Consider the following 115,343-nt stretch of genomic DNA (forward strand, 5'->3'; position numbering starts at 1 on the left):
GATTTGGAGACGGTGAGCTTCTGACCTTCGGGGCCGGTCGCGGAGCCGCCGGCGGCCATCGCCGAGGGGGCCGGGGCGAGGATCAGGGCGCTTGCGACGGCGAGCGCGGCCGGGACGACTTTCAGAGCGCGTGGGGCTCGTAGGCCACATCTGTGCATCGGTGTCAGCACTCCCACCATAGGAAACTCAGGTAAGGCTAACCTAAAGTAACGAACAGTCGGTTCGAACGGTAGACATGGAAGGCGGTTCGATGCGTACGCCCGGTAGACCTCAACTCTCCTTGGTCCGAAAGGGAGTTGCCGTCGTCGCAGTCGCTCTCGCCGTACTGGCCACCGGATGCGCAGGTGGCGGCGGGGGCGGCGAGACCGAGGGGGCGGCTCCCACGCCGTCGTCCGCGAGCGCCCGAGCGGCGGCGGCCCTGAAGCAGTTGAAGACGAATTCCCTCGTGCCGCTCGAAGGCGAGGCGCCCACGCCGAAGCTGCCCGTCACCGTCGATTCCTCGGAGGGTCGCGAGGTGACCGTCGAGGACGCCTCACGGATCCTCCCCCTCAACGGGGGCATCGCGGAGATCGTGTTCACGCTCGGCCTCGGTGACAAGGTTGTCGGCCGGGACATCACCGCCACCTTCGAGGAGGCCAAGGACCTTCCCCAGGTCACCAAGGCGCATGATGTGAGCGCGGAGAGCGTGCTCTCGCTGGAGCCGACCGTGGTGCTCGCCGACACCGACACCGGGCCCAGCGAGGCCATCGACCAGATCCGGGACGCCGGGGTGCCGGTCGTCGTGCTCGACCCCGCCACGGAACTCGCCGATGTGAGCACGCGGACCACTCGGGTCGCCGAGGCGCTGGGCGTACCCGCGGCCGGCAAGGCCCTCAACCAGCGCATCGCCGACGAGTTGAAGGCAGCGCGGGCGGCCGTGCCGCAGGGCAGCAAGCCCAAGGTCGCGTTCCTGTACATGCGGGGCTCGGCCGCCGTCTACCTCATCTGCGGCAAGGGCTCGGGCGCGGACTCCCTCATCGCGGCGGCCGGGGCGGAGGACGCCGGGGTGGCCTCCGGCCTGGACAAGCCGTTCACGCCCATCACCAGCGAGGCGCTGGTCAAGGCCCAGCCCGAGGTGATCCTGATGATGACCAAGGGGCTGGAGTCGGTGGGCGGCGTCGACGGGCTCGTCGAGATCCCCGGCATCAAGGAGACACCGGCCGGGATGGACCGGCGGGTGGTGGACCTGGAGGACGGGGTGCTGCTGAGTTTTGGCCCGCGGACGCCGCTGGTGATCGACATTTTGGTGGAGAGGTTGCACCAGGGCTGACGGTGGCGGGTCGGCGGGCGTGGGGAATTCGCCCCCGCCGCCCCTACCCAGTCCCGTCCCCTGGGGGCTGCGCCCCCAGCCCCCGCTTTCGCCCTGCGGGCTCGTCCTCAAACTCCCCCACTCTCGGCTTCGCTCGAGCGGGGGGACCCCCACGACGGGCTGAAAAGCGCCTGGTCAGCTGTCGAAGTCGACCGTCAGGGTCTCGGAGACCGGGTACGACTGGCAGGTCAGTACGTAACCCGCGTCCACCTCGGCCGGTTCGAGGGCAAAGTTGCGGCGCATGTCGGCCTTGCCGTCGGTGACCAGGGCGCGGCAGGTGCCGCAGACACCGCCCTTGCAGGCGAAGGGCAGGTCGGGGCGGGTGCGTTGGGCGCCGTCGAGGATGGTCCGCTCGCGGGAGAGGGCGGAGGTGGTGGAGCGGCCGTCGAGGATGACGGTCACCTCGCTGACGGGCCCCTCGACGGCGGCCTCCTCGTGGCGCGCCTCCCGTAGGGGCTCGTCGTCGGCGTAGAAGAGCTCCTGGTGGACCCGGTCGGCGGGCACGTCGAGCCCGGCCAGCACCTGTTGGGCGTCGCGGACCATGCCGTGCGGACCGCACAGCCACCAGTGGTCGGCGTTCCGTACGTCGACCAGCGCGTCGATGAGCGCCGAGAGCCGGTCGGCGTCGATACGGCCGGAGAGCACCTCGGCCTCACGGGGTTCGCGGGAGAGCACGTGGGCGAGCTGGAACCGGGTCGGGTAGAGGTCCTTCAGGTCCGCGAGCTCGTCGGCGAACATCACGGTGTCGGTACGGCGGTTGCCGTAGAAGAGGGTGACCGTCGCGCGGGAGTCGGCGGCCAGCACGGACTCGGCGATGGACATCATGGGTGTGATGCCGGAACCCGCCGCGATCAGCACATGGTGGCCGGCGGCGGTGAGGTCGGGGGTGAAGGCACCGGTGGGGGCCATCACCTCAACGGTGTCGCCGGGGCGTACGTCATTGACGAGCCAGGACGAGAACAGGCCACCCGGGACGACCCGTACGCCGATCCGCGGACTCGCCCCGACCGGCGAACAGATCGAGTACGACCGCCGCTCGTCCCGCCCCTCGATCTCGCGCCGCAACGTCAGCGACTGCCCAGGCGTGAAGGCGAACTCCTCGGCCAACTCCGCCGGAATGTCGAATCCGACGGCGACCGCGTCCGCACACAGGGGCCGTACGTCGGCGACGCGCAGGAAGTGGAAGGCCGGACGGCGGCGCATGCGCGGGCGTACGGCCGGGGCGGTCCGGGCCGTCGGCTCTTCCCTCAGGCCTTTCATTCAGATCTCCTTGACGTACTCGAACGGCTCGCGGCAGGTGCGGCAGCGCCAGAGGGACTTGCAGGACGTGGCGGCGAAGCGGGAGGTCTCCTCGGTGTCCGGTGAGCCGCAGCGGGGGCAGGTCACCGCGTGCCGGGTGGGTGAGAGGACGAGCGGGACGGGGCCGCCGCGTGGTGCGGGGCCGGGGGGCGCGATGCCGTGTTCGGCGAGCTTGCGGCGGCCTGCCGGGGTGATCCAGTCGCTGGTCCAGGGCGGGTGGAGGACCGTACGGATCTCCACCCGCGTGTACCCCGCGTCGCGCAGCCGCGCCGCCACGTCCGCCCGCATCTCCGCCATCGCCGGGCAGCCCGAATACGTCGGGGTCAGGCTTGCGACCACCGTGCCGTCCTCCGTCAACACGACGTCGCGCAGGACGCCCAGGTCGGCGAGGGTCAGCATGGGCAGCTCGGGGTCGGGCACCTGCTCGGCGATGTGCCGGGCGCGCCGGGTGTCGAGGGCGGTGGTCACCATGTCGCCTCCGGGTGGGCTCGGGCCACGCTCTGCAACTCGGCCAGCAGCGGGGCGAGATGCTCGGTGTGGTCGCCGGCGCGTCCGGCACCCGGCAGCGGCCGGTACACCGGCATCGGCAGTCCGGCCGCCCCGGTGACCTGGCACAGCACGGCGGCGACCTCGTCCCGTACGTCGTACGCGGTGAACAACTCGCCGAAGTACGCGGCCACTTGCTCCAACGCCTTGCGCGTCCGCCGGTGCGACTCCGCGGTGCCGTCGCCCAGCCGCACCACCCACTCGGCGGCGTACTGCCGGTGGTACGTCAGTTCCTTGACGCCCTTGGCGGCGATCGCCGAGAGGACCGGGTCGGGGTGCGCCACCAGGTGCGCGAACTGCGCGAGGCGCCAACTGGACAGCACTAGGAGGCGCACGGTCGAGAACGCGAAGTCGCCGTTCGGCAGTTCGGCCAGGCGTACGTTGCGGAAGTCGTCGGCGTCGCGGAAGTAGGCGTACGCGTCCTCGCCGCGCCCGGTGCCGTCGACCTGTCCGGCACGGGAGTACAGCAGGCGGGCCTGGCCGAGCAGGTCGAGGCCGATGTTGGCGAGCGCGACCTCCTCCTCCAGCTCGGGGGCGCGGGTGGTCCACTCGGCGAGCCGCTGGGCCGAGACCAGGGCGTCGTCGGCCAACGCGACGCAGACATCGGCCAGTTCACCGGCGTCGACGCCCTCGGGCACGGTGGTGTCGACACCGTGCAGGGGGTCCTCGAAGCCGGTGCCGTACGCCCAGCGCGTGTCATCCTCGTGCCCCTCGGCGAGGGTCATGTAGACGTGGTCGTCACTCATGTCTGCTCCTCCCTGCTCCTCGTCGTGGGCTAGATGTGCGGGACGTCGTCGGGGATGTCGTAGAAGGTCGGGTGGCGGTAGACCTTGTCGGCGCTGGGTTCGAAGAAGGGGTCCTTCTCGTCGCGGGTGGAGGCGGCGATGTGCTCCGAGCGCACGACCCAGATGGACACGCCCTCGTTGCGCCGGGTGTACAGGTCGCGGGCGTGGGTGAGGGCCATCTGGTCGTCGGCGGCGTGCAGCGAGCCCACGTGGACGTGGTTCAGGCCGCGCTTGCCGCGCACGAACACCTCATACAGCGGCCAGTCGCCCTTGATCGTGTCGCTCATGCCGCTGCTCCGTCCTTCGCACGGGCCGCCTGCTTGGCCGCGTGGGCGGTGGCCGCCTCCCGCACCCAGGCGCCCTCCTCGTGGGCCGTCCTGCGGCGCTCCATGCGCCGGTCGTTGCACGGCCCGTTCCCGGTGATGACCCGCTTCAGCTCGTCCCAGTCGGGGGTGCCGAAGTCGTGGCGCCCGCGCGCCTCGTTCCACCGCAGCTCCGGGTCGGGCAGCCGGACGCCGAGCTTGTCGGCCTGCGGGACGGTCATGTCGACGAAACGCTGCCGCAGCTCGTCGTTGGAGTGCCGCTTGATCTTCCAGGCCATCGACTGCGCCGAGTTGGGCGAGGCGTCGTCGGGCGGGCCGAACATCATCAGCGACGGCCACCACCAGCGGTCCACCGCGTCCTGCACCATCGCGCGCTGGGCGTCGGTGCCGCGCATCATCGTCAGCAGCAACTCGTAGCCCTGCCGCTGGTGGAACGACTCCTCCTTGCAGATCCGCACCATCGCCCGCGCGTACGGCCCGTACGAACTCCGGCACAGCGGCACCTGGTTGCAGATCGCCGCGCCGTCCACGAACCAGCCAATGACACCGACGTCGGCGAAGCTCAGCGTCGGGTAGTTGAAGATCGACGAGTACTTCTGGCGCCCCTCGATCAGCCGGGTCGTCAGATCCGCGCGGTCGGCCCCCAGCGTCTCCGCCGCCGAGTACAGGTACAGCCCGTGGCCGGCCTCGTCCTGGACCTTGGCAAAGAGGATCGCCTTGCGGCGCAGGGACGGCGCCTTGGTGATCCACTCGCCTTCCGGCTGCATTCCGATGATCTCCGAGTGCGCGTGCTGGGCGATCTGCCGGATCAGCGTCTTGCGGTAGCCGTCCGGCATCCAGTCGCGCGGCTCGATCCGCTGGTCCCGCGCGATCGTCGCGTCGAAGTGCTCCTGCAGCCCGTCCCGGTCCGGCGCCTCGGCGGAGTGTGTCGTGGCCATCGATACCAGCTTCCCAACCGACCATTCGTTCGGTTCCAGTGTGACGTGATTCTCGCGCGGGAGCAAGACCCGGTGCCCGAAGGTGATGGTGAAAGGCTGGCCCGGCCCCCGGAAAAACTCCTGTGCGCCGAATCGCACACCTCTGCGATCATCCCCGAATGGCGCACAGTCTCGAATCGCTGGTCATCCGGCACACCCATCGCCTCCCCGCCCCCAAGGGGTCCGCCGGGGACGGCGCCACCGCCGCGCGGCAGTTCGACGCGGCGCTGATGGCGGCGGGCTTCAAGCTCTCGGCGGAGCTGCTGGAGCGTCTGTCGGGGCTGTCCGAGGCCGCCGTCCTGCACACCGCCCGGCGGACGCTGCGCACCGTGCGCGAAATGGTGGGCGACCACGTCCGGCACAACTCGTACTTCATCGACTTCCCGGCGAACGTGCCGGACACCGAAGAGTTCTGGATGCGGTGCGTCGCCGAGGCGCTCAACGACGACAAGGCACGTGAAGGCGTGCTCTCCCAGTTGGCGCGGGGGGTGTTGAACCTGCTCGACCTCCCCACCTACGGCAGGTACCAGCACACCTACGAGGAGATGCTCGCGGCGCAGGACGAGCTGATCGCGTCGGCGGGCGACCGGGTGACCGTCCTGCATCTCGGCCGGGAGCTCGACCACGAACTCACCGAGCTGTACCTGGCCCTGGCCGGCAGCACGACCCCGCCCGGCGAGGACGACTTGCGTGACCTCAAGGCCCTCGCCGGGCGGTGCGCGCTCGGCCCCCAGCCGGAGTCGATCCCCGTCCGGGAGAACCGGGCGGTCGTCAACGAGGCCCGGCTCGGCGTCGGTGCCGACCTCCTGCTGGACACCGTCACCGACGTCCTCCGGCTGGCCTGCGCGCTGTCGGGCGGTGACGTGACGCTGCGGGAGCCGACCCGGTTCCGGGCGCTGTCGCGGCCGGTGCGCCGGGGGCTGCTCGCGGGCCTCGACGCCGTAGTCGCCGCGAACCCGGCGAAGCTCGCCGATGTGCACGCGTACCGGGAGCCCTTCAAGCGGCTCGGTGAGCGTCTCCACCCGCACGAGTACCCGCGGTGGCCGCACGCCGCCGAGGTGTTCGCCGTCGCCCGGGGCGAGAAGGAGGCGCGGTCCTTCGACAGCCGGGCCGAGAAGCTGCTCGACGAGTACGACATCACCGGTGCGGTGAAGCTGCTGAAGTCCGCTCCCGGCAAGCTGTTCCGCGCCCTGGATCTCCTGCTGCGCATCGCCGACGACCAGGCGGAGCGGGACGCTGTGGTGGCCGCCGCGGTGGAAGTCGCTCCCAAGGTCTCCGGCCGGGTACTCCTCTCGGTCCGGGAGCACTTCCACAACCGGGACCGGGAGACCGACGAACCCCGCATCTTCGTCAACCGCCGGGGCCGCGCCTGGGTGACGCCCGACCACCGCCCGGCCGTACCGGCCGCCGACCGCGACCGCCTGATCGCCGCGCTCGACGCCGAGACGCGCCGTCGGCTCCCGGCACCGGGCCGGCTGCTGATCGACCCCGACGTCCTCGACGTGGCGCTCCCGCTCAGCGGCAAGGCGACCGCGGCCGGGCTCGGCGTACTGCCGCGGGGTTCGGTCTCGAAGGTCGACGGTGAACTGCTGCGCTTCTTCGTGTACTGGAAGGAGACCGAGGACCGGACCGACTACGACCTGTCGGCACTGCTTCTGCACCGCGACTACAGCACCGACTCCTGGCTCTCCTACACGTCCCTCACGACCGTCGGGGGCCGGCACTCGGGCGATGTCACCGAGGCGCCCGACGGGGCCTCGGAGTTCATCGACCTGACCTTGGACCGGGTGCGCAGCACGTTCATCGTTCCGCAGGTGAACATCTTCGCCGGCGAGGGCTTCGACGAGGTCGAGGAGTCGTTCTTCGGGTTCATGGTGCGCGACGGCGAGCAGAAGGGCCGTCCGTTCGAGCCGCGCACGGTGCGGATGAAGTCGGAGATGCGCGGGCCGGGCAAGGTGGCGCTGCCGCTGGCGTTCCGGCGCGGGGACGACGGGCGCTGGCACGCGAAGTGGCTGCACCTGTATCTGAAGGGCATCTCGTCGGGCAACCGGGTCGAGGAGAACCAGGTGTCGGTGTCCAAGGTGGTGCGCGCCCTCGTGGAGCGCGAGCAATTGACGGTGCGGTACCTGATCGACCTGATGTCCGGCGACACCACGGCCGTGGATCTGTGGGACGGCGGGCCGGTCCCGGACGAGCCCGTGACGTACATCGGTCTCGAACGCCCGGAAGGGCTGCACCAGGACTCCCGGATCATCACCCTCGAAAATCTGCGCGACTTGATCCCGGGCTGAGTGCTAGCGTTGCCCACGGCGAGGCCATGAAGGGGCTTCCTTCTCAATTCCTTTCCCTGAAAAAAGTTCCTTCGCTTTCCTCGCCGCCGACTTCGAACGGGGAGGCGCCACCACGGCGCCTTCCGGTTTTGTCGTACGAGCCGTGACTCACGACGAGAGCGCCGCCCGCGCCACCGTCAGCGCCTGTTCCGCGTACCCCCGCCCGAACAGCACCGCGTGCACCAACAGCGGGAAGAGCTGGTGGAGTCCGATCCGGTCCGCCCAGCCGTCGGCGAGTGGCACGGCCTGCTCATAACCCCGCAGCACCGCATCCAGATGAGGGCAGCCGAAGAGGGCGAGCATCGCGAGGTCGGTCTCGCGGTGGCCGCCGTGTGCCGCCGGGTCGATGAGCCAGGCGTGGCCGTCGGCGCCCCACAGCACGTTGCCGTTCCACAGGTCGCCGTGGAGTCGGGCGGGCGGCTCGGCGGGGCCCGCGAGGTCGGGCAGCCGTTCACAGACCCGCTCGACCACGGTCGCCTCGGCCGGGCGGATCGTGCCGTCGTCGACCGCGCGGCGCAGATAGGGCAGCACCCGGTGTTCGGCGTACCAGACGGGCCAGTCGGCGCCGTGGACATTGCGCATGGGGGCGCGCCCGATGTACGCCTCCCTCGGACCGCCGGGCGGCGCGGCGCCGAAGGCGGGGGCGCCGGCGGCGTGCAGGGCGGCCAGGGCGCCCCCGAAGCGGACCGCGGCCCGGGCGTCGGGTGACCCTTGCGACACCCGGTCGATCACCAGGCGGCGCTCGTCGTGGCCGTACACGGTCGGCAGGCGGACCGAGCCGGCGTCGGCCAGCCAGCGCAGCCCCGCCGCCTCTGCCCGGGCCGCGCCGGGGCCGTCGCCGAGCTTGACCATCACCGTCCGGCCGTCGTCGAGGGTGACCTCGGCGAGTGTTCCGGAGAGCCGACGCTCGCCGGTGGCCGGGCGGCCGGTGAGCCGTGCGGCCAAGGCGCCGGGTGCCGTGCGTTCGGTCACGGCGACCACCTCCATCCCATGTCCCGCATCTCTTGCAGACGCCGAACAGGATCCCGTACGGGCCGGGTGTGGCACCGGTGAAATCTCGGACTCATGTCTTGACATGCGAACGACATGCTCCGTAGCTTGGCCGATCATTTAGATGCGTGAAGTGAGTTCACGTATATGAACACGACCGGGTGTACCGGATGTACGGCCCGGATGACCAACGGAGTGTGCCCATGGGCGTTCGCCAACGAAGTCGCCGCCTAACCGCCATGCTCACCGTCGCGGGACTCACGTTCGGGACGGCCGCTTGCGGATCAGGGTCCGACAGTGCCGGAAGCAGTGATCCGAACACGCTGGAGGTCTGGACCCGGAGCAATCCGGATCCGGCAGCCACGTACGAGCGGGTGTTCGCCGCCTTCACCGAGAAGACCGGCATCAAGATCGACTACCAGCCCGTCATCAACTTCGACCAGCAGCTCCAGAGCCGGGCGTCCACCAAGGACCTGCCGGACGTGATGATCAACGACACGGCGCTGATGGGCAGTTACCAGGGCCAGGGCCTGCTCAAGCCCATCGACCCGGACTCCATCGCGGGCCACGACCAGATCACCGACAAGACCTGGTCCTCCACCGTGGGCCTCGACGGCAGGCACTACGGCATCCCGTACTCCCGCCAGGCCCAGGCCCTGATGATCCGCAAGGACTGGCTGACGAAGCTCGGCCTGAAGGCGCCCACCACCTGGCAGGAGATGCTCGGCGTCGCGAAGGCTTTCGCCACCCGGGACCCGGACGGCAACGGCAAGGACGACACCTACGGCATGGTCGTCCCCGGCAGCGCCCAGAACGGCTATGTCGCCTGGTGGGGCTCCAGCTTCCTCTGGTCCGGCGGCGCGCAGATCATCGAGCCCGACGGCGACGGCGGCTACCGTCCCACCATGGACTCGGCGGCCGCCGTACGCACGGTCACCTGGATGAAGGACAACCTCTTCTGCGGTGACAACGCTGTCATCCAGCCCTCCGCGATCACCGCCATCACCGGCACCGCCACCAACTTCCAGGACGGCAACGCCGGGATGTACCTCACCGGCCCGTACAACATCGCCACATACGACGCCACGCCCGGCAAGGACAAGTACGAGGTCGTCCCGTTCCCCGCGGGCGCGGCCGGGTCCACCGTGCTGGCCGACGGCGAGAACATCTACTTCGGCGCCAGGACCGGCAAGACGAAGCAGGAACAGGCGCTCGCCGCGTTCCTCATCTCCCCCGAGGGTCAAAAGATCGCCATGACCGGCGAGAACCAGCCCGTGGTCCGTATCCCCGTCAACTCCACGCTGGACGCGGCCCAGGTGCGGGACGACCCCCGCTGGAGCGTCGTGCAGAAGGCGTACGAGGACGCCTCCCAGCAGTTCCCCAACGCGCCCGACTTCGCGCCGATCAAGCAGGACACCGCCGACGCCCTCAACGCGATCTTCACGTACTGCGGCAGCGACGTCCGCGCCGGCCTCAAGGAACTCAACGACACCCTCGCCGGTGACCTCAAGGACCAGGACCTGTACTCATGACCGCGACCACCGTCGCGCCCGAGCGGCGCGGAGGGCTCGCCAAGCGGGTCCTCGCCAGGAAGACCGTCCTCGCCAGGAAGGCCTTCCTCCCCTGGCTGTTCCTCGCCCCCGGACTGCTGCTCGCCCTCGTCTTCAAGTTCGTGCCGATGGGCAAGGGCGTCTGGCTCAGCTTCTTCGACGTACGGCCGTTCCTCGGTGACCAGTGGATCGGCCTCGACAACTACACCCGTGTCCTGTCCGACCACCGCTTCCAGGACGCGGTCGGGCACACCCTCGTCCTCGGCATCGGCCAGTCGCTCGGCGCGATCGTCGTCGGCTTCGTCCTCGCGCTGCTGCTGGAGGGACAGACCCGTTCGCTGAAGATCATGCGCACGGCTGTCTTCCTGCCGGTCGTCACCGCGACCGCGGTGGTCGGTGAGCTGTGGCGGCTGATGTACTACCCGACCTCCGACGGCCTCGTGAACAGCGCGCTGGGCTTCCTCGGGCTCGGACCGACGCCGTTCCTCGACAACCCGGACACCGCGCTCTGGGCGACGATGGCCATGGGCATCTGGATGGTCGCCCCGTACAACATGGTGATCATCCTCGCCGGACTCGCGGGCGTGGACCGGACGTTGTACGAGGCCGCCGCGATGGACGGAGTGTCCCTGTGGCAGCGGCTGCGGTACGTCACGCTGCCCGCGATCCGGCCGGCCATCGGGATCGTGCTCACGCTGGCCGCCATCCGTGGTCTGCGCGTGTTCACGGAGGTGTACGTCCTCACGGGCGGCGGCCCGGCCGGGTCGACCGAGGTGTGGATGACCCGCGCGTACACGCTCGGCTTCACCCGCAACGACATCGGGGGCGCGTCGGCGGCCTCCGTCGTGCTGCTCGCGGTGACACTGCTGCTCACCGTCACCGTCAACTACTTCCGCAAGAGGGGAGACGTGCGATGAGCGCACCCGCCCTCGACCCCGTCCGGACGCCGTCGTCCGACGAGGCCGCCGCTGCGTCCAGAAGAGCCGACAAGCAGGCCCGGACGACCCCCGCCCGCTTCGACACCGCGCTCGGCTGGAACGACAGGCCCGGCGTCTCCTGGGTCCTGCGGATCCTGCTGTGCGCGATCGCGCTCGGCATCTTCGCCGCGCCCTTCCTGACGATCCTCTCGGGCTCGCTCAGCACCCACCCGAGCGGCTCGTCGCTGTCGTTCCTCCCGCACGACTCCACGCTGACGAACTTCCGGGTGGCCGGAGAGCGCGGCATCTGGGACTACTTCACCAACTCGCTCGTCATAGCGGGCGGTGGGCTGCTCCTGCAGCTCGTGGTGTGCGTGCTCGCCGCGTACGCGCTGGCCCGGCACCGGTTCCGTGGCCAGGCGATCGTCATGACGCTGTTCATGCTGACGATGATGCTGCCGGAGGAGGTCATCGCCATCCCGCTGTCCCTGGTCCTCGGCGACGTCCCCGTGGTGGGTCTGGATCTGAAGGGCACGGTGTGGGGTGTGATCCTGCCGCTGGGTGCCTGGGGCTTCTCGGTGATGCTGCTGACCGAGTTCATGAAGGACATACCGAGCGAGATCGAGGAGGCCGCCCGGCTCGACGGCGTGGGTGAGCTGCGGATGCTGTGGCAGGTCATCCTGCCGCTGTGCAAGCCCGCCCTCGGCGTGGCCGGGGTCCTCGGCTTCATCATGATCTGGGACCAGTACCTGCTGCCGCTGATCGCCGCCAAGGACCCGACCGACTACACGGTGACCGTGGCCCTCTCCATCCTGCGCACCGACCCCGAGGTCGGCTCGGGCGTCGTCCTCGCAGGCGCGGTCATCGCGCTCGTCCCCAGCCTTGTCGTCTACCTGCTCCTCCAGCGCTCACTGGTCACCGGCATCGCGGCCGGCGCCACCAAGGGCTAGGGCCTGCCCGGCGGATCAGGCCTGGGACGCGGGGCCTGGCACGCACATCTGCGGCGTTGTCGTCGGTTGCCGACTCCCCCACTCTCGACTGCGCCCGAGCGGGAGGGGCCCCCATCGCGTCGACGCCCTCCTCCGCCTTGCAGCTGCACGCACCAGGCCCCGCTCACCGGTGCCCATCCGGCACCCCTTCCCGAAATCGGCCTGATCCGCCGGACAGGCCCAACCCCCCACATTTGAGGGAGACATGAAGTTCCAAGGAGTGCTGTTCTTCCCGGTCACGCCGTTCGGCTCGGACGGCTCGCTGGACGAGGAACGGCTCGCGCAGCACATCGAGGCCGGGGTCGCGGCCGGTGCCGGAGGCGTGTTCGTCGCCTGCGGTACCGGGGAGTTCCACGCGCTGACGCCCGACGAGATCGAGCGGGCCACGCGGGTGGCGGTCGAGGCGACGGCCGGACGGGTTCCCGTCCTGGCCGCCGCCGGGGGTCCGCCCCTGGTCGTCCGGGACCAGGCCGCCCGGGTCGAACGCGCCGGTGCCGACGGCATCCTGCTGCTGCCGCCGTATCTGGTGAGCGCACCGCAGCAGGGGCTGGTGCGGTACGTCAAGGAAGTCACGGAGGCCACCGGTCTGCCCGTGGTCTTCTACCAGCGCGGTACGGCACGGCTCACCGCCTACACGGCCGCCGAGATCGCCGCCCTGCCCGGGGTCGTCGGGCTCAAGGACGGCATCGGTGACATCGAGCGTATGCACCGCATCGTGCGCGCGGTACGGGCCGTACCGGGCACGGACGGCTTCCAGTTCTTCAACGGGCTGCCCACCGCCGAGATGACCGCACCCGCGTACCAGGGCATCGGCGTCGCCCTGTACTCCTCCGCCGTGTTCGCCTTCGCCCCCGAGATCGCCCTCGCCTTCCACCGGGCACTCGGGGCGGGCGACGAGGCGCTGGTCGACACGCTCCTCGACGAGTTCTACGGCCCGCTCGTCGAACTCCGCGACGAGGTGCCGGGATACGCCGTGTCGCTGATCAAGGCCGGGGTGACCCTCCGCGGCCTGGACGTCGGCGGTGTACGGGCGCCGCTCGTCGATCCGGCGCCGGAGCATGTCGCCCGGCTGGCGAAGCTGATCGACCACGGCCTGGAGGTGGTCGGCGCATGAGTCCCACCAGGATCAAGGAGCTGATCGTCACCCCGATCGCCTTCCGCGACCCGCCGCTGCTCAACTCGAACGGCGTCCACGAGCCCCTCGCCCTGCGGGTCGTCCTCCAACTCGTCCTGGAGGACGGCACGGTGGGGCTCGGCGAGTCGACGGGCGGCACCGTACGGCTGGAGCGGCTCGCGGCCGCCGCGAAGGTCGTCGCCGGTATGGACGTGTTCGACACCACCGCCGTCACGGCCGCGATCGACGGCGCCCTGCTGCCGACCGTGCCCAGCTCGCACGAGCGCGGCTGGACCACCTCGGCCGTCGAGGTGGCCTGCCTCGACGCCCAGGGCAAACTGCTCGGCCGCCCGGTCAGCGATCTGCTCGGCGGCCGGGTTCGTGACACCGTGCCCTTCGCCGCGTACCTCTTCTACAAGTGGGCCGAGCACCCGGCGCTCGACGGCCGCCCGGCGGTCGGGGACGACTGGGGCGAGGCCCTGGACCCGGCCGGGGTCGTCGAGCAGGCGCGGCTGATGCGACAGCGGTACGGGTTCCGCTCGTTCAAGCTCAAGGGCGGTGTCTTCCCGCCGGACGAGGAGATCGCGGCGATCAAGGCGCTCGCGGAAGCCTTTCCCGGGGAGCCCCTGCGCCTCGACCCCAACACGGCCTGGACGGTGGAGACCTCGAAGTACGTGGCCCGTGAACTGGACGGCGTACTGGAGTACTTGGAGGATCCGACCGCCACGATTCCCGGCATGGCGGAGGTGGCGAAGGACTCGCCGATGCCGCTGGCCACCAACATGTGTGTGGTCGCCTGGGAGCATCTGAAGCCGGCCATCGAGCAGAACGCGATCCAGGTGCTGCTCACCGACCACCACTACTGGGGCGGGCTGCGCCGTACCCGTGAACTGGCCGCCGTCTGCGAGGCGTTCGGGATCGCGCTGTCCATGCACTCCAACTCGCACCTGGGCATCAGCCTCGCCGCGATGACCCATGTCGCGGCGGCCATCCCGAACCTCGACCACTCCTGCGACACGCACTACCCGTGGAACTCGGCGGACGACGTGATCGTCCCCGGCGTACTGGAGTTCCGGGACGGGGAGGTCGCGGTCCCCACGGGCCCCGGGCTGGGCGTGGAGCTGAACCATGACGCCCTCGAACGGCTGCACAGGTTGTATGTGGACTCGGGGGTACGTGCGCGGGACGACACCGGGTACATGCGCCGGATCCAGCCGGGGTACGAGCGGAGGCTTCCACGCTGGTGACCCGGCAGTGACCAGGGGCCGTCCTCGGGCGGCCCCTCGGCGTTGCGCGCCCTCCGCGCCGGGGGCCGGGGCAGGCACCCGGCGTGGGCGCGCATCGTGGCCGTCCGTCTGCCTCAGCCGGTGGTTTCCGCATCTCCAGGACGCGAAGACGCCCCGTTCACGCCGTGCCCGGCGCACCCCGGTACCTGCTTGGCTTGAACCTGCGCCGCGTGCCGCACAGCCGCTCGCGCCGCCTCACAGTCGCCGTTCCGGCGTCCATCGCCTCGGAATCCGCAACCGCGTTCTGATCCACCACCTCATGCGGTGGTGTCACGGCATTCCGACGGCGGGCGCGAGCTTTCCGAGAGGGATGTCCCGCAGACCGCGCAGCGGTGAGAAGAACAGCCACAGTCCCGCACAACAGCCGCCTGCGACGGCGATCCACAGCGTGGTCCGGACGCCGAGGGTGGTGGCGAGCGCGCCGCCGACCAGACCGCCCAACGGCAGAGTGCCCAGGTGATCCAGCGGGCGGCGGCGCTGACCCGGCCGAGCATGTCCGGCGGGCAGGCGGCCTGGCGGTAACTGGTCAGCGAGACACCCGCGACGGTGGATGAGAAGGTCCACGAGATCCAGCCGATGCCGAACAGCAGCACCCACCAGCCGGGCCCGGCCAGCGGGATGAGGAGTCCGGGCAGCGACAGCACGGTCATCGCGATCCAGCTGATCCGCGCCGAGCCGACCTTCCGGGCGAGGTACTGTGCCGCCACACCACCGGCCACCCCTCCGACGGCCCCCAGCGCCAGCAGCAGCCCGACCATGCCCGGCCGCAGGTGCAGGGTGCGGATGAGGAACAGCGGGCCGAGGGTCTCCACCATGATCACGAAGAAGTTGGCGGTGCCGTTGAAGGCCACCGAGTTGCGCAGGATGGGGTCGCGGGTCACGTAGGTGAGCCCCTCGCGGATCTGCGACCGCAGTGTGGGCCGTCGGTCGGGTTCGCTCCGCGGTCGGCGCGGCTCGCGGGTACGGATCGCCGTCAGCGAGCCCGCTGACACCGCGAAGGAGAGCGCGTCGACCGTCATCGCCCCCGCGGGGCCGACCAGCGTCACCAGGCCCGCGCCCGCCCCGGGTCCGGCGATCTGTGCGACGGACTGCGAGGCGGCGAGCTTGCTGTTGCCGTCCATGAGTTGATCACGATCGAGCAGCACCGGCAGATAACTCTGGTACGCCACCGTGAAGAACACGGACAGCACGCTGGAGACCGATGCCACGGCGTAGAGCTGAGCGAGCGTCAGTGCCTCGACGGCGTGGGCCAGCGGCACCGAGCCGATCACCAGGAGCAACGCGAGGTTGCACCAGATCATCAGCCGGCGCTTGGCGACCCGGTCCACGATCGCCCCGGTCGGCAGCGCGACGAGCAGATACGCGCTGGTCTCCGCCGCGGCCAGCAGACCGACCTGGAACGCGGAGGCGTCCAGCAGCACGAGGGCGACCAACGGCAGTGCGAGAACGGTGACGTGGGAGCCCATCTCGCTGACCGTCTGGCCACCCCACAACAGCAGGAACTCCCGATGGCGCCAGACGGAGGAACGCTCACCTGCATCAACCATCCGTCCGATGGTGTCACCGGCCGCCTCTCCTGGCCAGACGACGACAGCTCCGCGCTGTCGCGAGCGCCCGATCCCCGCAGCCGCGCAACTGGCCGCGCGACATCTTGGCCCGCTGCCCGCCACCTGTGATCAGGGCGTTGACCGAGGCCATCGGGTCGCCGCCGGCCGTACGGGCCACCAGCGCCCCGACCACCAGGGGCAGCAGCGCCACCGCGAGGGCCGAACCGGTGGCGGTGGCCGTGGCGGTGACGTTTCGCAGGGGTCGGGGCCTCGTGGTCTGCGTCTTCATGATGACAGTCCATCAGCGGACCCGGGGCGGGGTATCGGACTACATACTCAGTCGATCCGTCCGGAGTACTCAGAGCACCGCCACAGCGTCTCTGATCAGCTAAGCGATCCTATGCAAGACGTGGTGTCTGGCACGGGTCGTGTCCACCTGGGTGGGGTGGCGTGGGCGTGCAGGTGGAAGCCCACGCCCAGTGCCGCCCCTCTGGGCCGGTGTCGGCGGGTGGGGGGACCCCCATCCCGCCGACACCGGCCACAAGGGGCAGTACTGGGCGCGGGATTCAACCTCCACACCCATGTCACCCCGCCACGGTGGGAAACGATCCCTGAAACTCAATCCGACTCAGGATCGCTTAGCTGATTAGAGACGCTGAGGCCGACCGGGACTCGAACTCCACTCGAAGTGGGAGTGTCGCTGGTGGTGCGGGTGCGGGTGCGAATGAAGTAGCGCGTGAAAGATACCGAAAAGGTGATCGTTTCTTAAGAGCTCAACTTCCCTTTGGCGCAAGTGCGTTGGGTCCGTCGGCGCACTTGTCTTGACGCGTTAATGACAACAGTGGCATGTTCCGATGGGAGCGCTCCCATCTCACTCGGGGAAGGGAACATCATGCACAGCACCGGACTCTCACGCTTACTGATCATTCCGTTTCTCGGCCTGCTGGCCGCTCTGCTCGCGCCCTTGACTCTCGCGTCGCCCGCCGCAGCCGCGCCGAGGGCGGTGGATACGGCGGCGGACCCGGTGCGCGTCATGCCGCTGGGCGACTCGATCACCGGCTCGCCCGGCTGCTGGCGGGCCGCGCTGTGGAACCAGTTGCAGAACGCCGGTTACACGAACATCGACTTCGTCGGCACCCTCGGCCCCCAGGGCTGCGGGGTGGCGCACGACGGCGACAACGAGGGGCACGGCGGCGAGTTGGTGACCAATGTGGCCGACCAGGACCTGCTGCCCGGGCGGCTCGCCGCGACGCTTCCGGACATCGTTGTCATGCACTTCGGTACGAACGATGTGTGGAGCAGCATCGCCCCCGACCGCATCCTCGCCGCCTACACCAAGCTGGTTGGGCAGATGCGGGCCTCCAACCCGGACATGCGGATCCTCGTCGCGCAGATCATCCCGATGAACCCCAGCAGTTGTGCGGGCTGCGCGCAGCGTGTCGTGGACTTCAACGCGCGGATCCCGGACTGGGCCCGGGCGACGTCCACGAGCCGCTCGCCGGTGACTGTCGTCGACCAGTGGACGGGATTCAGTACGGCCACGGACACGTACGACGGGGTGCATCCGAACGCCTCCGGGGACGACAAGATCGCCGCGCGCTGGTATCCGGCACTGAGCGCGACGCTGGACGCGGGGATTCCGGAGGATCCGGACGACCCCGGTGACCCCGACGACCCCGGTGAGGGCGAGCCTTCCTGCACGGCTGCCTTCCGGGCCGTGAACGTCTGGCAGGGCGGTTACCAGGGTGAGGTGACCGTGACCAACACGTCCGCCTCTTCCGTCTCGGGCTGGACCGTGACCGTCGTACCGGCCGACGGCGCGCGGCTCACCCAGGTCTGGAACGGCACGCTCGGTTCAGCGTCCGACGGCACCACCACTGTCTCCAACGCCGGCTGGAACGGCACCCTCGCACCCGGTGCGAGCGCCGCGTTCGGCTTCGTCGCCACCACTTCGTCGACGGCCGGGACGCCGTCGGTAACTGTCGGCTGCACGGCGCGGGCCGCCACCTCCTGACGACCGGTGCGGAGCTCGACCGGCCGCTGCCCACACGCGTGACCGGCCTCCTCCCCAACTCCCCTCTCCTGGAGCCACCATGAGATCCCGTACCCCGGCCATCCCCCATGTGACCGCGGTCGCCGCGGCCCTTCTGGGGCTGCTCCTCCCCCTGTTCGCCCTCGGTCCGCCGGCCCAGGCGGCGCCCACCGGTTTCCGTGTCGAGAACGGACGGCTGCTGGAGCGGTCGGGCAACGACTTCGTGATGCGGGGCGTCAACCACGCCCACACCTGGTACGCGGGCCGGATCAGCTCCCTGTCCCACATCAAGGCCAAGGGCGCCAACACCGTCCGCGTGGTCCTCTCCAGCGGCGACCGGTGGACCCGTAACGACACCGCCGACGTGGCGAACGTCGTCGCGGAGTGCAAGCGGAACCGGCTGATCTGCGTCCTTGAGGTGCACGACACGACGGGGTACGGCGAGCAGAGCGGTGCCGTCACGCTCTCGCGCGCCGCCGACTACTGGATCAGTGTGCAGAGCGCGCTGACCGGTCAGGAGGACTACGTCATCGTCAACATCGGCAACGAGCCGTACGGCAACAACAATTACGCGAGCTGGACGGCCGACACGAAGGCGGCGATCCAGAAGCTGCGCACGGCCGGTTTCGACCACACGCTCATGGTCGACGCGCCCAACTGGGGCCAGGACTGGGCGTTCACGATGCGCGACAACGCGGCTTCCGTCTTCGCCGCCGATCCGGACGCCAACACCGTCTTCTCCATCCACATGTACGGCGTCTTCGACACGGCCGCCGAGATCAGCGACTACCTGGGCCGCTTCGTCACCGCGAAACTCCCCATCGTGGTTGGCGAGTTCGGGCACGACCACTCCGACGGCAACCCCGACGAGGAAGCCGTCCTGGCCACCGCCCAGCGGCTCGGCCTCGGTTACCTCGGCTGGTCCTGGAGCGGCAACGGCGGTGGCGTCGAGTATCTGGACATGGTCACGAACTTCGACCCGAACCAGCTCACCAGCTGGGGTCAGCGGCTCTTCAACGGCGCGAACGGTATCGCCGCGACCGCCAGGGAGGCCGCGATCTACTCCTCGTCCGGCGGCGGGGACACCACTCCCCCGACCGCCCCCGGAACCCCGAGCACCTCGGCGGTGACCTCCTCGTCCGCCACGCTGACCTGGGCCGCCGCGACGGACGCGACCGGTGTCTCGGGCTACGACGTGGTCCGCGTCAACGGCACGAGCGAGACCGCCGCGACGACCACGACGGGCACCTCCGCCACGCTGACCGGCCTTACCCCGGCCACGTCGTACGTCTTCGCTGTGTACGCCCGTGACTCGGCCGGCAACCGCTCCCCGCGCTCCGGCACGGTGACCGTCACCACCACTTCCGGCGGCTCGATGGCGGCCTGCGCGGTCGGCTACCGGGTGACGAGCGAGTGGTCCGGCGGCTTCCAGGGCGAGATCGTCGTCCGCAACACCGGCACCTCGGCGATCAACGGCTGGACCCTGCGTTGGACGTTCCCCGACAGTCAGCGCGTCACCAACCTGTGGGGCGGCACCGCGACCCAGTCCGGCGCCGAGGTGAGCGTCACGGCCGCGTCGTACACGGCGAACATCCCGGCGGCCGGCTCGGTGACTCTCGGCTTCACGGCGAGTCGGGGAAGCACGAACCCCAGTCCCACGGCGTTCGCCCTCAACGGCTCGACCTGCACGGTGTCCTGAGAGTGTCCTGAGGTCAGACCTGGCCGGGCCCCGTCCCGCCCTTGAGGCGGTCCAGGTCGGACTCCCGGACCTGGATGGCCAGGAGGGCGATCAGCGCGGCGATCACGGTGAAGATGGCCGCCATGATGAAGGCGGCCGAGACCCCGGCGGTGAGGATCTCGTCGGACCAGGGCGGCGGGAGCTGCCCGGTGCGTTCGAAGAGCAGGCGCTCGGCCGGGGTCGCCTGGGACAGGAAGCGGGGGATCTGCTCCGCGGCCTCGTTGGTGCTGGCCGTGCCGAACATGGTGACGAGGATGGACAGACCGAGTGAACCGCCGACCTGCTGGGTGGCGTTGAGGAGCCCGGAGGCCGCGCCGGTCTCCTGGGTGCGGACGTTGGACAGCGCCATCAGGGTCAGCGAGACGAACTCCATGCCCATGCCCAGGCTGAAGACGAGGATCGGGCCGAGGACGCTGCCGGTGTAGGTGGAGTGGACATCGGTCAGCGTCAGCCAGGCCAGTCCTGCCGCGGACAGGATCGCGCCCACCACCATGAACGGCTTGGGCCCGTACACGGGCAGGAACCGCGACGCCAGCCCGGCGCCGACCGCGATGACCGCGCTGACCGGCAGGAACGCGAACCCGGTGGCCAGGGGGCTGAAGTCCAGCACGTTCTGCACGAAGAGCGTCAGGAAGAAGAACATACCGAAGATCGCGGCGGCCAGGCACAGCATGATGCCGTACGTGCCCGCGCGATTGCGGTCGGCGAACATGTGCAGCGGGGTGATCGGCTGCCGGGAGCGCCTCTCCACCAGCACGAACACCGCGAGGAGGACGACGGCCCCGGCGAACGAGGCCAGCGTCACCGCGTCCCGCCAGCCGTCCTGGGCGGCCCGGATGAACCCGTAGACCAGCAGGACCATGCCCGCGGTGGAGGTGAGCGCGCCGGTGATGTCGAAGTGCCCGGGGTGCCGTTCGGACTCGCGGATCCAGCGGGGCGTGGCGAGGACGATGAGCAGTCCGATCGGTACGTTGACGAAGAGCACCCAGCGCCAGTTCAGCCACTCCACGAGCACTCCGCCCGCGAGCAGCCCGATCGCGCCGCCGCCGGCCGAGACCGCGGCGAACACCCCGAACGCCCGGTTGCGTTCCGGGCCTTCGCGGAAGGTCGTGCTGATCAGCGCGAGGGAGGTCGGGGACGCGATGGCGCCGCCGACGCCCTGGAGGGCGCGGGCGGCGAGCAGTTGACCCGAGTTCTGGGCGAAGCCGCCGAGCAGGGACGCCAGGACGAAGAGCAGGACACCGAAGATGAAGACCCGCCGCCGCCCTAGGATGTCCCCGGCCCGGCCGCCGAGCAGCAACAGACCGCCGAACGTCAGGGTGTACGCGTTGACCACCCAGGACAGGCTCGTGGTCGAGAAGTCCAGGGACCTCTGGATGTTCGGAAGCGCGATGTTCACGATGGTGATGTCCAGCACCACCATCAGCTGGCACGACGCGATGACCAGCAACGCCATCGCACTCCCGCCACCACCCGATTCCTGGGTGGTGGTCCCGGCCGGAGAACTCGGCTGCGGGCTGCTGCTCATGGCGATCGCCGCGTGTCACTCGACAGAGGTCACAGAAGGTCACACAGGTCGGCGAACGGTCCCGTCCACTCCTGCGTCCACTGTTCGACGGTACGCCCGTGCCCCGGCCGTCACCACTCGAACGGCGGCATCACGCGAGCCGCCCGTCCCGTTGGGCCTCGCCGCGCAGCTCCCGCAGGGACAGGCGGCGTCCGTCGTCCAGAGCGACGTGCCAGAAGGCCATGCCGGAACAGCTCCTGGTGCCCCGCACCACCTTCCCCGCCTCGTCCGCGGTGTTGTAACGGTCACCGCTGGGCAGGGTGAGATACTCGTCCGCGTCCACCGTCACGGTATGGCGGCCACCGCGGTACTCCGCCTCCAACTCGGCGCCCGGCGGCAGCACGGCCGCGCGCATCATGCGCGCCAGGTCGGTGTTCAGGGGCCGCCGACGCGGAGTCGGTGATCACCTTGTCGAGCTTGCTCGTCACCGAGGAAGAACACCTCCGCATCCCGCCGGTACACCCTCCCCTCGCGCACCAGCCGGTCGAAGGCCTCGAACAGGTCCGTCACCAGGATGCGTACGTCCTCGGCCGTCCAGGCGTACTCCTGCTGGTAGTACTCGATGTGATACCTGGCCTGCCCGAACGGGCACCGCCGTCGCCGAGGGCGGCGACCGGCAGGCGGTCGGGGCGGGCGAGTACCGCGCCGATGGTGGTGGCTGGCCCAGTTCAGCCAGGAGACGGCCGGATCGGGAGAGCCCGCGGTCAGGCGCTGGTAGCGCGACCGCAGGGCTTGCGGAGTGTCCGGGGTGCCGCCGATGAAGGCGTGCAGGGCCGGATCGGACAGCACCGCGGCCATCTCCTCGGCGTGCTCGACGTGCAGCGGCAGCAGGTCCAGCCGCCGGGTGCTGATGGCCTGGGCCGTGAGGGGGTTCATGGGCACATGGTTTCCTCGCTCGCCTCGAAAACCTGTGTGCGATCGAGGCGGTGGGCGTTATGATCACCGCGATGATGACTCACTCCATTGACAGATCGGGGGTTCCGTCCGCGCAAGGTGAGTGCTGATGCTCACTCACATCGCGAACGGGGATTCCCGCCTTTCCTACTGGTTGCGCGTGCGCGAGTTCGCCGTGCCGCCGTCGATGATCGAGACCGCCACCGCTCGCCGTGCTGTCGGCGACTGGGCGGGGGCGTGTGCTGCCGCAGGCATCGATGTCGACCTCAATCCGCGTACCGTGGCACACGAATACGGCCAGGATGTCGCGGCCCGGCTTCGGGACGACCTACGGCATTTGGCGCCCGATCTGCTGCGCTGGCACATGCCGAGGGTCGCTCCCGACGGGCTGTTGCGGCCGGGCCTGACCGTCACTCTGGCCCGGTACGAGGCCGCCGGACGCGACGGGCCGTATCCCGTGCATCTCGTGGTCCGGACCCCGCCCGCGTGGGCGGACGCCGGTCAGCGGATCGGCCTCGCGCTGTGGGACGGGTCCCGCGGCGAGGTCGACAGGTGTCGGCATCCGCGTCCTCGTCCCAGTCGGCGGTTCCGTTTCGATCTGCACCGGCATCTGTGGGACGCGCGCAGGGCGGGTGAACTGCGGATCCGGGCGGGGGCCGAGGTGCCGCCCTCCACCGCCGAACCTTCCGTACGGGACCCGGAGTTGTCGGGGCTCGTGCCGCCGGAGCGGGGCTGTGCCGTCGGCCGGTGGGCGGAGGAGGCGGGGATCGTGCTGCGTGCCGAGGGGCGGTCCGGGGGTGCCGTCCTGGTGCGGTTCGGGGTCCGGCGGCGGCTGGTGCTGCATGTGGCGCTGGGCGTCGGGCTCGGGCCGCCCGGGCCGCGCATCGTGGGGGTGAACGGCGACGACAGGGCTTGCAGTTCGCTGCCGGTGCTGCCCGACGCGGCGACCTGGGTGCTGCCCGACCTGGAACTGATCCGTTCCGGTGCGATCGAGGTCGACCGGCTGCATCCGCTGGTCGCCTCCGCGCTCGTACCCGATCATGTTCCGTCGGCTTCGGCCCGGGCGCGGGAACGGGCAGGGCAGCCGCGGTTCGTGGACTGCCGGGGAGTTCAGCATCGGATCGGCCTGGTCGACGGCGTTCTGGCCCCGCTGGACCACGACCCGGCCGAGCTCCGGCGGGAGGAACTGCTGGTCGCGTTGACCGGTACACCGCTCCCCTGCTTGCAGGCCATCGACGAGGCGCACCGCCGCCCGGACTGCCTGTCCGGTGTGCGGGAACGCCTCGACCACGGCGACATCGCCGGAGCGCTGGCCGTCGTCGAGGGTCTGCTGGGCCCCGACGCACTGCTGCGCGACGGCGCGCTGCGGGACGAGTTGGAGGAGGCCGCGCGCCGGCGGATCACCTACGGGTTGTACAGGTCGGGCCTGACCGGCCCCGGCCCACGCCGTATCCGCCTCAGCGACCGCCGTCGCCCTTCCCGCGAGCTCCGCTCACGCAACGCCACGTTCTTCTGACCCGGGGCTGTCCCACACACACAAATACCCGTTCGCATCGCTTCACGGCGGGGGCCTGCCTCCGCGCTCCTTCACCCACGCGTTTCCTCACACACCCAAAGGTGATCAAACATGCCCACTTGCACTCCGTTCGCCCTGCCCAGCGCCCTCTCCGCCCCTGACACCGACCAGGTCCACTCCTCCCAACTCGACGTCGCGGGCGACCTGTTGAGCCTGTTGCGTACGACCACCACCGAGCCTCGCCCCGACACACAGTTGGAGGCGTTGACCCTGGCCGTCGCCGCCGATCTGCCCGTACTGCTGTGGGGTGAGCCGGGAATCGGCAAGACCGCGGCGTTGACGCAGCTCGCCGCGGCGCTGAACCTTCCGCTGACCACCGTGATCGCGAGCGTGCACGAGCCGTCCGACTTCTCGGGGCTGCCCATCGTGGGAGACGACCCGGCGGAGCAGGGGGTGCCGATGGCGCCGCCGGACTGGGCGGTGCGGCTGGTGCGGGCCGGGCGGGGGCTGCTGTTCCTGGACGAGTTGTCGACCGCGCCCCCGGCCGTACAGGCCGCGCTGCTCCGGCTGGTGCTGGAGCGGCGGATCGGCGCGCTGCAACTGCCGCCCGGCGTCCGGATCGTGGCCGCAGCCAATCCGCGGTCCTCGGCCGCCGACGGCTGGGAGCTGAGCCCGCCGCTCGCCAACCGGTTCGTACACCTTCAGTGGACCCACGACCACGAGGTCGTCGTACGCGGCCTCGGCGGGACCTGGCCCAGGGCCACTCTGCCACGGCTCGACCCGGAACGGCTCGCGGAAGCCGTCGACTTCGCCCGTCGCGCGGTGTGCGGGCTGCTCGCCGCCCGCCCCAAACTCGTACACCAGCTGCCCAGCAGCGAAAGCCGCCGGGGCGGCCCTTGGCCGTCGCCGCGCAGCTGGGAGATGACCCTGCACCTGATAGCCTTCGCCACCGCCTCCGGGGTCTCCCGGAACGTACTCTCCCTGCTGGTCAGGGGCACCGTGGGAGACGGGCCGGGGCTGGAGTTGCTGGCCAGTCTGGACCGGTTGGACCTCCCGGATCCCGAGGACCTGCTCGCCGACCCGACCGGTGCCGTACTGCCCGAGCGGGGGGATCTGCGCCAGGCCGTGCTCGACGGGGTCGTAGCGGCGGTGCGCAACCGCCCCGAGAAGTCCCGCTGGGACGCCGCGTGGGCGTTGCTCGTCCACGCGGTAAAGACAGGCGCCCCGGACCTGGTGGTCGTCCCCGCGACCACCCTCGCCGCACTGCGCCGAGAGGACTGGGACGTCCCCGAGTCGATCGAGAAGCTCGCCGGAGTCGTCTCCCTGTCCCGCCGAGCGGACGAGGCCGCGGCCCGGGCCAAGAGCGCGGCGAGGGCGGCGCGATGAGCACGGACGAGACGAGGACCGCCGAGGCCAGAGCGGCCGAGACAAGGACGTGCGGGACAAAGACAAACAAGACCAGGCCGCCCGCGACGACACCGGCGCGACCCCTGGACCGCGACAAGTTGTTCACCGCCCGATTGCAGGCGGCCCGGGCCCGGCCCTATCTGGCGTCGGCGTTGTTCGCGCTGCACCCCGTCGAGGACCGGCAGGTGCTGACGATGGCCGTGGACAGGTACTGGCGGTGTTATGTCTCACCGGTCTTCGTGGACCGGACGCCGGTGGAGGAGTTGGCGGGCGTATGGGTGCACGAGGTGTCGCATCTGCTGCGCGACCATCACGGGCGTGGCGACCGGGTCGCCCGGGAGCGCGGGCTGACCGGTGCCGGGGTACGGCTGCGGATGAACATCGCCGCGGACTGCGAGATCAACGACGACGTGTACGGCGACGGGCTGGTGAAGCCCAAGGGCGTGGTCATGCCTTCGACCTTCCGGCTGGCCGAGGGGCAGCTCATGGAGGAGTATCTGGACGACATCCGGCTGGGGCCGCGTATGCAGGCACTGGCCTGGCTGGACTGCGGCAGCGGCGCCGACGGGCTGGAACGGGAGTGGGACCTCGGCCCGGACGGTGCGCACGGTCTGAGCGAGCAGGAACGGGACGCGGTCCGGTTCCGGGTGGCGCAGGGCATCAAGGGCCGGCCGGGAAGCGCCCCGGAGGGCTGGCAGCGGTGGGCGGAGGAGGCGTTCCATCCGCCTCAGCCGTGGCGGGAGTTGCTGGGCGCGGCCGTCCGCTCGGCAGCGTCCGGCTCCGGCGCGGGCGAGGACTACACCTACGGGCGGCCGGCGCGGCGCTCGGCCGGGGTGCCCGGGGTCGTCCTGCCGAGCCTGCGGCGCAGGCCGCCCCGGGTCTCCGTGGTCATCGACACCTCGGGGTCGGTCAGTGACGCCGAACTGGGCAGCGCGCTCCTGGAGGTCACCGCGATCTCCGCTGCCCTGGGCGGCCGGCGCGACCTGGTCACCGTGGTGCCGTGCGACGCGGATGCCCGGATCGCCCATCCGCTGTGCCGGGCCCAGGGCATCCCCCTGGTGGGTGGCGGCGGCACGGATCTGCGTACGGGTTTCCGCGCGGCCCTGCGCGCCCAGTCCCCGCCCGACGTCATCGTCGTCCTCACCGACGGACAGACCCCCTGGCCCGCCACCCGACCGCCGTGCCGGACCGTGGTCGGCCTGTTCTCACGGCCGCACTCGGACGACTCGTGGGACGAGAACGACCCCGACTACGTACCGGACTCACCGCCCGACTGGGCCCGCGTGGTCGAGATCGGATAGCGACCTCGAACTCCCCCACACAGCCCACACACAACAACCACATGACAATGAAAATGATTATCGATAAGGTGGGGGTGTCAAGCCGGTCGCCTCCTCGTCGAAGCTTCGTCGGGCTGCCCTGACGCCTGAACCGCACCGCACGAAAAGGGGAGCTGTGGCTCATCTGCTGGTGGTCGAGAGCTGGGTCGGATCGATGAGCAGGCTGCTGCCACGCGCGATTCGGGAGGGCGGGCACGAGTTCACCTTCCTCACCCGCGACCTGCACCACTATCTGCGCTCGGCCCCGGAGGGAACGGCACATCCGCTGCTCGGCGCGCGGAACGTGGTCACCGCGGACACCAACGACACCGAGACCCTCCTCCCGGAGGTCGCCCGGCTGCACTCGGTCCTCGGGTTCGACGGGGTGATCTCGTCCTGCGACTACTACCTGCCGACGGTGGCGCGGATCGCCGGTCACCTCGGGCTGCCCGGCCCGGGTCCGGAGGCGGTCCACGACGCCTGCCGCAAGGACGCCACCCGCCGCGTACTCGCCGACGCGGGGGTGCCGGGACCGCGTTTCGCCCTCCATGAGGAGTGGGCCGACCTCGCCCGGGCGGCGCGGGAGATCGGCTATCCGCTGGTCGTGAAGCCCGTCGACCTGTGCGCGGGCATGTACGTACGGCGGGTGGAGGACGAGGCCGAACTCGCGGCAGCCGTATGGGCGTTGGCCGACTTTCCGCTCAACGCGCGCGGTCAGCGGCGGGTGCCCGCCGTGCTGCTCGAGGAGCTGCTGACCGGTCCCGAGGTGAGTGTCGAGACCGTGTCGTACGCGGGGGCGGTCCAGGTCGTGGGCGTGACCGACAAGAGCATCGGCGGGGCGCCGGCGTTCATCGAGACCGGGCACATGTTCCCCGCCGCTCTGACGGCGGCCGACAGGGGGGCCGCCGAGCAGACCGCGCTGAGCGCGCTGAAGGCGCTCGGGCTGACCGACGGTGTCGTGGCGCACACCGAGATCAAGCTGACCCCGGCCGGGCCGCGCGTCGTCGAGGTCAACCCCCGGCCCGCCGGGAACCGCATCACCGAGCTGATCCGCCATGTCACCGGCATCGACCTGGCCGCGGCCGCCGTCGAGGTGGCCCTCGGCCGCGAGCCCGACCTGCGGCGCCGGGAGACCGGCCTGCGCAGTGCCGCCGTCGGCTTCCTCGTACCGGAGACATCGGGCACCCTCGAAGCGCTCGACAATAGACAACTCACCGCCACACCAGGCGTGTCGCCCAGTCGATCGAGGGCAGCGGGACGGAGCTGATGCTGGGCTGTCTGACCGCAAGCAGCCTCGGGCTGGCACCCGCCGTGCATCTCGCCGACCGCGCCCGCTGGGTCGACCTCGACGGGCATCTGCTGCTGGCCCACGACCCGTGGACCGGTATCGGGGGCGGCGACGGGTTCGTACGGACAAGTGGGCTGCCCGGTCTGGGAGTTCGGCCGAGAAAGGAGGCGCGCCGTGAAGACGTGGCATGAGATGCGCAGCTTCCCGTTCGCCGTCCGCCTCCTGCTGGTCAACCAGCTCGGCGTCAACATCGGCTTCTATCTCCTCATCCCCTATCTCGCCACCCATCTGACCGAGAACCTGGGTATGTCGGCGGCGGTCGTCGGCATCGTCCTCGGCGTCCGGAACCTCAGCCAGCAGGGGCTGTTCATCATCGGCGGATCGGCCTCCGACCGGCTCGGGGCACGCGGCGTCATCATCGCCGGATGCGCGCTGCGGACGGTCGGGTTCGGGTTGTTCGCGCTGGGCGACGGGCCGGCGGTACTGCTGGCCGCGTCCGTGCTGAGCGGGCTCGCGGGCGCGCTGTTCAATCCGGCCGTGCGGGCGTATCTCGCGCAGGAGGCCGGTGAGCGCAAGGCGGAGGCGTTCGCGCTGTTCAACGTGTTCGCGACGACGGGTGCCCTGATCGGTCCGCTGCTGGGCAGTGTGCTGCTGCTCGTGGACTTCCGTACGTCCGCGCTGACCGCCGCCGGGATCTTCGCGGTCCTCACCGTCGCGCAGGCCCTGGTGCTGCCCGCGCGGAAGGTGGAGCCGAGCGGCAGCGGTGTCCTCGGGGACTGGCGCGAGGTGCTCGGCAACCGGGCCTTCCTGGCGTTCGCGCTCGCCATGGTCGGCATGTTCACCCTGGAGAACCAGCTGTACCTGCTGCTGCCCGCCGGGGCCCGCGCGGCCACCGGCTGGGACGGCGCCGCCGGTCTGGTCTTCCTCGTCGGGACCCTCGCCAACCTGGCGCTTCAGCTGCGCATCACCAAGTCGCTCAAGTCCCGTGGTAATAGGGCGCGTTGGATCGCGCTCGGGCTCGCCGTCACGGGGCTGGCGTTCCTGCCGGCGGCCCTGGGGGCGGGTGCCGGGTCCGCCGGGTGGCTCGACGCCGTACCCGTCCTGCTCGGCGCGCTGCTGCTCTACCTGGGGCTCATGGTCGCCTCGCCGTTCGTCATGGAGCTGATCCCCCGCTTCGGCCGGCCGGAGCTGACCGGCACGTACTTCGGGATCTTCTACGTCGTCTCCGGCGTCGCCGCGGCCGTCGGGAACACCCTCGTCGGGTGGGCCATGGACGCCGGGGAACGCGGCGGCCACGCCTGGCTGCCATGGGCGTGCTGCGCCCTGTTCGGCCTGGCCTCGGCGGGCGGGGTGGCCTGGCTGCACCGGCTCGGCGCGCTCCCCGCGGATCCGGCGCCGGTCGCGTCCGCTCCCGCCGGTGAGAGGAGCAGCGCATGACGACCGGCAACCCCCTCACCGACAACCCCGAGCTGTACGAGGCCCGGTTCCCCGACCCCGACCGGCTCGCCGGACGCTGGGCCGAGGACTGTCTGCGCCGCCACGGCGCCGGACCGCGCGTGCTGGACATGGGCTGCGGCACCGGCCGTGACGCCGCCCATCTGCACGGCGCCGGCCGTACGGTGACGGGCGCCGACCTCTCCGAGGCGATGCTGGCCCACGCCCGTGCCCAGCACCCCGGGCCGGCGTACGTGCGGGTCGACCTGCACGGCTTCGACCTCGGCCGGGCCGCCTTCGACGTGGTCGTCTGCCTGGACAGCTCCCTGCTGTACTGCCACACCGACGACCAGCTCGACGGCTTCCTCGCCTCCTGCCGCCACGCGCTCGCCCCCGGCGGGCTGCTGGTCGCGGAGATGCGCAACGGCGCCTACTTCCTGGGCCGCACCGACCTGCTCGACACCCCGACCGTCAACGCCTTCATCTGGCAGGGCACCGCCTACCGGTCCACCACCACCCTGACGGTGGACCGCACCGCCCAACTCCTGCGCCGCATGCGCGTCTGGACCTCGGACGACGGAGCACCGCCCGTCGAACAGCGGTCCGCCTGGCGGCTGTTGTTTCCGCTGGAACTGCGCCACGTCCTGGCCGCGCACGGCTTCGAGGTCCTGGAACTGCACGACGGTCCGGGGCCTCGTACCGAACCGCCCTGGCAGGAGGGCGAGTTGCCCGGCCAGGTGACCGATGCCGACCGACTCCACCTCGTCGCGCGCCTGCGCACCACCCGCTGATCCATCACACTCCAAAGGGACTGTCATGTACGACGAACGCTTTTCCGGGCTGCGCCGGCGCGGCTTCCTCGCCGCCACCACCGGGGCCGCCGCCCTCGCCCTCGTCGGCTGCGGCGGCACGGAGAACACGGCCGACCAGAGCGGCGGCGACGGCACCCCCAAGCGCGGCGGACGGCTGCGTGCCGCGTTCGCTGGCGGCGGTGCCAGCGAGACCCTCGACCCGCACCTCGCCAACCTGTTCGCCGATGTCGCCCGCGCCAAGGCGCTGTACGACAAGCTCGCCGACTACGGCGCCGATCTGTCCGCCCAGCCGCGCCTCGCCGCGAAGTGGGAGTCGAACAAGGCGCTGGACCGCTGGCAGGTCACCCTGCGCGAGGCCACCTTCCACGACGGCAAGCCGGTCACCGCGAAGGACGTGCTCTACAGCTACCGGCGGATCTCCGACCCCGAGAAGGCATTCCGCGCCAAGGCCTCCCTGGAACCCATCGACCTCAACGCGAGCCGGGCCACCGGTGAGCGGAGCATCGAGTTCGTGCTCAAGCGGCCGACGGCCGAATTCCCCAACGTGCTGGCCGCGTTCGGCGCGTACATCGTCCCGGAGAACGCCGGGGAGAACGCCTCCGACTTCGACAAGAAGCCGATCGGCTCCGGCCCCTTCCGCTTCGTGTCCTTCTCCCCCGGCCGCTCGGCGGTCTTCCGCCGCTACGACGCGTACTGGGAGGGCGCCCCGCACCTCGACGAGCTCGAATTCGTCGTCGCCAACGAGGAGTCGGCCCGCGCCAACGCGCTTCTCGGCGGCCAGGTCGAGTACGCCCACGAGCTGAACCCGACCACCGCCCGGGCCCATGAGGGCAAGGGGCAGATCGAGATCGTCCGGCTGCGCAACAGCGCCATGCAGGCGTTCTGTATGAAGACCGACCGGGCGCCCTTCGACGACAAGCGGGTGCGTGAGGCGTTCTTCCTCATCGTCGACCGGAAGGAGCTCGTCGACGGCGCGCTCTCGGGGGCGGGCGTGGTCGGCAACGACCTGTTCGGCAAGGGCTACGAGTACTACGCCGCCGATCTCCCGCAGCGCGAGCAGGACCTCGACCGCGCCAAGGCCCTGCTGGAGCAGGCCGGTGCCGAGAAGCTGAAGGTCACGCTGGACACGTCGGCCGTGGCCGCCGGGTTCACGGAGGCGGCCAGCATCTTCCGCGACCAGGCCGCGAAGGCCGGTGTCACGATCGACGTGAAGATGGGCAGCAAGGACTCGTACTGGGCCGACATCCTCGACGGCGGCACCCTGGCCTGCTACCGCTCCGGCGCCATGCCCATCGAGGCGCACATCTCGCAGCGGCTGCTCACGGACTCCACCACCAACGCCACCCACTGGAAGCACAAGGACTTCGACGCGCTGTACCAGCAGGCGCAGTCCACCCGGGACAAGACGGAGCGGGCCGCCGTCTACAAGCGCATGCAGCGCCGGCTGTACGCGGAGGGCGGCTTCCTGATCTGGGGCTTCGCCGACTGGATTCTCGGAACGGCCCGCAATGTGAAGGGAGTGGAGACCAAGGCCCCCGCCAACACGCTCGACTGGGCGCGCTTCGACAAGGTGTGGCTCGCGTGAGCGGACTGCGTTCCTTCGTCGCCCGGCGGCTGCTCCTCGGCGTCGCGCAGACCGTGGCCGTGGTGCTGCTGGTCTTCGCGCTCACCGAGGCGCTGCCGGGCGACGCCGCGGTCGCCCTCGCCGGGGACCAGCCTGACCCGGCGCGTATCGCCGCCATCCGCGAGGCGATGCAGCTGGACCGGCCGGTGCACGAGCGGCTGGCCGACTGGGCGATCGGGCTGCTGCACGGCGATTTCGGTACCTCCCTGGCCTCCGGCCGCCCGGTCGGCCAGTACATCGCCGACGGCTTCGGGCCGACCCTGCTGCTGGCCGCGCTCACCGTGGCGCTGCTCGTGCCGATCGGTTTCGGGCTCGGCGTGCTGGCGGCCCGTCACGAGGGCGGGCTCGTCGACCGCCTGGTCAGTTCCGTCACGCTGGCCGTGTACGCGGTCCCCGAGTTCGCCCTCGGGGTGCTGCTGGTGACCGTGTTCGCGCTGAAGCTGGGCTGGCTGCCGCCGACCGCCGTCGGCTACGGCACCGACCTGCTCGCCCACCCGGCCGCGCTGGTCCTGCCCATTCTCGTCCTGCTGTCCCGGCCGGTCTGCTCCCTGGTCCGCCTCGTGCGCGCCGGCATGGTCGACGCCCTCGCCTCGCCGTACGTCGCCCACGCCCGCCGGTACGGCCTCGCGGACGCCCGGGTCCGTTATCTGCACGCGCTCCCGGGCGCCGTCGCCCCGGCCGCCCAGCAACTCGCCCGCACCGTCGACTGGTTGCTGTGCGGCGTCATCGTCGTGGAGGCCCTCTACGTGATCCCCGGACTCGGCACCGTCCTCCTCAACGCCGTCGCGGAACGCGACGTACCCGTCGTCCAGGGCCTCGCCGTGGTGTTCGGCGTGCTCACCGTCGTCCTCAACCTGGGCGCCGACGTGGTGGCCCGGCGCTTCGCGCCTCGGGCGGGGGTGGCGGCGTGACGGCCGGTACGGTCACGGAGGCCGGCACGGCCGCCGCTGCCGGGCGGCGGCGTACGGGCCGTTTCGCGCTCGGCGTCGCGGTCATCGCCGTACCTCTCGTCCTCGCCCTGCTGGGACCGGTGTTCGCGGGCGAACCGGGCCCACGGACGGCGTCGTTCACGCTCGGCGACGGGCACTGGCTCGGCACCGACTTCGTGGGCCGGGACGTGTGGCGGCAGGTACTGCACGGCGGTCGGCCGGTCGTCCTGACCGCGCTCGGCGCGGGTGCGCTCGCGTATCTCGTCGCGCTGCCGGTCGGTCTGGCCGCCGCGCTGACGCATCGGCGCTGGCTTGAGGAGCTGCTGATGCGGCCCCTGGACGTGCTGATCGCCGTACCGTCGCTGCTGCTGATCCTGCTGGTCGCCTCGGTGTTCTCCCCCGGCGCCATCGGCCTCGCCCTCCTCGTGGCGCTGGTGAATGTGCCGGACGCGGCCCGTCTGGTGCGGGCCGCCGCCACGGAGGCCGCCGCCCGGCCGGTCGTGGAGGCGCTGCGGCTCCAGGGTGAGAGCTGGTGGCGGGTGGCCGTCGGTTATGTGGGCCGCTCCATCCTGCGCACCCTGGGCGCGGACGCCGGCACCCGGCTGACCGGTGTGCTGTATCTGGTCGCCACAGCCGCGTTCCTCGGTGTCGGGGTCGCGCCGGACGCCGCGGACTGGGCGGTGATGGTCGACCGCAACCGTACGGGCCTGTTCGTGCAGCCGTGGGCCGTGGTGGTGCCCGCGCTGCTGATCGTCGCCCTCACCACGGGCACCAACCTCCTCTTCGACGCCGCACTGGAGAAACCCGGCGGGCGCCGGGGACGGAAGGAACGACGGGCGTGACGCAGCAGAACGACAGCGCCGGCCGGGATGCCGTGGCAGCGGAACCCGTGGCCGAGATCGCGGACCTGCGGGTCGAGGTCGGTGGTCGGGCGATCGTCGACGGGGTGAGCCTGAGGGTGCTGCCCGGCAAGGTCACCGCGCTGGTGGGCGCCACGGGCAGCGGCAAGACCACGACCGGGCTGGCCCTGCTCGGCGAGTACCCGCCCGGCGCCCATGTGACCGGCGATGTCCGCGTGGCGTCCGACGACCTGGTCGGCTATGTGCCGCAGCACCCCGCGGCCGTCCTCAACCCCGCCCGCCGTGTCACCGCGCTCCTCACCGACATCGCCCGCGCCCACGTGCGCCGACTGCCCCGGGGGCAGCGCCGGGCGGCGGCCCGCGCGAGCGTTCTCCAGGCCCTCGCCGATGCCCAACTCCCGGACGCCGAGCATCTGTTGCGCCGCTACCCGCACCAGCTCTCCGGCGGACAGCAGCAGCGTGTCGTCCTCGCCCAGGCGCTCCTGCTCGGTGCCCGCGTCATCGTCGCCGACGAGCCCACCACGGGCCAGGACGCCCTGACCAAGAGCCGTATCGTCGACCAGTTGGCGGCGGTCGCGGCACGCGGCATCGCGGTCGTCCTGCTCAGCCATGACCTCGACGTCGTGCGGGCGCTCGCCGACGAGGTCCATGTCATGCGGGAAGGGCGCGTCGTTGAGTCGGGTCCGGCACAAAGACTATGGCTCGCGCCCCAGCACGAGTGGACCCGCCGACTCCTCGACGCCCGACCATCGTTCGCCGAGGCCCACGACCGGCCCGACCCGGCGACCACCGAGCCCGTACTGCGCGTACGCGGCCTCACCGCCCGCCACCGCGACGGCGCACGCGGCACCATCGTGGCCGTGCGCGCCCCCGAACTCGCGCTGCGCGCCGGGGAGTGCCTGGCCGTCGTCGGCCGCTCGGGCAGCGGCAAGACCACCCTCGCCCGGTGCCTCGCCGGGCTCCACCGCGACCACGACGGCGAGATCCTCCTCGACGGCACTCCCCTGCCCCGCAGTCTGCGCGACCGCGGCCGGGAGCGGTTGGCGGCCGTGCAGTACGTCTTCCAGGACGCCCGCGCCGCCTTCGACGAGCACCGCCCGATCCTGCACCAGGTGGCCCGCACGGCGATCCGGCTGCGCGGCGCCGACGACCGCGCGGCCGAGTCCGAGGCGCTGACCACGCTCACGCGCCTCGGACTCTCCGAGGAGCTGGTACGCCGGCGCCCCGCGCAGCTCTCCGGCGGCGAACTCCAGCGCGCCGCCCTGGCCCGCGCCCTCCTCGCCCGGCCCCGGGTGCTCATCTGCGACGAGATCACCTCCGGGCTCGACACGGTGACCCGCAGGGGCATCCTCGACGTCCTGCTGTCGCTGCTCCGCGACCGCGACGACCTGTCGCTGGTGCTGATCACCCACGACCTGGACACAGCGGCCGTCGCCCACCGCATCGCCGTCCTGGACGCCGGGGAACTCGTCGAACAGGGCCCGGCCCAAGAGATCCTGACCGCGCCACGGCACCCGTTCGCCGTCTCACTCATGGCGACCACGGCGCGTCTGGAGGCAGGGACGGGCTCCTGACGGTTCCCTCCCCCTCGGTTCCCTCCCCCACGCGAAGTGTTTCCGGCGCTGTCCCACAACCTCTACTCATGGGGACGTCTGATGCAGGCTCAGGGCAGAAGCTGCGAACTGATCGCCACACGCAGTAGTTTCACTCGCAGTAGTTTCGGGTTCACGCGCGCGGCCGGGCGGGTGCGCGCGCCGTGCACTGGGTAAGGGGGAACTGTGCGTTCCGGGGAAGAGTTCGCGAGTCGCTTCGTCCTCAAGGAGATCATCGGGGCGGGGCGAAGCGGTGATGTGTGGCTGGCCCACGACACGCTGGTCGGGCAGGACGTCGCGCTGAAGCCCGAGCCGATCAGGGGCGACCGCGAGACCGCCGTACGCCGACTGCTCGGCGAACCACGCGCCATGGCCAAGTTCCGCGACCACCCGCACGTCGTGACCCTGTTCGACGTCGTGACCGTCCCGCACGGCGGCAAGACCGTCCCGCACAGCGGCGAAGAGGGCGCGGACGCGGAGGACGGCGCACCGGAGACGTACTGGTTCATCACGGAGTACGTGCCCGGCGGCGACCTGAACGGGCAGCCGCCGATGACTCCCGTGCACGCGGCCCGTATCGGTGCCGAACTCGCCGACGCGCTCGTCGCCCTGCACGAGGCGGGGATCGTCCACTGCGACATCAAACCCGCCAACATCGGCCTCACCCGCAGGGGCGCGGCCAAGTTACTGGACTTCGGAGCCGCGTACCGGGTCGGTGGCACCGAGACCATCACGGCCAACGGCCCCTTCAGCTTCACCCCGGACTTCGCCGCCCCCGAGCTGGCCCGGGGGAACGTGCCCCGCCCCGCCTCGGACGTGTTCTGCCTGGGAACGACGCTCTACGCGCTGGTCACCGGCTCGCCCCCGCGCGGCGGCGGGCGCGAGGACGACGACGGCCGCCGGGAGCCGGGCGACACGGAGGACAGCGAGCGCCTGCGGTACTGGAAGGCCGAGCAGGGCGTCGTGGAACTGGACGCGGAGGCCGTGGGGCCGCTGTATCCCGTGCTCACGGCCATGCTGCGGCGCGATCCGGGGCAGCGCCCCGACGCCGCCGAGGTCAAGCGGCTCCTGGAGGCCGTCGCCGCACCCGAGTCGACCACATCGGTCACGCCGGTCGAGCCGCCGCCCGGGTCTCCTGAGCCGGATGTCCCGCCGCCGCCCGGGCACACCCGTCGCCCGCGGCGGCGCCTTGCGCTGCTCGCCACCGCCCTCGGCGTCTGCGCCGCAGTCGCCCTGGGCCTGGTGCTCATCCCCGACGACAGCGACGGCGGCGACGACGGAACCGGCCGCGAGTCCGGCCGGGGCAGCATCCAGCAGAACTTCGAGAACGGCGAATCGCGGGCCCTGATCGGCGATCCGTACACCGCCGATGTGTGCGCCCTGGCCGACCGTAACGCGCTCAGCCGGTTCGGCAAGGTCGAAGTGGACGCGGACTACGGGAACTTCGACCAGTGCGACGTGCTCGTCCACTCCGACGACGAGACGCGGATCGATGTGTCGTTCCAGCTCCGCCCGGGCTCGTCGTCCGAGACGTCCGAGCCCACCGATTTCGTCGGCAGGATCGGTATCACGGAGTCGCCGGAGAGCGACGACGAGTGCATCCTGCTGCTGGCGCCCGACGGCACCACCGACGGGATCGTCGGAGTGCGCGTCAACATGGGCGATGGCGAGGTGACCGGGGGTCAGGCCACGTTGTGCACGGTCGCCCAGGCGGCCGCCAAGAGCGCGGCCGAGACCCTGGACGAGGGCCCGGTCCCCCGCCGTGCCGAGGCCTACCCCTCCTCGTCGCTGGCCTGGGCGAACGCCTGCAAGCTGCTCGACGACGAGGTGCTGTCCGCCGTCCCCGGCCTCAAGGTTGACCAGCCGGAGGTCGGCGTCGCGAACTGGAACTGCGAATGGTCCAGCACCGTCGACGATCTGGAGGCCGAGGTGGACTTCCACCGCGATCAGCCGAAGTCCGAGGAAGAGGGCACCCCCGTCGAACTCAGCGGATACAAGGGCCTCGTCGAGCCGGATGACGACGACTGCCGGGTCTTCGTCGAGTACCGCCCGTACAGCGGTGAGAACGCGGAGACGTACGCCGAGATGGTGCGCCTGCGCGTCGGCGGGGAACGGCCCACGGACGAGCTCTGCGAGATGGCCACCGCCCTCGCCCGCTCCGCAGCCGCCGAACTGCGCGCACAACACCCTGAGACCTCCTCGTGAACCTCAGCGCGCGCAGTCCGGCCAGGCGCTGTCGTCCTCCATCAGGTCCAGGTCCGGCGGTACGAGGGTCGTGGACTCGACCAGGCCTTTGAGGAGGTTGTGGAGGAGCCTGTTGTCGGAGGGGCGGCCCTCGGACATGTCGTGCATCAGCCGGTCCTTGAAGCCGGTCCTGTTCAGGCGTCGGCGTACGGCCTCGATCCGGTGCTCGACCTTGCGCGGGGTCCAGCCCGCGTCCGTGCGCAGGAACTTGAGCTGCTTGGCGGCCATGGAGTACGTCAGAGGGCGGGGGTCCTCCTCGTAGAGCAGGTAGCGCTGGCCGAGTACGACCAGCAGCAGCCGTTCGTCGTCGTCGAGCGGCCAGATGTTCGGCCGTACGGTCTCGGCGTGCCGGCGCGACACCGGGCCCTGGTCGTCGTGGTCGGCGACGTACAGCTCGACCAGGTGCTCGCGGTAGCCGGAGCCCTTCACGAACAGCGGGGTGTAGCCGGTGGTGAGGGGGATCGGCTCGGTGGTGGTGTGCATCATCCGGCCACGGGGCAGCCGTACGAGCTGCTGCCCGGTGTTGCGGAGCCACCAGTGACCCTGCCGGTACGTCAACTCGCCGTGCCGTCGGCTCACGCTCAGATCGTCCACGCCGACGCCGAGGTCGGCCTCCGGCTTCTTGCCGCGTCCGAAGCTGACCGTCAGGCCCGTCCGGGGTGGGGCGCTGAGGTCTCCGGTGACCGTGCGGGCGTGCAGCGTGCCTGGTGCGGCGGGCGCGACACCACGCGCGAGGCTGGTGGAGAGGGGCATCGCGGTTCTCCTCGGTTCGGTGCTTTCTCGGCACGTGGTAAGGACTCTGCCATCAGGATCCGCACTCACGCCGGGACCCCTCCCCAAAAGGGGCCCGTATAAAGGGACATGCCCGGTCTTCGGGGCTCAACGGCGCCTGATGGCGTACGAGTTGAGGTGGGCGACGGCTCCGGGGAGGGGCGGAGCCGTCGTCCACGTCGCGTGTCTGATGTCACCGGACGACCAGCGGCCGGAACGCGTCCCGTATATCGGACTTCGACACCTCGACGGAGTCGTCCTGCGGCGGGTCCGCGTCGTCGTAGCCGTATTCGTAGTACGTGATGATCGCAGGGCAGCTGGAGCCGTTGATCTGGATCTCGCGGTCCGAGACGAGCTTGCCGGTGCGCAGTTCGTACACCTTCACCGGGATCTCGATCTTGTGGAACCTCACGTACGTGGTGGAGCCGGAGTCGGTTACGTACGGGCACGTCCGCACGGGGTCGCCGTAGCCCTCATTGCCCATACAGACCACCAGCGCGGCGTCCTCGGCGTTGTCGGCCCGCCAGGAGCCGGGAAGTTTGTCGGAGTACTCGTCGGCGCCGTCATAGGCGCCGAAGTACAGCGCCCGGTTGGCACCTTTGCCCATGGGCTCGGCGCCGCTGTACTCGGCCGGCTTCGAGCAGTACTTGGGCTGGTCGCCGTCCACCGGTGCGAGCAGGTCGCGGATGGTGTCCCGCTCGATGTTCCGCGTGGCCTTCGTGACGCCCTTGCGTGCCCTGCCCGCGAGGTCGTCGCCGGGATACCGGTCGAGCACCCGCTCGTACTGCTCCCGGGCGTCCTTCCAGCGGTTCTGCCACATGAGGTCGTCACCGCATCCGACGAGGGAAGCGGGCGCGGACCGGTCGGCCGCAGCGGCGGTTCGGTCCAGAGGGTCGTCGCCGAGTTTGCGGTCGCGGAGCCAGTCGATGACGGTGACGGTGGCGCAGGAGTCGGCGGTGGGCAGGTCGCCGAGGAACTCGTCCAGCGTCCCCTCGACCGTCTTCTCGTTGCCGGGTGACGCGAGGACCGAGTCGAGTGTCCGAAAGCCCCTTTTCAGGGCGGCGAGATCGCCGACCAGCGCGATGTCCAACTCACCCCCGGCCAACCGCACCCGGTCACACATCCTTACGACCTCGTCGCCGTCGGCGGTCGACCGGGCATCGACGACACGGTGCCCGAACGACACCCAGCCCTGCGCTCTCGCCACCTCCGCGCAGTCACCGCGTTCGCGGGCCTCGGAGACACTCCGCTCGATCCCGGCGGCCTCGACGCGCAGGTACGCCACGGTCAGCAGCACCGGCAGCGTGACACCGAGGGCCACCAGGCGCTGCCCGAGCCTCGTGCCCCGGGGTGCGCGCCGGCGCGCCAGGAACCATCCGTGGGCGGTGACGGCGACCCACCACAGGAGCATGACGACCTCGTCCGACGGCGAGGCTCCCACGCCGAGCCTGACGACGAGCACGAGCGTGACGGCCAGGGCGGCGACCGCGAGCCAACGCCTTCGTCTCACCATCAGGTAGCCGACGCCGAGCAGGGAGGCGTTACCGAGGGCGACGGCCAAGGGGTCGCTCGCCCTGACCTCGGCAGGCTCGGGCTCCGGTACGGCGGACGGGGCATGCGTCGGGTCGTTCATCCTGATCCCCCGGTCGCAGAACGGGTCTGACACCCGCATGGTGCCGCCGACCCTTCGGGACCCCTCCCGCGCCGACCGCAGTCACGCGGACGCGGGCGGCACCGATCCGGAGAACCCGGTCGTGGTGCCGCCCGCGAGCCTCAGACGTTCTCAGACGATTTCGACGAGCAGGTCGCCGCCCTCCACCTGCTGGATCTTGTTGATGGCGAGCCTGGAGACGCGGCCGGCCTTCGGGGCGGTGATCGCGGCCTCCATCTTCATGGCCTCGATGGTGGCCACGGTGGCCCCGGACTCCACCTCGTCGCCTTCGGTGACCGCGAGGGTGACCACTCCGGCGAACGGGGCCGCGACATGGCCGGGGTCGGCGCGGTCGGCCTTCTCCGTCACCGGGATGTCGGAGGAGGCGGCGGCGTCGCGTACCTGGATGGGCCGCAGCTGGCCGTTGAGGGTGGACATCACCGTACGCATGCCGCGCTCGTCGGCCTCGCCCACGGCTTCAAGGCCGATGAGGAGCCGTACGCCGGGTTCGAGGTCGACGGTGTACTCCTGGCCGGGGCCGAGACCGTAGAAGAAGTCCTTGCTGTCGAGGACGCTGGTGTCGCCGTAGGTCTGGCGGTGGGTCTCGAACTCGCGCGTCGGGCCGGGGAACAGCAGCCGGTTGAGGGTGGCGCGCCGGTCCTTCTCCAGGCCCGTACGGTCCTCGGCGCTCAGCTCCTGGACGGGCTTGGCCTCGCCGCGGCCCTGGAGGGCCTTGGTGCGGAACGGCTCGGGCCAGCCACCGGGCGGGGTGCCGAGCTCGCCGCGCAGGAAGCCGATGACGGAGTCGGGGATGTCGAACCGGTCCGGGGTGGCCTCGAAGTCGGCGGGGGCGACTCCGGCGCCGACCATGTGGAGGGCGAGGTCGCCGACGACCTTGGACGACGGGGTGACCTTGACCAGGTGGCCGAGGATGCGGTCGGCGGCGGTGTACATCGCCTCGATGTCCTCGAAGCGGTCGCCGAGGCCCAGGGCGACGGCCTGGGTGCGGAGGTTGGAGAGCTGGCCGCCGGGGATCTCGTGGTCGTAGACGCGGCCGGTCGGGGAGGCGAGGCCCGCCTCGAAGGGGGCGTAGATCCTGCGGACGCTCTCCCAGTACGGCTCCAGGTCGCCCACGGCGCGCAGGTCGAGGCCGGTGGGCCGGTCGGAGTGGTCGGTGGCGGCGACGATCGCCGACAGGGAGGGCTGTGAGGTGGTGCCGGCCATCGACGCCACCGCCCCGTCCACGGCGTCGGCGCCGGCCTGGATCGCGGCGAGGTAGGTGGCGAGCTGGCCGCCCGCCGTGTCATGGGTGTGGATGTGGACCGGCAGGTCGAACTCGCGGCGCAGGGCCGTCACGAGCTTGGTGGCGGCGGGGGCCCGGAGCAGTCCCGCCATGTCCTTCACGGCCAGGACATGGGCGCCGGCCTCGACGATCTGCTCGGCGAGACGCAGGTAGTAGTCGAGGGTGTAGAGCCGCTCGGCCGGGTTCGACAGGTCGGAGGTGTAGCAGAGGGCCACTTCGGCGACGGCCGTTCCGGTCGCGCGTACGGCGTCGATGGCGGGCCGCATCTGGCCGACGTCGTTGAGCGCGTCGAAGATGCGGAAGATGTCGATGCCGGTGTCCGTGGCCTCCTGGACGAAGGCGTCGGTCACCTCGGTCGGGTAGGGCGTGTACCCGACGGTGTTGCGGCCGCGCAGCAGCATCTGGAGGCAGATGTTCGGGGTGGCGGTGCGGAACGCGGCCAGCCGCTCCCAGGGGTCCTCGGCGAGGAAGCGCAGGGCGACGTCGTAGGTGGCGCCGCCCCAGCACTCCAGGGAGAGCAGTTGCGGCAGGGTGCGGGCCACCACGGGGGCGACGGCGAGCATGTCCTTCGTACGGACCCGGGTGGCGAGCAGCGACTGGTGGGCGTCGCGGAACGTGGTGTCGGTGACCCCGATGGTCGGGGACTCGCGCAGCCACCGGGCGAAGCCCTCGGGGCCGAGTTCGACGAGCTTCTGCTTGGAGCCGGCCGGGGGTTCGGCGACGTCCACGGCCGGGATCTTGGTGGACGGGTCGCTCAGCGCGGGGCGCTCGCCGTGGGGCTTGTTCACCGTCACGTCGGCCAGGTAGGTGAGCAGCTTGGTGCCGCGGTCGGCGGAGTGGCGGGCGGTGAGCAGGTGCGGGCGCTGCTCGATGAACGACGTGGTGACCTGGCCCGCCTGGAAGTCCGGGTCGTCGAGGACTGCCTGCAGGAACGGGATGTTCGTGACCACGCCGCGGATGCGGAACTCGGCGACGGCGCGCCGGGCGCGATTGACGGCGGTGGTGAAGTCCCGGCCCCGGCAGGTGAGTTTGACCAGCATGGAGTCGAAGTGGGCGCTGATCTCCGTACCGGCGTGGGTGGTTCCGCCGTCGAGGCGGATGCCCGAGCCGCCGGGTGAGCGGTAGGCGCTGATGCGGCCGGTGTCCGGGCGGAAGCCGTTGGCGGGGTCCTCGGTGGTGATACGGCACTGGAGTGCGGCGCCGCGCAGGGTGACGGTCTCCTGGGAGAGCCCGAGGTCGGCGAGGGTGGCCCCGGCGGCGATGCGCAGCTGCGACTGGACCAGGTCGACGTCGGTGACCTCCTCGGTGACCGTGTGCTCGACCTGGATGCGGGGGTTCATCTCGATGAAGACGTGGTTGCCGTCGCGGTCGAGGAGGAACTCGACGGTGCCGGCGTTGCGGTAGCCGATCTCCCGGGCGAACCGTACGGCGTCGGCGCAGATCCGCTCGCGCAGTTCGGGGTCGAGGTTGGGCGCGGGCGCCAGCTCGATGACCTTCTGGTGGCGGCGCTGCACCGAACAGTCGCGCTCGAAGAGGTGGATGACGTCGCCGTGGCCGTCGGCGAGGATCTGCACCTCGATGTGGCGGGGCTCGACGACGGCCTTCTCCAGGAAGACGGTCGGGTCGCCGAACGCGGACGCGGCCTCGCGGGACGCCGCCTCGATCGACTCGCGCAGGACGGCACGATCCTCGACGCGGCGCATACCGCGTCCGCCGCCGCCCGCGACCGCCTTGACGAACACGGGGAAGCCGATCTCCTCGGCCGCACGCACCAGTTCGTCCACATCGGTGGACGGCTCGGAGGAGCCCAGCACCGGTACGCCGGCCGCGCGGGCGGCGGCGACCGCCCGCGCCTTGTTGCCCGTCAGCTCCAGGATCTGGGCGCTCGGGCCGACGAACGTGATGCCCGCCTCCTCGCACGCCCGCGCCAGCTCCGGGTTCTCGGAGAGGAACCCGTAGCCCGGATACACGGCGTCGGCACCGGCCTGGCGGGCGGCGCGCATGATCTCGTCGACGGAGAGGTAGGCCCGCACGGGATGCCCCGGCTCACCGATCTCATAGGCCTCGTCGGCCTTCAGCCTGTGCAGCGAGTTGCGATCCTCGTGCGGGAAGACGGCGACCGTGCGCGCGCCCACCTCGTACCCGGCGCGGAACGCGCGGATCGCGATCTCGCCACGGTTGGCGACCAGTACCTTGCGGAGCATTCCTGATCCCTTCGCCCTGCGATGAGGAACACCATGGTCCCGGCAATCAGGCCTCCATGCCATGAGAGTCATGTCACTCAGTGCCGGAGATAAATGTCACTGAGTGCCACGAGTCGGGGTGGCTGCCGGACCGACCGAGTCGACGGATGCTCGCCGAGTACAGCGTCGCCCTCCCTGGCGAGCTGTCAAGCGTGCCCGCCCGCGCCCGCGCGGCCGGTACGGCCCGCCCGGTCGGCACGGCCGGCCACCGGGCCGGTGGAGCCCCGGACGACGAGTTGGGTGGGCAGGCGCAGGGTGCGTGGCTCCCGGCGTTCACCGGCGAGGGATTGCGTCAGCAGTTCCAGGCCGAGCGAACCAGCCCGGTCCATCGGTACGGCGACGCTGGTCAGGGACGGGTGGGCGGTCTCGGCGAGCGGCGTGTCATCGATGCCTACGACACCGAGGTCGTCCGGGACGCGGACACCGAGCCCCCGTGCTCCGGCGATCACACCGAGGGCGACGAGGTCGTTGTGCGCGATGACCGCGGACGCGCCGGAGGCGACCACGCCCGCCGCGGCGGCGACACCCCCGGCCACCGACTCGGACTGCCGGCCCAGCACCTCCAGGACGAGATCCGCCGCCTCGGCCTTGGCCCTGGCCACGCCGAGGCGGTGCTCACCGGACCAGGAGTGCTGTGGGCCCGGGACGTACGTGATATGGGTGTGGCCCAGTGCCGCCAGGTACTCGATGGTCTGGCGGAGGCCGTCGGTCGCGTCGGCGAGGACGCAGTCGGCGCTCGTGGTCTCGCGGTCGACGAGGACGACGGGGGTGTCACCGCACAGGGCGAGCACGTCCTCGGCGGAGAGCCGGGGCGCGCACACGAGGAGCCCGGCGGAACCGCCGGCGAGCCGTGTGATCACCTCCCGCTCACGGTCCGGGTCGAAGTCGGTGTCGGCCGGCACGATCGTCTGCCGACGATGCCAGCCCTGCGCTTGCACGGCCTTGACGAAGGTGCCGTAGACCGGGTTCGCGATGTCGGGGACGACCACGCCAACGGTCGCCGTGTCGGTGCCGGTGTCCGGCTCGGATCGCCATACCGCCTGCCGGGGCGGCGGCTCGTAACCCAGTTCTTGCGCGGCTTCCCGAACCTTGCGCAAGGTTTCCGTGCCCAGCCGCTCGGGTTCGCTGAACGCCCGGGAGGCCGTGGAGAGGGCGACATTCGCCTGCTTGTGGCGACGTCACCGCTCAGGGCGCTGCCTTCGTCCCGGGCATCTGGAACGGCGGACGACAGCAGAGGTGGCCCGTGACCAGGCTCCGCTGAGCCGGCTTTCGCACACGGGGCGCCCGGACCGCAGCCGGGCCCGGTAGACCGTGGCGAACCCGCCCCGGCCCAGGGCCTCCTGGATCTCGTGACCGGCAGTTCAGTCACGCCTGCTCAGGACTCCGCCAACGGCTCCCATCCCGCAGTGCACAACCCCTGGGCAGGACGTCCGCCCGAGGATGAGGCGAGACTCTAGCCGAGGGCTCTGACACCGGTACGCCCGGTTGGGCCCGTTGTGCGCTCCGACGGCTACACGGCGGGGCCGAGGTCGCCTTCGAGGCGGATCCGGGTGATCGGCGGGCGGTCCCAGAGGGCGAGGATCTCGTTGGCGAGGTCCACGGTCGGGAGCGGGGAACGGTCGCCGCGCACCTCGATGCCCGCGGCCAGCAGGCTGCGCGGGACAGCCCCCGCGTCGAGGAGGACCCGCCAGTACTCCGGCGGGAGTTCGAGGTACTCAAGGCCGCTCAGCCGGTCGATCTCCAGCGGGTCGACGAGCGTACCGGGGTAGGCGGTCAGGGTTCGCAGCCGGGGCAACCCGATGACGGGGGCGAGGCTGAACGGCTCCTCGTCCCATACGCCGATGTTCAGGACCTCAAGGCCGGGGTGGGCGGCGGCCTCGATGCTCCGCAGGCTTCGGTGGTGGACCCAGGCCACCGCCGAGGGCTCCTCGTTCCCGCGACGGCCGCGGCGCTCCCTCTTGCCGTGCAGTACGAGGTCTGTGAGGGAGTCGGCGACGAAGCACGCGCCGATGTTCTCCTCGTGGCTGAGGATGATGATCTGCCCTACGTGGCCGTGCGGGCCCGGGGTCAGGTCGACCGCGAGCCGGTCGCCGCCGCCGTTGTCGCCGAAGGCGATCCAGCCGGGTGAGCCGACCAGTCCCTGCACGGCGGCGTCGGGCGGGGTGACGACCGCCTCCTTCGCCGCGAACCGCCACAGGGACGGGCGGGACGCCACATCGGCGATGTACAAGGCGTCCAGGGAGAAGAGCTCGCAGCCGACCGCCATGACCTCACGCTCGGCCGCCTCGTGGTCCCCGTCCCAGTCCTCCCACCGCGCCCGCGTCACCCGGTACAGCGCCTGTAGCTCGTCGGGCAGCTTGACACCGAGGCGCGCCTCCGCGGCGGCGATCTCTTCCTCGGTGGCGCCGATGGCGCCGGGTATCCGCTCGCGGAGCGTCCGTTCCAGCAGGGCGAGATCGACGCTCGGGGCAGGTACGGCGTCGGGCACCGGCTCGGGCAGGCGGCGCCAGGGCTCGGGGAGGGCACCCTCGACCAGGATCAGCGAACCGGGATGCGGACTGCCGACGCTGGACTCGACGGCGGGGCTGGGGCCCAGGAGCCGGAGTACGGTCCTCCCGGTCGGTTCGATCTTCACCGTGAACGAGACGCCCTCGATGCCGAGGTCCACGAGCGCGCCCCGCACGCGCTGCACGGCGTCGAACTCGGCCTTCAGCTTGCCCTCGATCACAGATGCCTGGCCCGGCTGCGGCACCGGCCGCCTCAGGGGCACGCTCCACGCGCCTTGGCTGATCTGTCCCGCCACCTGGCTGCCGGTGGCGAAGGTCTCCGCCTTGCCGGCCCGCAGAAGCCTCAACAGCGGCTCCCAGGTGGCGAAGTCGTGCAGCGGGGACAACGGGACCTCCGGTGGTTCCGGCGAACGTGGCGCAGTGATTATGCGCGAGCGACGTGACCTGGTTGCGGCCCAGCCGCGCCCTACTCCGCAGGTTAAATCGTTTCATTCGTGCGGGATCGAATCCCGGACCACCCATTGACCGAATTCGACCCGGAACCCTAACCTCCGGGCAATCGATTTGAAACCTTTCACGAACCGAGCGAACCGAAGGTGCACCATGGCGCGGGACTTCTCACGGCGAAGACTTCTCCAGCTCGGCGGCACCGTGGCCGCCTCCGTCATCCTGTCCGGGCCCCGGGCCTTCGCCGCCCCCGGCACGGGCAGCGCGGCCGCCGCGGCCGGGAAGCCGCCCGTGCCGACCGGGATGCTCGCCGATCTGCTGCCGCAGGCCCTCGGGACGAGCGCGGGGCAGCGCCCCAGGTTCAGCTGGCAGGTGCCCGACTTCGGTGCGGGTACCGTGCAGCGCGCCTACCAGTTGCAGGTGGCGGCCACTCCGGGCGGCTTCGAGGACGACCAGCTGGTCTGGGACTCCGGGAAGCGGACGTCCGCCGACTCCACCGCCGTACCGTACGGCGGGCCCGCGCTGGAGCCCCGTACTGCCTACTGGTGGCGGGTCAGCAGCTGGGGTGAGACGCGTTCGGCCTGGTCGGAGCCGGTCCTGCTGGCCACGTCGGTCGAGGACGAGTGGGAGGCGAAGCCGATCTGGGTGCCGGCCGGGCCGGTCATGACGGACGGGACCCTCACCGCCCGGTTGAAGATCACCACCGTGGCCGCCGGGCTGTGGTTCCGGGCCACGAACACCGCCAACAACTACATGTGGCAGCTGCGCGCGGGCAGCCCCGGAGTGCTGCGCAAGCACGTCTGCGTGAACGGGACGTACAGCGTGCTCGGCGAGGTCAAGCTGCCGTTCGCGGTGACCACCGGGGAGTGGGTGGACCTCGCCGTCACGATGACCGGCACCACCTTCACCACCACCGTCAACGGCACCGTCGTGGACACCACCACCGACAGCCGTTACGCCTCCGGCAACATCGGTCTGCGCAACGGGCTCTCCGAGTCCCAGGTCTACGACCGGATCACCTTCACCGCCGCCGACGGCACGGTCCTGCTCGACGACGACTTCGCCTCCGACAAGGGCACCTTCTCCGCCGGCACCGTCTCCGGCGGCGTCCTCACCTTCCCCACCGGTGCCTCCTCGCTCTCCTCCTACGGGGCCGACGACACCTGGGCGCTGCTGCGGCACGAGTACGACGCGTTGGCCGGCAAGGAGATAGCCGCCGCGATCCTCTACGTCGCCGCGACCTCGCCCGATCCGGCCCGGCAGTACGTCGCGAAGGTGTGGAGCAACGGCACCGCGGTCGGCTACGCCTCGGTCCGCTCCGGCGAGGGGACCGCCTACCAGGCCTTCGACATCACCTCCACCCTGCGGGCCGACGGGAAGGCCAACGCGCTGGCGGCGCTGTGCTGGACGACGTCGCAGCAGAAGTTCCTGGCCCAGCTGGAGATCACATACGCCGACGGCAGCCGGTCCACGGTCTCGTCCGGGGACCACTGGAAGGCGCGCCGTCAGGCCGGGATGCTGCCGTCGAAGGGCAGCGCGGGCAGCAGCTACTTCACCGTTCCGCAGGAGTACTGGGACCTGCGCCGTGAGCCCGTGGGCTGGACGAAGCCCGGCTTCGACGACGGCGACTGGCTCACGCCGGTCGTCCGTACCGCGATCAGCGGCCTCATGCCCGCGCTGATCGAGGCGATACGGCCGCACGACGTCACCCCCGCCTCCGTCACCAAGGTCGCCGACGGCCGCTGGCTGGTCGACCTCGGCCGGGAGATCGTCGGCGGACTGTCGCTGGAGGTCACCGGCAGCGCGGGCGACACCGTCGAGGTGCGGCTCGGCGAGGAGCTGAACTCCGACGGCACGGTCAAGTACCAGCTGCGCGCCACCAACACATACCGCGAGGTGTGGACCCTGCGCGACGGCGAGCAGCGCTTCGAGCACTGGGGCTACCGGGGCTTCCGCTGGGCCGAACTGCGCACGACGCTCGACCTGTCGAAGGCGGTCGTCAAGGGCCGCGCCTGGAAGCTCGACTGGGACGACTCCCACGCCTCGTTCCGCAGCTCGGACGCCGACCTGGACCGGGTCTGGGAGCTGTGCCGCTACTCCATCGAGGCCACCCGGGGCGACCTCTACACGGACACCCCGACCCGTGAGCGCGGCCCGTACGAGGGCGACGCGCTGATCAACCAGCTCTCCGAGTACGGCACTCAGCGGTCGTACGCCCTCGCCCGCTGGTCGAACGACTATCTGGCCCGCAAGGGGACCTGGCCCACCGAGTATCGGCTGATGTGCGCGATCTCCGCGTGGGAGGACTATCTCGCCACCGGCGACGACCGGCAGCTCGCCAAGGACTACGACCTGCTCACCGCCAAGAACCTCACCTCCTACCTGGACTCGGAGGGCCTGGTCCGCAAGGCGCCCGGCAGCAGCAGCCAGAACCTCGGCGACCTGGTCGACTGGCCCACCGCGAGCCGCGACGGCTATGTCTTCACCAACGTCAACACGGTCGTCAACGCCTTCCAGTACGCGGCCTTCGAGGCCCTCGCCAAGTGCGCCACGGCCCTCGGCAAGGACGATGACGCGACCACGCTGCACGGCCGGGCCGGCACCCTCGCCAAGGCCATGCGGGCCACCCTGCTCGACTCGTCGGCCGGGCGCTTCCGCGACGGCGTCGGCACGACCCACAGCGCGCAGCACGCCACCGCCTTCCCGGTGGCGCTCGGGGTCGCGGACGGCCTGGACAAGGACGTGCTCGCCAAGCTGGGCGACACCCTGGCGGCAGGCGGCATGAAGGTGAGCGTGTACGGGTCGCAGTTCCTGCTCGACGCGCTGTTCCGGCTCGGCCGCTCCGACGCGGCGCTCGCGCTGCTCACCTCGACGGCCACCAACTCGTGGCTGCACATGCTCGACGCGCTGAAGGCCACGATCGTCACGGAGGCGTGGGACCCCGCGCTGAAGTCCAACATGACGCTCTCCCACGCCTGGGCGTCCGCGCCCGCCAACGCGGTGGCCCGGCACGTCCTCGGCGTCCAGGTCAGCGGGCCCGGCGCGGCCGAGTTCCTGGTCCGCCCCCGTACCGGCTCGCTGACCGAGGCCGAGGGAACGGTTCCCTCGGTGCGTGGGCCGGTCTCGGTCCGGGTGCGCCGCTCTGCGGACACGCACACGACACGGGTGACCGTGCCGCCGAACTCCCGTGCCGTCCTTGAGGTGGAGATCGGCGATGCCGATCCGGCGGCGTACCGGGTGACGGGGACGGCACCCGGCGGCCGGGAGAAGGTGGAGGTCGAGTCGTTCACCGACCTCACGGGCACCGTGCTGCGGATCGGCCCGGTCGGCTCGGGCACGACGGAGGTGGTGCGGAAGTGACGGAAACCCAGAACCTTGGCCTGAGCTGAGCTAGCCTCGACACCCTGGGGGCGAACTGGCGTACGTAGGAAGTCAATTCGGGGGTGTTGTGTCAGACCAGCGGCCGGTGCCATCGCGCTCGACGGCAGGCGGGACTCCGGCGCTGCGACAGACGGGTGCCCTGCCGCTGCGCCCCGGCGACCCGGACCGGATAGGTCCGTATGTGTCGCTGGGGCTGCTCGGCAGCGGCGGCATGGGGCGCGTCTATCTGGCGCGCCCCGCCGACGGCGACCCGGATCTCGTCGCGGTGAAGGTGATCAGGCCGGAGTACGCCGAGGACGTCAGGTTCCGGCGCCGGTTCGAGCGTGAGGCGTCGGTCCACGGCCGCGTCCTGACCCCGCACATGCCGAGGCTGTGCGGCACGGGTTTCGAGGACGAACTGCTGTGGATGGCCACCGAGTACGTGCCGGGGCTCGATCTGGCGGACGCCGTGCAGGAGGACGGTGCCCTCGGGGTGGCGGCCGTCTGGCGGCTTGTGGCGGAGCTCGGGCGGGCGCTCGCCGACCTGTCCGCCGCGGGGATCGTGCACCGGGATCTCAAGCCGTCCAACGTCCTGCTGTCCGCCCGGGGCGCGCATGTGATCGACTTCGGTATCTCGAAGGCCGCCGACGCGAGCGCGATCACGGGCACGGGCAACCGGGTGGGCACTCCCGCGTACATGTCGCCGGAGTACCTGCGGACCGGCGAGTGCGACACCGCGTCGGACGTGTTCTCGCTGGCCTGCACGCTGGTCTACGCGGCGACCGGGAGCGCCCCGTTCGGCGACGGTACCGGTGTCGACGTGATGCACCGGGTGGCGTTCGAGGAGCCCAACGCGAAGGTGATCGGCGAGATCTCGGCGGCCGACGAGGCGCTCGCTGCGCTGCTGTCCGCCTGCCTGGGCAAGGAGCCCGGGACGCGGCCGACTCCGCGGGAGCTGATCGAGGCGGCCGGGACGCAGGCCGGCGCGGCCGGCTGGTCTGAGCCGCTCGGTGGCAGGGTGCTCGCCCGGCAGCAGGCGTACGAGGCGCTGTGCCGGCTGCCCCTGGCAGAGCCCTCGCCCGAGGCCGCCGCGCCCCCTTCCGCACCACCGGAGCCATCCGCGGACGCGGCCGGACAGGCGCCTCCGGCGCAGGCCCGCAATCGGACACGGCGGAAGCGGGTGCTGGTGGGTGCCGCGGGCGTGGCCCTCTGCGCGACGGTGGCCGCCGGTGTCTTCGTACTCACGCGCCCCGGCACTGCCACCAGTGCCTCGCCGGAGACGGGTACGTCGACCGCGGCGGGCGGTGCGCCCGGTGAGAATGCCTCCTCGACGGCACCCAGGGCCTCGGGCGGCGCGCCCGTGCCGGACGGCGGCTCCTCCGTCTCGGAGGTGTCCGGCAAGGATGACAGCGTTGCCACCGGCGACGACACCGCGCGCCCTGACGCCTCCGCCGACGACGACCGGCGCACCACCGCCCCGTCCGCTCCCGCCACGGAGTCCGTCGGCCCGACCGAGGCCGCCCCGTCCCCGAGCAGCGCGCCCCCCGATTCCGGGACCCCGGCCTGGATCTCGGACTGCACGTACTACGCGGGCAACGGCCGCACCCGGCTGGGCAACAGCGGCAAACGCGTGCTCCAGGTGCAGTGCATCCTGACGAAGCGCGGGTACGGCGTGGGCGCCTCCGGCATGGACGGCGAGTTCGGCGCCGACACGGAGGCGGCGGTTCAGTCCTTCCAGAGCGACAAGGGGCTGGCCGCCGACGGAGTCGTCGGCCAAGGCACCTGGGTGGCGTTACGCGCCTCGGAGTGACAGCAGGGCGTCGCACAGCGCTCGACAGGAAGGGCGCGTCCGCGGTCTGCCGGACCAGGCCGTGCGCGATGCGGCGGCCTTCGGTGAGCCGCCGCAGCCGTGCGGACGCGCCGTTCGTGTGATCCCCTGCCGGTCAGCTCACCAGGCCGGCCTTCGTCAGCCATTCCTCGGCGACGGTGTCGGCGTCCTCCTTGTCGTTGACGAGCTTTTTCATCATGTCGAGCAGGTCCTGGGTGGTGAGCTTGGCCGAGACGGCGTTGAGCGCTTCCTTGGCCGTGTCGTTCACCGCGTCCTTGAAGACGAGGGGCGTGACGTTCTGGGAGGAGAAGAGGTTCTCCGGGTCCTCCAGGACGACCAACTTGTCGGCGACGATGGCGGGATCGGTGGTGTAGAGGTTGGCGGCCTGCACCTCGTCGTCCTTCAGCAGCTTCACCAGGGTGGTCTGGGCGCCTCCGTCGAGCGGCTGGAACTTGCCGAACTCGACGCCGTAGACCTTCTTCAGACCGACCACGCCCTGGGCGCGGGTCTTGAACTCGGAGCCGGCCCCGAGCGTCATGTCGCCCGCGACCGGCTTGAGGTCGGCGAGGCTCTTGAGGTTGTACTCGGCGGCGGTCTCGGCGGTGACCGTGACGGAGTCCTTGTCCTCGGCCTGGGACGAGTCGAGGATCTCCACCGACGAGGGGAGTTTCTCCTTCAGTTCGGCGTTGATCTCCTCCGTACTGGTCGCGGTGCTGTTCTGGTCGACCGCCACAGACAGCAGGGCGCCGTTGTATTCGGGGAAGACGCCGATGCCGCCCTTGACCACCTGGTCGTAGTAGACCTCGCGGGCCCCGATGTCGAACTTGCGGGTCACCTTCAGGCCCTTGCCCTCCAGGGCCTGCGAGTAGATCTCGGCGAGGAGTTGGTTCTCGGGGAAGTTCGCCGAGCCGACGACGATGGACTTGCCGTCGCCGCCGGTGTCGCCCGTCAGTGGGTTGTCGTCACTGTCGCCGCCGCCGCAGGCGGTCAGGGTGAGTGCGGTGATCAGGCCGAACGCGGCGCCTCGGTACATGCCTCGCATGGGTGTTTCCTCTCTGGTCAGAACTCAGGATTTCGTCGCCGCGGCCCTGAGGCCCGGCGAGACGACGACGCGCCGCAGTGCGGTGAACACGGCCTGGACGACCAGCGCGAGGACGACGACGACCGTGGAGCCGCCGATGACCAACTCGTAGTCGTTGCGGGAGAGTCCGTCGACGATGAAGCGGCCGAGGCCCCCGAGGCCGGGGTAAGCGGCGACGGTCGCGGTGGCCACGACCTGGATCGCGGCGACCCGCAGCCCGAGGAGGATCAGGGGCAGCGCCATCGGCACCTCCACCCGGGTCAGGACCTCCCACCCGGTCATGCCGACCCCGCGTGCCGCGTCCCGGGTGGCGGGGTCCACGCCCCGTACGCCCTCGAAGGTGTTGATGAGGATCGGCGGGACTGCGAGCGCGACCAGGGCGATCAGTACGGGTGTGGAGCTGAGCCCGGCGAGCGTGACGACGAGGACGACCAGGCCGAAGGTGGGGATCGCCCGGGCGAGGTTCGCCACGCTGGCCACGGCGAACGCGCCACGGCCGGTGTGTCCGACGAGCAGCCCGAACGTCAGCCCGATCAGGGCGGCGAACAGCAGCGACAGCCCACTGTAGGTGAGGTGTTCCAGGAGGCGCCGGGGGATTCCCTCGTCGCCGTGCCACTGGGACGAGGACGTCAGCCAGTCCCCCACGAGCTGGATCTGGTTCAGGAAGTCGTTCACGCCGCCGTCACCTTGCTCCGGGACCAGGGGGTGAGCAGCCGTTGCGCCAGGACCAGCAGGGCGTCGGTGGTGAGCGCGAGCAGCATGATCAGCACCATCGCGGTGACGATGGGGGTGGGGAAGTCGAGTTGGAGGCCGCGGGTGATGTAGTAGCCGAGGCCGCCCTGGCCGATCAGCTGTCCTACGGCGACGAGGCTGATGGAGGAGACGGCGGCGACGCGTACGCCGGCGATGACGACGGGCACGGCGATCGGCAGTTCGACCTGCACGACCCGGCGTACCGTGCCGAATCCCATCGCGGTGGCCGCGAGCCGCACCGGTTCGGGGACCGAGGCGAGGCCGTCCACGACGTTGGGCACCAGGACCGACAGGGTGTAGAGCGTCAGCGGGATCATCACCGTCTGTTCGGTCAGCCCCGTGTAACGGACGAAGATCATGAACAGGGCGAGGGACGGGATCGAGTACAGGATGTTGGCCACGGTCAGCACCGGCGGGTACAGCCGGCGCAGCCGGTGGCACAGGATCCCGAGCGGCACGGAGATGATCAGGCCGAACAGGACCGGGAGCAGGCCGAGTCTCAGATGGACGGCGGTGTAGTCGGCCAGTTCGGCGGCGTGGTCGGCTATCCACTGCCACCGCACCAGCGGTTCGTCGTCGTTCACCGGTCACCACCGCCCGGGCTGCCGGTGATCTCGTGCACGTCCGCGGCGCCGACGACCGCGCCGTCCGCGTCGACGCCCACCGCGAGCCGGGCGGGCGACAGCAGCGCCGAGTCGAGGGCGGCCCGTGCGGAGTCGCCGACGAGGCTGAAGGTGTGGCCGAGGGGCGCCAGTTGTACGTCCACGAGCGTGCCGCTGTCCGGGAGTTCGGCGACAGGGGCCCAGCCGAGCGGTCGTCGGGCGTCGTCGACCACGAGGACCCAGGGCTCCTTCACCGCCCTGGCCTCCGCCACCGGGGAGGTCGCCGACAGCACGGGTCCCTCGCGCAGGGGGACCTCGGCCGCCTTGACGAAGGACAGCCGTCGGATGCCGCGGTCGTGTCCCACGAAGTCGGCCACGAACTCGTCGGCGGGGCTGGTGAGCAGCCGCTCGGGGGTGTCGAACTGGGCGAGCCTGCCGCCCGTGCGGAACACCGCGATGTTGTTGCCGAGTTTGATCGCCTCGTCGATGTCGTGGGTGACGAACACGATGGTCTTGTGCAGCTCCTTCTGCAGCCGGATGAACTCCGCCTGCAGCTCCGCCCGCACGATCGGGTCGACCGCGCTGAACGGCTCGTCCATCAGCAGCACCGGCGGATCGGCGCCCAGCGCCCTGGCCACGCCGACGCGCTGCTGCTGCCCGCCGGAGAGCTGGTTCGGGTAGCGCTTGGCCATCTCGGCCGGCAGCCCCACCAGTTCTAGCAGCTCGGCCGCCCGCGCCCGCGCCTTCTTCCGGCTCCAGCCGAGCAGCAGGGGGACGGTCGCGATGTTGTCGAGGACGGTACGGTGCGGGAACAGCCCCGCGTGCTGGATCACATACCCGATGCCCCGCCTCAACTCGGGGGCGTTGACCTCCCGGATGTCCCGGCCGCGCAGGCTCACCGTCCCGGTCGTCGGCTCCACCATGCGGTTGATCATGCGCAGCGTCGTGGTCTTGCCGCAGCCGGAGGGACCGACCAGGACCGTGATGCCACCCTCGGCCAACTCCAGGGACAGATCGTCCACCGCTGTCGTACCGTTCGGATAATTCTTGCTCACCGCGTCGAATCTGATCAAAGCTGCCCCTCACCCGACTGCATATGGCCATTCAGCGTTGTCCGTGACTGAATGGCAGTCAATGGTCTGACGTGAACGGCACGTTACGTTCACAGGAAACCAGGCTCCGGATGCCTGGAATGATCAGGTTCCACGGCTGATGCGCCTCTCATCATGGGCCGTGGTGGGAGGAGCGTCATGACCAGCGTCGACGTGCACCAGCATCTGTGGACCCCTTCATTGGTGGCGGCCCTGCGGTCCCGCCGTGAGCCGCCGTTCCTGGACGGCTGGACCCTGTTCCTGCACGGTGAGCCGCCGTACGAGATCCGGCCCGCCGACCACGACGTCGCCCGGCGCACGGAACTCGCCGCCGCGGACGGACTCGGCCGGGTGCTCGTGTCGATGTCCGCCCCGATCGGCGTCGAGTGGCTGCCGGCGGCCGAGGCCCGGCCCCTGCTCGACGCCTATCACGAGGGCGCGGCCGCGCTGCCCGAGCCGTTCGGCGCCTGGGCGGCCGCCTGCGTCCGGGACATCGACGCGAGCGCGACGGCCGAGGACCTCGACCAGGGTTTCGCCGGCCTCCAGCTCCCGGCGAACGCCCTTGCCGACGCGACCGGTTACACGCGCTGCGCCCCGCTGCTCGAACTGCTCGAAGAGCGGGACCTCCCGCTGTTCGTCCACCCGGGGCCCGCGGCCGGCGCGCCCGAAGGTCCCGGCTGGTGGCCCGCGATGGTCCCCTATGTACAGCAGATGCACGCCGCCTGGTTCGCGTTCCGGGCCTTCGGCCGGCCCCGTCATCCGCGCCTGCGGGTGTGCTTCGCCCTGCTGTCCGGGCTCGCCCCGCTGCACGGGGAGCGGTTCGCCGCCCGGGGCGACGGGGACACGGCCGGGGTCGACCCGGACGTGTTCGTCGAGACCTCCTCGTACGGCCCGACCGCCGTCGACGCGGTCGTCCGCGCCCTGGGTGTGGGCGCCGTCGTCCAGGGCTCGGACCGGCCCTACGCGCAGCCGCCGCACCACCCCGGGTTCGGCCTGGGCGGCGCCGCGGCGTACGCCTTCCGCATCGCCAATCCCCGGCGGCTGCTCACAGGACGGGATTGAACAATGGTCGGCTGTCAGCGGCCGGGGCGGATCAGTCCCGTCAGGTAGCGCCACAGCGATGAGCGCTGGCGGGCGGACGAGTCCGGCACCACGCTCTCGGCCGACTCCGCATCCGGCTTCGCCGCAGCCTCCGGCGCCGCTGCCGGGCCGTCGACCGGCGGTCGCTCGGGGGTGGCGGCCAGTTCATACCGTACGGGCAGCGAGCGCAGGCCCCGCATGAACGGGGAGGAGCGCCACGGGAGTTGGTCGACGGGGAGGGCGAGGTCCAGATGCGCGAACCGTTCGAAGAGGCGGCCGACGCCGACCGCCGCGACCGTCGAGGCGAGCTCGCGCGCCGGGCACTGGCGGCGGCCGGCGCCCCAGGAGAGGTGGGCCCGGGTGCTGACGGTGGTGCTCGGCGCCACATGGTCGGCGAACAGGGGGTCGGCGTGCGCGGCGGCGGAGGAGACCCACACCGGGTCGCCCGCGCGGATCGTGTAGTTGCCGAGCGGGGTGTCCTCGGCCGCGAAGCGCGGGACGAAGTTCACCAGCGGCGGCTTGCGCATGACGACGCGGTTCATGGTCTCCCGGACCATCCCGGCGGACAGGCTGGCGCGCACGCTGCTCTCGCCGGAGAGGACCTCGACGACCGTGTTGGAGATGAGGATGCCGACGTGGTCGGAGGTCATGCCCAGCAGCATGAACAGCTCGCGGGCCAGCTCGTCGAGCGAGAGGTCGGGGTGGGCGGCCAGCAGATAGGAGGGGAAGTCCTCCCCCGGTGTCTTCAGCTTCGTCGCCGCGAGTTCGGCCAGCGCCGCCAGCAGCCGTTGCAGGGCGGGTTCGGCGTCCGGGCCCGCGTCCAGCACGCGCCACATGTCCATGAGCGCGTCGTCGCCCTGGGAACCGGGGAAGCCGAGCAGATGGCTGGCCACCATCAGCGGCAGCGGCCGGGAGAACTGGGCGGACAGATCCGCGTGCCCCGTGGTGCCGGCCTGCCCGACCAGGGTGATCAGATCGTCGGCGTAGGCGGTGACGGCCGTCTTCAGCCGCTTCGCCTGCGGATGGCGCGGGTCCTGGAACGGCTTCAGAGCCGCGTCCCATGCCGTGCGCAGCGTCCCGTATCCGGGGCCGCCCTGGATCAGTACGTGGTTGACCTCCAGGGACGGCCCGAGCGGCCAGTCGGCGGGCACCCGGCCCTCGGTGCGGGCCCGCCAGTTCTCCAGGCCCTTCGGCCACGCGTCGTCGTCCTGGAGCACCTGGAGCGCCTCGCGGTAGCCGAGGACCAGCCAGGCGGGTACGCCCAGCAGGTCGACCGGCGCCACCGCGCCGTGCCGCTGCCTCAGCCGCTCATAGACGAGGGAGGGGCGCATCTCGTAGTCCCGCGTCAGCAGCGGCTGGGGATCCAGCTCCTCCAACCGTGTGTCGTCCGTGTTCACGGACCCGCTCTCGCCCCACCGGGATTCCACCGCCATGCCGCCGCCCCTCCGACACTCCCCGTACCGGCACACCTTCAGCCGGTAGCCGGAAACCGTGGGGACCCTACCCCAGGCCCCACCGTGCGGTGAACGATGGGGGCGCTACTGGCACGGGGACTCCACCCACCTGTCCCGATGTGCCGGGAAGGTCAGTTCCCGCCGCGGGCGGCCTTGACGAACGCGGCGATCAGGGCGGGGTCCTTGACGCCTCGGCTCTGTTCCACGCCGCTGGAGACGTCGACGCCCCAGGGCCGGGTGGCGTCGACGGCGTCCCGTACGTTGTCCGGGGTGAGGCCGCCGGCGAGGATCCACCTCTCCCCGGCGCCGGCCAGCGTCTTCCTGGACCAGTCCCAGGCGATGCCGGAGCCCGGCACGGGGGCGTCGAGGAGGAGCATGTCCTCGCCCATCTCCCCGTACCGCGGCACGGAGTCGCCGAAGGCCGCGGCACGGATCAGCGTCCAGCCGCCGGTCGCGAGGTCGTCGTAGTAACCGCGGTCCTCCGGGCCGTGCAGCTGGACGGCCCGGATGCCCGAGTCGGTGGCCAGGGAGCGTACGTCGTCGAGGGGTTCGTTACGGAAGACGCCGACCGTCAGGACATGCTCCGGCACGCGATCGCAAAGCCTTGCGGCCGTGCCCGCATCGATACGGCGCGGGCTGGCCGAGAAGACGAACCCGATGGCGTCGGCGCCCGCCTCGACGGCCGTGTCGACGTCGCGCTCGGTCTTCAGTCCGCAGATCTTGACGAAAAGGTGGTCAAGGGGGTCATGGGAATCGCTCACGGCCCTAGCCTGCCGCATCGGGCGGCGGGAGGCACGGGCGTCCCGCGGTATCGGCTCCTTGGCGTCAGTGCCACGCCCCCGACAAGCGCCGGGTGACGATGGCGCTGAGGGCCCGTACACCGTGCGTCGAGCCCGGGTCGATGCCCGTGAGTTCCCGTACCCGGCGCAGGCGGTAGTCCAGGGTGCGGGCGTGGACGTTGAGGGCCGCCGCCGTGGCCCCGCGGTGCATGTCGTGGAGGTAGTACGCGTCGAGCGTGAGGAGGAGGTCCGGCCCCTGTTCGAGGCGCCCGGCCACCGCGCGGAGCCACTCGTCGACGAACGGCGCGTCCGCGACGGCGAGTTCGACAAACACATCGGCCACCGTGTGCGATCGCAATCCGGCGGACGCCCGGCGCAGCGGGGCCGCCCTGCTGATCCGCCGGGCCCGGTCGAGGGCGTCGGCGAGCTCGGACCACTGTGCGGTGGCGGTGCCGACGGCACAGGGCCGGCCCAGGGTTCCGGCGAAGTCCCGTACAAGATCGGATACGGCGTCGGGGGCGACGTAAGGAGGCACGATTTCCGCCGGGTCGGTCTCCGCCGGGTCGGTCTCCAGGGGCACGAGGGCGATCAGTTCGCCGCCCCGCTCTCCGCCCTCCGGGCACCACATGACCGGCACCCGATGCGTTTTCACCAACGCCTCTATATCGTTTTCCAGGGCACGATCGCCGGCGGGGCGGTCCGGTATCCGGATCACGGTCACCGCGTAGCATTCGGGTAATTCCATGCCCACGGCCGTCGCGAGTTCCGCCGCCATGGAGTCTCCGGTCAGGAGCGCTCGGGTCAGCAGGGCGATCTGTTCGACATACGGCAGCCGACGCCGCAGTACCGTCACGTATCCCTGGCTGTAGGCGCTGATTCCGCGTTCGCCCTGCGGGGCGAACCAGCCCATCATCCGCATGAGCTCGTCGACGCCGCCGCCCCGCTGGGCCGCGGTCGCCTCGTTGATCTCGCGCAGCATGAGCTCGGTGTGCAGCCGCAGGACCCGCTGCCGGGCGTCGAGCGACATCCCGGCCCCGGCCCGCTGCTCGCCGATCGCGGCGATGTAGCCGAGATCGTCCACGCTCAACTCGGTGTTGTCCGGGGAGAGTTCGATGGTACGGCGGCGCAACCACACCGCGTACTCCAGCGTCTCGTCCCGCGCCCGGCGATTCGCCTCCAGGAAGGCGAACTCCGGGATCTCACGTCTGTATGTCTCGACCTCCCGGCGGGCGTTGGTCGGCGCCTGCCGGGCCAGTTCGGCGAAGAGGGTCCCCATGGGCGCGAGCATGTCATTCCCGTCGAACGGGTCGACAGGCGAAAACCGGACGGCCTCTTTATCACTTCGCGTAAATCGACGACGAACATGTTGCCCGCACTTTTGTCACTGTGCGCAAAATTCCCGGATCGAGGCTTTCCCATCGTTAGCTCCGCTTGTGGAGGGAGTGTGAAGTGGGCTTAATGGGACCGCGTCCACGCCCGAGGGGGAACACCGCAGTCGGCATTCCGGCAGGACCGGCGGTCGACGGTATGGGCGGAGGTACGCGAATTCCTCATCTGCGCGCCACCAGGGGTGGCGTTTCTTCAAACGGGAGGGAAAGACAGATGAAATCAGGTATGCGAAAGAGAATCGCGGCGGCGTTCGCGGTCATGGCCACGTCGACGGCGCTCCTGCTGAGCGCCCCGGGCTCCGCCTCGGCTGCGCCCGCCGCCACCCCCAGCCTGCGCGCCTTCGGGATCAGCGGTGACGGCACCCTGATGGCCACGTTCACGACCGACCGGCCGGACACGCTGAACTGGGTCCGGGTCATCAAGGGTCTCGTCGGCGACACGGGCCTGGTCGGCATCGACTTCCGGGTCCAGGACGGCCTGCTGTACGGCGTCGGCAACAAGGGCGGCATCTACACGATCAAGATTCCGACGGGCACCCAGGACGTCGTGGTCACCAAGGTGTCCCAGCTCCAGTACGCGCTGTGGGGCACGAACTTCGGCGTCGACTTCAACCCGGCGGCCGACCGACTGCGTGTGATCAGCGACCAAGGCCAGAACCTGCGGCACAACCTGAACGACCACTCGACCATCCAGGACCTGAACCTCACCACCCCGCCGATCGAGGGCACGACCAAGGGTGTCTCCGCGGCCGCGTACACGAACAACGACCTCAACTCGGCCACCGCGACCACCCTGTTCGACATCAACACGACCAGCGACCAGGTCGTCATCCAGTCCCCGGCCAACAACGGCACCCTCGCCCCGACCGGCAACCTCGGCATCGACGCCCAGATCAACGCCGGCATGGACATCTACAGCACCCTGAGCGGCGGCAAGACGGTCAACAACACCGCCTTCGCCAGCCTCACCCCGTACGGCGCCGGTACACCGTCGCTGTACACGATCAACCTCTTCACCGGCGAGGCCACCCTCGTGGACGCCCAGTACGCCCAGTTCCCCCTGAACATCACGGACGTGGCGATCTCCCTCACCGGCAGCTGAGCCCCGCCGACAGGCTCACTCCTCGCCGCGGCCCGGCCACCCCGGGCCGCGGCGTTGTCATGGCCGGCGGGTACGTCACGCCGGTCGGCGTCCCTCCGCCGTGGCCACGGCGAACCCGGCGATCCACACCGGGATGGCCTCGTAGAAGCGGGACGTCATCTCGTACGGCCCGGTGGCGGCGAGGGACGCGAACGCGGCGATCCACGTACGGACCTCGTGCGCGGAGCCGCCGCCCTCCCTGGCCATGCCCTCCACGGTCCACGAGTCGAACTCGGCCAGCTCGCCGCGCTCCAGGTGGTCGAGGAGACGGTTGTCCCAGACGGGGTTGATGGGGATCATCGCGGTCGACCCGGCGGCGTAGTCGCGGCCCGCCTGGACGACCCGCTGCTCGCCCTTCGCCCGCTGCTCGGGCGTCGGGGGCCTGCCCTCAATCAGCGCGTCGGCGACCCGGGGCGGTGCCCCGTCCAGGACCGGTACCGGCGGATCGTGCGAGAGGCCGCCGGAGCCGAGGAACAGCACCCGGCGGTCTAGTTCGGCGGCCACCTGCCCCAGCGCCGTACCCAGCGCCCTGATCCGGCTCACCGGCCCCAGGGGCGTGGCCACGCCGTTGACGAAGACGGGCACGACCGGCACCTGGTCGATACCGCCGAACAGGACCTCCAGCGGCTGTGCGAAGCCGTGGTCGACGGTCATCCGGGCGGAGACTGTGAGGTCGACACCGCGGTCGAGCGCGCCCTGGGCCAGCGCCTTCGCGGCGGCCGTGTCGACCGACAGCTCTCCGGCCTGCGAGCCGAAGTCACCGACCGCGTGCGCCTCGGTGGCCAGGCAGAACGGTGGCATCTCCTTGTAGAAGAAGCCGTTGTAGTGGTCGGGCGCGTAGAGCACGACCAGATCGGGGGCGAAGGAGCGGATGAAGGTCCGCGCGGTGTCGACGGCCGCGTCCACGCGGGCCAGGACCTCCGGGTCCGGGTCGTTCTTGCCGATGAGCGGCGAGTGGGACAACCCGACGGCTGCTACGGGCATGAGGGTTCCTTATCGAGTGGGGTGAGGCCGGGAATCCGACGGGTGGATGACGAGTTTTCCGGTGAGACCGCCGTCGATCATGAGCTGGAAGCCCTTGTGGATGTCCGTCAGCGGCAGGGTCCGGTCGATCACCGGGCGGACGCCGGTCGCGTCGAGCATGCGGAGCATGGCGACCAGTTCGGCGCGGGTGCAGCCGGTGGAGCCGAGGATGCGCTGCTGGAGGTAGAAGACGCGGCCCAGATCGGCGGGCGGGTTGGTGCCGCTGGTGGCGCCGGCGATCACGACCGTGCCGCCGGGGCGCAGCGACTTCAGCGAATGCGACCAGGTTGCCTCGCCGACCGTCTCGATGACGACGTCGACCTTCTCGGGCAGCCGCTCTCCGGTGGGTACGGCGGCCCGGGCGCCCCAGGCGACCGCCTCGGCACGCTTGTCCGCGCTGCGGCTGGTGGCGTACACGACGGCGCCCGCCGCCACCGCGAGCAGAATCGCGGCGGAGGCGACACCGCCGCCGGCGCCCTGGACGAGGACACGGTCGCCGGCGGTGATCCGGGCCTGCGTGAACAGCATGCGGTAGGCCGTGGTCCAGGCGACCGGCAGACAGGCCGCCTCGTCGAACGACAGCCAGGCGGGCTTGGGGACCAGGTTGCGGGTGGGGACCGTAAGCCACTCGGCGAACGACCCGTCGTGCCGCTCCGACAGCAGCGCCCGGTTCGGGTCCAGCGTCTCGTCGCCGCGGCCGGCGTCCGGGTCGCCCAGCACGGGGTGGACGATCACCTCGTTGCCGTCCTCGTCGTATCCGGCCGCGTCGCAGCCGAGGATGATCGGGAGCCGCTCGGGTGGGTGGCCGACACCGCGGAGGGTCCACAGGTCGTGCATGTTGAGCGAGGAGGCCACGACCCGTACCCGGGTCCAGCCGGGCTTCGGCTCGGGCTGCGGCACGTTGTCGCGCAGCGCGAGCCCGGAGAGGGGGTCGGTGGCGCTCTGGGAGATGGCGATAGCGGCGATCACGAGGGTTACGGTGACCGGGAGCTGGGGTTGAGCTCTAGCGCTTGTGCCACGGAGTAGCACGTACTGTGCATCAGGGGCTGCCACTTGATGGCGTTGGGCGGCTGCGGCTTGGTTGTGGCTGGTCGCGCCCACGCGGCGGAGCCGCATATCGATACAGCCCCGCGCCCCTTTGGGGCGCGGGGTGAATGCATCAGTGGGGCATGTCATCCAGGGCCGTGGGGAGCTCGGCCAGCCAAGGCGGTTCCGTGGTGAAAAGGATTACCGTGCCGGTCGGCAGGTCTGCCTCGGTGACTCGGCGGAAGCCTCCTGTCTCGAAGGCGTCCTGGGCTGCGGCATCGTCCTCCGCCGGTGCTGCGACCACGCGGCGGCAGCGGGGGTCGGCGGTGAAGAGCGCGGTGACGAGGTCCTTGAGGAGGCGGCCGATCAGGGGGTTGGCGGTCTCCTCGGGGGCCAGCTCCACGGCGATGTCATGGCCGCCGTACGGGTAGCAGGCGCGCAATGGGTGGTCTTGCACGCGGTGGAGCCTCACCTCGATGGCAAGAGGTGTGATCACGGCGGGCTCAGGTGCTCTCGGCCATGCGGCGGAGTTCGGCCTTGGCCAGCTTGCCGCTGGCGTTGCGGGGGAGTTCGCCGACCAGCAGGAGGCGGGTGGGGAGTTTGTAACGGGCGAGGTGGTGGCCGGCGAAGTCCCGTACCTCTTCCAAGGTGAGGGCCTTTCCCGGGGCGCAGGTGAGGACGGCCAGGACGGTCTCGCCCCACTTCGGGTCGGGGACGCCTATGACGGCCGCTTCCAGGACGCCGGGGCAGGCGGCGAGGACGCGTTCCACCTCGGCGGGGTAGATGTTCTCGCCACCGCTGATGATCATGTCCTTCAGGCGGTCGACGATGTAGTAGAAGCCGTCCTTGTCGCGGTGGGCGATGTCGCCGGAGTGGAACCAGCCTCCTTCGTCGAAGGCGGCGCCGGTGGCCTCCGGGTTGTTCCAGTAGCCGGCGGTGACGTTGGGGCCGCGTACGCAGATCTCGCCCCGGGTGTCGGCCTCGTCGATCCGGGCGCCGGTGACCGGATCGGTGAGACACACCTCGGTGTACGGCATCGGGGCACCGGCGGAACCGGCTTTCTCCAGGGTCAGGGGGGCCGGGAGATACGTGGCGAAGGGGGCCGTCTCGGTGAGCCCCCAGGCCTGCTGGAGCAGGATGCCGTGCTCCGCGTAGTCCTTGATGAGCTGCGGTGGGACGGGCGCGCCCGCGACGACCGCCGACCTGAGCGCACCGAGGTCGGCCTCGGCGAAGCCGGGCACCCGGGCGACGGCCGCGCACATTGCGGGGACGGCGAAGAAGGAGGTCACCCGGTACTCGACGAGGTCGGACAGGAACTGGGCCGGGTCGAAGGCGCGGCGCAGGACGACGGTGCCGCCGCGCAGCAGGGTGCGCAGGGCGAGGGCGTTGAGGCCGCCGATGTGGAAGAGGGGGGCGACGGCCAGGTTCACGTCGTCGGAGCGGGTGTCGACCATGCTGTCGACGTTGACCGCGTTCCACCACAGGTTGCCGTGGGTGAGCATGACGCCTTTGGGGCGCCCGGTGGTGCCGGAGGTGTACATGAGGGCGGCGAGGTCGTCCTCGTGCAGCGGCACCGGCTCCCGGGTGGGCCGGTCGGCGCCGAGCAGCCGGGAGAGGGGGATCCATACGGCCGCGGTCGCCTCGGCGGCGGGGCAGACGAGGTCGGTGTCGACCAGGAGGTGGCGCCGGGCGGGGATGTCGTCGAGGACGGACTCGACGATCTCGCGGTGTCCCTCCTCGACGACCACGGTGTGGACTCCGCTGTCGGTGAGGATGTGGCGTACCTCGTCGGCGGCGAGCCGGAAGTTGACGGGGACGAAGACGGCGCCGAGGTGGGCGGCGGCGAACAGTGTCTGGAGGAAGGTGACGCTGTTGAAGCCGAGGTAGCCGATCCGGTCGCCGCGGCGCAGCCCCTGTTCGGCGAGTCCGGCGGCCAACTCGACCGCGGTGCGGCTGAGGTGGGCGGCGGAGAACTCCTGGCCCTCGTAGACGACGGCGGTGGGCGTGGGGTACGTGGCTCTGCGGTGCAGGGCGGCTGCGGGGCTGATGTCGACGGCGGCCATGGCGTCGGCTCCTTCGATGGCTGTCGTACGCAAACGGAAGCGGAAGCGGAAGGTTTCTAGTACAGACCGATGCCGCCGGCGGCGGTGCGGAAACCGCGGACGGCGATACCGCCGTCGGCGGGGAGGACCGCTCCGGTGACGGTGCCGCTGTTGGCGCGGGAGGCGAGCAGAACGTAGGGGCCGGTGAAATCCTCCGGCTCGACGCTGGAGTCGTACAGGGGGATGAGTGGGGGACTTTTCTCGCCGAACGCCTCGTTCTTCTCGTTCTTCGCGAACGAGGCCTCCAGGGTCCGGTTCTGCAGGCCGAGGCTCTCGGGGCCGCTCAGCTTGGTGCGCATACCGCCGGTGGCGACGCCGTTGACGCGGACCTTGGGGGCCAGCTCGTAGGCGAACTGGCGCAGCAGGCCGAGGCAGGCGTGTTTGCTGGCGGTGTAGAGGGAGCCGCCGCCGTCGGTGTGGAAGGAGGCGTTGGAGAGGGTCATGACGATGCTCCCGCGCGTACGGACCAGCTCGCGCCAGGAGGCCTCCACGGCCAGCAGATAGCCCTTGACGTTGATGGCGAACAGTTCGTCGAACGCCGCGGAGAGCTCCCTGCCGGACAGTCGGGTGACGCTGCGGTGATAGTCCCAGATTCCGGCGTTCGGGACGAGAGCGTCGAGCTTTCCGAACCGCTCCACGGTGGCCTCGACCGCCCGGTGCAGATCCTCCGGGGAGCGCACGTCGCCGGTGACGGTCAGCACCCGTTCCCCCAGCTCCCCGGCGGCCTTGACGACCTCACGGAGTTGCTCGGCGTCCCGTCCGAAGACGGCGACGCATCCGCCCTCGGCGAGGTAGCGCAGGGCGACCGCGCGGCCGATGCCGGAGCCGCCGCCGGTGATCAGGGCGACGTCGCCTTCCAGCCAGCCCATGAGATCAGTGCTCCTTGAGGAAGTCGGTGACCAGCCGCTCGAACTCGGCCTGCCGCTCCAGCTGCACCCAGTGGCCGCAGCCGCCGAAGACATGCAGCTGGACGTCGCGGATCTGCTTGAGCATGAGCTGGGCGCCGTCGAGGGTGATGGTGCGGTCGTCGCGGCCCCAGAGCAGCAGTGTGGGCGCCTTGATCTTGTGGACGCGCTGCCAGAGCGGGTCCATGCCGTGGCGCTTGGCGAAGGCCGCGTTGTAGGCGTGGTAGAAGGCGATGTGGGACTCGTCGAGGGATGCCTCGTAGCGGGCCTGGACGGTGTCCTCCCAGCGCTTCGGCTCGGCGGTCATGACGCGGATGAAGTCCCGCATCTTCTTCACCGTCGGGCCTTCCCCGTGGTAGTAGCGGAACATGGCCTTCTGCCCCTCGGTCGGCGTCGGTCCGAACGGCAGCCAGCCGCCACCGGGTGCCATCAGCACCAACTTCACCACCCGGTCGGGGACTTCGAGCGCGGTGGCGATGGCGGCCGCTCCGCCGAGGCTGTTGCCCAGCAGATGGAACCGGTCGACACCGAGCGCGTCCAGCGTCTGGAGCAGCGCGTCGACGGTGATCTCGGTGATGCTGCGGGCGTCGAGGTCGGCCTCGGTGGGCCGGTAACTGCCGCCGAAACCCGGCTGGTCGGGCAGCACGACACGGAAGTGCGGGGTGAGGGCGGGCAGGTTCTGGTGGTAGTTGGCCACCGCGCCGGCGCCGGGGCCGCCGCCGTGCAGCATCACCAGCACGGGTCCTTCCCCGGCCTCGGAGACCGCGATCGGGCCGAGGGTGGTCTGCACGGTGTGCTCTTTCAACGTCACGTGAGGCTCCGGGTACGCAGTGCTTACAGGAAGGTGCTGATGTTCTTGGCGAGCAGGACGTTCTGGTCGAGCAGGATCGTGCGGCGGGCGATCAGCAGACCGCCGTCCTCGGTGCGGCGCAGCACGTCGGTGCGCCCGCCGGCGTAGACGTCGACCTCGCGCTCCAGACGGTTGCGGTAACAGAGGAAGGCCGACTCGGCGACGTACTCGCCGGGCTGCTCGCCCGCCCAGACCAGCACGTTGGTGATCAGATGCCGGGTCCGTGAGGGCGGATCCTCCGCCCAGGCCATCCCCGAGTCGAACCGCCGGATCCGCCAGGCCAGACTGGCCTTCGTCTCGTCGAAGATCGCCACCTCCCCCGGCGAACCGTCCGCCAACGCCTGCTGCCGACGCAGCCGGTTGGTACGCACCGGCGCCCAGTAGTGCAGATCGTCGGCGAACAACTCCAGCCAGTCGGCATACCGGTGCTGATCCAGCAACTGCGCCTCGACGGCATACATCCGCTGCACCTCGAAGTGCAGCCGAATGTCGTCGTCGACGACCGAGGGGGCCGTGTCGGGGGGGTGAGTGGTCATCGTGGGTCCTCCTGCGGGGCCGCGCTCGGCTGTCATTCCAGCGAAAGGGGGTGGGTTCGGGGGAGGGCATGTGCCGCTGAACGGCACAACTGGGGGCGCGGGACGCGCCCCTATAGGGGCGCGGGGAACTGCGCGACCAGCCACAGACGGTCCGCAGACGCCAACAATCCCTCACCAGGCAGACGAATCAGCGAAGCACCGCCCTCAGATCCGCGCTCTCGTCGGTCAGCACACCCGCCTCGACGGCGACCCCGCGGTCGATGATCCGCCGCGCGGCCTTGATGTCACGAGGCCGGTCGATCCCAGCCGCGGCCACCACACGGTCGCCGCACAGACCGAAAACGGTGAAGGAACCGCCGTGGGGGTCACCCCGCAACACCATCCGCTCGGCCTGCCCCATCGTGCCGACCACTTCCAGACGAACCCCATACCGGTCGGACCAGAACCACGAAGCCCCGCGCCGCGGAACACCGCGCCCGAGAATGCCATGGGCGGCGGCCTCGCCACCCCACTGCGCGGCCTCCCAGTGCTCGTGCCGCACACGATGCCCCTCCCGGCGCGCCACCTCCCCGACGGCGAAGACATGCGGGTGAGAGGTGTGCTGCCCCTCCTGCACCACAACCCCGTTGTCCACGGCAAGCCCGGCGGCCTCGGCCAACTCCGTGGCCGGCCGGATCCCGATCCCGACAACCACCGTGTCGGCGACGACGACCCCGCCGCCCCCACCGAGGTGCAGCGCGACCTCTCCATCCCGACGCTCGACACGCTCGACCCCTGCCGTGATCACCTCAATGCCCTCGGCGGTGTGCCGCTCATGCAGGGCACGAGCCACGGCATCGCCGACCACCGCGGCCAACGGCACTGGCACCGGGTCGACGAGAGTGACCCGGCACCCCATCGCCAGGGCGACCGCCGCGGTCTCGGCGCCGATCAGCCCGGCCCCGACCACCGCCACCCGGGCGCCCGGCAACAGCCGTTCCCGCAGCCGCTCGGCGTCCTCCCAGGTCCGCAGGAGATGTACGGCGGGATCGTCACCGCCGGGCACGGGCAGGGCGCGCGGTGTCCCCCCGGTGGCCAGCACGACCCGGTCGGCGGTCACGACCGCCCCGTCGGCCAACTCCAGGCCCCCCTCGTATGGACGGATCACCCGAACCGGGGTGCCCTCACGCAGGTCGACGCGCTGCTCGCCGTACCAGGCCTCCGGCCGCAGCAGGATGTCCTCGCGCCGGGCCTTGCCGAGCAGGACGTCCTTGCTGAGCGGCGGCCGGTCGTACGGCAGGCCGTGCTCGGCGGAGTACAGGACGAGCTCCCCGTCGTAGCCCTGGGCGCGCAGAGCGTCGCAGGTGGAGACGGCTGCCAGGCCCGCCCCGACGACGGCGACGCTCCGTGGGACGCTCATCCGGCGGCCTCCTGACCGGGGTGCAGCCAGACGCCGCCGTCGCGGACCTCGACCCGATGGGTGCGCACGGCGACGGTGGCGGGCATGCACTGCGGTTCCCCGGACTTGAGGCAGAAACGGGCGCTGTGCAGCGGGCACTCCACCTCCCCGTCCTCGATCCAGCCGTCGGAGAGCGAGGCCTGGCCGTGCGAACAGGTGTCGTCCAGGGCGTAATAGGCGCCGCCGTCGTGGAAGACGGCGATGGCATCGCCGTGCCCGGTCGTCTCGGCGGGCACCTTCAGCGCCTCGCCGTCCTCGATGTCACCGATGGCGGCGACACGAACAGCGCTGTTGGTCATCATCGTGTGTCCTTCTCGTGCCAGGCGGGCGTGTTCATCAGGTCGCGCCAGCGGGCGTAGAAACCGCGGGCGGCGCCGTCGCTGTAGAGACGGCCGGTGGTGCCGGGATGGACACCGTCCTCCTCCTGAAGGCCCAGCCCCATCTGGTAGTTGAGGGTCATCGAGCCGGCCACGAAGCCATGCGCGGTGGCCTGGCACTCCGACCAGTTCTCGCCGTCGTCCTGCTCGAAGATGCCGGTCGGCCCGAAGGTGCGCAGGTTGTAGATCCGCTGGGCGTCCTTGACCTCCTCCGGCATCGACTTGTCGACGAGCGTCCACGCCCACACCTCCATCCGGTCCGGGCCCTTGGGATGCCAGACACGGATGGAGCCGTTGACCGGCAGGTAGGAGAAGTTGGGGAAGACGGTGCCGTGGCCGGTCGTCATAGGACCCTCGACGCGGGCGTCGCCGAGGCGGTCGCGCAGGGCCTCGTAGTCGTACCAGTCGTGCACGACCCGGTCGTCGAAACGGCTCTTCGGGTGAGTGGGGAAGCCGTGGCCGTGGCCCAGCGGGTCGGTGTACTGCCGGCCCGGCGTCTGCACGATCTCCGTCTTGGGCCCCTTGCCGGTGGGTGACATGACCATCAGCGCGGAAGCGTGCGAGATGTTCACGTGGTACCAGTCGGAGGCGAACTGCTCGGCGGCGAGCTTCCAGTTGCCCTCCAGCACCCACTTGTGGACGCCGCCCACGACCTCGGTGCCCTCCGGGTCCCGTTCCAGCATGGCGTCCAGGTACCAGACCAGCCCGCCCAGCGCCTCCACCAGCGGCGGCGCCTCCGGGTTCCAGGTCGCGAACACGAGCCCCTTGTACGTATCCAGCTGCGCGACCTCGATCAGGCCCCACCGCTCCTGCTCGAAGTGGGCCGGATAGTCACCGCCGTTGGGCACGTTGATCAGTTTCCCGGAGGTGTCGTACGACCAGCCGTGGTAGCTGCAGGTGAACGCCTTCGTCGCGCCCGCGTCGGCCCGGCAGACCCGCATGCCCCGGTGGCGGCATGCGTTGAGGAAAGCCCGCAGCTTCCGGTCACGGCCCATCGTCACGATCACCGGATCCTCACCCATGTACGTGGTGAAGAAGTCCCCGGGCTTCTTGAACTGGCTCTCGTGCGCGAGGAACAGCCAGCTCGGCGCGAAGACACGACGCAGCTCCTGCCGGTAGAGGCCGGCGTCACTGAAGATCGTCCGGTTGATCAGGCCGTGGTCGAGGTCGAAGTAGGGGCCGACGTCGACGTACGGCTCACGGTGTCGCTGCTGCATGGGCCCAGCAGACGTTGCCCGGCGACGTCCTGCCCAGTCGTCGTGCCGGGATGTGGAACGGGAGCCCGACCCGTTTACAACCCGAAAACGGTCACCTACATTGGACGCGCGTCCATTTTAATAGGACGCGGGTCGTCGTGATCGTCATCGGAGCGCGCCATGCCACTCAACACCTCACCGGAACAGCAGACCGCCGTCGACAAGGCGCTCACCCTCCTGAAGTCCCTCGCCGAGCTGGAGGGGGAGATCGGTGTCAGCGAGCTGGCCCGCCGTAACCGGATGAGCAAGTCGACGACCTTCAGGCTGCTGGGCATCCTCCAGCGCAACGACCTCGTCGAGCGGGTCGGCAGCGACTACCGGCTGGGCGCCCGGCTCTTCGACATCGGCAGCCGGGCCTACGGCCCCACCACCCCGCTGCTCCAGGAGCGGCTGCTGCCGCATCTGGCGGACCTGTACGAACTGACCCACGAGACCGTGCACCTGGCCGTGCTCCACGGCACGGACATCGTCTACGTCAACAAGCTCCACGGCCACCGGGCGGCCCGCTCGCCGTCCCGGATCGGCGCCCGGCTGCCCGCCTACTGCACGGGAGTCGGCAAGGCCCTCCTCGCGTTCGACCACGACGCCGCCGAGGCGGCCGTCGCGGCGGGGCTGACCGCGCGCACCGAGTACACGCTCGCCGACCCCGACCGTTTCCGGGCCGACCTGCGCCGTATCCGCCAGGACGGCATCGCCTACGACCGTCAGGAAGCCGTCCTCGGCCTCACCTGCGTCGCCGTGCCGATCATGGGACCCGCCGGCCGTCCCGTGGCGGCCCTCTCCATCGCGGGCGCCGACCGACGCTTCGACCCCGCCCGCTACGCCCCCGCCCTGCGCCGGGTGGCCTTCGAAGCGGGACGTACGATCACCGCGGCCAAAGCCCGGCAGGCGGTGCCGGCCGGGGCCTGACGCGTACAAGAGAGGCGAGTCGCACCGGCCCTCCCCCGGCGCTCAGTGCCGGCTACCGCCATGGGTACGGGTGACGGTCGCCCCGCCGGTGCCGGTCTGCACACGCGGCACACTCACCACGATGTGCACCAGGCTCTCGCCGTCCAACGACTCGTACACATGCGGTCGGTCGCCGGGATAGCGCACGAAGTCACCTGCCGACAGCTCCACCGGGCTGTCGGCCGGCCCCACGCGCACCCGGCCGCTGATGACGTACAGATGCTCCAGGGTGCCCACCGGGTGCGGCTCCGAGGGCGTGGCCGCACCCTCCGCGCCATCCACCGTCTCACCGATGCGCACCACGTAGTTCTCGATGACACCGGATCCGTAGATGTGATCCAGTTCGCGGGCCTCGTAGCCGCTGTGACGCTGCCAGACTCCCTCGTCGCCTCGCTGCACGGTCATCATCTGTTCGCGCTCGGCCACGAGCCGGGTGACCGGCACGCCGAGCGCGGCCGCGATGGAGAACAGGGTGTCCACCGTGGGGTTGCCCGTGCCCTGCTCCAGATTCGACAGGGTCTGCTTCGCCAGCCCCGCCTGCCGGGCCAGTTCGGCCAGCGACAGACCGCGCTGCTCTCTGAGAAGGCGCACGTTCCGCGCCACCACGGTGTTTCCTGAGGCCACGCCACCACTCTAGGTCACAACGCGGCCGCCTCCCGTGTGCCGGAGGACGGCACGACCGCGTGCGCGACTCCCGGTCAGGCGTCACCTTTCTCCGCACCAAGTCCCCGCTGTGGTGTGGATCACCGGCATCCGACGCCGCAGTTCGAACCGGAAGTGAGCCGCTCCATGTCCGAATCCGTCAGACCGCTCACCCACCCCGACACCGGCCCGAGCGACAAGAGCAGCGGCAAGGCCGGCGCCACGCCCGGTGACAAGCGCACGGTGTCGCGGGTCGCCGTCGCGAGTCTCATCGGAACCACGGTCGAGTACTACGACTTCGCGGTGTACGGCACCGCCGCCGCGCTCGTCCTCGGCCCGGCCTTCTTCCCGTCCGGCAGCGGCACGGTCCAGACCCTCGCCGCGTTCCTCACCTTCGCGGCGGCGTTCCTGGCCCGCCCCGTGGGCGTCGTCCTGTTCGGCACCATCGGCGACCGGCTCGGGCGCAAGCGGGCGCTGGTCGTCTCCCTGCTGCTGATGGGCGTGGCGACGGTCGGGGTCGGGCTGCTGCCGACGTACGAGACGGCCGGAATTCTTGCCCCCGTCCTCCTTGTGACGCTCCGTCTGTTGCAGGGCGTCAGCATGGGCGGTGAGTGGGGCGGGGCGGTGCTGCTGGCCGCCGAGCACGCGCCGCCGGGGCGGCGGGCGATGTTCGCCTCGATCCCCCAGGCCGGTCCACTGCTGGGCTTCCTGCTGTCCAGCGCCGTGATTCTGCCGACCCTGTCGATCGCCGGCCGGGACGGCTTCGCGGCCGGAGCCTGGCGGGTGCCCTTCCTGCTGAGCGCGCTGCTGATCGTCATCGGACTGTGGGTGCGTACGAGGGTCACCGAGTCGCCGGTGTTCGCCGAGCGTGGCCGCGACAAGGGTGCGGCGCCCCGGTTCCCGCTCGGCACTCTGCTGAAGGAGCACCCGGGCCGGCTGCTGCTCGGCATCGGTACGGCGGTCGGTGGCTCGTCGGTCTACTACCTGACGGTCGTCTACAGCCTGTCGTACGGCCCGAAGGCCCTCGGTATCTCGCAGAGCACGATGCTGGCCGCCGCGAGCGTGGGCGCCGCCGCCGCTGCCGCCGCTACGGTTCCCGCCGCGCGGCTGGCCGACCGGGTGGGCAGACGGCCGGTGATCCTGGCGGGCGCGATCGGCTGTGTGGTGTGGGCGCTGCCCATGTTCGGGGCGCTGAACACCCGTAACGGGCTCGTCATCACGGGGGCGTTCACGATCGGCCTGGTGCTGTTCACGCTGATGTTCGCGCCGATCGCGGCGTTCCTGCCGGAGCTGTTCCCGGCCCGGCTGCGCTACACGGGCGCCTCCGCCACGTTCATCCTCGCCAACACGCTCGGCGGTGGCTTCGCCCCGCTGGTCGCCACCTGGCTGAACAGCCACTGGGCGTCGCCGCTCGCGCTGGGGGTCTACGCGGGCGGGCTGTGCCTGGTCAGCCTGGGGTGTGTGCTGGCCCTGCCGGAGACCCGGGACGGGGACTTCGACAGCTGACCGGCGCCGACGCCCCGGAGACCGTCAGCATCGGCCGACGGTCTCCGGGGCGTCGGGAAGTGTCTGTTCGGCCCAGATGGTCTTGCCGGTGCGGGTGTGGCGGCTGCCCCAGCGCTGGGTGAGCTGGGCGACGAGCAGGAGGCCGCGGCCGCCCTCGTCGAAGGCGCGGGCCCGCCTCATATGGGGGGCTGTGCTGCTGGAGTCGGAGACTTCGCAGATGAGGCTGGTGTCGCGGATCAGCCGCAGCTGGATGGGGGGTTCGCCGTAGCGGATGGCGTTGGTGACCAGTTCGCTGACGACGAGTTCGGTGACGAAGGCGACGTCCTCCAGCTGCCAGGCGGCGAGTTGGTCGCAGGTCAGCTTGCGGGCCTGGGCGACGAAGGTGGGGTCGGCGGGGACGTCCCAGGTGGCGACCTGGCCGGCGTCGAGGGCCTGGGTCCGGGCCAGGAGCAGGGCGACGTCGTCGGCGGGGCGGTCCGTCAGCAGGCCCTTCAGGATCCCGTCGCAGGTCTCCTCCAGGGGGCGGCCCGTGCCGCCGAGGCTCCGCCTCAGCAGGGCGAGTCCGTCGTCCAGGTCGCGGTCGGGGGCCTGGACGAGGCCGTCGGTGTAGAGGGCGAGCACGCTGCCCTCGGGGACGTCGAACTCGGCGGTCTCGAAGGGCAGACCTCCCAGGCCCAGCGGTGGCCCGGTCGGCAGGTCGAGGAACTCGGCGGTGCCGTCCGGGGCGACCAGGGCGGGCGGCGGATGGCCGGCCCTGGCCATGGAGCAGCGGCGCGAGACCGGGTCGTAGACGGCGTACAGGCAGGTGGCCCCGATCTCGCCAGGGCCGTCCGGGTCCGGGTCCAGGTCTTCGGAGGCGCCCGTCCTCGACTCGGCGTCCAGGCGCAGCACGATGTCGTCGAGCCGGGTGAGCAGCTCGTCCGGCGCCAGGTCGACGTCGGCCAGGGTGCGCACGGCGGTGCGGAGCCGGCCCATGGTGGCGGACGCCTGCACGCCGTGGCCCACGACGTCCCCGACCACGAGCGCGACCCGGGCTCCGGACAGCGGGATGACGTCGAACCAGTCGCCGCCGATGCCGGCCCGGGAGCTCGCCGGCAGGTAGCGGGAGGCGACCTCGACGGCCGCCTGCCGGGGCGCCTGGTGGCGCAGGACGCTGCGTTGCAGTTGGAGCGCGAGGGCGTGTTCGCGGGTGTAGCGGCGGGCGTTGTCGACGCATACGGCGGCGCGGGACGCGAGTTCCTCGGCGAGCAGCAGGTCGTCCTCGCCGAAGGGCTCCGCTGTGCGGTGGCGGGCGAGGATCGACAGGCCGAGGGTGACACCGCGGGCGCGCAGCGGGACCGCCATCGCCGAGTGGATGCCATGGGTCTCGATGCTGCGGGCGCGTTCCGTCGAGCCATCCGCCCACCGCTGCCGATCGGCGTCGTCGGCCGCGTACAGCACACCTCGGCCGGTGGTCAGCGCGCGGCCCGGCGTCGAGTCCTCCGCGTAGGTGTGTCGGCTGCCGACCGGGATCACGGCCTCGGGGCAGCCTTCCAGCACGGACCTCTGGGCGGTACGGCGGAAGAGCACAGGGCCATCGGCACCGGGCGAGGGGGGCGCTTCCTCACCGGCGAGCACCGGGTCCAGCAGGTCCACGATGACGAAGTCGGCGAAGTAGTCCGTGCAGACCTCCGCCAGCTCCTCGGCGGTGCGGGTCACGTCCAGCGTGGAGCCGATCCGGGTGGTGGACTCGTTGAGCATGCTCAGCCGCCGCCGGGCCAGGAACTGCTCGGTGCTGTCCATCGCCGCCAGGCACATCCCCCGCACCTCGCCGACGTCGTCCCGCAGCGGGCTGAGGGAGACCAGCCAGGCGTGCTCCCGGGACTCACCGGGCGCGCGCAGCCACGCCTCGTACGGCAGGGGCTCGCCCGTGCGCAGTACGCGCCCCAAGGCGTCGCCGATCCCCGCGAAGCCCGGCAGCTTGCGCGTGCCGTCGGCCGACTCCCCCACCCGGCGGCCCAGCAGCTCCCGCTCCGGTCTGCCCATCACCTCTTCCATGGCGGAGTTCGCGGACACGGCGAGCCCGTCCTGGTCGAAGATCGCCATCGGTACGGGGAACTGCTCCAGGGCCCACCGTCGCAGCCGTGCCGTCGGTTCCGGCACCGTGGCCGTGAGGAACCATTGGGTCTCCCCCGCCGAGTCCAGCAGCGGATGCGCCGCCAGCTCCAGCTCCACGGGGTGGCCGTCCCGGTGCCGTACGTGAACCGTGCCGCGCCATTCGCCCGGCTCGGTGAGGCTGCGGAGGGCCGAGGCCGGAAGGGTGTCGCCGAGCAGCTCGGCCGCCGGGCGGCCGATGACCTCCCCGGGCTCGTGTCCGAGCAGGCGGCGGGCGTCGGCGCTCCAGGCGACGACCAGCCCCCTGGCGTCGATCGCGGCCGAAGCGACACCGTGCTCGCCCATCGTTCCTTCTCTCCACCCGCCCGGAGTCACCGTCGGTGAACTCCCGGATCAACTGCACGGCAGTACGTTCAGAGTTCATTGTGCGCCGGGCGCACCACGCAGCGTGCGCGACTGCGCGCAATGCTCCGGCCAGAGGTACGGCGTATCGGACCACCTCCGTCCGAAACGGACGCACGAGGTCGCTAGGCCCTGTCGTCACATTCACGTCTGCCGAGCGACGCCATGCACGCTCCCCCACTCTCGTAATGTGACGACAGGACCTAGCGGCGACGCCACGGCAGCACCTGGCGGTCGTCCCCGGCGGTGTCCGCGCGCTGGAGGGCGTCGGTGATCGCCTCGCCGATCTCCGCGAGTTGGACGACCTGCTCCGGGGTCAGCACATCGAACACGGCCCGGCGTACGGCCTCCACATGGCCTGGGGCCGCGTGTTCCAGCAGGTCCTGCCCGTGTGCGGTGAGGACGGCGAGCTGGTTGCGGCGGTTGGCGGGGTCCTCCCGGCGGTCGACGTAACCGGCCTCCTGGAGCCGGGTCACCGCATGGGTGAGCCGACTGCGGGTGATCTTCAGCCGCTCGGCCAGCTCCGACATGTTCAGCGTGTGCTCGGGGACCGCGGAGAGGTGGGCCAGCAGGACGTAGTCCGTGTGCGTCACCCCCGCGTCCCGGCGGAGCTGCCGGTTGAGGTGGTCGGCCAGCAGCACGGAGAAGTCGTTGTAGGCCAGCCAGGCCCGCCGCTCCTCACTGTTGAGCCAGCGTGGCGAAGTGGTCATGGTCACACCGTATCGGGTGGCGATTGAATTTTCACACGAGCCTCGGCGACCCGGAGAGCCTGGCTGGGTACGGACACGGCCTCATCCATGGTGTGGATGGCCCGGATACGGGATTCGGATCGCGCGGAGGATGGCGGCGGGGCGCCCGACCACCCCATAGTCGTCCCTACCCGCACGCCGCTGTCCGGACCAGCCGCCGCCGTGCGGCCATCCGCAGCATGCCGTGCGCCGAAGGCGCCAGTGAAAGGCATGCCCGCTCCCGACACACGTCCCTGGAGTCGCCATGCCCGGTTCAGTTCCGCCGCCGCCTGCCGCCGCGGTCGGCGACGACGCTCCGCCGCCCGTCGCGGTCTCGGGACCGGCTCATCTGCTGCGCGTGACCCTGCTGATGGCGGGCAGTTGTCTGCCGATCCTGAGGGCGGTGCTGATCGCTCCGGTGCTGCCGAAGATGGAGGAGTACTTCGCGTCGACCGCGGGGGCCAAGGCGCTGGTCCCGCTCGCGCTGACCGTCCCGGCGCTGTCGCTGGCGGTGCTCGCCCCGTTCGCCGGCGTGATCGCGGACCGGCTCGGCCGCAAGCGCCTGCTGATCGTGGCGACCTTGCTGTACGCCCTGTTCGGTACGGCCCCGCTCTATCTGGACTCCCTCGGCGCGATCATCGCCAGCCGTGCCCTGGTCGGTGTCACCGAGGCCGCGATCATGACCTGCTGCACGACGCTGATCGGCGACTACTACACCGGTCAGCGCCGGGTGAAGTATCTCGCCCTCCAGACCATGTGCGCCTCCGCGTCGGCCACCGTCTTCTTCGTGCTCGGCGGCGCCATCGGCGCGGCGGGCTGGCGCGTGCCCTTCTGGGTCTACGCCGTGAGTCTGCTGATCGCCCCGCTGATGGCCACGGCTCTGCCGAGCCCGGCGGCCCGCGAGGCCAACGCCGGGGCCATGGCCGAGGCCGCCGGAGGAGAGACCCGGCGGCCCTTCCCCTGGCGCCAGTTGGCGGGCATCTGCGCCCTGACCTTCTTCGGGGCGATGGTCTTCTACACCGTCCCGGTGGAGATGTCGTACCTGCTCGACGACCTCGGCGTGGAGGAGACGAGCGTGATCGGTCTGGCCACCGCGATCGCCAGTGCCGCCACCGTGGCCGGGGCGGTCACCTTCACCCGGCTCAAGCGCTCCCCCGACCTGGTGCTGCCCGCCGTGTTCGCGGTCTGCGCGGTCGGTTTCGGGGTGATGTTCGTCGCCGGGAACGTCCCGCTGCTGGTCATCGGTGCGGTGATCAACTGCGTGGGCACGGGCATGCTGCTGCCCGCGCTGCTGACCAGCGCCATGTCCGGCCTCGCGTTCGAGGACCGAGGCCGCGGCACGGGCCTCTGGATGGCCGCGTTCTTCGGCGGCGAGTTCGTCTGCCCGCTCATCCTGCTGGCGCTGGAGTCGGCGGTCGGCAGCCTCGCCGACGCGGTGGGGGTACTCGGTCTGGCCGCCGCCCTCGTGGCAGCGGGGCTGCTGGCGGCGCGCCGCGCCGTTTAGGGGCGCGGGGAACTGTGCGAGCAACCACCAACAAGCCGCACCCGCGTCTGCCACGAAACTGTGCAACGGCGGGTGCGGCTTGTCGTGGGCTGGTCGCGCAGTTCCCCGCGCCCCTTACGGGGCGCCCCCCACCGAGCCGTTGCCCATCAGGCTCGCCCCCACTTCCTCGGCCTTCTTGCGGAGCCATATGTGGGCCGCGTCCTGGGCGTGCACCGGGTGCCACCACAGCGCCTGCTGCACCGGTACGGCCTCGAAGGGGCAGGGCAGGACGCGTACCGCGGCGGAGCTCACCGCGCCGCGGGCCAGGCGTTCCTGGATCATCGCGACGCGGCGCGTGCCCTCGACCATGTGGGGCAGCAGCTGGAAGGTCTGGACGGAGACCTCGACCCGCGGGCTGATGCCGAGCATGCTGAGCTGGCGGGCGGCAGGGGCGTCGTAGGGGCGCTGGTAGACGGCCCAGGGCAGCCGGGCGAGCTGGTCCATGGTGAGTCCGGCGCCGATCTCGGGGTGGTCGTCGGCGACGAGGCACAGCCAGCGGTCCTGGTAGAGGTCGACTGCGGGGAAGCCGTCGATGACGCCGTGCGGCATGAGCAGTCCGTCGACGGTGCTCAGCATGGTCGCGGTGTTCTCCACGACGGAGGGCGCCGGATGCTGGAAGTCGAACCGGATCCCTGGCGCCTCCTGATGCACCGCGCGGGCGAGCGCGGCACCGAACACGGCCACGCCGTAGTCGGAGGCGAGCAGAGTGAACTCGCGGGTCTCGGCGGCCGGATCGAAGTCGGGCTGGCTGGAGAAGACGCGCTCCAGCAGGTCGCACGCGGTCGCGCTGCGGTCCCGCAGGGCCACGCCCAGCGGGGTCAGCTCGTAGGCGTTGCCGGTGCGGGCGAGCAATTCGTCGTCGAAATGGCGGCGCAGCCGGGCCAGCGCCGCGCTCATCGCCGGCTGGCTCAGTCCGATGCGCTCACCGGCCCGCGTGACATTGCGCTCCTCCAGCAGGGCACGCAGGGCCACGACCAGATTGAGGTCGAGTCGGGACAGGTTCACCGGCACCTACCTAGCAAGAGAGACATCCATGGAGGCCCCAATAGAGCCATCCACGTCATGGATCCGGCGCATCCACAGGATTGATTTCTGTGATTCACCGATCGAGGTCAGAGTAGACCGCAACCCAGCAGGAGGAAATCTCATGGCAACGCTCGCGCAACCTGCCGGCCCTTTCGCGCTCGGCACGTTCTCCGCCCAGGACGGGGAACCGTTCCCCGGCCTTCTGGCCCAGGAGCGGGTGCTCGACCTGCGCGGAGCCCTGGACTGGGCGCCGTCCGGCGTACGGGCCGTGGTGGAGCGCTGGGAGGAGGCCCTCCCCGTCCTGCACTCCCTCGCGGACGACGTCACCCTCGACTGGCAGCCGCTGGAGGGCCTGCGGGTGCACGCTCCGATCGAGCCCCGCCAGATCTTCCAGTCCGGTGCCAACTACCGGCAGCACGTGATCGACCTGGAGGTCGCCCACCGCTCCCCCGACGACCCGCGCACGGTCGAGGAGGCCCGTGCGGAGATCGCCGCGGTCATGGATCGCCGGGCCGCCGAGGACCTGCCGTACGTCTTCATCGGTCTGCCGAGCACCGTCGCCGGACCGTACGACGACGTCGTGCTCCCCTCCTGGGCGGAGCAGCCCGACTGGGAGCTGGAGCTGGCCGCCGTCATCTCCAGGCCCGCCCACCGGGTGTCGATCGAGGAGGCCCTGGAGTACGTCGCCGGGTACACGATCGCCAACGACCTCACCGACCGCGCCACCGTCTTCCGACGGGACATGAAGGCCATCGGCACCGACTGGCTGCGCTGCAAGAACGCGCCCGGCTTCACCCCGCTCGGCCCGTGGCTGGTCCCGGCCGAGTCGATCGCCGACCCCGGGGACCTGCGGGTCACGCTGAAGCTGAACGGCGACACCATGCAGGACGAGTCCACCAAGGACATGCTCTTCGGCATGGCGCGCCTGGTGTCGTACATCTCCCAGACCGCTCAACTCCTCCCCGGTGACCTGGTGTTGACCGGCTCCCCGGCCGGCAACGGCATCCACTGGGGGCGGCTGCTGCGCGACGGCGACGTCATGGAGGGTTCCATCACCGGTCTGGGTGTGCAGCGCACGCGTTGTGTGGCGGAGGGCGAGGCATGAGTCTGGACCGGCACGACCCCGAGGGCGCCATCGCCGAGGCCGCCAAGAAGTACTCCAACTGGGGGCGCTGGGGCGAGGACGACGTGCTCGGCACCCTGAACTTCCTCGACGAGGCCAAGCGCCGCGAGGGAGCCGCCCTGGTCCGCCGGGGCGTCAGCTTCTCCCTGTCGCAGTCCTTCGACATGAACGGCCCGCAGAAGGGCTGGCGTCGGCGCACCAACCCGGTGCACACCATGCTCGACACCGGTACCGACGCCGCCCTCGGCAACCAGGGCTTCCCGCACGGCATCGGCGGCGCCGACGACGTGATCGCGATGCCGCTGCAGTGCTCCACCCAGTGGGACGGGCTCGGCCACATCTTCGACCACGGCAAGGCGTGGAACGGCCGGGACGCCGAGAAGGTCGTCACCTCCGACGGCGACCTCGTCACCGGCATCGAGCACATGGCCCCGTACGTCGCCGGACGCGGCGTCCTCCTCGATGTGGGCGGGGTCATGGGCACGGACGGCGAACTGCCCGACGGCTTCGCCATCACCGAGGAGCATCTGACCGCGACCGCCGAGGCCCACGGCGTGACCGTCGGTCGCGGGGACATCGTCCTCGTCCGCACGGGACACCTCAGCCGCGCCCGGCGGTACGGCTGGGGCGACTACGCGGGCGGACCGGCCCCCGGGCTGTCGTTCACCACGGCCGGCTGGCTGCACCGTACCGAGATCGCCGCGATCGCCACGGACACCTGGGGTTTCGAGGTCCGGCCGAACGAGTTCGAGAACGCCTTCCAGCCGCTGCACCAGGTCGTCATCCCCAACATGGGCCTGCTGATCGGTGAGATGTGGGACCTCGACGTTCTCGCCGAGGACTGCGCCCGCGACGGCGTCTACGAGTTCTGGCTGACCGCGGCGCCGCTGCCGATCACCGGAGCCGTCGGGTCGCCGGTGAACCCGATCGCCGTCAAGTAGGCCGAAGACCGGCCGGATGCGCCGTCCTGGACAGCCGTGACGCATCCGGTCCTCCGCCCCTCACCGCTCCCACCCGATCCCCGGGGTGGACACATCTTCCGCAAGCCCCCGTCCCCGCGGCGGTGGAGCCGCAGTTGTACCAGCCGCCCGAAGCCGCGCGGCCCGACCGAGAGGTATCCCCGACATGACCGACCCCCGTCCCCTCCCCCAGCCTCCGGCCGGGAGTACCCGCACCGTCCTCGTCGTCGGCGGTGGCGCCTCCGGGAACGCCGTCACCATCCTGCTGCGCCGCGCCGGCATCGACGTCGACCTGGTCGAGGCCAGGCCCGACTGGAACGCCACGACCGGCTCCGGTATCACCCTCCAGGGCAACGCGCTGCGCGTCCTGCGCGAACTGGGCGTGTGGGAGCAGGTGGAGGCCTCCGGATTCCCCTTCGGCACCCTGGGCATCACCGCCCCCGACGGCACGGTGCTGCACGTCGCCGAGGACCTCAGGACCGGCGGCGACGATCTGCCGGCCACCCTCGGCATGCAGCGCCCGCAGCTCCAGCAGATCCTCATCGACGCGGTCCGCGCCTCCGGCGCCACCGTCCGCCTGGGCACCACCGCCGAGGCCCTGGAGCAGGACGCCGACGGTGTCTCGGTGCGGTTCAGCGACGGCACCGAGGGCCGCTACGACCTGGTCCTCGCCGCCGACGGACTCAACTCCGCCACCCGCGCCGCGATCGGCATCACCGACAAACCGGAGCCGACCGGCATGGCCATCTGGCGCATCGCCACACCGCGCCCCGAGGGTCTGGAGCGCACCGACCTCTCGTACGGCGGCCCGGCCTACATCGCGGGCTACACCCCCACCGGCGAGAACACCCTCTACGCGTACGTCGTGGAGGGGTGCCGCGACCGTGCCTCCATCGACCCGGCGGACCACGCCGACGAGATGTGCCGCCTGGCGCAGGCGTACGGCGGGTACTGGCCGGAGATCACCAAACACATCACCGACCCGAAGAAGGTCAACTACACCTGGTTCCACCGGCTGTTGGTCGAGGGCTCCTGGCACCGGGGCCGGGTCGTGCTGGTCGGCGACGCGGCCCACTGCTGCCCGCCCACCTTCGCCCAGGGCGCGGCCATGTCCCTGGAGGACGCCCTCGTGCTCGCCGAGCTGCTCACGAGCGGACGGGACTGGGACGACGAGCTGTTCCGGACCTACTACGAACGCCGCGTACCCCGGGTGCGGACCGTCGTCGAGGCCTCCGTGCAGATCGGCCAGTGGCAACTGGACGGCGTGCGCGACGCCGACCTGCCCGGGCTGGTCGGCCGCACCATGAACTTCCTCAAGGACCTCCCGTGACCAAGTCCATGTCGATCCCCACGATCGACGTCCACGCCCACCTCCTGCTCCCGGAAGTCGAGGACGCCGTCGCCGGTCAGCCCGGCCTGGCCGAGGCACTCAACCTCGACGCCCGCCGCAACGGCCCGGCCGCGCTCGCGGTCAGCGGCCCGATGGTCGGCGCGCGGATACCCCGGCTGACGGACGTCGCCGTACGGCTCGCGGCCATGGACGAGACCGCCGTGGACATGCAGCTGGTGAGCCCCTCGCCGTCGCACTACCACTACTGGGCCGAACCTCAACTGGCCGAGCGGGTCTGCCGGTTGGCCAACGAGGGCACCGCCGCCCACTGCGCGAAGGCCCCCGACCGACTGCGCGGCCTCGGCCTGGTCCCGCTCCAGCACCCCGACCTCGCGGTGACACTGCTCGGCCACGCCCTGGACCAGGGCCTGGCCGGCGTGGAGATCTCCTCGCACGCCCCCGGCCCGGGCGGCACCCGGGAGGTGGAGCTCTCCGACCCCCGGCTCGCACCCTTCTGGGCGCGCGCGGAGGAGACCGGTGCCCTGGTCTTCCTGCACCCGTTCGGCTGCACGCTCGACGGGCGCCTGGACCAGTGGTACCTGTCCAACACCGTCGGCCAGCCCACCGAGAACGCCGTCGCGCTCTCGCACCTGATCTTCTCCGGGGTCCTGGACCGCCATCCGGGCCTGAAGCTGATCGCGGCGCACGGCGGCGGCTATCTCCCCACCCACATCGGCCGCTCCGACCACGCGTGGCGGGCCCGCACCGACACCCGGGGCTGCGCCCGGGAGCCCAGCAGCTACCTCAAGCAGCTGTACTTCGACTCCCTCGTCCACGACCCGGCCGTCATGCGGGAGCTGGTGCGCGCCGCCGGCCCGGGCCGGGTCCTGCTCGGCTCCGACTTCCCCTTCGACATGGGCACCGAGGATCCGCTCGGCGCTCTGCGGGCGGCCCAGCTGCCCGACCCCGACTTCCACGCCGTGCGGGGCGGCAACGCCGCCGTCCTGCTCAACCTCGCCTGAGGAGGGCACCCCCCATGAGCAACCGCCTGCTCACCCACCTGCGGCACGTCGACCTCGCCGTGCCCGACTACGACAAACAACTCGACTTCTACGCCGGTGTCTGGGGCCTGACCAAGGTCGCCGGGGACTCCGGCATCTCCTTCCTGGCGGCTGAGGGCTCGCCCGAGCAGTACGTCGTACGCCTCCGGAAGGCCGACGAGAAGCGCCTCGACCTTGTGTCGTACGGCGCCGCGAGCGCGGCGGACGTGGACACGCTCGCGGAGCAACTCCTCGCCGGGGGCGCGCAGTTGATCTCCCAGCCGGGGAAGGTCGACACCCCCGGTGGCGGCTACGGCTTCCGCTTCTTCGACTTCGACGGCCGCACCATCGAGGTCTCCGCCGATGTCGAGGTACGGCAGCACCGGAAGATCGAGGAGAAGGAGTCGATCCCGGTCAAGCTGTCGCACGTCGTGCTCAACTCGCCCGACCTCGACAAGACCCGCGCGTGGTACGAGACCCACCTCGGCTTCCGTCTCTCGGACACGCTCAGCTCCCCGCACATGGGCGAGGTCATGCACTTCATGCGGATCTCCAACCAGCACCACTCCATGGCCCTGGCGAAGGGCCCGCACACCTCGCTGCACCATGTCTCCTTCGAGATGCGCGGCATCGACGAGTACATGCGCGGCTCCGGCCGCGTGATCCGCGCGGGCTTCAAGAAGGTCTGGGGCCCGGGACGGCACATGGCGGGCGACAACACCTTCACGTACTTCCTCGACCCGCACGGCAACACCGTCGAGTACACGACGGAGCTCGAACTCCTCGACGAGGACACCTGGCACCCGTCCGTCTACGACTTCTCCCAGCCCGAGGTCACCGACCAGTGGGGCACGGCCAACCCGATGAACGAGCTGGTCGCCAAGGAGTCCTTCAACGACGTCGACCGCGGTGTGTTCGTGGCCCCGCCGGTCTGATCCCCCAGGTTCCGGGGGCGCGGCGATCCCCTGTCAGTGCCCTGACTGCCCGCCGCACCCCCGGGCTCCGGCCCTCCCCTCGACAGGACCTTTCCCATGCGTTTCGCCACGTACGAGTACCGCGATCGACGACAAGTGGCCGTCGTGGACGCGGACGGCACCCTCCGGCCCTTGACCGGTGTCCACTCCCTGACCGGGCTGCTCGCCGAGGGCGGCGGTCTGCCCGAACTGCTCGAAGCGGGCTCCGCGATGCTCGACGCCCCGGCCGGGCCCCATGTCTCCGAGGTACGGCTGCTGCCTCCGCTCCAGCCGCCCACCGTGCGGGACTTCGTGACGTTCGAGGAGCACGTGGAGGGCGTACGGAAGTCCGTGGACGGCGCGGCCGGCGTCCCGGAGCGCTGGTACGCGGCGCCGACGTTCTACTTCACCAACCCCTACGCGATGTACGGCCCGCACGACGACATTCCGATGCCGCCGGGGTCGAGCGTGCTCGACTTCGAGCTGGAGGTCGCCGTCGTGATCGGCAAGGAGGGCCGCGACCTCACCCCGGAGCAGGCCCGCGACCACATCGCCGGCTACACGGTCTTCAACGACTGGTCCGCCCGCGATCTGCAGTCCGCCGAGATGAAGGTGGGCCTCGGCCCCTGCAAGGGCAAGGACACCGCCACCACGCTGGGCCCGTACCTGGTCACGGCCGACGAGTTGGAGAAGTACCGCGACAAGGACGGCTTCCTGCGGCTCGGGCTCACCGCTTCGGTCAACGGCGAGGTGGTCGGCGAGGACCTGCTGTCCAACATGAGCTGGACGTTCGAGGAGATGGTCGCCTACGCCTCGCGCGGCACCGTCGTCCGTCCGGGCGATGTCCTGGGCTCCGGGACCTGCGGCAACGGCGGCTGTCTCGCCGAGCTGTGGGGTGTACGGGGCGGGCAGGACCCGGCGCCGCTGAAGCCGGGCGACACGGTGACGCTGACCGTCGAGGGCATCGGCAGCGTCTCCAACACCGTGGTCCCCGGCGTCGATCCGGTGCCGGTTCCCACCGCCCGGCGTCGCACCCGGGAGCGGCCGTGACCGGCGGCGACCGTCCCGGAAGGCTGTCCGGCAAGGTCGTCGTGGTCACCGGGGCCGCCGCCGGCCAGGGCGCGGCGGAGGCCGAGGCGCTGGCCCGCGAGGGCGCCCGGGTGATCGCCACCGACATCGTGGAGGCTCCCGGCTGCCGCCGCCTCGACGTCAGCAGCGACGACGACTGGGCCCGGCTCGCCGCCGAACTGCGCGATGCCCACGGGCAGGTGCACGGGCTGGTCAACAACGCGGGCGTCACCTGGCGCGCCCGGATCGACGAGGTACGCTCCGAGGACATGGCCCGCGTCCACGCCATCAACGTCACCGGACCGCTCCTCGGCATCCAGCATCTGACGCCGCTGATGCGCGCGGGCGCGTCGATCGTGAACGTCGGTTCGTCGGCGGCGCTGACCGCCCACTACCCGGTCGCGTACACCACGAGCAAGTGGGCGTTGCGTGGCCTGTCGGGCACCGCCGCCATGGAGCTCGGGCCGCGCGGCATCCGTGTGAACACGATCCACCTCGGCTTCATCGAGACCGACATGACCGCCTCCGCCGCCCCCGCGTTCCGCGAGGCGAACCTCAGCGGGACACCGCTCGGCCGCACCGGAACCGTCGACGACATCACCCCGCTCGTCGTCTTCCTCCTCTCCGACGACTCCGCCTTCATCACCGGCGCCGAGATCCCCGTCGACGGCGGCCTCACCGCACACGGAGGCGCCAAGCCGATCTCGGACGCCCTGCGCGCCTGATCGCCTGATCGCCTGAACCAGCAGCAACGCACGTGAGAAAGGTCCTCCCTTCCATGGACAAGGTCAGCGCGAGCGCCGTCGAGGCGGTCGCCGACATCCCCGACGGAGCCTCGCTGGCCGTCGGCGGCTTCGGCCTCAGCGGCATCCCCGACGTGCTCATCCAGGCCCTCCACGCCCGGGGCGCGACCGGCCTTCAGGTCGTGTCGAACAACTGTGGGGTGGACGGGCGCGGACTCGGGGTCCTGCTGGCCGACGGCCGGATCGCCCGCGTCACGGGCAGCTATGTGGGCGAGAACAAGGAGTTCGCCCGTCAGTATCTGTCGGGCGAACTGGAGGTGGAGCTGGTGCCGCAGGGCACGCTCGCCGAGCGGCTGCGCGCCGGAGGCGCGGGCATTCCCGCCTTCTACACCCCCGCCGGGGTGGGCACCCAGGTGGCCCGTGGCGGACTGCCCTGGCGCTACGCGCCCGACGGCGCGGTCGCCGTGGCGTCCCCGCCCAAGGAGACCCGCGCCTTCGGCGACCGCAGTTACGTCCTGGAGCACGGCATCACCACCGACTTCGCCCTCGTACGGGCCTGGCGCGGCGACCGGCACGGGAACCTCGTCTTCCGCAAGTCCTCCGCCAACTTCAACCCGCTGGCCGCGATGGCGGGCCGGATCACCGTCGCCGAGGTCGAAGAGCTCGTGGAACCGGGCGAGTTGAACCCGGAGGAGGTCCACCTGCCCGGCATCTACGTCCAGCGGATGATCGTCCTCACCCCGTCCCAGGCCGCCGACAAGCAGATCGAACACCTCCGAATTTCCGCGTCTTCGACACGAGGGACCGTACGCGCATGAGCACCACCCCTGCCACGCAGCTGGGCTGGACCCGGAACGAGATGGCCGCCCGCGCCGCCGCCGAACTCGCCGACGGCTCCTACGTCAACCTCGGCATCGGCCTGCCCACCCTCATCCCCGGCCACCTCCCGCCCGGCGTCCACGTCGTCCTGCACTCCGAGAACGGCATCCTGGGCACCGGCCCCTACCCGTACGAGGACGAGGTCGACGCGGACCTGATCAACGCGGGCAAGGAGACCGTCACCGTCCTGCCGGGGGCCTCCTTCTTCGACTCGGCGCTGTCCTTCGGCATGATCCGCGGCGGCCACATCGACACCGCCGTGCTGGGCGCCATGCAGGTCTCCGCCGTCGGCGACCTGGCCAACTGGATGATCCCCGGCAAGATGGTCAAGGGCATGGGCGGTGCGATGGACCTCGTCCACGGCGCCCGCCGGGTCATCGTCCTCATGGAGCACACCGCCAAGGACGGCAGCCCGAAGATCGTCAAGGAGTGCACCCTCCCGCTCACGGGCGAGCGCTGCGTCCACCGCGTCATCACCGACCTCGGCGTCCTCGACATCACCCCCGAGGGCCTCGTCCTCGTGGAGTGCGCGCCGGGAGTGACGGCGGAGGACATCGCGGCTCGTACGGACGCGCCGCTGATCCTGGAGCCGTAAAACGCCGTAGAACAGCGGAACGGCGGGCGGGGAGGAACCTGTGAATGAGGTCCCTCCCCGCCCGCCGTTCCGCATTTCGGCCCTACGACAGCGGCATGACCTTGCGGTACGCGAACACGGCGGCGGCCGCGACCGCCATGTGCATCAGGAGCAGCGCCACGACGCCGATGACCCCGCCGGCGCCGAAGAGCAGGAAGTCGGGGACGAAGGAGACCACGACGACGGTCGGCACCAGCCAGCGCACGAGCTTCTCGGGGTCCTTCGACACCTTGCGCACGATGGCCCAGCCGATGGCGCCCGCGATCACACCGACCGCCGTCAGGAAGATGTACGAGCCGGGCATCAGCGGCTGGAAGTCGTCGGGCGCGCCCAACGCCAGCGCGAGGACGGCGAGCACCGCGTTCGCCAGTGAGGACACCACGATCGCGGCGAGCACACCTCCCGCCACAACGAGCGGACCACGGCGGACGGGGACTGCCGCAGAGGCAACAGACATGGGTACTCCAGGGGTGCTGAGGGGAAGCTCCGAAAGAGGACGTTTGAAGCATCAAACGAGAGCGTTGCACGAGAGTCTTGCCGGAATCACTTGAAACTTCAAGCACTCGTTGGGGAATTGCCGTGGAATTGCCGGTCGGAAATTACCTCTGTTGACATAGCTATATGCGCGTACCTAAAGTGAACGCATGCCCGCCCCCAGCACGTCCGAGCAGGACATCGACCACGTAGCCGCCGGGCTCGTGGCATGCCTGCCCGCGCTGCACCGGGCCCTGGAACGACGGATCGGCCAGGACTTCCCGCACCCGAAGCTCCCCGAGGGCCAGCTGGCGCTGCTCCGTCTTATCGAGGCGCACGAGGGCGTCACCGTCCGCGAGGCCGCCGACGCCCTGCTGATGAAGCCGAACAATGTCAGCGCCCTGGTCTCCCAGCTCTCCGAGCAGGGGCTGCTGGAGCGCCGGCAGGACACCGCCGACAAGCGGATCGCGCATCTGTACCTGACCGCGACGTCCCGGGCGCGGCTCGCGGAGGTCGAGCGCCTCAGGGGCGCCCATGTCGCGCACGCCCTGCGCGCCCTCTCCGACGGTCAGCTGGACGCCCTCGGCTCGGCCCTCGGCGCGCTGAACGCACTCACCGGGCACCTGCACTCCGCCGCCCACTGATCCCACGGCCGGCCCCGTCCAGGGCCGGGCACACTACGCCAACTCCCCGCCCCCGTACGCCCGTTCATGGCGTACGGGTCACCGGGCTTCCTTCCGCGGTGTCCACCGCGCTCGGCCCCATTGTCGGCGGTCTGCTCGTCCAGCACGTCAACTGGGAGTCCGTCTTCTACATCAACGCCCCCATCGGCGTCGCCGCGCTCGTCTTCAGCGCCCTCGTGCTGCCGCAGAGCAAGAACACCGCGGCGGCGGACGAGAAGTTCGACCTGGTCGGCGTCGTCCTGCTCGCGATCGGTCTGTTGGCGGTCGTGTTCGGCGTCGTCAAGGGCGAGACCTGGGGCTGGAGTTCGGGCGGCACGCTGGGAGCCATCGCGGCGGGCGTCGTCGTGCTGGTGCTGTTCGGCCGGTACGAGACCCGGGTCGCCCACCCGCTGCTGCCCATGCGGTTGTTCCGCAACCCCGCGCTGACCGTCGGCACGGTCATCACCGCGCTCAACTTCTTCGTACTGCTCGGCGTGATCTTCTTCGTCATGCTGTACCTGCAGAACGTACTCGGCTTCCCCCCGTCGAGGCGGGCCTGCGCACGCTGCCCCTCAGCCTGGCCTCCGTGGTCGCCTCCCCGCTGGGCGCGGCGCTGACGGAGCGGTTCGGCCCCCGGTTCACCATGCCCCTGGGCATGGTGCTGCAGGCGATCGCATGCTTCCTCATGCTCACCTGGGACGCCCACTCCTCCTACGGGGCGCTGTGGCCGCCGTTCATCGCGCTCGGCCTGGGCGTCGGCCCGGTGATGGCCGCCTCCTCCGACGCGATCGTCGGGAACGCACCCGTCGAGGACGGCGGTGTCGCCGGAGGCCTCCAGGCCACCGCCCTGCAGATCGGCGGCGCGCTCGGCACCTCCGTGCTGGTCTCGCTCATCAGCAGCCGGGTCGGCTCCACGCTGAGCGGTGCGCTGACCGACGCCGGGACACCGGAGGCCGTGGCCCACGGCCTCGGCGAAGCCAAGGATGCCGTCGCGATGGGCGTCGCCCCCGTCTCCGACAGCATGACGGCGCAACTCAAGGTGGCCGTCGTCGAAGGAAGCCACACCGCGTTCGTGAACGGTGTCCACACCGCCGTACTGGTCACCGGCGTCCTCACCGTCATCGGCGCCGTCGCCGCGGCACTCGGCCTGCGCGGTCGGCCCTCCGGTCACCATGCGTAGCGGCGGATCCTCCAGTCACCAGACGTAGCGGCGGAGCACGTCTTCAGGCCGGCCCCTCCACCGGGGCCGGCCCGCTCGTTCCCCGTACCACCAGTTTCGAGTCCAACACCGCTTCTCGCGGCTCCAACTCCCGGTTCTCCAGCCGGTCCACGGCGAACCGCACCGCGTACTCCGCCATGAGGAGCGCATCCTGACGGACCGTCGTCAGACCGATCGGCATCAGGTGGGAGAGGTGGCTGTCGTCGTATCCGACGACCGACAGATCGCGCGGGACCTCGATCCCACTCCGGGTGAGAGCCATCAACAGGCCCATCGCGCAACGGTCGTTGCCCGCGAGGACCGCCGTCGGCAGGGCCTGCCCACCCTCCCGCTCCGCCAGCAGCAGACGACCGGTGTCGATGCCGGACTGCTCGGTGTGGTCGCCGGGGATCACCCGCATTTCGGACTCCAGCCCGTGGCGGCGCATCGCCGCCCGGTAGGCGCGCCGTCGTTCGGCCGAACCGGGGCCGCGACCGCCGTCGATGTGCACGATCCGGCGGTGCCCCAGTTCGACGAGATGGTCCATGGCCTGCCGTACGCCCTTGCCCTCGGCCGTGTGCACACTGTCGACGCGGGCGCGCGGCACCCGACGGCCCACCGAGACCGCGACCGTGCGCTGCCCGAGCGCGTCGAGATCCGCGTCCGTCGCACCCGGACCGAGCAGGATCACCGCCTCGCAGCGATGACTGAGCAGCGCTTCCACCGCTTTCGCCTCACCGCGCCCCGGGCCGGTCGCCGACAGCAGAACCTCGTAGTCGAGCCGTTCCGCCTCGGCGTAGATGCCCTCGACGAGGTCGGCCTGGAAAATCTGGTGGGCGGTGAACATGACACCGAGCGTGCGACTGCGGCCGCGCGCCAGCAGCCGGGCCGCGTTGTCGGGACGGTAGCCGATCTCGTCGGCGACCCGCAGCACCCGCTCACGGGTCTCGCGGCCCGCCCCCGGCTGGCCCCGGAAGACGATCGAGACGAGCGCCCTGGACACGCCCGCCTTCGCGGCGACGTCAGCCATCGTGGGCCGCTGCTTGCCCGGTGCACTCACCTGTGAACCACCTTTCGCCGCGCCCACCCTACGGGCGGTCCCGAAATCTCCTGGCAACAAGCTATTGACATGACATTTGGACAGGGGTCATCGTACTCGACAACTAGAGCGCGCTAGTAGAGCGCGGCAGTTCGACTTCTCCCGAGACAACTCCCCGGATCCCCGGAGCGAAGGGAAATCAGCGTTATGCCGTTCGATGTGCTGTCCATGGGCCGGGTGGGTGTGGATGTGTATCCGCTCCAGAGGGGTGTGGGGCTGGCGGAGGTCACCTCGTTCGGCAAGTACCTGGGCGGGAGCCCGACGAACGTGGCGGTGGCCGCGGCGCGGTACGGGCGTTCGGCGGCGGTGATCACGAAGACGGGGCGGGATCCGTTCGGGGAGTTCGTGCGTACGGCCCTGGAGGGCTACGGCGTGGATGCCTCGTTTGTGGGGGTGTCGGATATCGCGCCGACGCCGGTGACGTTCTGTGAGATCTTCCCGCCGGATGACTTCCCGCTGTACTTCTACCGTCTGCCGAAGGCGCCTGACCTGGATATTCGTGTGGGTGAGGTGGAGTTGGGGGCGGTGCGTGCGGCGCGGATCTTCTGGGTGACGGGGACGGGGCTGAGTGAGGAGCCGAGCCGTTCGGCGACGCTGGCGGCGCTGGAGCACCGGGCCGGGGCGGGGGTGACGGTGTTCGATCTGGACTGGCGGCCGATGTTCTGGACCGATCCCGCGTCCGCTCGTTCCTTCTACGCCGAGGCGCTGCGGCACACCACGGTGGCGGTGGGCAATCTCGATGAGTGTGAGGTGGCGACCGGGGAGCGGGAGCCGTATGCGGCGGCGAAGGCGCTGCTGGCGGCCGGGGTCGAGCTCGCGGTGGTCAAGCAGGGGCCGAAGGGTGTGCTGGCGATGGACCGGGACGGCTCGGTCGCGCAGATCCCGCCGGTGGCGGTGGACGTGGTCAACGGGCTCGGTGCGGGTGACGCCTTCGGCGGGGCTTTGTGTCATGGGCTGCTGTCGGGGTGGGAGACCCGCCGGACGGTGGCGTTCGCCAATGCCGCCGGTGCCATCGTCGCGGGCCGGCTGTCCTGCTCCGACGCCATGCCCACCCAGGCCGAGGTCGAGGAGAAGTTGCGCGCGACGGCGCCTCAGGACCAGGACCAGGACCGGGACCAGGACCGGGCGACGACGCCTGGCAACGCAGAGCGAGAGGTGTGACCAGGTGTCCGACAACGTGACCCGCATCGTGGGAACCAGGGTCAAGGATCCCGGTGCGATCGCCACGGCCGCCGCCCGGCGGGTGAAGGCCACCTCGCTGTTCGGCGAGCACGGCAAGGCGATGATCATCGCCGCCGACCACCCCGCACGGGGGGCCAACGGCGTCGGCGGCGACCCGACCGCGATGGCCGACCGTGCCCGACTGCTCGACCGCCTGTGTGTCGCCCTGGAACGCCCCGGTGTGACGGGCGTCCTCGCCACGGCCGACATCCTCGACGATCTGCTCGTGCTCGGTGTCCTGGACGGCAAGAGCGTGTTCGGGTCGATGAACCGGGGCGGGCTGGCCGGTTCGGTGTTCGAGATCGACGACCGGTTCACCGGCTACGACGCCGCCACCATCGCGGCGATGGGCTTCGACGGGGGCAAGATGCTCACCCGCATCGCCCTCGCCGACCCGGCCACCCCTTCCGTCCTGGAGAACACCGCGCGCGCGGTCGACGAGCTCAACGACCGCCGGCTGATCGCGATGGTGGAGCCGTTTCTGTCGGTGTGGCAGGACGGCAAGATCCGCAACGACCTGTCCACGGACGCCGTGATCAAGTCGGTCACCATCGCGTCCGGACTGGGCCGCCGTACCGCCTATACGTGGCTGAAGCTGCCGGTGGTCGAGGACATGGAACGGGTCCTGGCCTCCTCCACCCTGCCCGCGCTGCTGCTGGGCGGCGAGGTCAAGGACCCCGATGCCGCCTTCGCCTCCTGGGGCAAGGCCCTCAAGCAGCCCACCGCACAAGGCCTGGTCGTGGGCCGCTCCCTGCTCTACCCCGCCAACGGCGACGTGGCCGGGGCCGTGGACCGGGCGGTGAGCCTGCTGTGAGCAACATGAACAAGTACCACCTGCCCAAGGGCACATCGGCCGACGGCCCGTACGACCTGGTTGTCACGCCCGAGTCGGCGGGCTGGGGACACTCCGGCCTCAGGATCCTGACCCTGAAGCCGGGCGAGGAACACGCCCTGTCCACCGGGGACTCTGAGTTCCTGGTCCTGCCGCTGACGGGCTCCTGCACCGTCACCACGGACGGCAAGGCCTTCGAACTCACCGGTCGGACCGGCGTGTTCGCCTCGGCCACCGACTTCGCGTACCTCCCCCGCGAGTCGGAGGCCCTGATCAGCAGCGCGAACGGGGGACGCTTCGCGCTGCCCTCCGCCCGTACCGAGCGGCGTGGCCTTCCCGCTCGGTACGGGCGCAAGGAGGACGTACCCGTCGAGCTGCGCGGTGCCGGCGTCTGTTCCCGGCAGGTCAACAACTACTGCCTGCCGGGCACCTTCGAGGCCGAGCAGCTGCTGGTGTGCGAGGTCCTCACCCCCGGCGGCAACTGGTCGTCGTACCCGCCGCACAAGCACGACGAGGCCCGTACTGATGACGCGGGCAACGCGGTCGAGAGCGAGTTGGAGGAGATCTACTACTTCGAGGTCGCGGGCGAGAACGGCTTCGGCTACCAGCGCGTCTACGGCACACCCGAACGGCCGATCGACATCCTCGCCGAGATCCGTACCGGTGACACGGTACTGATCCCGCACGGCTGGCACGGCCCCTCCATCGCCGCCCCCGGCTACGACCTCTACTACCTCAACGTCATGGCCGGCCCCGGCCAGGACCGCGCCTGGCTGATCTGCGACGACCCCGCCCACGGCTGGGTGCGCACGACCTGGGCCTCGCAGGACATCGATGACCGGCTGCCCTTCGGCGCCGAGGAGAACGACTAATGGAAACGATCAGGCTCACCACCGCGCAGGCGCTCGTGCGGTTCCTGGCGAATCAGTACAGCGAGCGTGACGGCCAGGAACACCGTCTCATCCCCGGCGTCTGGGGCATCTTCGGCCACGGCAACGTCGCCGGCATCGGCCAGGCCCTCCTCCAAGCCGCAGTCACGCAAGAGGCAGATCTCCCGTACTACCTGGCGCGCAACGAGCAGGGCATGGTCCACGCGTCGGTGGCGTACGCGAAGATGCGCGACCGCCTCGCGACCTTCGCCTGCACGGCATCGACAGGTCCTGGCTCGACGAACATGATCACGGGTGCGGCGCTGGCGACGACCAACCGCATCCCGGTGCTGCTGCTGCCGTCCGACATGTTCGCCACCCGCGCCGCCGACCCCGTCCTCCAGCAGCTGGAGGACACCCGCGGCGGGGATGTCACCGTCAACGACGCCTTCCGCGCCGTATCCAAGTACTTCGACCGCATTTCCCGTCCCGAACAGCTCATCCCCGCCGCACTCGCCGCGATGCGGGTACTCACCGACCCGGCCGAGACCGGCGCCGTCACCCTCGCCCTCCCGCAGGACGTGCAGGCCGAGGCCTACGACTGGCCCATCGACTTCTTCCGCCGCCGCATCTGGCACGTCGGCCGCCCGGTCCCGGAGGCGGCCGCCGTCGAACGCGCCGCCCGGCTCCTGCGCGGGGCACGCAAGCCGCTGATCGTGGCCGGCGGCGGAGCCGTCTACTCCGGTGCCGAGACCGTCCTGCGGGCGTTCGCCGAAGCCACCGGCATCCCGGTCGCCGACACCCACGCCGGCAAGGGCGCCGTCGCCTGGGACCACCCCTGCTCAGTCGGCGGCATCGGCTCCACCGGCGCATACGCCGCCAACGAACTGGCCAAGGAAGCCGATGTCGTTCTCGGTATCGGCACCCGCTACAGCGACTTCACCACCGCCAGCCACACCGTCTTCGCCAACCCCGACGTCACCTTCATCAACCTCAACATCGCCCGCCTCGACGCCGTCAAACACTCCGCCGAACCCCTGGTCGCCGACGCCCGCCTCGGCATCCAAGCCCTCGCGGGCGCGCTGACGGACTGGGAGGTCGACCCCGGCTATCGCAGGTGCACACGCGAACTCATCGCCCGCACCCGGGAGATCGAGCAGGAGTGCTTCGCACCCGACCGCAACACCGGCACCCTGCCCGCCCAGACGCAGATCCTCGGCGCACTCAACGACACCCTCGACGACCGCGCCGTCGTCATCAACGCCGCCGGCTCCATGCCCGGCGACCTGCAACAGCTCTGGCGGGCCCGCGACCCCAAGGCCTACCACGTCGAATACGCCTACTCCTGCATGGGCTACGAAGTCGCCGCCGGCCTCGGCACCAAGATGGCCGACCCGTCACGCGAGGTCGTCGTCCTGGTCGGCGACGGCTCCTACCTGATGATGGCCCAGGAAATCGTGACCATGGTCTCCGAAGGACTCAAAGTCATCATCGTCCTCGTCCAGAACCACGGCTTCGCCTCCATCGGCGCCCTGTCAGAGTCTTTGGGCTCGCAGCGCTTCGGCACCAAGTACCGCTTCCGCAACGACAGTTCAGGCCAACTCGACGGCGACGTCCTGCCGGTCGACCTCGCCGCCAACGCCTCCTCCCTCGGCGCCGACGTCCTCCACGCTTCCTCCGTCGAGGAGTTCCGCACGGCGATGGACAAGGCCAAGGCCGCCACCCGCACCACCGTCGTGCACATCGAGACCGACCTCTACGGCCCCAACCCACCCGGCCACGGCTGGTGGGACGTACCGGTGAGCCAGGTCTCCGCCCTGGACTCCACCCTCACCGCATACGAGACGTATGCCGCCCACAAGCAGGCTCAGCGCCACTACCTGTAACCCCCGTCCCCGCAAAGGAAACCCTCACCGTGAAGACCATCCAGCACTGGATCAACGGCAGCCCCACACCGGGCTCCGCCTCCGGCACCCAGCCGGTCTTCAACCCGGCCACCGGAGCCGAGCAGGCCCAGGTCGTCCTCGGCGGTTCCGCAGACGTGGACGCCGCCGTACAGGCCGCCATCCAGGCCTTCGAGACCTGGTCGGAGTCCTCCCTCACCCAGCGCACCCAGGTCATGTTCGCCTTCCGCCAACTCCTCGTCGAACACGAGGAAGAACTCGGCCGGATCATCTCCGCCGAACACGGCAAGACCGTCGACGACGCCCGCGGCGAAATCACCCGCGGCCGCGAAGTCGTCGAATTCGCCTGCGGCCTCGGCGACATCCTCAAGGGCTCCTTCTCCGACCAGGTCTCCCGCGGCATCGACGTCCACAACTTCCGCCAGCCCCTCGGCGTCGTCGCCGGCATCACCCCCTTCAACTTCCCCGCCATGGTGCCCCTGTGGATGCACCCCATCGCCATCGCCACCGGCAACACCTTCATCCTCAAGCCCAGCGAACGCGACCCCTCCGCCGCCAACTTCGTCGCCGACCTGTACAAGAAGGCCGGCCTCCCCGACGGCGTCTTCAACGTCGTCCACGGCGGCAAGCCGGCCGTCGACGCGATCCTCACCCACCCCGGCATCGAGGCCGTCTCCTTCGTCGGCTCCACGCCGATCGCCAAGTACGTCCACGAAACCGCCACCGCCCACGGCAAGCGCGTCCAAGCCCTCGGCGGCGCCAAGAACCACGCCGTCGTCCTCCCCGACGCCGACCTCGAATTCGCCGCCAACCACATCACCGCCGGCGCCTACGGCTCCGCCGGCGAACGCTGCATGGCCGTCTCAGTGGCCGTGGCGGTCGGTGACACCGCCGACGCACTCGTCGCAATCCTCGAACGCAAGGCCCGCGAAGTGAAGGTCGGCCCCGGCGACCAGCCCGGCACCGAAATGGGCCCCCTCGTCACCAAGGCCGCCCAGGAACGCGTCGGGAACGCCGTCGGAGGCGCCGCCACCCAAGGCGCGACGGTGGTCGTCGACGGCCGCGGCCTGAAGATCGACGGGCACGAGGAGGGCTTCTTCACCGGCCCCTCCCTCCTCGACCACGTCACCACCGACATGGACGCCTACAAGGAGGAGCTGTTCGGCCCGGTCCTCGCCGTCATCCGCGCCGACTCCCTCGACCAGGCCATCGACCTCATCAACGCCAACCCCTACGGCAACGGCACCGCCCTCTTCACCAGCTCCGGCGAAGCCGCCCGCCGATTCCAGCGCCACATCAACGTCGGCATGATCGGCATCAACGTCCCCGTCCCCGTGCCGATGTCCTACTACTCCTTCGGCGGCTGGAAGGACTCCCTCATCGGCGACTCCCCCATCCACGGCCCCGAAGGCATCCGCTTCTACACCCGCCCCAAGGTCGTCACCACCCGCTGGCCACAACCCACCCACCACATCACCGCCGGCTTCAACTTCCCCACCTCCAGCTGAGGTTCCACCTCCAGCTGAGCCCCTCTCCCCTCTTCCGAAGGACGTACACATGGCAACGACGCCATCACTCCGTACCACCGTGGGCAATCTGTGTCTCGGTTCCGCGCCCGACTCCTGGGGCGTGTGGTTCCCGGAGGACGAGCACCAGGTTTCGTACACCCGTTTCCTCGACGAGCTGGCCGAGGCCGGTTACAAGTGGCTGGAGCTCGGGCCGTACGGCTATCTCCCGACCGACCCGCAGCGGTTGAAGGAGGAGCTGGACGCCCGTGGGCTCCAGGTCTCCGGCGGTACCGCGTTCGGCGCGCTGCACCGGCCCGAGGCGTGGGACGAGATGCTCGCCCATGTGCGGCAGGTGGCCACGCTGACCGCCGCCGCGGGCGCCCACCATCTGGTGCTCATTCCGCCAATGTACCGGGACGAGAAGACCGGTGACTTCGCCGAGTCGCCGGAGCTGACCGCCGAGCAGTGGGCGGGGTTCGGGCAGAACGCGGACCGGCTGGGCAAGCTGCTGCTCGACGAGTACGACGTACGGCTCGTCGTCCACCCGCACGCGGACAGCCACATCCAGACGCAGCCGGAGATCGAGCGGCTGCTGAACGAGTCCGACTCCCGCTACACGAACCTCTGCCTGGACACCGGGCATGTGGCGTACGGCGGCGGTGACAACCTCGACCTGATCCGCCGGTTCGGTGAGCGCGTCGGTTACGTCCACATCAAGCAGATGGACCCCGAGATCCTCGCGCAGGTCGCCGCGGAGAAGCTGTCGTTCGGCGAGGCGGTCAAGCGGGGGGTGTGCGTCTCGCCGCCCGCGGGTGTGCCGAACCCGGCCGACGTGGTGGCCGAACTCGCGGAGCTCGACGCCGAGTTGTTCGTGATCGTCGAGCAGGACCTGTACCCGTGCGCTCCCGAGGTGCCGCTGCCCATCGCCGTAGGCACCCGTGAGCACCTGGCCGGTTGCGGCCTGACCGGTACCCGACGCCCCACCGTCGACAAGTAGGAGATGGCCATGGACGTCACCAAAGGCACGACCCAGGCCCCCGCTCCCGCGACCACCGTCCCGGACGACGCCCCGCCTGCGGTCAACCGGCGGTTGCGGCTGATCACCCTCATCGCCACCTTCGGTGGACTCCTCTTCGGTTACGACACCGGTGTCATCAACGGTGCCCTGCCGTACATGACCGACGACCTCGGGCTGACTCCGGTCACCGAGGGCATGGTCACCAGTTCGCTGCTGCTGGGTGCCGCGCTGGGCGCGATCGTCGGTGGTCGGATGTCGGACGCGCGCGGTCGGCGGCGCACCATCCTCATCCTCGCCGTGCTGTTCTTCGTCGGCGCGCTCGGCTGCACGCTCGCGCCGACGACCGCGGTCATGGTCGTGGCCCGGTTCGTGCTCGGTCTCGCGGTGGGTGGCGCGTCGGTGACCGTGCCGGTCTACCTGGCGGAGGTCTCGCCGGCCGAGCGGCGTGGTGCGCTGGTCACCCGTAACGAACTCATGATCGTCACCGGGCAGTTGCTCGCCTTCACCTCCAACGCGATCATCGCGCAGGTGGGCGGCGAGTCCGGCGGGGTCTGGCGCTGGATGCTGGTGATCGCGACGCTCCCGGCGGTCGTGCTCTGGTTCGGGATGCTCGTGATGCCGGAGAGCCCGCGCTGGCTGGCCTCCCAGAGCCGTTTCAGCGACGCCCTGGCGGTGCTGAAGCAGGTGCGCTCCCAGCAGCGGGCGGACGCCGAGCTGGCCGAGGTGTCGGCGCTGGCGGTGAAGGACGAGCAGGAGAAGCTCGGCGGCTGGCAGGACCTCAAGAGCACGCCCTGGATCCGCAAGCTGATGTTCGTCGGCTTCGGCATCGCGATCGTGCAGCAGATCACCGGTGTCAACACGATCATGTACTACGGCACCCAGATCCTCACGGACGCCGGCTTCGCCGCCGACAGCGCGCTCACGGCGAACATCGCCAACGGTGTGATCTCGGTGCTGGCCACCTTCGTCGGCATCTGGCTGCTCGGCCGTGTCGCCCGCCGCCCGATGCTGATGGCGGGTCAGATGGGGACGACGGCGGCCCTGTTGCTGATCGGTGTGTTCTCGCTGGTGCTGCCCGCCGGTGACGGCCGGGCGTACGCGGTGCTGGCGATGACCGTCACGTTCCTCGCGTTCCAGCAGGGCGCGATCTCGCCGGTGACCTGGCTGATGCTGTCGGAGATCTTCCCGATGCGGATGCGCGGTTTCGGCATGGGCGTCGCGGCGGTGGTGCTGTGGCTGACCAACTTCGTGATCGGTCTGGTGTTCCCGTCGCTGGTCTCCGGGATCGGGATCTCCAACACCTTCTTCCTGTTCGTGGTGGCGGGGGTCTTCTCCATCACCTTTGTGAAGCTCTACGTCCCCGAGACCAAGGGCCGCACGCTCGAAACCCTCGAAGCGGAACTCAAGGCCCGCTTCTCCTGATCTCCCCCTCCGGGGGCCGGGAAGGCCAGCCTCCCGGCCCCCGCAAAAGCCATTCGAAGGGAACGGCCTTGGCTTCTCCCCCGGCTGAAGCAGGGGACTCAACCCTCGCGGGTTGATGTTTCTGCTTCATCGACAGCCGCCGACCCGAACCAACGGCGAGGGTCGGTGTGCCGACCATCGGTCTTACGCCAGCTCCACAGACCTGACATCCCGCCAGCCCGGCGGTAGGCCCGACCAGCTTGGTGTGCGCCGAACGGGCATACGCAGCGTAACAACGATGCCGCGCACGGTGCGCACGAGGATACGTTTCCTCCCTCTATCTGCAGCCACGAGTTTCCACGCAAGGAGTTTTTGATGACCGTACATGTAGGCGTCATCGGCGCCGGAATGATCGGCCAGGACCACATACGGCGTCTGACCGAGGTCGTCACCGGGGCGCGGGTCTCCGCCGTCACGGACATCGACGCCGACCGCGCCGCCGAGGTCGCCGCCCGGGTCGGCGCCACCGCGCTGCCCAGCGGCGCCGATCTGATCGCCTCCCCCGACGTGGACGCCGTCCTCGTCACCTCTTGGGGTCCCACGCACGCCGAGCACGTGCTGAACGCCATCGCGGCCGACAAGCCGGTGTTCTGCGAGAAGCCGCTGGCCACGACCGCCGAGGACTGTCTGCGGATCGTCGATGCCGAGCGCGCGCACGGCCGCCGTCTGGTCCAGGTCGGCTTCATGCGGCGCTTCGACCCCGGGTACCGGCAGATGAAGGAGGTGCTCGCGGCGGGCGCTCTCGGGACTCCGTTGATCGTGCACTGCGCGCACCGCAACCCGACGGTGCCCGATGCCTACCACTCCGCGATGGCCGCTCAGGACACGGCCGTGCACGAGATCGACGTACTACGCTGGCTGCTGGACGACGAGATCGTCTCCGCCCAGGTGGTCACGCCGCGCCAGACGAGCAAGCGGTTCGCGCACCTCAAGGACCCGCAGATCATGATCTTCGAGACGGCGAACGGCGTCCGGATCGATCTGGAGGTCTTCGTCAACTGCCAGTACGGCTACGACATCCAGTGCGAGGTCGTCGGCGAGAACGGGCTGGTCCGGCTGCCCGACCCGGCCGCCGTCACCGTCCGCTCCGCCGGGCAGCACAGCGTCGCCGTGACGCAGGACTGGAAGGTCCGCTTCGCCGAGGCCTTCGACACCGAGTTCCGTGAGTGGATCAACGCCGTCGCGACCGGCGCCGAGCCCACCGGCCCGTCCGCCTGGGACGGCTACGCCGCCACCGTCATCACCGACGCCGCCGTCCGCTCCCTGGAGTCCGACGGCACCGTCGTCGCCGCCGACATGAAGCCCCGCCCCGCGTTCTACGGAGGGACCGCGTGAAGATCGCCCTCGACCCCTATATGTTCCGCCACCTGTCGATCGACGACATGGTGCGCACGGTCGCCGAACTCGGCTACCAGTACATCGAGTTGTCGCCGCGTGACGACTTCATGCCGTTCTTCCTGCATCCGCGGGCGGACGACGAGCGCGTCGCGGAGTTCAAGCGGTCACTGCGCACGCACGGGGTGCGATTGTCCTCGGTGCTGCCGCTGTACAAGTGGTCCTCGCCGGACGAGACCGAGCGGCAGACCGCCGTCCGCTACTGGAAGCGGATGATCCAGATCACCGCCGACCTCGAATGCACGCTGATGAACTCGGAGTTCAACGGCCGCCCGGAGCGCGCCGCCGAGAGCGAGGCCGCCTTCTGGCGGTCGCTGGAGGAACTGCTGCCGGTGTTCGAGCGGGAAGGCATCGCTCTGAACCTGGAGGCGCACCCGGACGACTTCTGCGAGGAGAACACCCCCGCGGTCGACCTCGTCCGCGCGATCAACAAGCCGTGGGTGAACTACCTCTACTGCGCGCCGCACACCTTCCACCTCTCGGGTCCCTCGGAGGTCGGCGCGGACATCGCGGCGATGATGCGCTACGCCGGCGACAAGCTGAAGCACGTGCACATCGCGGACTCCTTCAACCACAAGGGCTCCAGCGGTCTGCGGTACATCCTCAACCCGCCCGGCACCACCGCCCGCATCCACCAGCACCTGGACATCGGCCAGGGCGAGGTCGACTGGGACGTCTTCTTCGGCACTCTTCGCGAACTGAACTTCGACGGAGTGGCCACGGCCTGCGTGTTCGCCTGGGAGGAACGCGCTCGCGAATCGTCGGCTTTCATGCTCGACCGCATCACCAAGGAACTTGCTTCCTGAGGCATCTTTTTGCCGCACACTAGAGCGCTCCATAAATAATCGAAAATAGCGACCAGAGAGCCTTGCAGAGTTTTGATCAGAACCCGGCACGGCTCTCTGGCCTGCGTAAAAGCACCACTAATCGCCGTAACCTTTTCGTTGGAATTACCTCGTTAAATCGCATTGACACCTTCGGCCAAAGGGGCGCTAATTTTCGCCAAAGAGGCCATCGACCGGTCAGTCCCGCAATTCACCGCGGGCGCGGCGCCTCACAGATTCCTCAAAGGAGAGGTCGCACCATGCCGCACTCCGCTCACTCGCCCCGCAGAACCCGTCTCCGCCGGATCTCCGGCTGGCGCGCACTGGCCGCCGTCCCCGCACTGGCTCTGCTCGCCGTGGGCTGCTCCAACGCCGCGGACGACACCGCGGCGGCCTCGGGCAAGGGCACGTCGCTCTCATCGGGCCTCGGCAGCAAGGCCGAGGCCCGCAAGGTCACCTTCCTGCTCCCCCAGGACCCGGGCGACCCGTTCTGGACGACCATCGCGCAGGGCGCCAAGGACGCCGCGCAGCTGCTGAACCTCGACCTGAACATGCAGACCAGCTCGGGCGACCAGTCCAAGTACAACGACCTGATCGGCAGCGCGGTCGCCGACAAGCCCGCCGCGCTGGCCGTCGTCCTGGACGACCCCAACAAGTACACCGAGAACGTCTGCGCGGCCCAGAAGGCCGGCATCCCGGTGATGAGCTACAACATCACGCAGGAGGGCGAGGTCGGCGACTGCACGCTCGGCTTCGTCGGCCAGGACTTCGAAGAGGTCGGCTACCTCCTCGGCAAGCGTCTCCTCGCCGACAACCCCGACATCGGCAAGGGCGACACCGTCCTCACGCCCGTCGAGTTCCCGGACCAGGTCTACGCGGTCCAGCGCCACGCCGGCGTCAAGCGGGCCCTGGACGAGGTGGGCGCCAAGACGGAGCTCCTCGGCACCGGCATCGAGGACTCCGCCGCCCTCGACAAGATCACGCAGTACCTGCTCGGTCACAAGGACACCGCCGCCATCGTCCCGCTGGGCGGGACCCCGCACCGCACCGTCCCCAAGGCCCTGGAGGACTCAGGCCTGAAGGTGCCCGTCGTCGGCTTCGACCTGGCGCCGCAGATCGTCACCGGCATCGAGTCCGGCGCCATCGGCGCGGCGGCCGACCAGCAGGGCTACGTCCAGGGCTTCCAGTCCGTCATGCAGCTCGGTCTGCTCCTGGACTTCGGCCTGAGCCCGGCCGACATCAACTCCGGCGGCAGCGGCCTGGTCGACAAGGACAACGTCGGCATCGCCAAGGAACTCGCCGGCAAGGTCCGCTGACCCATGCGGTCCGCACCCGAAGGCAACAGCCTGAAGGCAACGACCTGAAGGCAACAGCTCTTCATCCGCCGACGATTCGGCCAGGGCCTGTCCGGCGGATCCCAGTCGGCTCAGGCAGCGGCGCCTCACCAGCGCCGCGTACCGGGCCTGATCCGCCGGACAGGCCTCGGGGCGGCCAGGCAGCATCGGCCGGCCGCCCCGCCCAACCCATCAGGAAGGCAGTACGACCATGAGCGAGCGCAGCGGTCAGACGACCGCGGGGAGCATTGCGGCGGCAGGGGGCGCCGCCGTCGCGGAGGACGCCCCGGCCGGGAGTGTGCCCGCCCGGAAGCGGACTCTCGCGGACTCCGCCCCCACCAGCACAGCGGACCGCCTGACCGAGCGCTTTCGCCAGATCCGCGGGCGGGGCGCGCTGGAGATCGGCCTGGTCTTCGTCCTGGTGCAGCTCGGCTGCATCATCTACTACCTCGTGGACCCCGCCGGCTTCCCCTACCTGGAGAAGTCCAACTTCAACGTCCTCAGCCAGAGCATCCCGGTCCTCGCGATCCTCGCCATCGGCGCCGGTGTGCTGATCATCGCCGGTGAGTTCGACCTGTCGCTCGGCGCCAACTTCACCTTCTGCGCGCTGGTGTTCACCCGGTGGTACGCCGACAGCGCGAGCGCCTGGACCGCCACCGGTATGGCCGTCGTCACCGGTATCGCGATCGCTCTGCTCAACGGCATCCTGGTCACCAAGGCCAAGATCCCCTCCTTCATCGTGACGCTGGGCATGATGCTGTTCTGGGAGGGAGCGGCGCTCTTCTACAACGGCACCACCGCCTCCCTGATGGTCCCCAGCGAGGCCATGAAGCAGGTCTTCACCGCCGATCTCGGCTTCTTCCGCGGTCAGGTGCTGTGGCTGATCGGCATCGGTGTCGTGTTCTGGCTGCTCGTGCACAGACATCGGCTCGGCAACCACATCTTCGCCGTCGGCGGCAACCCCGCCGCCGCCCGCGCCATCTCCATCAACCCCGACCGGGTCAAGATCATCGCGTTCGGCGTGCTCGGTCTGTGCGTGGCCCTCGCCGCCATCCTGACCGCCGTCCGCACCGGTTCCGTCCAGCCCGGCACCGGGCGCGGCATGGAGCTGAAGGCGATCGCGGCCGCCGTCGTCGGTGGTGTCGCCCTGTCCGGCGGCCGGGGCAGCGTCCTCGGCATGGTCCTCGGCGCGGCCCTCATCCTCACCGTGCAGGACATCCTGCTGCTCGGTGGTGCGCCCGGCTTCTACCTGGACCTCTTCGTGGGTCTGATCATCGTCGCCGCGGCCTTCTTCAACCGCATGATCGAGGGGAAGGCGAAGTGAGCGCCGACGCGTCCACCGCCGGAAACGGAGCACCGACCATGTCCCCCACCGCCACCGAGGAGCGCACCGGCGAGGTGCTGCTGGAGCTGTCCGGCATCACCAAGCGGTACGGCGCCAACACGGTTCTGAACGACGTCGGCTTCAAGATCCATCAGGGCGAGGTCGTCGGTCTGCTCGGCGACAACGGCGCCGGCAAGTCGACCCTGGTCAAGACGATGTCCGGCGTGGTCGTCGCCGAGGAGGGCGACTACCTGTGGCGCGGCGAGAAGCTGAACTCGCCCAACCGCCAGGAGACCGAGAAGCGCGGCGTGGAGACGATCTTCCAGGACTCCGCGCTCGTCCCCTCCATGACCATCACCCGCAACATCTTCATGGGCCGTGAAATCACCAACCCCCTGGGGATGCTGAAGCTCAGGAAGATGGATGAGATCGCCGCGCAGATCCTCGACAGCGTGGTCACCATCGAGGGCATCAAGAGCCCCCGCCAGTTGGTGGGTTCGCTCTCCGGCGGTCAGCAGCAGGCGGTGGCGATCGCGCGCGCGGTGCACTTCAAGCGCAGTCTGCTGATCCTCGACGAGCCGACGAGCGCCCTGGCCGTCCGTGCGACCGAGGCCCTGCTCAACTATCTGCTCCAGCTCAAGCAGGAGGGCGTCAGCTCGGTCCTGGTCACGCACAACCTGCACCACGCCTACCAGATCTGTGACCGGCACATCGTGATGAACCACGGCCGCAAGATCCTCGACGTACGCCGCGAGGACACGAGTGTCGAGGAACTCACGGCGGCTGTCGTGGAAGGCCCGGAGGGTCTGCGGCGCCACCGGGAGGGCAAGCCGCTCGCCTGAGCGACACCCCCGACCTGACCGCCCACCCTCACGCGCCGACGAGGGTGGGCGGTCGGGTCAGGTCGTCGAAGACACCGGTCAGGGCAGGTCGTCCATGTCGAGGTCCGTTCCGACGACCAGGGTCACGACGCCCGCGGGGGCGTCCGCGGCCTGTGTGGCTTCGGTGTCGGGCAGCCGCGAGGCGAGGACCTTCGCCTGCTTGGCCAGATCCGACGGGTGGGTCACCGTCGTTTCGCCGGTGGTCTCCGGCGCGTTGCCCGTGCCGCCGACCGTGAAGCCGGCCTCGCGCAGCCGCTCGGCGACCTCCGCGGCGCGCCCTGTGACTCCGGTGCCGTTGAGGACCTGGAGGCGCACATTGGACGCGTAGACCAGGTCCTTCTTGGCCTGCGTCTGCAGTCGCTCCTTGTCGACCTCCTTGTCCTTGGCGAGGGAGGTGAACAGGTCGGCGGCCTGCGGGTACTGCCAGACGATGTTGGCCTTGTCGGTGGGGACGTCGGCCTCACGGGGGTAGTTGGGCACGGTCAGGAAGGTCAGCCGGTCGCTCGGGATGCCCTTGAGTTCGGAGGCGAGGTCGTACAGCGGGTCGATGCCGGCAAGGTCCTCGTCCGTAGTCAGGGACTTGGTGGCCGACTGCATGAAGTCGTAGAGCGATGTGGGGCTGGTCAGCTTGGACTTGGCCTTGGCGGCCAGGGCCTCCATGAACTCCTGCTGGCGTCCGATGCGTCCGATGTCGGAGCCGTCGCCCACGGCGTAGCGGGTCCGTACGTAGCCGAGCGCCGTCTCGCCCTTGACGGTCTGGCAGCCCGCCTCCATGTCGAGGAGGGCGTCCTCGTCCTTGATGGGCTGCTCGGGGCAGACCTCGATGCCCTCCAGGGCGTCGACCATCCCCTTGAAGCCCTGGAAGTCGACCGACATGAAGTTGTCGATGCGCAGACCGGTGTTCTCCTCGATCGTCCTGATCGAGCAGGCGGCCGCCCCGGCGACCTCGCCCTTCGCACCGCCGATCGCGAACGCCTCGTTGATCTTCGCGAGGTGCGGGCTGGACGTGCTGCCGTCGCCCGTGTCGCACGCCGATATCTCGACCCACGAGTCACGCGGGAACGACACCACGGTCGCCCACTTCCGGTTCGCCGGGATGTGCAGCACCATCAGCGTGTCCGACTGCATGGTGGTCAGGTCCTTGCCGTACTTGGCGTTCGCCCCGTCACGGCTGTCCGAGCCGACGACCAGGATGTTCTTGGAGCCGGGGCTGAGATTGACCGGACGGTCGCCGCCGAGCTTGTTGTCGACGTCGGCGCCGATGATGTTGTTGTCCAGGTCCTTGTACACCCAGGCGCCGACACCCGCGACTCCCAGGACGAGCACCGCGCAGCTTCCCGCGACCCACCCCAGCGTCCGGCCCTTCCGCGTCGCCCCGCTCCCGGCACCCGCGCGCCGCTTTCCCGTACCGCTCACCGGCCTTCCCCCGCCTCGGCCGCACCGGCCGGTCGACTCCCCCTGCACGTCCGGGACTTGTGATCACCGAACCACAGGACTCTACATCCGTATCCGTGGAGAGGTACGGATCAGCGACTGACTCGTCTCACCACCTCCAGCTGCGAGGGTCAGGGCTCCGAGGTCTCGGATTCGAGGGAGGCCCGGGTCGTGGGGCCGTAGACGCCGGACTCGTCGTCGAGGACGACGCGCGTCAGCTGGTAGCCGCCGACCGCTCTTTCGACGGTGCGGTCGTACTCTCCGTCGATCTCTCCGTTGTAGAACCCGATCTGCCGCAGCCGGAGCTGGAGTTCGGTGACTTCCGGCCCGCTGTCGCCGAAGCGGAGGACGGGGCTGCTGTCCTCCTCCGATCCCGTCGGCGTCGGCGCGGGGGCCGCCGTGGCCGTGGTGCCTCCGTTGGACGGAGGGCTGGTCGGGTCGGCCGAGCCGGTCGGGTTGGCCGGACTCCCGGACGGGGTCGCGGACGGCGAGGCGGACGGGCTCTCGGGCGGCCGCGGCGTGGGAGCCGTCCGGGACGGGGACACTGACGCCGCGTCACTCCTGGACGCCGCCTCCGGCAGGTCCGCCCGTACATCGTCGGACACGGAGCCGTCCCGCGAGGGCGTCTCGTACGAGAACAGGCCGCCGACGATTCCTCCGGTCACCAGGAGGGCGGCGACAGCTCCGGCCCCGGTGGCGAGCATGGCCCGGCGTCGGCGCCGCTGACGGTCCGGGGCCGGGTCGATATCGGCCGGGGGCTGCTCGTCGGGGACAGAGGGGGCGCTGTGGACCGGTTCCATCTCGGCGGTGGGTACTCCATTGCCCTCGTCCACGGACTCCGCGGCGGCAGGCTCCGTGCCCTCGACCGCCTCCGTCTCGTCACCGACGTTGACGAACGGGCGTATGCGCACCGGATCGAAGTCCTCCGCGGCCGCCGCCTCCACCGTACGGCTCTCGCGGTGGGCGTCCGACGCGCGCCGGCCGCAGGAACAGGCCGGAGTGCCGTCCGTCGCGCGCGGCGTACCGCATTGGGGGCAGACAGGGCCTGTCGGTTCACTCACGCGCGGTCTCTCTCCGGACGAGCTTCAGAGATCGAACAGATCTCCTACACAGAATCACCAAGAGTTCCTTGAATATGCAAGCGGAACATTCGCCATCTCGCGGCCTTTCAGGGCGAGTTCGGACTCACCATGTCTTCATGTGCCGGGGCTGGTGCACGACCGGGGCGACGGTGTGTCATGCCTCTGACATCAACCCGACCCCGACGCATCGGTGTGGAGGAAATCCCCCGTGAACCTGACCCACCCCCACCCCCGTCCCCGTCCCCGTGCCCTGTGCACAGTCGCCGCGCTCGCCCTGAGCGTGCCCGTCCTGTTCTCGGGCCCCGCCGCCGCGGCGCTCCCCACGTACTCGGTCTATCTGCAGAACTCGGTCACTGGACTCAACGCGGCCGACGGCGACGGTACGGTCGTCGCGCACAACCCCAGAGGCAACGAGGACCACCAGCAGTGGACGCCGGTCGCCGTGAGCGGCGGCCACCAGTTGCAGAACGCCGACCAGTCCGGGGTCTGTCTCGGGCGCAGCGGCACGTCGGCGGTGACGGCGAGCTGCGGTGCGGACGGCACCACGTGGACGATCACCGCGGCGGCGAACAGCACCTACACGGTGGGCGTGCCCGGGACCTCGCAGTACCTCACGGGGGTGTCCTCCGACTCCTCGGCCGTACGGATCGGGGCGAGCGGCGCTCTCGCCCGCTGGTATCTCACGCCGGTCACCCACGCCACGACGGCGATGCCGTCCGCCGACACCCGCACCCTCGACCAGGTCACGTTCCTCACCTCGCACAACGCCTACGCCAACGGGGCCGACGGAAACTTCGCCTCGTTCCCCGTCAGCCTCTTCCCCAACCAGTCGCGCGGCGTAAGCCAGCAACTCACCGACGGCGTACGGGGGTTCATGCTGGACGCGTACACCGTGTCGGGGCAGGCCATGCTGTGTCACAACAGCTGTGACGGGGTCAGCAGTCCGGTACCGCTCGCCGCGGATCTGCAACGCATGGTCGACTTCCTCAAGGCCAATCCGGGCGAGTTCGCCACGGTCTTCCTGGAGGACTACACCGCCTCCGACGTACTGAAGTCGTCCCTGGCCTCGGTCAGCGGCCTGTCCGACGTGCTGTACCGGCCGGACCAGGAGGGCGTGGCGACCGCCGGCTGGCCGACGATGGCCGACCTCGCCGACCGGGGCAAGCAGTTGCTGATCTTCAGCGACCGTACCCGCGCGAGCGATGTCTCCAGCGGTTATGCCACCCGCGACACCTTCGGTGTGATGTACCAGCGTGAGTGGACCGTGGAGAACTACTGGTCCATGGGCGGCGGGATCGGCGACTCCGACTGGTCCTGCTACAGCCGCTGGGGCACGAGCAGGCCGCTGACCACGGACTCGACCGCCTTCCATCCGCTGTTCGTGATGAACCACTTCCGCGACTACACGGTCAGCGGGACGGCCGAGACGGACAACGCCAAGCTCCTCAACCGCACCCAGAACTTCTGCACCCCCGCCGCCCGCAAGAAGCCCAACTACCTCGCCGTGGACCGCTACGACCTGGGCTCCCCCACCCCGCTCACGACCGTCGGCAACCTCAACGCGTACGTCCTCGCGCCGGGTCAGTGAGCGTCTGCGTCCGTCGGGCTCAGACCGGACGGTTGCCGGTCGCGGCCCGGGCCCATGCGGCCCCGGCCGCGGCCAGGCTCCGGCTGTCCTGGTGGACGAGGGCCAGGTTCCGCAGGGTGTCGCCCGCGCTGTGCCAGTCCTCGAGGCTTTCCCAGATGTCCAGGGCCTGGTTGTAGGCGCTGGGCGCGGCATCGCGGCGCCCCATCTGCCCCTGAGTGGCGCCGAGGCTGGTGAGTACCGTCGCTTCTTTGCGCCGGTCGCCGGTGGACCGGAACAGTTCAAGGGCGTCCTGGAGAGCGTCGACGGCCTCGGCGAGTCGGCCCGCGGCGCTCAGCGCACAACCGAGGTTGGTGATCACCGCGGCCGCGCGACGGGAATCACCGGCGGCCTGAAAGATCTGTGAGCGATACAGGGCGAGGCGTGCCGTACTGCTTGCGGGCAGGTCCCGTCCGCGGATACCGAGGGCATCGAGCAGGTCCGACACGACCTGGTCCGGATGGAGCGGCCTCTCGCTGTATCCCGCCACATCGACGAAGAGCGTGCCCCCGGGGAACCAGCCGCGCTCGTCGGCACGGTGTGCGGCGTGCAGGGCGAGCGCGGTCTTGCCGATGCCTCCCAGACCCGACACCGCGCAGATCACCACGGGATGACCGCTCTCAGCCCGCGGTTCGAGCGTGGGCAGTATCCGGACCAGGTCGTCGTCACGTCCGATGAGGTTGACCGGGGCGGCGGGGAGCGCGGACATCGCGACAGGCGCCCATGCACGGTCACCGTGGTAGTGGTACTCGACCTTGCCCGACACCGAACCATGGAAGTCACTGCCGCGAAGATCGATGTGGTCGTCGTACGCAGCGGTCACCCCGTCCCTCCTGTCCTGGGCGCCAGGCCAGAGGCTGGATTCGATCGCCGAAACGGAAATCTCTGCTTCCGCTAGAGGATTTGGGGCGGCGATCGGTACGGAGCGGCCGCGGGAGGTGCTTCAGCTCTGTGGGTCGCGGTCCTGTTCCGGCTGTCGGTCCGCAAGGCGCACACCATGGCGGAGCTGCCGTCAACCCCATCATTTTGAACACGTTCAAGTATGGGCTAGGGTCGTTCGCACACACGGATGAGGGCAGACGGATGGGGAAGCCCGATGAAGATCGTGATCCCCGGGGGAACCGGGCAGGTGGGCGCGATCCTGAACCGCGCGCTGACGGCGGCCGGGCATGAGGTGACGGTGTTGACCCGGCGACCGGCCGACCGGGGTGAAGTCGCTTGGGACGGGGAGACCCTGGGGCCGTGGGCCGAGGTGATCGACGGCAGCGATGTCGTGATCAACCTGGCCGGCCGCAGCGTGAGCTGCCGCTACACGCCCGCCAATCTCCAGGCGATGATGGACTCGCGCGTCCACTCCACCCGGGTGGTCGGCGAGGCCGTCGCCGCCGCGGCCCGGCCTCCCCGCGTCTGGCTGCAGATGAGCACCGCCACGGTCTACGCCCACCGCTTCGACGCGCCCAATGACGAGGCCACCGGTGTGATCGGCGGAACCGAACCCGATGTGCCGGGCTACTGGTCCTTCAGCGTCGACATCGCCAAGGCCTGGGAGCGGGAACAGGAGCAGGCCGACACCCCGCACACCCGAAAGGTTGCCCTGCGTTCGGCCATGGTGATGAGCCCCGACCGGGGCGGCGTGTTCGACGTCCTGCTGTGGATGGCACGGCTCGGGCTCGGCGGCCCGGTCGCGGGCGGCGCGCAGTACGTGTCCTGGATCCACGACCGCGACTTCGTCCGCGCGGTCGAGTTCCTCATCGACCGGGACGATCTCACCGGCCCGGTGAACCTCGCCTCCCACTCTCCCCTGCCGCAGCGCGCGCTCATGCGCGCGCTGCGTGCCGCCCGGGGCGTCCCGGTGGGGCTGCCCGCGACGAAGTGGATGGCCGAGATCGGCGCCTTCGTCCTGCGCACGGACACCGAACTGCTCCTGAAGAGCCGGCGCGTCGTCCCGGGCCGCCTGCTCGAAGCGGGTTTCACCTTCGACCACCCCGAGTGGCCGGAGGCCGCCGACGACCTCGTACGGCGCAGGCGTCTCCCGACCCCTCCCGACCCCCAGCGGTAGCGGAGCAGGACGGTCCGGTAGGCGTCCTGCTCCGGGGATGGCGTCGAACCGGTCATGCGGCGAGGATGCTCCCTCGCACAGGCACGTTCCGCCGCGGACCGGAAGGGCCTTCCGATGGGCATGCACGCAGCACCGCACCATCGCCGACGCGCCGCCCTGTTGGTACCCCTGGGCCTCATGCTCCTGGCCGTTCTCCTCGGGGTCCCGCGTGCCGATGGAGCGCCCGGGTCGGCCGACGCCTGCCGCACCACGGGCACCGAACTGCCCATCGGCGACTGCGGGCCGTTCTGGCAGGTCCTCGCGGAGGACTTCGCTGGCGACCGGGTTCCGCTGGGCTCGTTCAGCGACTGCGATCACCATGTCGACACCTCGGCCGCGTACTGCGGGGGCCTGAGCGGCGAGTACCGCGACAACTGGTGGGCCTATCCGACCGGTTGGCGGGACACGGCCAACGACCGCGACCGGGACGTCGTGGGTGTCTACCACCCGGAGGACACGGTGAGCGTGGGTCCTGCGGCGAACGGCGACGGCAGGATGTACGTACGAATGTGGCGGCCCGCCGACGGAGGGCCCGTACATGCGGCGGCGGTGGTACCCCGTGCCGTCATGCAGATGAAGTACGGCAAGTACAGCGCCCGCATCAAGGTGACCAGGCTTGCTCCGGGATACAAGTCCGCCTGGCTGCACTACGGCGGGGGCTGCGAGATGGACCATCCCGAGGGCGAGTGGACCGGCGACCTCACCGCCTTCCACCATCCGTGCGGCGGAGGCGAGCAGGGTCACTTCCCGGGGAGCGACAGCTGGACGCAGTGGCACACCGTGTCGACCGAGTGGACGCCCGGCCATGTGCGGTTCTTCGTGGACGGACGGCAGACGGGGCACGACACCCGGAACGTGCCGGACCGCCCCCTGTCCTGGATCCTGCAGAACGAGAGCGCCCTGCAAGGGCCCGGCGCGGCTCCGGGCAGCAGCGCTCAGCTCGACATCACCTGGGTCGCGGCCTACGCGTACGGCTGGAAGTAGCGGGACGAGTCCCCCGTGGCCCGGCACCGTGCCGAGCCGGACGCGTCTTGCCCGCGCCCCGCACCCGGCGCACGCTGGTCATATGGCTGCTCACGAGGGCCCTACGCTCATCACGTCCGTGCAGCGGGCCTTCCGGCTGCTGGAGGCGGTGAGCGCGCACGAGAACGGCGCGCCGGCGAAACAGCTGGCACGTGAGACGGGGCTGCCCCTGGCCACCGCGTACCACCTGCTGCGGACCCTGGTCCACGACGGCTACCTGCGGAAACTGGACGACGGCGGATTCATCCTGGGCGACAGGCTGCGGGAGCTCCACACCACCAGCCGCGCGCAGGCCCTGCTCAGCCGGGTCCGTCCGACACTGGCCGCCCTGCGGGACGAGTTCACGACCGCCGCCTACCTGACCTTCTACGAGGACGGCGAGATCCGGGTAGCCGAGATCGTGGACAGCCCCCGGGCGCCCCGCGTGGATCTCTGGGTGGGGTTCGAGGACGCCGGGCACGCCACCGCACTGGGCAAGTCGGTGCTGCGGGAGCTGGACGAGGACTCCCGCAAGGACTATCTCTCCCGGCACCCCCTCACCGATCTCACCCCTCGGACGATCACCGACCCGCCGGAACTCCTCCGCCGCCTCGACTCCTCACCCGTGGCCCCTGCCGTCACGGACCTGGAGGAGTACTCCCTGGGTACGGTCTGCGTCGCGGTGCCCGTGTACAGCGGGGGCACCCTCGGCTCGCTCGGCGTCTCTTTGCCGAAGGACCGGCTCTCCCGGCTGGAGGAGATCCGGGCACGGCTCATCCCGACCGCGAGCCGGGTGACCAGGGGCCTCTCGCTCACTATCTGAAAATCGGATCCTTGTGGTCCTCACGCCGAACCTATTTCCTGGATGAAACAGACATTTCAGGAGCGCACCCGCGCACGCACAGATGAGGACTCGGACGGAAGATGAGACGAACGCCGGCCCGGAAAAGCGGCGCCGCACAGCTGGCCTCCGGTACGCCCGTACTGCCCGTTCTGATCGTCTCCGTCATCGTGGTCGTCGACCTCGTCGGCGGAGCCGGGCTGACCTGGCTGCCACTGCTCGCCGCCGGTCCCGCGCTGGCCGCCACCACGAGCGGGCCGCGCGGAGTCCTCTGTGTCGGTCTCCTCGCCGGGACACTGGCCGCGATGCTCGGCATACGGGACGGTGCGCCGGACCGCGATCTCGCCTCCGTCCTGGCCGCCCTGGTGGCCGTCACTCTGGCGAGTGCCCTGGCCAGCGCGTTGCGCGGCCGTCGCGAACGGGTGCTCGCGGCCGTCCGCTCGGTCGCGGAGACCGCCCAGCACGCGCTTCTCAAGCCGGTACCGGCGGCCGTCGGCCCGTTCCAGGTGGCCGTCCGCTACAGCGCCGCGGCCGCGGAGGCCCGTATCGGCGGGGATCTCTACGCGCTCGTGCCCACGCCGTACGGGGTACGGCTGATCGTCGGCGATGTGCGCGGCAAGGGGCTGCCGGCCGTGGGGACCGCCGCCCTGGTGCTCGGTGTCTTCCGCGAGGCGGCCTACGAGGAGCCCGATCTCCTCGCCGTCGTCGCCAGGATCGAACGGAGTCTGGCGCGCAACCTCGGCAGCGACGACTTCGTCACCGCGGTGGTCGCCGGTTACCCCCGGTCAGGGTGCCTGGAGGTGGTCAACTGCGGACACGCGCCCCCGCTGCTGGTGAGCGGGTCGGGGGTCGTACCGGTGGAACCCACCCGTCCGGCCCCGCCCCTCGGACTGCGCACCCTCACCGACGAGCGCCCCAGCCTCCAGGTGCTGCCCTTCGCCGACGGTGATCAGCTGCTGCTCTACACCGACGGGGTCACGGAGGCCCGCGACCACAGCCGTGAGTTCTACCCGCTCGCCGAGCGGCTGGGGCGGCACCTCTCCGACGAGCCGGCGCGGACGCTCACCGGCCTCCACGACGAGTTGCTGGCACATGTGGGCGGCCGCCTGGAGGACGACGCGGCGTTGCTCCTGCTCCGCAAACCGCGCAAACCGGCCGTTGCCGAAGCGGCCGTCCTCGAAGCGGGGCCCGCGGTGTCGGACACCGCGGGCCGTCAGCTCAACGCCCCGGTGACCCGGTGATCGGACCTTTCAGGTCTGCCGCGGGTTCGGCTTCAGTACGGCGAACTCCGCGCCGAAGGGGTCGGCCAGCCAGGCGATCCGGCCGACGCCGGGCACGTCCGCGGCGGGCATGATCATGGATCCGCCGCCGTCCTCCGCCGCCCGGACGAT

The 115,343-nt window shown here is 70.6% G+C and carries 98 protein-coding genes and 2 pseudogenes (2 of these 100 only partly in view); 56 read left to right on the plus strand and 44 right to left on the minus strand.

What is annotated here, in order from left to right; genetic code table 11:
• Positions 1-158, minus strand: partial view of a neocarzinostatin apoprotein domain-containing protein gene (locus F3T56_RS02385; RefSeq protein ID WP_246203341.1) — the start only. Its footprint begins 661 nt before the window's first position; the window shows 158 of its 819 coding nt (coding positions 1-158); it begins with the start codon at positions 156-158; the stop codon falls past the left edge of the window.
• A 92-nt stretch (positions 159-250) separates the two neighbouring features.
• Between F3T56_RS02385 and F3T56_RS02390 the strand changes: the two genes are divergently transcribed.
• Positions 251-1,309, plus strand: coding sequence for a heme/hemin ABC transporter substrate-binding protein (locus F3T56_RS02390; RefSeq protein ID WP_172638776.1), 1,059 nt, complete (start codon positions 251-253; stop codon positions 1,307-1,309).
• 174 nt (positions 1,310-1,483) lie between these two features.
• Here the strand turns inward: F3T56_RS02390 and paaE are convergent, their stop codons facing one another.
• The 5 genes from paaE to paaA are packed head-to-tail and all read right to left on the minus strand — an operon-like array spanning position 1,484 to position 5,239.
• Positions 1,484-2,608, minus strand: a complete 1,125-nt coding sequence (paaE, locus tag F3T56_RS02395; RefSeq protein ID WP_149822973.1) for a 1,2-phenylacetyl-CoA epoxidase subunit PaaE — start codon at positions 2,606-2,608, stop codon at positions 1,484-1,486.
• Positions 2,609-3,118: a 1,2-phenylacetyl-CoA epoxidase subunit PaaD gene (paaD, locus tag F3T56_RS02400; RefSeq protein ID WP_149822974.1), complete on the minus strand. Its 510-nt coding sequence runs from the start codon at positions 3,116-3,118 to the stop codon at positions 2,609-2,611.
• Positions 3,112-3,939, minus strand: coding sequence for a 1,2-phenylacetyl-CoA epoxidase subunit PaaC (gene paaC, locus F3T56_RS02405; protein WP_149822975.1), 828 nt, complete (start codon positions 3,937-3,939; stop codon positions 3,112-3,114). Before paaC ends, paaD begins: the two co-directional genes overlap by 7 nt.
• A gap of 29 nt (positions 3,940-3,968) precedes the next feature.
• Positions 3,969-4,265: a 1,2-phenylacetyl-CoA epoxidase subunit PaaB gene (gene paaB, locus F3T56_RS02410; RefSeq protein ID WP_172638777.1), complete on the minus strand. Its 297-nt coding sequence runs from the start codon at positions 4,263-4,265 to the stop codon at positions 3,969-3,971.
• Positions 4,262-5,239, minus strand: coding sequence for a 1,2-phenylacetyl-CoA epoxidase subunit PaaA (paaA, locus tag F3T56_RS02415; RefSeq protein WP_149822976.1), 978 nt, complete (start codon positions 5,237-5,239; stop codon positions 4,262-4,264). The genes paaB and paaA overlap by 4 nt, the downstream gene beginning before the upstream one ends.
• 158 nt (positions 5,240-5,397) lie before the next feature.
• Between paaA and F3T56_RS02420 the strand changes: the two genes are divergently transcribed.
• Entirely contained in the window at positions 5,398-7,569 is a 2,172-nt protein-coding gene (locus F3T56_RS02420; RefSeq protein WP_149822977.1) for a TerD family protein, read from the plus strand.
• Between the two features lie 147 nt (positions 7,570-7,716).
• Here F3T56_RS02420 and F3T56_RS02425 read toward each other — a convergent pair whose 3' ends face one another.
• Positions 7,717-8,580: a fructosamine kinase family protein gene (locus F3T56_RS02425; RefSeq protein ID WP_246203343.1), complete on the minus strand. Its 864-nt coding sequence runs from the start codon at positions 8,578-8,580 to the stop codon at positions 7,717-7,719.
• 257 nt (positions 8,581-8,837) lie between these two features.
• Between F3T56_RS02425 and F3T56_RS02430 the strand changes: the two genes are divergently transcribed.
• From F3T56_RS02430 to F3T56_RS02450, 5 genes are all read left to right on the plus strand, one after another.
• The gene (locus F3T56_RS02430) at positions 8,838-10,130 is read left to right on the plus strand and encodes a sugar ABC transporter substrate-binding protein (RefSeq protein WP_425473535.1); all 1,293 of its coding nucleotides are present in this window, start codon (positions 8,838-8,840) and stop codon (positions 10,128-10,130) included.
• Entirely contained in the window at positions 10,127-11,065 is a 939-nt protein-coding gene (locus tag F3T56_RS02435) for a carbohydrate ABC transporter permease (RefSeq protein WP_149822980.1), read from the plus strand. Before F3T56_RS02430 ends, F3T56_RS02435 begins: the two co-directional genes overlap by 4 nt.
• On the plus strand, positions 11,062-12,015 hold the full coding sequence (locus F3T56_RS02440) for a carbohydrate ABC transporter permease (RefSeq protein ID WP_149822981.1): 954 nt from the start codon (positions 11,062-11,064) through the stop codon (positions 12,013-12,015). Before F3T56_RS02435 ends, F3T56_RS02440 begins: the two co-directional genes overlap by 4 nt.
• Positions 12,016-12,259: 244 nt before the next feature.
• On the plus strand, positions 12,260-13,168 hold the full coding sequence (locus F3T56_RS02445; RefSeq protein WP_149822982.1) for a 5-dehydro-4-deoxyglucarate dehydratase: 909 nt from the start codon (positions 12,260-12,262) through the stop codon (positions 13,166-13,168).
• A complete protein-coding gene (locus tag F3T56_RS02450) occupies positions 13,165-14,415 on the plus strand; it encodes a glucarate dehydratase family protein (protein WP_149822983.1) in 1,251 nt (416 codons plus the stop codon). Before F3T56_RS02445 ends, F3T56_RS02450 begins: the two co-directional genes overlap by 4 nt.
• A gap of 296 nt (positions 14,416-14,711) precedes the next feature.
• Here the strand turns inward: F3T56_RS02450 and F3T56_RS02455 are convergent, their stop codons facing one another.
• Entirely contained in the window at positions 14,712-16,001 is a 1,290-nt protein-coding gene (locus F3T56_RS02455) for an MFS transporter (protein WP_246203346.1), read from the minus strand.
• A gap of 13 nt (positions 16,002-16,014) precedes the next feature.
• The gene (locus tag F3T56_RS02460) at positions 16,015-16,290 is read right to left on the minus strand and encodes a hypothetical protein (protein WP_246203347.1); all 276 of its coding nucleotides are present in this window, start codon (positions 16,288-16,290) and stop codon (positions 16,015-16,017) included.
• A 603-nt stretch (positions 16,291-16,893) separates the two neighbouring features.
• Here F3T56_RS02460 and F3T56_RS02470 point away from each other — a divergent pair.
• A complete protein-coding gene (locus F3T56_RS02470) occupies positions 16,894-18,015 on the plus strand; it encodes a GDSL-type esterase/lipase family protein (protein WP_149822985.1) in 1,122 nt (373 codons plus the stop codon).
• Between the two features lie 79 nt (positions 18,016-18,094).
• Entirely contained in the window at positions 18,095-19,732 is a 1,638-nt protein-coding gene (locus F3T56_RS02475; protein ID WP_149822986.1) for a cellulase family glycosylhydrolase, read from the plus strand.
• Positions 19,733-19,745: 13 nt separating this feature from the next.
• Here the strand turns inward: F3T56_RS02475 and F3T56_RS02480 are convergent, their stop codons facing one another.
• The 3 genes from F3T56_RS02480 to F3T56_RS47365 form a co-directional block, all read right to left on the minus strand.
• Positions 19,746-21,227: an MFS transporter gene (locus F3T56_RS02480; protein WP_149823190.1), complete on the minus strand. Its 1,482-nt coding sequence runs from the start codon at positions 21,225-21,227 to the stop codon at positions 19,746-19,748.
• Positions 21,228-21,429: 202 nt separating this feature from the next.
• Positions 21,430-21,696, minus strand: coding sequence for a restriction system modified-DNA reader domain-containing protein (locus F3T56_RS02485; protein ID WP_149822987.1), 267 nt, complete (start codon positions 21,694-21,696; stop codon positions 21,430-21,432).
• Positions 21,697-21,713: 17 nt separating this feature from the next.
• A complete protein-coding gene (locus tag F3T56_RS47365) occupies positions 21,714-22,214 on the minus strand; it encodes a GNAT family N-acetyltransferase (protein WP_246203349.1) in 501 nt (166 codons plus the stop codon).
• Positions 22,215-22,341: 127 nt separating this feature from the next.
• Here F3T56_RS47365 and F3T56_RS02495 point away from each other — a divergent pair, with 127 nt between their 5' ends.
• The 12 genes and pseudogenes from F3T56_RS02495 to F3T56_RS02550 all read left to right on the plus strand — a co-directional run bounded on the left by F3T56_RS02495 (position 22,342) and on the right by F3T56_RS02550 (position 37,218).
• The gene (locus F3T56_RS02495; protein WP_149822988.1) at positions 22,342-23,748 is read left to right on the plus strand and encodes a hypothetical protein; all 1,407 of its coding nucleotides are present in this window, start codon (positions 22,342-22,344) and stop codon (positions 23,746-23,748) included.
• Between the two features lie 111 nt (positions 23,749-23,859).
• On the plus strand, positions 23,860-25,134 hold the full coding sequence (locus tag F3T56_RS02500) for an AAA family ATPase (protein WP_149822989.1): 1,275 nt from the start codon (positions 23,860-23,862) through the stop codon (positions 25,132-25,134).
• Positions 25,131-26,456, plus strand: coding sequence for a vWA domain-containing protein (locus F3T56_RS02505; RefSeq protein WP_149822990.1), 1,326 nt, complete (start codon positions 25,131-25,133; stop codon positions 26,454-26,456). Before F3T56_RS02500 ends, F3T56_RS02505 begins: the two co-directional genes overlap by 4 nt.
• 154 nt (positions 26,457-26,610) lie before the next feature.
• Positions 26,611-27,741 carry an ATP-grasp domain-containing protein gene (locus F3T56_RS02510; RefSeq protein ID WP_246203351.1) on the plus strand — a complete coding sequence of 377 codons (1,131 nt, stop codon included), beginning with the start codon at positions 26,611-26,613 and terminating at the stop codon, positions 27,739-27,741.
• Positions 27,702-27,953: pseudogene (locus F3T56_RS02515) on the plus strand (dipeptide epimerase); the annotation flags it as partial. The gene F3T56_RS02510 and the pseudogene F3T56_RS02515, both read left to right, overlap by 40 nt.
• Positions 27,937-29,199, plus strand: coding sequence for an MFS transporter (locus F3T56_RS02520; RefSeq protein WP_149822991.1), 1,263 nt, complete (start codon positions 27,937-27,939; stop codon positions 29,197-29,199). The pseudogene F3T56_RS02515 and the gene F3T56_RS02520, both read left to right, overlap by 17 nt.
• Positions 29,196-29,987, plus strand: a complete 792-nt coding sequence (locus F3T56_RS02525; RefSeq protein ID WP_149822992.1) for a class I SAM-dependent DNA methyltransferase — start codon at positions 29,196-29,198, stop codon at positions 29,985-29,987. Before F3T56_RS02520 ends, F3T56_RS02525 begins: the two co-directional genes overlap by 4 nt.
• Before the next feature lie 25 nt (positions 29,988-30,012).
• The gene (locus tag F3T56_RS02530) at positions 30,013-31,593 is read left to right on the plus strand and encodes an ABC transporter substrate-binding protein (protein WP_149822993.1); all 1,581 of its coding nucleotides are present in this window, start codon (positions 30,013-30,015) and stop codon (positions 31,591-31,593) included.
• On the plus strand, positions 31,590-32,543 hold the full coding sequence (locus tag F3T56_RS02535; protein ID WP_149822994.1) for an ABC transporter permease: 954 nt from the start codon (positions 31,590-31,592) through the stop codon (positions 32,541-32,543). Before F3T56_RS02530 ends, F3T56_RS02535 begins: the two co-directional genes overlap by 4 nt.
• Complete coding sequence (locus F3T56_RS02540) at positions 32,540-33,403, plus strand: ABC transporter permease (protein WP_149822995.1); 864 nt, start codon at positions 32,540-32,542, stop codon at positions 33,401-33,403. Before F3T56_RS02535 ends, F3T56_RS02540 begins: the two co-directional genes overlap by 4 nt.
• Entirely contained in the window at positions 33,400-34,995 is a 1,596-nt protein-coding gene (locus F3T56_RS02545) for an ABC transporter ATP-binding protein (RefSeq protein WP_149822996.1), read from the plus strand. Before F3T56_RS02540 ends, F3T56_RS02545 begins: the two co-directional genes overlap by 4 nt.
• 204 nt (positions 34,996-35,199) lie before the next feature.
• Positions 35,200-37,218: a serine/threonine-protein kinase gene (locus F3T56_RS02550; RefSeq protein ID WP_149822997.1), complete on the plus strand. Its 2,019-nt coding sequence runs from the start codon at positions 35,200-35,202 to the stop codon at positions 37,216-37,218.
• Positions 37,219-37,221: 3 nt separating this feature from the next.
• Here F3T56_RS02550 and F3T56_RS02555 read toward each other — a convergent pair whose 3' ends face one another.
• The 5 genes from F3T56_RS02555 to F3T56_RS02575 all read right to left on the minus strand — a co-directional run bounded on the left by F3T56_RS02555 (position 37,222) and on the right by F3T56_RS02575 (position 46,118).
• Complete coding sequence (locus F3T56_RS02555; RefSeq protein ID WP_149822998.1) at positions 37,222-38,010, minus strand: FHA domain-containing protein; 789 nt, start codon at positions 38,008-38,010, stop codon at positions 37,222-37,224.
• A 211-nt stretch (positions 38,011-38,221) separates the two neighbouring features.
• Entirely contained in the window at positions 38,222-39,661 is a 1,440-nt protein-coding gene (locus F3T56_RS02560; protein ID WP_149822999.1) for a hypothetical protein, read from the minus strand.
• A 150-nt stretch (positions 39,662-39,811) separates the two neighbouring features.
• Positions 39,812-43,186 (minus strand): pyruvate carboxylase, encoded by a 3,375-nt coding sequence (locus F3T56_RS02565; RefSeq protein WP_149823000.1) that lies wholly within the window; start codon positions 43,184-43,186, stop codon positions 39,812-39,814.
• 185 nt (positions 43,187-43,371) lie between these two features.
• Positions 43,372-44,214, minus strand: coding sequence for a LacI family DNA-binding transcriptional regulator (locus F3T56_RS02570; protein ID WP_281291799.1), 843 nt, complete (start codon positions 44,212-44,214; stop codon positions 43,372-43,374).
• A 521-nt stretch (positions 44,215-44,735) separates the two neighbouring features.
• Positions 44,736-46,118, minus strand: coding sequence for an SMI1/KNR4 family protein (locus tag F3T56_RS02575; protein ID WP_149823001.1), 1,383 nt, complete (start codon positions 46,116-46,118; stop codon positions 44,736-44,738).
• A gap of 217 nt (positions 46,119-46,335) precedes the next feature.
• Between F3T56_RS02575 and F3T56_RS02580 the strand changes: the two genes are divergently transcribed.
• A complete protein-coding gene (locus F3T56_RS02580; RefSeq protein ID WP_149823002.1) occupies positions 46,336-49,539 on the plus strand; it encodes a family 78 glycoside hydrolase catalytic domain in 3,204 nt (1,067 codons plus the stop codon).
• Between the two features lie 106 nt (positions 49,540-49,645).
• A complete protein-coding gene (locus F3T56_RS02585) occupies positions 49,646-51,349 on the plus strand; it encodes a protein kinase domain-containing protein (RefSeq protein ID WP_281291796.1) in 1,704 nt (567 codons plus the stop codon).
• Between the two features lie 133 nt (positions 51,350-51,482).
• Here F3T56_RS02585 and F3T56_RS02590 read toward each other — a convergent pair whose 3' ends face one another.
• The 4 genes from F3T56_RS02590 to F3T56_RS02605 are packed head-to-tail and all read right to left on the minus strand — an operon-like array spanning position 51,483 to position 54,876.
• A complete protein-coding gene (locus F3T56_RS02590; RefSeq protein ID WP_149823192.1) occupies positions 51,483-52,400 on the minus strand; it encodes an ABC transporter substrate-binding protein in 918 nt (305 codons plus the stop codon).
• A gap of 33 nt (positions 52,401-52,433) precedes the next feature.
• Positions 52,434-53,123: an ABC transporter permease gene (locus F3T56_RS02595; RefSeq protein ID WP_149823003.1), complete on the minus strand. Its 690-nt coding sequence runs from the start codon at positions 53,121-53,123 to the stop codon at positions 52,434-52,436.
• Positions 53,120-53,785 carry an ABC transporter permease gene (locus F3T56_RS02600; RefSeq protein WP_149823004.1) on the minus strand — a complete coding sequence of 222 codons (666 nt, stop codon included), beginning with the start codon at positions 53,783-53,785 and terminating at the stop codon, positions 53,120-53,122. The genes F3T56_RS02595 and F3T56_RS02600 overlap by 4 nt, the downstream gene beginning before the upstream one ends.
• On the minus strand, positions 53,782-54,876 hold the full coding sequence (locus tag F3T56_RS02605; RefSeq protein WP_149823005.1) for an ABC transporter ATP-binding protein: 1,095 nt from the start codon (positions 54,874-54,876) through the stop codon (positions 53,782-53,784). Before F3T56_RS02605 ends, F3T56_RS02600 begins: the two co-directional genes overlap by 4 nt.
• A 177-nt stretch (positions 54,877-55,053) precedes the next feature.
• Between F3T56_RS02605 and F3T56_RS02610 the strand changes: the two genes are divergently transcribed.
• On the plus strand, positions 55,054-55,956 hold the full coding sequence (locus F3T56_RS02610; RefSeq protein WP_149823006.1) for an amidohydrolase family protein: 903 nt from the start codon (positions 55,054-55,056) through the stop codon (positions 55,954-55,956).
• Positions 55,957-55,970: 14 nt separating this feature from the next.
• Here F3T56_RS02610 and F3T56_RS02615 read toward each other — a convergent pair whose 3' ends face one another.
• The 3 genes from F3T56_RS02615 to F3T56_RS02625 all read right to left on the minus strand — a co-directional run bounded on the left by F3T56_RS02615 (position 55,971) and on the right by F3T56_RS02625 (position 59,483).
• On the minus strand, positions 55,971-57,407 hold the full coding sequence (locus F3T56_RS02615) for a cytochrome P450 (RefSeq protein ID WP_172638778.1): 1,437 nt from the start codon (positions 57,405-57,407) through the stop codon (positions 55,971-55,973).
• A 152-nt stretch (positions 57,408-57,559) separates the two neighbouring features.
• The gene (locus F3T56_RS02620; protein ID WP_149823007.1) at positions 57,560-58,207 is read right to left on the minus strand and encodes a phosphoribosylanthranilate isomerase; all 648 of its coding nucleotides are present in this window, start codon (positions 58,205-58,207) and stop codon (positions 57,560-57,562) included.
• Positions 58,208-58,253: 46 nt separating this feature from the next.
• Positions 58,254-59,483, minus strand: a complete 1,230-nt coding sequence (locus tag F3T56_RS02625; protein WP_149823008.1) for a PucR family transcriptional regulator — start codon at positions 59,481-59,483, stop codon at positions 58,254-58,256.
• A 371-nt stretch (positions 59,484-59,854) separates the two neighbouring features.
• On the opposite strand from F3T56_RS02625, the gene F3T56_RS02630 reads away from it, so the two are divergent.
• Positions 59,855-60,697 (plus strand): DUF4394 domain-containing protein, encoded by an 843-nt coding sequence (locus F3T56_RS02630; protein ID WP_216372918.1) that lies wholly within the window; start codon positions 59,855-59,857, stop codon positions 60,695-60,697.
• A 75-nt stretch (positions 60,698-60,772) separates the two neighbouring features.
• Here the strand turns inward: F3T56_RS02630 and F3T56_RS02635 are convergent, their stop codons facing one another.
• From F3T56_RS02635 to F3T56_RS02680, 10 genes are all read right to left on the minus strand, one after another.
• A complete protein-coding gene (locus F3T56_RS02635) occupies positions 60,773-61,720 on the minus strand; it encodes a 3-carboxyethylcatechol 2,3-dioxygenase (RefSeq protein WP_149823010.1) in 948 nt (315 codons plus the stop codon).
• A gap of 9 nt (positions 61,721-61,729) precedes the next feature.
• Positions 61,730-62,728 (minus strand): zinc-binding dehydrogenase, encoded by a 999-nt coding sequence (locus F3T56_RS02640; protein WP_149823011.1) that lies wholly within the window; start codon positions 62,726-62,728, stop codon positions 61,730-61,732.
• Positions 62,729-62,918: 190 nt separating this feature from the next.
• Positions 62,919-63,242 (minus strand): GNAT family N-acetyltransferase, encoded by a 324-nt coding sequence (locus tag F3T56_RS02645; protein WP_172638779.1) that lies wholly within the window; start codon positions 63,240-63,242, stop codon positions 62,919-62,921.
• Positions 63,243-63,288: 46 nt separating this feature from the next.
• Positions 63,289-64,848, minus strand: a complete 1,560-nt coding sequence (locus F3T56_RS02650) for an acyl-CoA synthetase (protein ID WP_149823013.1) — start codon at positions 64,846-64,848, stop codon at positions 63,289-63,291.
• A 56-nt stretch (positions 64,849-64,904) separates the two neighbouring features.
• Positions 64,905-65,756 (minus strand): SDR family NAD(P)-dependent oxidoreductase, encoded by an 852-nt coding sequence (locus tag F3T56_RS02655; RefSeq protein WP_149823014.1) that lies wholly within the window; start codon positions 65,754-65,756, stop codon positions 64,905-64,907.
• Between the two features lie 4 nt (positions 65,757-65,760).
• Positions 65,761-66,603 carry an alpha/beta fold hydrolase gene (locus F3T56_RS02660; protein WP_149823015.1) on the minus strand — a complete coding sequence of 281 codons (843 nt, stop codon included), beginning with the start codon at positions 66,601-66,603 and terminating at the stop codon, positions 65,761-65,763.
• 23 nt (positions 66,604-66,626) lie between these two features.
• A complete protein-coding gene (locus F3T56_RS02665) occupies positions 66,627-67,178 on the minus strand; it encodes a 3-phenylpropionate/cinnamic acid dioxygenase subunit beta (protein WP_149823016.1) in 552 nt (183 codons plus the stop codon).
• 187 nt (positions 67,179-67,365) lie between these two features.
• Positions 67,366-68,577, minus strand: a complete 1,212-nt coding sequence (locus F3T56_RS02670) for an NAD(P)/FAD-dependent oxidoreductase (RefSeq protein WP_149823017.1) — start codon at positions 68,575-68,577, stop codon at positions 67,366-67,368.
• The gene (locus tag F3T56_RS02675) at positions 68,574-68,918 is read right to left on the minus strand and encodes a bifunctional 3-phenylpropionate/cinnamic acid dioxygenase ferredoxin subunit (RefSeq protein ID WP_149823018.1); all 345 of its coding nucleotides are present in this window, start codon (positions 68,916-68,918) and stop codon (positions 68,574-68,576) included. Before F3T56_RS02675 ends, F3T56_RS02670 begins: the two co-directional genes overlap by 4 nt.
• Positions 68,915-70,210, minus strand: coding sequence for an aromatic ring-hydroxylating dioxygenase subunit alpha (locus F3T56_RS02680; protein ID WP_149823019.1), 1,296 nt, complete (start codon positions 70,208-70,210; stop codon positions 68,915-68,917). Before F3T56_RS02680 ends, F3T56_RS02675 begins: the two co-directional genes overlap by 4 nt.
• A gap of 159 nt (positions 70,211-70,369) precedes the next feature.
• Between F3T56_RS02680 and F3T56_RS02685 the strand changes: the two genes are divergently transcribed.
• Positions 70,370-71,158 carry an IclR family transcriptional regulator gene (locus F3T56_RS02685; protein ID WP_149823020.1) on the plus strand — a complete coding sequence of 263 codons (789 nt, stop codon included), beginning with the start codon at positions 70,370-70,372 and terminating at the stop codon, positions 71,156-71,158.
• A 42-nt stretch (positions 71,159-71,200) separates the two neighbouring features.
• On the opposite strand, the gene F3T56_RS02690 is transcribed toward F3T56_RS02685, so the two are convergent.
• Positions 71,201-71,821 carry a helix-turn-helix domain-containing protein gene (locus F3T56_RS02690; protein ID WP_246203354.1) on the minus strand — a complete coding sequence of 207 codons (621 nt, stop codon included), beginning with the start codon at positions 71,819-71,821 and terminating at the stop codon, positions 71,201-71,203.
• 165 nt (positions 71,822-71,986) lie between these two features.
• Between F3T56_RS02690 and F3T56_RS02695 the strand changes: the two genes are divergently transcribed.
• Positions 71,987-73,345 (plus strand): MFS transporter, encoded by a 1,359-nt coding sequence (locus F3T56_RS02695; protein ID WP_246203356.1) that lies wholly within the window; start codon positions 71,987-71,989, stop codon positions 73,343-73,345.
• A 24-nt stretch (positions 73,346-73,369) separates the two neighbouring features.
• Here the strand turns inward: F3T56_RS02695 and F3T56_RS02700 are convergent, their stop codons facing one another.
• Both F3T56_RS02700 and F3T56_RS02705 read right to left on the minus strand, forming a co-directional pair.
• Positions 73,370-75,784, minus strand: a complete 2,415-nt coding sequence (locus F3T56_RS02700; protein WP_149823021.1) for a SpoIIE family protein phosphatase — start codon at positions 75,782-75,784, stop codon at positions 73,370-73,372.
• 260 nt (positions 75,785-76,044) lie between these two features.
• Positions 76,045-76,551 carry a MarR family winged helix-turn-helix transcriptional regulator gene (locus tag F3T56_RS02705; protein ID WP_149823022.1) on the minus strand — a complete coding sequence of 169 codons (507 nt, stop codon included), beginning with the start codon at positions 76,549-76,551 and terminating at the stop codon, positions 76,045-76,047.
• Positions 76,552-76,834: 283 nt separating this feature from the next.
• Between F3T56_RS02705 and F3T56_RS02710 the strand changes: the two genes are divergently transcribed.
• Positions 76,835-78,073: an MFS transporter gene (locus F3T56_RS02710; protein WP_149823023.1), complete on the plus strand. Its 1,239-nt coding sequence runs from the start codon at positions 76,835-76,837 to the stop codon at positions 78,071-78,073.
• A gap of 114 nt (positions 78,074-78,187) precedes the next feature.
• On the opposite strand, the gene F3T56_RS02715 is transcribed toward F3T56_RS02710, so the two are convergent.
• Positions 78,188-79,117 (minus strand): LysR family transcriptional regulator, encoded by a 930-nt coding sequence (locus F3T56_RS02715; RefSeq protein ID WP_149823024.1) that lies wholly within the window; start codon positions 79,115-79,117, stop codon positions 78,188-78,190.
• Between the two features lie 142 nt (positions 79,118-79,259).
• Between F3T56_RS02715 and F3T56_RS02720 the strand changes: the two genes are divergently transcribed.
• The 9 genes from F3T56_RS02720 to F3T56_RS02760 all read left to right on the plus strand — a co-directional run bounded on the left by F3T56_RS02720 (position 79,260) and on the right by F3T56_RS02760 (position 87,828).
• Positions 79,260-80,243 (plus strand): fumarylacetoacetate hydrolase family protein, encoded by a 984-nt coding sequence (locus F3T56_RS02720; RefSeq protein ID WP_149823025.1) that lies wholly within the window; start codon positions 79,260-79,262, stop codon positions 80,241-80,243.
• The gene (locus F3T56_RS02725; protein WP_149823026.1) at positions 80,240-81,202 is read left to right on the plus strand and encodes a cyclase family protein; all 963 of its coding nucleotides are present in this window, start codon (positions 80,240-80,242) and stop codon (positions 81,200-81,202) included. Before F3T56_RS02720 ends, F3T56_RS02725 begins: the two co-directional genes overlap by 4 nt.
• A 184-nt stretch (positions 81,203-81,386) precedes the next feature.
• Positions 81,387-82,550: an FAD-dependent oxidoreductase gene (locus tag F3T56_RS02730; RefSeq protein WP_149823027.1), complete on the plus strand. Its 1,164-nt coding sequence runs from the start codon at positions 81,387-81,389 to the stop codon at positions 82,548-82,550.
• Positions 82,551-82,558: 8 nt separating this feature from the next.
• Positions 82,559-83,572 (plus strand): amidohydrolase family protein, encoded by a 1,014-nt coding sequence (locus F3T56_RS02735; protein ID WP_149823196.1) that lies wholly within the window; start codon positions 82,559-82,561, stop codon positions 83,570-83,572.
• A gap of 14 nt (positions 83,573-83,586) precedes the next feature.
• Positions 83,587-84,525: a VOC family protein gene (locus tag F3T56_RS02740; RefSeq protein WP_149823028.1), complete on the plus strand. Its 939-nt coding sequence runs from the start codon at positions 83,587-83,589 to the stop codon at positions 84,523-84,525.
• Between the two features lie 96 nt (positions 84,526-84,621).
• Positions 84,622-85,593 (plus strand): fumarylacetoacetate hydrolase family protein, encoded by a 972-nt coding sequence (locus tag F3T56_RS02745; RefSeq protein ID WP_149823029.1) that lies wholly within the window; start codon positions 84,622-84,624, stop codon positions 85,591-85,593.
• On the plus strand, positions 85,590-86,336 hold the full coding sequence (locus F3T56_RS02750) for an SDR family NAD(P)-dependent oxidoreductase (RefSeq protein WP_149823030.1): 747 nt from the start codon (positions 85,590-85,592) through the stop codon (positions 86,334-86,336). The genes F3T56_RS02745 and F3T56_RS02750 overlap by 4 nt, the downstream gene beginning before the upstream one ends.
• Positions 86,337-86,389: 53 nt before the next feature.
• A complete protein-coding gene (locus F3T56_RS02755; protein WP_149823031.1) occupies positions 86,390-87,172 on the plus strand; it encodes a CoA transferase subunit A in 783 nt (260 codons plus the stop codon).
• Between the two features lie 20 nt (positions 87,173-87,192).
• The gene (locus tag F3T56_RS02760) at positions 87,193-87,828 is read left to right on the plus strand and encodes a CoA transferase subunit B (protein ID WP_149823197.1); all 636 of its coding nucleotides are present in this window, start codon (positions 87,193-87,195) and stop codon (positions 87,826-87,828) included.
• Between the two features lie 82 nt (positions 87,829-87,910).
• Here F3T56_RS02760 and F3T56_RS02765 read toward each other — a convergent pair whose 3' ends face one another.
• A complete protein-coding gene (locus F3T56_RS02765) occupies positions 87,911-88,324 on the minus strand; it encodes a DUF6069 family protein (protein ID WP_149823032.1) in 414 nt (137 codons plus the stop codon).
• A gap of 187 nt (positions 88,325-88,511) precedes the next feature.
• Here F3T56_RS02765 and F3T56_RS02770 point away from each other — a divergent pair, with 187 nt between their 5' ends.
• Complete coding sequence (locus F3T56_RS02770) at positions 88,512-88,985, plus strand: MarR family winged helix-turn-helix transcriptional regulator (RefSeq protein ID WP_149823033.1); 474 nt, start codon at positions 88,512-88,514, stop codon at positions 88,983-88,985.
• 89 nt (positions 88,986-89,074) lie between these two features.
• A pseudogene (locus tag F3T56_RS02775) lies at positions 89,075-90,183 on the plus strand (MFS transporter); the annotation flags it as partial.
• Between the two features lie 43 nt (positions 90,184-90,226).
• Here F3T56_RS02775 and F3T56_RS02780 read toward each other — a convergent pair.
• On the minus strand, positions 90,227-91,231 hold the full coding sequence (locus F3T56_RS02780; protein ID WP_149823198.1) for a LacI family DNA-binding transcriptional regulator: 1,005 nt from the start codon (positions 91,229-91,231) through the stop codon (positions 90,227-90,229).
• Positions 91,232-91,447: 216 nt separating this feature from the next.
• Between F3T56_RS02780 and iolC the strand changes: the two genes are divergently transcribed.
• From iolC to F3T56_RS02840, 12 genes are all read left to right on the plus strand, one after another.
• Positions 91,448-92,461, plus strand: a complete 1,014-nt coding sequence (gene iolC / locus F3T56_RS02785; RefSeq protein WP_149823034.1) for a 5-dehydro-2-deoxygluconokinase — start codon at positions 91,448-91,450, stop codon at positions 92,459-92,461.
• Between the two features lie 4 nt (positions 92,462-92,465).
• Positions 92,466-93,335: a Cgl0159 family (beta/alpha)8-fold protein gene (locus F3T56_RS02790; RefSeq protein WP_149823035.1), complete on the plus strand. Its 870-nt coding sequence runs from the start codon at positions 92,466-92,468 to the stop codon at positions 93,333-93,335.
• Positions 93,336-93,340: 5 nt separating this feature from the next.
• The gene (gene iolB, locus F3T56_RS02795; RefSeq protein ID WP_425473536.1) at positions 93,341-94,225 is read left to right on the plus strand and encodes a 5-deoxy-glucuronate isomerase; all 885 of its coding nucleotides are present in this window, start codon (positions 93,341-93,343) and stop codon (positions 94,223-94,225) included.
• The gene (iolD, locus tag F3T56_RS02800; RefSeq protein ID WP_149823037.1) at positions 94,225-96,108 is read left to right on the plus strand and encodes a 3D-(3,5/4)-trihydroxycyclohexane-1,2-dione acylhydrolase (decyclizing); all 1,884 of its coding nucleotides are present in this window, start codon (positions 94,225-94,227) and stop codon (positions 96,106-96,108) included. The genes iolB and iolD overlap by 1 nt, the downstream gene beginning before the upstream one ends.
• Before the next feature lie 29 nt (positions 96,109-96,137).
• On the plus strand, positions 96,138-97,634 hold the full coding sequence (locus F3T56_RS02805) for a CoA-acylating methylmalonate-semialdehyde dehydrogenase (protein WP_149823038.1): 1,497 nt from the start codon (positions 96,138-96,140) through the stop codon (positions 97,632-97,634).
• A 49-nt stretch (positions 97,635-97,683) separates the two neighbouring features.
• Positions 97,684-98,631, plus strand: coding sequence for a TIM barrel protein (locus F3T56_RS02810; RefSeq protein WP_149823039.1), 948 nt, complete (start codon positions 97,684-97,686; stop codon positions 98,629-98,631).
• Between the two features lie 9 nt (positions 98,632-98,640).
• Complete coding sequence (locus tag F3T56_RS02815; RefSeq protein ID WP_149823040.1) at positions 98,641-100,074, plus strand: sugar porter family MFS transporter; 1,434 nt, start codon at positions 98,641-98,643, stop codon at positions 100,072-100,074.
• 354 nt (positions 100,075-100,428) lie between these two features.
• Positions 100,429-101,448 (plus strand): Gfo/Idh/MocA family protein, encoded by a 1,020-nt coding sequence (locus F3T56_RS02820; protein WP_149823041.1) that lies wholly within the window; start codon positions 100,429-100,431, stop codon positions 101,446-101,448.
• Entirely contained in the window at positions 101,445-102,314 is an 870-nt protein-coding gene (locus tag F3T56_RS02825) for a sugar phosphate isomerase/epimerase family protein (protein ID WP_149823042.1), read from the plus strand. Before F3T56_RS02820 ends, F3T56_RS02825 begins: the two co-directional genes overlap by 4 nt.
• Before the next feature lie 278 nt (positions 102,315-102,592).
• Positions 102,593-103,648: a sugar ABC transporter substrate-binding protein gene (locus tag F3T56_RS02830; RefSeq protein WP_149823043.1), complete on the plus strand. Its 1,056-nt coding sequence runs from the start codon at positions 102,593-102,595 to the stop codon at positions 103,646-103,648.
• Positions 103,649-103,877: 229 nt separating this feature from the next.
• Positions 103,878-104,990, plus strand: coding sequence for an ABC transporter permease (locus F3T56_RS02835; RefSeq protein ID WP_149823044.1), 1,113 nt, complete (start codon positions 103,878-103,880; stop codon positions 104,988-104,990).
• A 38-nt stretch (positions 104,991-105,028) separates the two neighbouring features.
• Positions 105,029-105,832: an ATP-binding cassette domain-containing protein gene (locus tag F3T56_RS02840; protein ID WP_149823045.1), complete on the plus strand. Its 804-nt coding sequence runs from the start codon at positions 105,029-105,031 to the stop codon at positions 105,830-105,832.
• 78 nt (positions 105,833-105,910) lie between these two features.
• Here F3T56_RS02840 and F3T56_RS02845 read toward each other — a convergent pair whose 3' ends face one another.
• Both F3T56_RS02845 and F3T56_RS02850 read right to left on the minus strand, forming a co-directional pair.
• On the minus strand, positions 105,911-107,287 hold the full coding sequence (locus F3T56_RS02845) for an LCP family protein (RefSeq protein ID WP_172638780.1): 1,377 nt from the start codon (positions 107,285-107,287) through the stop codon (positions 105,911-105,913).
• Positions 107,288-107,436: 149 nt separating this feature from the next.
• Positions 107,437-108,366, minus strand: coding sequence for a peptidoglycan-binding domain-containing protein (locus tag F3T56_RS02850; RefSeq protein WP_149823046.1), 930 nt, complete (start codon positions 108,364-108,366; stop codon positions 107,437-107,439).
• A 229-nt stretch (positions 108,367-108,595) separates the two neighbouring features.
• On the opposite strand from F3T56_RS02850, the gene F3T56_RS02855 reads away from it, so the two are divergent.
• On the plus strand, positions 108,596-109,975 hold the full coding sequence (locus F3T56_RS02855; RefSeq protein ID WP_149823047.1) for a phosphoinositide-specific phospholipase C-related protein: 1,380 nt from the start codon (positions 108,596-108,598) through the stop codon (positions 109,973-109,975).
• Between the two features lie 19 nt (positions 109,976-109,994).
• Here F3T56_RS02855 and F3T56_RS02860 read toward each other — a convergent pair whose 3' ends face one another.
• Entirely contained in the window at positions 109,995-110,834 is an 840-nt protein-coding gene (locus tag F3T56_RS02860) for a tetratricopeptide repeat protein (RefSeq protein WP_149823048.1), read from the minus strand.
• A 273-nt stretch (positions 110,835-111,107) separates the two neighbouring features.
• On the opposite strand from F3T56_RS02860, the gene F3T56_RS02865 reads away from it, so the two are divergent.
• The 4 genes from F3T56_RS02865 (at position 111,108) to F3T56_RS02880 (ending at position 115,193) form a co-directional block, all read left to right on the plus strand.
• Positions 111,108-112,070 (plus strand): DUF1731 domain-containing protein, encoded by a 963-nt coding sequence (locus F3T56_RS02865; RefSeq protein ID WP_149823049.1) that lies wholly within the window; start codon positions 111,108-111,110, stop codon positions 112,068-112,070.
• A gap of 114 nt (positions 112,071-112,184) precedes the next feature.
• Entirely contained in the window at positions 112,185-113,093 is a 909-nt protein-coding gene (locus tag F3T56_RS02870) for a glycoside hydrolase family 16 protein (protein ID WP_149823050.1), read from the plus strand.
• 82 nt (positions 113,094-113,175) lie between these two features.
• Positions 113,176-113,934: an IclR family transcriptional regulator gene (locus tag F3T56_RS02875; protein WP_149823051.1), complete on the plus strand. Its 759-nt coding sequence runs from the start codon at positions 113,176-113,178 to the stop codon at positions 113,932-113,934.
• A gap of 101 nt (positions 113,935-114,035) precedes the next feature.
• Entirely contained in the window at positions 114,036-115,193 is a 1,158-nt protein-coding gene (locus F3T56_RS02880) for a PP2C family protein-serine/threonine phosphatase (protein ID WP_149823052.1), read from the plus strand.
• A gap of 9 nt (positions 115,194-115,202) precedes the next feature.
• On the opposite strand, the gene F3T56_RS02885 is transcribed toward F3T56_RS02880, so the two are convergent.
• A protein-coding gene (locus F3T56_RS02885; protein WP_149823053.1) for a VOC family protein crosses the window boundary here: on the minus strand, positions 115,203-115,343 show its end. The gene runs 642 nt beyond the window's last position; 141 of the gene's 783 nt are visible here — the last part of the coding sequence; its start codon lies beyond the right edge, outside the window; the stop codon is at positions 115,203-115,205.

The organism is Streptomyces tailanensis (genome assembly GCF_008386495.1).
Classification (GTDB): Bacteria; Actinomycetota; Actinomycetes; order Streptomycetales; family Streptomycetaceae; genus Streptomyces; species Streptomyces tailanensis.

Coding starts and splice junctions, on each gene's coding strand:
- F3T56_RS02840 (WP_149823045.1), top strand. CDS start 105,029: ATGTCCCCCACCGCCACCGAGGAGCGCACCGGCGAGGTGCTGCTGGAG.
- F3T56_RS02505 (WP_149822990.1), top strand. CDS start 25,131: ATGAGCACGGACGAGACGAGGACCGCCGAGGCCAGAGCGGCCGAGACA.
- F3T56_RS02875 (WP_149823051.1), top strand. CDS start 113,176: ATGGCTGCTCACGAGGGCCCTACGCTCATCACGTCCGTGCAGCGGGCC.
- F3T56_RS02705 (WP_149823022.1), bottom strand. CDS start 76,551: ATGACCACTTCGCCACGCTGGCTCAACAGTGAGGAGCGGCGGGCCTGG.
- F3T56_RS02735 (WP_149823196.1), top strand. CDS start 82,559: ATGTCGATCCCCACGATCGACGTCCACGCCCACCTCCTGCTCCCGGAA.
- F3T56_RS02865 (WP_149823049.1), top strand. CDS start 111,108: ATGAAGATCGTGATCCCCGGGGGAACCGGGCAGGTGGGCGCGATCCTG.
- F3T56_RS02460 (WP_246203347.1), bottom strand. CDS start 16,290: ATGAAGACGCAGACCACGAGGCCCCGACCCCTGCGAAACGTCACCGCC.
- F3T56_RS02820 (WP_149823041.1), top strand. CDS start 100,429: ATGACCGTACATGTAGGCGTCATCGGCGCCGGAATGATCGGCCAGGAC.
- F3T56_RS02745 (WP_149823029.1), top strand. CDS start 84,622: ATGCGTTTCGCCACGTACGAGTACCGCGATCGACGACAAGTGGCCGTC.
- F3T56_RS02635 (WP_149823010.1), bottom strand. CDS start 61,720: ATGCCCGTAGCAGCCGTCGGGTTGTCCCACTCGCCGCTCATCGGCAAG.
- F3T56_RS02810 (WP_149823039.1), top strand. CDS start 97,684: ATGGCAACGACGCCATCACTCCGTACCACCGTGGGCAATCTGTGTCTC.
- F3T56_RS02625 (WP_149823008.1), bottom strand. CDS start 59,483: ATGGGGACCCTCTTCGCCGAACTGGCCCGGCAGGCGCCGACCAACGCC.
- F3T56_RS02610 (WP_149823006.1), top strand. CDS start 55,054: ATGACCAGCGTCGACGTGCACCAGCATCTGTGGACCCCTTCATTGGTG.
- F3T56_RS02390 (WP_172638776.1), top strand. CDS start 251: ATGCGTACGCCCGGTAGACCTCAACTCTCCTTGGTCCGAAAGGGAGTT.
- F3T56_RS02710 (WP_149823023.1), top strand. CDS start 76,835: ATGCCCGGTTCAGTTCCGCCGCCGCCTGCCGCCGCGGTCGGCGACGAC.
- F3T56_RS02590 (WP_149823192.1), bottom strand. CDS start 52,400: ATGTACCGAGGCGCCGCGTTCGGCCTGATCACCGCACTCACCCTGACC.
- F3T56_RS02695 (WP_246203356.1), top strand. CDS start 71,987: ATGTCCGAATCCGTCAGACCGCTCACCCACCCCGACACCGGCCCGAGC.
- F3T56_RS02530 (WP_149822993.1), top strand. CDS start 30,013: ATGTACGACGAACGCTTTTCCGGGCTGCGCCGGCGCGGCTTCCTCGCC.
- F3T56_RS02630 (WP_216372918.1), top strand. CDS start 59,855: ATGGCCACGTCGACGGCGCTCCTGCTGAGCGCCCCGGGCTCCGCCTCG.
- paaE (WP_149822973.1), bottom strand. CDS start 2,608: ATGAAAGGCCTGAGGGAAGAGCCGACGGCCCGGACCGCCCCGGCCGTA.
- F3T56_RS02655 (WP_149823014.1), bottom strand. CDS start 65,756: ATGGGCTGGCTGGAAGGCGACGTCGCCCTGATCACCGGCGGCGGCTCC.
- paaB (WP_172638777.1), bottom strand. CDS start 4,265: ATGAGCGACACGATCAAGGGCGACTGGCCGCTGTATGAGGTGTTCGTG.
- F3T56_RS02435 (WP_149822980.1), top strand. CDS start 10,127: ATGACCGCGACCACCGTCGCGCCCGAGCGGCGCGGAGGGCTCGCCAAG.
- F3T56_RS02830 (WP_149823043.1), top strand. CDS start 102,593: ATGCCGCACTCCGCTCACTCGCCCCGCAGAACCCGTCTCCGCCGGATC.
- F3T56_RS02685 (WP_149823020.1), top strand. CDS start 70,370: ATGCCACTCAACACCTCACCGGAACAGCAGACCGCCGTCGACAAGGCG.
- F3T56_RS02430 (WP_425473535.1), top strand. CDS start 8,838: ATGCTCACCGTCGCGGGACTCACGTTCGGGACGGCCGCTTGCGGATCA.
- F3T56_RS02475 (WP_149822986.1), top strand. CDS start 18,095: ATGAGATCCCGTACCCCGGCCATCCCCCATGTGACCGCGGTCGCCGCG.
- paaD (WP_149822974.1), bottom strand. CDS start 3,118: ATGGTGACCACCGCCCTCGACACCCGGCGCGCCCGGCACATCGCCGAG.
- F3T56_RS02815 (WP_149823040.1), top strand. CDS start 98,641: ATGGACGTCACCAAAGGCACGACCCAGGCCCCCGCTCCCGCGACCACC.
- F3T56_RS02580 (WP_149823002.1), top strand. CDS start 46,336: ATGGCGCGGGACTTCTCACGGCGAAGACTTCTCCAGCTCGGCGGCACC.
- F3T56_RS02480 (WP_149823190.1), bottom strand. CDS start 21,227: ATGGCGTTGCTGGTCATCGCGTCGTGCCAGCTGATGGTGGTGCTGGAC.
- F3T56_RS02880 (WP_149823052.1), top strand. CDS start 114,036: ATGAGACGAACGCCGGCCCGGAAAAGCGGCGCCGCACAGCTGGCCTCC.
- F3T56_RS02525 (WP_149822992.1), top strand. CDS start 29,196: ATGACGACCGGCAACCCCCTCACCGACAACCCCGAGCTGTACGAGGCC.
- F3T56_RS47365 (WP_246203349.1), bottom strand. CDS start 22,214: ATGAACCCCCTCACGGCCCAGGCCATCAGCACCCGGCGGCTGGACCTG.
- F3T56_RS02445 (WP_149822982.1), top strand. CDS start 12,260: ATGAAGTTCCAAGGAGTGCTGTTCTTCCCGGTCACGCCGTTCGGCTCG.
- F3T56_RS02560 (WP_149822999.1), bottom strand. CDS start 39,661: ATGAACGACCCGACGCATGCCCCGTCCGCCGTACCGGAGCCCGAGCCT.
- iolB (WP_425473536.1), top strand. CDS start 93,341: ATGAACAAGTACCACCTGCCCAAGGGCACATCGGCCGACGGCCCGTAC.
- F3T56_RS02440 (WP_149822981.1), top strand. CDS start 11,062: ATGAGCGCACCCGCCCTCGACCCCGTCCGGACGCCGTCGTCCGACGAG.
- F3T56_RS02675 (WP_149823018.1), bottom strand. CDS start 68,918: ATGATGACCAACAGCGCTGTTCGTGTCGCCGCCATCGGTGACATCGAG.
- F3T56_RS02565 (WP_149823000.1), bottom strand. CDS start 43,186: ATGCTCCGCAAGGTACTGGTCGCCAACCGTGGCGAGATCGCGATCCGC.
- F3T56_RS02650 (WP_149823013.1), bottom strand. CDS start 64,848: ATGGCCGCCGTCGACATCAGCCCCGCAGCCGCCCTGCACCGCAGAGCC.
- F3T56_RS02870 (WP_149823050.1), top strand. CDS start 112,185: ATGGGCATGCACGCAGCACCGCACCATCGCCGACGCGCCGCCCTGTTG.
- F3T56_RS02455 (WP_246203346.1), bottom strand. CDS start 16,001: ATGGTTGATGCAGGTGAGCGTTCCTCCGTCTGGCGCCATCGGGAGTTC.
- F3T56_RS02765 (WP_149823032.1), bottom strand. CDS start 88,324: ATGTCTGTTGCCTCTGCGGCAGTCCCCGTCCGCCGTGGTCCGCTCGTT.
- F3T56_RS02780 (WP_149823198.1), bottom strand. CDS start 91,231: ATGGCTGACGTCGCCGCGAAGGCGGGCGTGTCCAGGGCGCTCGTCTCG.
- F3T56_RS02500 (WP_149822989.1), top strand. CDS start 23,860: ATGCCCACTTGCACTCCGTTCGCCCTGCCCAGCGCCCTCTCCGCCCCT.
- iolC (WP_149823034.1), top strand. CDS start 91,448: ATGCCGTTCGATGTGCTGTCCATGGGCCGGGTGGGTGTGGATGTGTAT.
- iolD (WP_149823037.1), top strand. CDS start 94,225: ATGGAAACGATCAGGCTCACCACCGCGCAGGCGCTCGTGCGGTTCCTG.
- F3T56_RS02770 (WP_149823033.1), top strand. CDS start 88,512: ATGCCCGCCCCCAGCACGTCCGAGCAGGACATCGACCACGTAGCCGCC.
- F3T56_RS02755 (WP_149823031.1), top strand. CDS start 86,390: ATGGACAAGGTCAGCGCGAGCGCCGTCGAGGCGGTCGCCGACATCCCC.
- F3T56_RS02620 (WP_149823007.1), bottom strand. CDS start 58,207: ATGCGGCAGGCTAGGGCCGTGAGCGATTCCCATGACCCCCTTGACCAC.
- F3T56_RS02730 (WP_149823027.1), top strand. CDS start 81,387: ATGACCGACCCCCGTCCCCTCCCCCAGCCTCCGGCCGGGAGTACCCGC.
- F3T56_RS02470 (WP_149822985.1), top strand. CDS start 16,894: ATGCACAGCACCGGACTCTCACGCTTACTGATCATTCCGTTTCTCGGC.
- F3T56_RS02720 (WP_149823025.1), top strand. CDS start 79,260: ATGGCAACGCTCGCGCAACCTGCCGGCCCTTTCGCGCTCGGCACGTTC.
- F3T56_RS02725 (WP_149823026.1), top strand. CDS start 80,240: ATGAGTCTGGACCGGCACGACCCCGAGGGCGCCATCGCCGAGGCCGCC.
- F3T56_RS02420 (WP_149822977.1), top strand. CDS start 5,398: ATGGCGCACAGTCTCGAATCGCTGGTCATCCGGCACACCCATCGCCTC.
- F3T56_RS02740 (WP_149823028.1), top strand. CDS start 83,587: ATGAGCAACCGCCTGCTCACCCACCTGCGGCACGTCGACCTCGCCGTG.
- F3T56_RS02555 (WP_149822998.1), bottom strand. CDS start 38,010: ATGCCCCTCTCCACCAGCCTCGCGCGTGGTGTCGCGCCCGCCGCACCA.
- F3T56_RS02700 (WP_149823021.1), bottom strand. CDS start 75,784: ATGGGCGAGCACGGTGTCGCTTCGGCCGCGATCGACGCCAGGGGGCTG.
- F3T56_RS02680 (WP_149823019.1), bottom strand. CDS start 70,210: ATGCAGCAGCGACACCGTGAGCCGTACGTCGACGTCGGCCCCTACTTC.
- F3T56_RS02450 (WP_149822983.1), top strand. CDS start 13,165: ATGAGTCCCACCAGGATCAAGGAGCTGATCGTCACCCCGATCGCCTTC.
- F3T56_RS02665 (WP_149823016.1), bottom strand. CDS start 67,178: ATGACCACTCACCCCCCCGACACGGCCCCCTCGGTCGTCGACGACGAC.
- F3T56_RS02835 (WP_149823044.1), top strand. CDS start 103,878: ATGAGCGAGCGCAGCGGTCAGACGACCGCGGGGAGCATTGCGGCGGCA.
- paaC (WP_149822975.1), bottom strand. CDS start 3,939: ATGAGTGACGACCACGTCTACATGACCCTCGCCGAGGGGCACGAGGAT.
- F3T56_RS02485 (WP_149822987.1), bottom strand. CDS start 21,696: ATGATGCGCGCGGCCGTGCTGCCGCCGGGCGCCGAGTTGGAGGCGGAG.
- F3T56_RS02615 (WP_172638778.1), bottom strand. CDS start 57,407: ATGGCGGTGGAATCCCGGTGGGGCGAGAGCGGGTCCGTGAACACGGAC.
- F3T56_RS02670 (WP_149823017.1), bottom strand. CDS start 68,577: ATGAGCGTCCCACGGAGCGTCGCCGTCGTCGGGGCGGGCCTGGCAGCC.
- F3T56_RS02495 (WP_149822988.1), top strand. CDS start 22,342: ATGCTCACTCACATCGCGAACGGGGATTCCCGCCTTTCCTACTGGTTG.
- paaA (WP_149822976.1), bottom strand. CDS start 5,239: ATGGCCACGACACACTCCGCCGAGGCGCCGGACCGGGACGGGCTGCAG.